The sequence below is a fragment of the Streptomyces sp. BBFR25 genome (assembly GCF_044590125.1).
Taxonomy (GTDB): domain Bacteria; phylum Actinomycetota; class Actinomycetes; order Streptomycetales; family Streptomycetaceae; genus Streptomyces; species Streptomyces canus_D.
The window spans coordinates 6,470,538-6,585,880 of sequence record NZ_CP172447.1 but is presented as its reverse complement, the minus strand read 5'-3'; the positions used below and the strand labels follow the sequence as shown (position 1 = coordinate 6,585,880).

The window sequence follows — 115,343 nt, the reverse complement described above, 5'->3', positions numbered from 1 at the left end:
GCCTCCGCCATCCGCAGCAGGCGGCGGCCGGAGAAGTTCTGCACCAGCAGGTTGAGGCCGATGCCGAGGGCGTCCACGCGGCGGGCACTGCCGAACAGGTCCTCGGCGGGGAACTGGCGCAGCAGCCGCACCCGGTCCGAGTGCACGGCGACCACGTCCGCGTAGCGGTCCCCGACCAGGTCCTCCACCGCGTCCACCGGGAGCCTGCGCGCGGACGGCACGTCGCTGCCCGCGCCGAGCACCTCGAGCAGCCGTGCGGAGGCCCGCTCGGCCTGGTTCAGGACCGCCTCGGACAGGGCCCGGTTGCGGGAGACGACGTTGCGGGTGACCTCCAGCTCGTCCAGGGCGAGTTCGACGTCGCGGCGCTCGTCCACGTAGGGCTCGAAGCAGGGCCAGTGCTGCACCATCAGCTCGCGCAGCTGGGGCAGGGTGAGGAAGCTGAGGACGTTGTCGTCGGCCGGGTCGAGCAGATAGCCCTTGCGGCGGCTGACCTCCCGGACCGCGACGGCGCGCTGCACCCACTCCTGGCCGGCCGGACCGGCGGCGGCGACCACCCAGTCGTCACCGTGGACCGGTTCGTAGACCGGCCGCAGGACGGCGGCCACGACGGCGCGCAGCCGCTGCTCGACGAGATTCAGCCAGATGTAGGCCCGGCCCGCCCGCTGCGCACGGGTGCGCACCTCGTTCCAGGCCCCGGCGTCCCAGTCCAGCTCCGGACCGATCGCGCCCGCGTTCATGGGTCGCGCCAGGGACACCGCACCGGGCGGGACGTCCGTGGAGTTCCCCTGGTGACCGTCGTCACCAGGAGGCAGCTCCAGCCCTCCCGAGCCCACCCGAGTACCGCCTTCCGCTCCCCCGGACACTGCCGGGGACACCCCGTCCCAACGATCAAGGAAGGGTACTCCGGGAGCGGTCCGCGGTGCAGCCCGATGGACGGGCCGGTTTTGCCAACCTCCTTGATCCCAAGGCGTGTTCCTTCGATGCTCACACCGGGGAGTGAGGGGATTCATAGCGGTGACGCGGGGTGGGTACCGGAAGGTGGCTTCGCGCCCGTTCCCGGGAATCATGCGGGGGGAACGTCCCGAGGGTGGGTAGGAGGACGTACGTGCTAGGTGGTCGCCTCACTTTCGGGGAGACTTCCGGGGGACTCGGAGCCAAGGCGTCCGCACCGGCGCCCCACACCTGAAAGAGTCGTGTTCATGCAGGTCTGGCCTGGAGAGGCGTATCCACTGGGTGCCACGTACGACGGCGCCGGCACCAACTTCGCGGTCTTCACGGAGGCCGCCGACCGAGTAGAGCTGTGTCTGCTGCACGACGACGGCTCGGAGACCGCGGTCGAACTGCGGGAGAGCGATGCCTTCGTGCGGCACGCCTACGTCCCGGGGGTGATGCCGGGGCAGCGGTACGGGTACCGCGTGCACGGCCCGTACGCCCCGGAGCGCGGGCTGCGCTGCAACAGCGCCAAGCTGCTCCTCGATCCGTACGCGCGTGCGATCAGCGGGACGGTCCAGTGGGGCGAGGAGGTGTACGGCTACCACTTCGGCGAACCCGAACGGCGCAACGACCTCGACTCGGCCCCGCACACGATGACGTCGGTCGTGGTCAACCCGTACTTCGACTGGGGCGACGACCGGCGCCCCCGGACGGAGTACCACCACACGGTGATCTACGAGGCCCATGTGAAGGGCCTGACCATGCGGCACCCGGGCCTCCCGGAGGAGCTGCGCGGCACCTACGCGGCCCTCGCGCACCCGGCGCTGATCGAGCACCTCACCGGGCTCGGGGTGACCGCGCTGGAGCTGATGCCGGTCCATCAGTTCGTGAACGACCACCGGCTGGTCGACATGGGCCTCAACAACTACTGGGGCTACAACACGGTCGGCTTCTTCGCCCCGCACAACGCGTACGCCTCCTGGGGCGACCGCGGCCAGCAGGTGCTGGAGTTCAAGTCTGCCGTCAAGGCGCTGCACGAGGCGGGGATCGAGGTGATCCTGGACGTGGTCTACAACCACACCGCCGAGGGCAACCATCTGGGCCCGACGCTGTCCTTCAAGGGGCTGGACAACCCCTCGTACTACCGGCTGGCCGACGACCCCCGCTACTACATGGACACCACGGGGACCGGGAACTCGCTGCTCATGCGGTCCCCGCACGTCCTCCAGATGATCATGGACTCGCTGCGGTACTGGGTCACCGAGATGCACGTCGACGGGTTCCGCTTCGACCTCGCGGCCACCCTGGCCCGGCAGTTCCACGAGGTGGACCGGCTGTCGTCGTTCTTCGACCTGGTGCAGCAGGACCCGGTGGTCTCGCAGGTGAAGCTGATCGCCGAGCCGTGGGACGTCGGCGAGGGCGGCTACCAGGTGGGCAACTTCCCGCCGCTGTGGACCGAGTGGAACGGCAAGTACCGGGACACGGTGCGGGACCTGTGGCGCGGCGAGCCGCGCACGCTGGCGGAGTTCGCCTCCCGGCTGACGGGTTCCTCCGACCTCTACCAGGACGACGGGCGCCGTCCGCTGGCCTCGATCAACTTCGTGACCTGCCACGACGGCTTCACCCTGCACGACATGGTGGCCTACAACGACAAGCACAACGAGGCCAACGGCGAGGACAACCGGGACGGCGAGAGCCACAACCGCTCCTGGAACTGCGGGGTCGAGGGCGACACCGACGACCCGGCGGTGCTGGAGCTGCGGGGGCGGCAGATGCGCAACTTCATCGCCACCCTGCTGCTCTCCCAGGGCGTCCCGATGATCAGCCACGGGGACGAGTTCGCCCGCACCCAGCGGGGCAACAACAACGCCTACTGCCAGGACAACGAGCTGGCGTGGGTGGAGTGGCCCGAGGACGACCCCGACCTGCTGCGGTTCACCCGCGCGATGGTGTGGCTGCGCAAGGACCACCCGGTCCTGCGCAGGCGCCGCTTCTTCCACGGGCGCCCGGTGCAGGGCACCTACGACGAGCTGTCGGACATCGCCTGGTTCACCCCGGAGGGCGCGGAGATGACCCAGCGGGACTGGAACTCGGCGCGGGCGTCCGCGCTCACGGTGTTCCTCAACGGCAACGCGATCTCCGAGCCCGGCACGCGCGGGGAACGCATCGCCGACGACTCCTTCCTGCTGATGTTCAACGCCGCGCCGAAGCCGCTGGACTTCGTGGTGCCGGTCGACCACGGCCGGCAGTGGGAGGTGGTCGTCGACACCTCGCTCACGACGGGGGTGCCCGAGGGCACGGGCCCGAAGGTGCAGGCCGGGGACCGGCTGACCCTGGTGGACCGGAGCCTGACGGTGTTGCAGCGGCCGGTGTAGACGGCTCTCCCCTTGCACCCGTGCAGGGGGACGGTGACAGGAAAGGCGGCGGGGCGGGTACGTAGGGTTCCATGACACCTGAGCGACCCGACCCGGTGCCGTCCCCGGCCTCTCCCGCCTCCGCCGTCCCTTCCTCCTCCCCCGCCTCCCCCTTCCCGCCGTCCTCCGTCCCGTCGGCCACCTACCGGCTCCAGTTGCAGCCGTCCTTCCCCTTCAAGGCCGCGGCGGCGGCCGTGCCGTACCTTGCCTCGCTCGGCGTGTCCCACCTGCACCTGTCTCCCGTCCTGGAGGCGGTCCCGGGCTCGCTCCACGGCTACGACGTCGTCGACCACGCGCGCGTGCGCGCCGAACTGGGCGGCGAGGAAGGGCTGCGGGCGCTCTCGCGCACCGCGCGGGAGCACGGTCTGGGCCTGGTGGTGGACATCGTGCCCAACCACATGGCGATGTCGCCGCGCCACAACCGAGCCCTGTGGGAGGTGCTGCGCGAGGGACCCGGGTCGCCCTACGCGCGGTGGTTCGACATCGACTGGCAGGCACAGGACGGCCGGCTGCTGCTGCCGGTGCTGGGCGCGCCGGTCGGCGAGGTGCCGGCCGACCTCCGGGTCGACGGCGACGTGCTGCGCTACCACGAGCACGCCTTCCCGCTGCGGGACGGCACCGCGGACCTGCCGCTGCCGCGGCTCCTGGACGCGCAGTGGTACCGCCCGGTGTGGTGGCGGCTGGCCCGCACCGAGCTGAACTACCGGCGCTTCTTCAGCATCTCGGAGCTGATCGGCGTGCGCGTGGAGGACCCGGAGGTGTTCGAGGCCACGCACGGCACGATCCTGCGGCTGCTGCACGAGGGCGTGGTCGACGGACTGCGCGTCGACCATCCCGACGGCCTCGCCGACCCCGGCGCGTACCTGGAGCGGCTGCACCGGGCGAGCGGCGGCAGGTGGACGGTGGTGGAGAAGATCCTCGCGGACGGGGAGCGGCTGCCCGCCGCCTGGCCCGTCGCCGGCACCACCGGCTACGACGCCCTGCGGCACGTCGACGGGCTGTTCACGGACCCCGCCGGGTACGGGCAACTGCTCGACCACTACCGCCGGTTCGCCGCCCCGCAGGCGGACCTGGGCGGGGACTGGGCGGCGACGGTGCGGCGCGCGGCGTACCAGGTGCTCACCCACGAGCTGGCCACCGAGCTGGACCGGCTGACCCGGGTGGCGCACCGCCTGTGCGGCACGGCGCCGGACCCGGCGCTGCGCGACCGGGCGCCCTGGGCGCTGCGCACGGCGTTGCGGGAGCTGCTGGTGCGGCTTCGGGTGTACCGGCCCTACACCTCGGTGGACGCGGCGGCGGTCGTCACCGAGGAGGCTGCGGCCGAGGCGCGGCTCGCCTTCGCGGTGCCCGAGGAGGCGGACGCGGTGGACGTCGTACGGGGTCTGCTGCTGGGGCGGTACGGGGACGGTCCCGAGCACGTGGAGTTCAGGACGCGGTTCGCGCAGACCGCGTCGGCGCTGCGCGCCAAGTCCGTCGAGGACACGGCCTTCTACCGCTACGTGCCGCTGCTGTCGGCGACCGAGGTGGGCGGCGACCCCGGCCGCCCGGCGGTGTCGCCGCAGGAGTTCCACGCCTACTGCGCGCGCGTGCAGCGCGACTGGCCCGCCACGGGCACCGTCGTCTCGACCCACGACACCAAGCGCAGCGCCGACGTGCGCGCCGCGCTGGCGGTGCTCACCCAGTGCCCCGCGCGGTGGGCGGACGCGCTGACGGAGGTCACGGGGCTCACCGGCACGGACGAGGGCCAGCCGGACGGGCAGCTGGCGTGGGCGGCCTGGCAGACGGTGTTCGGTCTGGGCCCGGCGGACGGGGAACGGGTGCGGGAGGCGCTGCTGAAGCATGTGCGCGAGGCGGGCACGCACACCAGCTGGACCGAGCAGCAACCCGCGTACGAGGAGGCGGTGGCCCGGTTCGTGGCGGCGGGGCCGTGCGGCGCGCCGGGCGAGCGGGTGGCCGCCCTCCGCGACGCGCTCGCGCCGCACGTGCGGGCCAACGTCCTCGGCACGGCCCTGGCCCATCTGACGATGCCGGGCGTGCCGGACCTCTACCAGGGCACCGAGCACGAGTACCTGGCGCTGGTGGACCCGGACAACCGCCGCGCGGTGGACTTCCCCGCCGCCGGGGACGAGGGCTGGGCCGGGGGCGCCGGGGAGAAGGCGGCGGTGACCCGCGCGGCGCTGGCGCTGCGGGCCCGGCGGCCCGGCACCTTCGGCGACGCGGGGACGTACGAGCCGCTCGCCGCCGAGGGCACGGCGGCGGCACACTGCGTGGCGTTCGTCCGCTCCGGTCGGGTCGTGACGGCCGTGACCCGGCTGTCGCTGCGGCTGGCGGAGGCGGGGGGCTGGCGCGGCACGACGCTGCCGCTGCCGCCCGGCAGGTGGGCCGACACGCTGGCGCCCGGTCGGGAATTCACGGGGCACGCGCGCGTGGAGGACCTGTTCGCGGACAAACCGGTGGCGCTGCTGGAACGCGTGGAAACGGCGGAGGCAACGCAGGGGACGCGAGGGGACGGAGGCTGAGCGGCGTCAGTCGCGGTGCATCGGCACCGCGGCCTCGGAATCCCGGCCGGGCCCACCCGGGCGGGAGCCGGCGCCGACCCGCCGCCCGGCCAGTTCGAACGCGGCGAGTACCACCCGGGTCTGGTACTCCACCTGCCGCCCGACCGGTATCCAGTGCGCCGCGCAGCCGTCGCGGTAGTCGGCGCAGCCCTCGTCGACGAGCCGGTTCACCTCGGCCAGGACGCCCGCCGGATCGCCCCCGGTACGGGTGACCAGCTGGTGCAGCAGCCCCGCGGTCCGCAGCGACAGGCGCCGTCCGGCCAGCCGCAGCGCGACCAGGTGGGAGGTGTTCATCGGCGGCAGGGAGCGGCCCGTCCCGTCGTCGGTGTCCGGGTCCCACGCGTCGGCGAGCCGCGGACAGACCAGCAGGTAGTCGTCGACCGGTGCGAGCAGGTGCGCCGCCTCCGGCACATCGGCGAGGTGGGGTCTGAGCCGGGCGAGGACGCGGTGCAGACGCCGGGTGTCGTGGCGCAGGGTGCGGCTCACGGTGCGCAGCGCCTCGTCGCGGTCGGCGGGGGGCGAGGAGTCCGCCACGGCCGCCACGGCCCACATGGGCGCCTCGACGACCGCGGTGACGGTGCCGTGGCGCCGCGGGTGGGACCACGTCGAGTCGACGGCCGCCTCGGTGATGGCGGCGGTGAGGTCGCCGCGGCGGGGCGGCGGGATGCGGTAGACGGCGGGTCCGAGGTCGGGCCAGTACAGGGTGTCGTAGGCGCCGAGTTCGCGGGGTATGCCGAGCCGGGCCGCGGTGTGGGCGATGCGCTGGGCGAGGCCGGGCAGGTCGTGGGTCAGCTCGACGAAGCCGCCGCCGACGTCCACGCCGTGCAGGGAGCACTGCAGGAAGGGCCGCAGTTCCTCCTGGAGCGCGAGCAGGGTGCGGGTCTCGGGCAGCGTGGCGCGGTCCGGGCCGTCGGGCAGCCACTCGGGCTGCTCCAGGAAGCCGGGCCGGAAGAAGTTCCGGGCGTAGCGGCCCAGGGAGTAGGGGCCGGTGAGCCAGCCCTCGTTGCGGCGCAGGCCGTCGGGGTCGACGCACAGCAGCAGGTTCCAGGTGGCGTCGGCGCCCTCGGTGAGCCGGGGGTCGGCGAGGGCCCGCTCGGCCAGCCGCAGGGCGGTGGCGCCGCCCACGGGCTCGTTCGCGTGCGGTCCGGCGACGACGAGGACCTGGCGGCTGCCGTGCCCGACGGAGAGCAGCAGCAGCGGGCTGCCCGCGCGGGAGGTGCCGACGCGGCGCAGCCGGGCGTTGCGGGGGTGCCGGGCGACGAGTGCGGCGGCCCCGGTCCCCAGCTCGTCCACGGTCGGGTAGCGCAGGAGGGGCGGCAGGGCACACCTCCACGAAGCGGGCCGTCGATTCACCTGGAGTGCGCGGTGTACGCACAGTCAGTCACGACTTGCGGGGTACGTCAACACCGCGAAAAGCAAAGGGGTTTGCGCCACCGACACGGCCACGACTGCGCGTGAGGCGCGGGCCATGGATCTACCCGGTCCGCGTCGGAACGCCCGGCCCGGGGCCCGGGAAGGAGGCCGGTCGCGTCAGTTCGACGCCAGACGGAAGGCCATCTGGCCGAAGCCGATCTGGTCGCCCTCGCGGACGACGGCCGCGCCGATCACCCGCCGCCCGTTGACCGTGGTGCCGTTGGTGGAGCCCAGGTCACGCAGCACCCACATGCCGCCCTGGAAGCTGAGTTCCGCGTGCACCCGGGAGACCGTCTCGTGGCTCAGCCGCAGTCCGCTGGCGGGGTCGCGCCCTATGCGCAGCGGATGTCCGGCGCCGGGATGGGGCAGCAGCAGCTTGGGCAGCCGCTCGGCCCGCCACGCCCGGCCGAGCCGTACGCCGAACCCGGACACCGCCTCGACGGTGCCGAAAACCAGCCGCGACAGCCGGCCCTCGGTGGACAGGTCGGCGGTGAGCGCGGCCAGCTCGTCCAGGCGGCGGGCGGCGAGCGCCAGCTCCATCCGGCGGATGAACGTGTCGTGCGACAGACGCCCCATGGCGACGCCGTCCCGGAGCACGTTCAGCGCCTTGTCGCGCTCCGCGTCGGACAACCGCGCGGGGTACACGGGGAACTCGAAGGACGACGTCACGCAGCCGATTGTGGGTCAGCGGCGCCGGGGTGTCCAGCAGACGGTCCGTCGGCCGGGGCCTGCGGCGGGGCCGCGGCGGCGCCGCGAGCGGGCCAATCCCCAGCGGAATGATCCGGGGTGGAGGACCATGGACGGGTCGCATCACGGTGAGCAGACGAAGGGGAACCGTCCGTGCAGTTCGAGGTGTGGGCACCGCAGGCCGGCCGAGTGACGTTGCAGTGCGACGGCGCCACGCGCGCGCTGGAGCGCGATCCCGAACGGCCGGGGTGGTGGCGCGGTGAGGCGGAGGCGCAGGACGGTTCGCGGTACGGCTTCGCGGTGGACGACGGGCCGGTGCTGCCGGACCCGCGCTCGCGCCGCCAGCCGGACGGTCCCGACGGGCCGAGCGCGGTCGTCGACCACGGGCGGTACGCGTGGCGTGCCCCGTGGGCGGGGCGTCCGCTGCCCGGCGGGGTCCTGTACGAGCTGCACGTGGGGACGTACACGCCCGAGGGCACCCTCGACGCCGCCGCCGCGCGCCTCGACCACCTGGTGCGACTGGGCGTCACCCACGTCGAGTTGATGCCGCTGTGCCCCTTCCCCGGGCGGCACGGCTGGGGGTACGAGGGGGTCTCGCTGTGGGCGGTGCACGAGCCGTACGGCGGGCCCGAGGCGCTCAAACGGTTCGTCGACCGGGCGCACGCGCTCGGCCTGGGCGTGGTCCTGGACGTGGTGCACAACCACCTGGGCCCGTCCGGCAACTACCTGCCCGCCTTCGGCCCGTACTTCACCGACACCCACCACACGCCCTGGGGCGTCGCCGTGAACCTGGACGCGCCCGGCTCCGACGAGGTGCGGGCGTACCTGGTGGACAGCGCGCTGGCGTGGCTGCGGGACTACCGGCTCGACGGGCTGCGCCTGGACGCGGTGCACGCGCTGGCCGACACGCGCGCGTGCCACTTCCTGGAGCAGCTGTCGGCCGCCGTGGACGACCTCGCGGCCGATCTGGACCGGCCGCTCTTCCTGATCGCCGAGTCCGACCTGAACGACCCGCGGGTCATCACCGCGCGCGCGGAGGGCGGACTGGGCGTGCACGCGCAGTGGAACGACGACTTCCATCACGCGCTGCACACCGCGCTGACCGGGGAGTCGCAGGGCTACTACGCCGACTTCGCCCGCGATCCGCTGGCGGCGCTCGCCAAGACGCTGACCCGGGGCTACTTCCACGACGGCACCTACTCCAGCTTCCGGGGCCGCTCGCACGGCCGTGCGCTGGACCGCGGCCGGGTCGCCGCGCACCGGCTGACCGGCTACAGCCAGACCCACGACCAGGTCGGCAACCGGGCCGAGGGAGACCGCCTGGCCTCCCTGGTCTCCCCCGGACTCGCGGCCTGCGCGGCCACGCTGACGCTGACCGCGCCGTTCACGCCGATGCTGTTCATGGGCGAGGAGTGGGCGGCCGGCACGCCGTGGCAGTTCTTCACCGACCACACCGACCCGCAGTTGGCGGAGGCGGTACGGCGCGGCCGGCGGCGGGAGTTCGCCGCGCACGGCTGGCGGGAGGAGGACGTGCCCGACCCGCAGGACCCGGCGACGCGCGAGCGCTCCTGCCTCGACTGGTCGGAGCCGGAACGCGAGCCGCACGCGCGCGTACTGGACTGGTACCGGCGGCTGATCGCCCTGCGCGCCGAGCAGCCGGACCTGACCGACCCCGACCTGGCCGACACCAGGGTGGCGTACGACGGCGCGGCGCGCTGGCTGGCCTTCCGGCGCGGTGACATCCGGGTGGCCGTCAACCTGGGCACCGAACCGGCGGAGATCCCCCTGGGCAACCGTCCCGCGCGGGTGCTCGCGGCGTGGGAACCGGTCGAGGGCCCGGGCGCGGACGGAATACTGCGGGTGCCGGGCGAGTCGAGCGTGGTGCTGGCGCAGGAGTGAGGAGTGCTCCGGGTGCGGAGCCCGTGCGCCCGCTCCGGGCAGCCGCCTGACGCGCTCTCAGGCGGTCTCGTCGGGGTCGTCGTCGCGCAGTTCGGTCACGCGTTCCAGGAGGATCGGTTCCCAGGCGTGTCGCAGTCGGGTCCGCAGCAGGGGCAGGGGCGGCGGCGTGCCGGACCGGTCGGTCAGGGCCCGCGCGAGGTCCACGACCGCGTCGCAGCGGGCCAGCCACAGGCCGCGCAGGCAGGGCCGGGCGCCGTATCCGGCGAGGGTGGCGGCGCGGACGGCGGCCGGTGAGCCCACGGAGAGGGCGAGCCCGGCGATGTCCTCGGCCGGGTCGCCGAGGACCGTGTCGCTCCAGCCGAGGACGCCGCGCACCCGTCCGTCGGCGCTGACCACCAGGTGCCCGCCGGTCAGCCCGTGGTGGACGAGAACCGCCGCGCCCGGCTGGACGCCGAGCTGGGCCGTCGCCTCCCGGGTGAGCCGCTCCGGCCGCGCGGCGTCGAACTCGTCGGCCGCGGCGAGGACGCGGGCGGCGTGCTCGGCGGACTGCCGCAGGGACTCCAGGGAGCGCGGGGCCACCCGCGGCACACCGAGCGTCTCGGCCTGACGGACCGGCACCTCGCGCAGGCCGGTGAGCACCGCCGCGAGGTCCGCCTCGCCCAGGGCGGACACGTCGTGGTCCGCACCCGAGCCCCCGGCCACCTTGGCGTCCAGCGTGTAGGTGAGGCCCGGTGCCCACTCGCCGTGCGCCACGCTCGTCGGCAGCGCGACCGGGACGTACGGCCGCACCAGTTCGCGCAGGCGCAGTTCGCGGCGTCCGCGCACCGCGGCCTCCCGATCCGTGGCCAGCCGCAGGACGTGCCGGGGGCCGACCCACCACGTGGCGGGTTCGGCGCCCTCGGCGACCGGCCGGACGTCGGGTGCCGTGCCCCCGCCCAGCAGGGAGGCGACCAGTCGGCGGACGGTGTCCGCGGTGGGTGTCGGTGCCTGGGTCATGTCGCGCCGTCGTCCTCCGGGTCTGCCGGGGCGTTCGGGGTCCGTGCGTCACCGGTCACTCGACGACGACCATCTCCCGGGTGGTGTCGTTGAGCCGCCGGCCGCCGTCCGCGGTGACGGTGACGATGTCCTCGATGCGTACCCCGAACCGGCCGGGCAGATAGACGCCGGGCTCGACGGAGAAGCACATGCCGGGCACCAGGGGCTGCTCCTCGCCCTCGATCATGTAGGGCGGTTCGTGCGTGGTGACGCCGATGCCGTGCCCGGTGCGGTGGATGAAGTACTCGCCGTACCCGGCGTCGGCGATGACCGCGCGGGCGGCCCGGTCTACGTCCTGGCAGGCGGCGCCGGGCCGCACCGCCCGGAAACCGGCCTCCTGCGCCTCGCGGACCAGGTCGTGCACCCGGCGCTCCTCGTCGGTGGGTTCGCCCACGTGGACGGTGCGGGAGGTGTCCGAGCCGTAGCCGTCCTTGAGTCCGCCGAAGTCGAGGACGATCATGTCGCCGTCCTCGATGACGCGGTCGCCGACCTCGTGGTGCGGGTTGGCGCCGTTGGGGCCCGAGGCAACGATGGTGAAGTCGACCTGGGAGTGCCCGGACCGGCGCAGCGACTCGGCCAGGTCGGCGGCGACCTCGGACTCCCGGCGCCCGCCGAAGCGGACCTGCCGGATCTCCTCGAAGGCGGCGTCCGCGGCCGCGCCCGCCGCCGCCAGCAGCTCCAGCTCCGCCGCGTCCTTCACGGCGCGGAGCATCGGCAGCGCCTCGGTGAGGGAGGCGTACGAGGTGTCGGGCAGGGTGCGCTGGAGCGCCAGCAGGTGCAGGGCCCAGGCGTTGTCGCTGATGCCGAGGCGTCCGGTTCCGTCGAGGAGGGCGGCGGTGGCCGCGTAGGGGTCCTTGCCGTCGGTCCAGCCGCGCAGCGTCAGGGCGGACGCGCCGGCCGCCTTCGCGGCGTCGGGGGCCTCCAGAGCCGGGACGACGAGCACGGGGTCGCGTCCCGGGGCGAGGACGAGCAGGGTGAGCCGTTCGGTGTCCGCCGTGGGCGCGTAGCCGGTGAGCCACACCAGGTCGGGGCCCGGGGCCACCAGCAGCCCGGCCAGCCCGGCGTCGGCGGCCGCACGCGCGGCGCGCTCCATGCGGGTCCGGTAGTCGTCGGCGGTGAAGGGAGCAGCGGGCCTGCTGCCGGTCATCCGGGCCTCCCGGGGCACGAGGGTGAAGGGACCACGGGCAGCATCCTGCCCCCAGGACGGGGGCGACGCGAGCCGATTGGCATGGTGCGACCCCGGCGACTAATGATTGGATGCCTTCCAAGCATTAGCGACGGGGGCGTCCGCGGCCGGACGTCCGGAGGAGGCCGACACCGTGCTCGTACTCGCGCACATCAGCGATCTGCACCTGGACGGCAGCCCGCGGGCGACGGAGCGCGCCGAGCGGGTGCGCGACCGGCTGTGGCGGCTGCCGGGGCGGGTGGACGCGCTCCTGGTCACCGGGGACATCGCGGACCACGGCACGGAGGCCGAGTACGAGGAGGCCGCCCGCGTCCTGGGGCTGCGCGACGGCTCCGCGCCGTTCCCCGTGCTCACCTGCCCGGGCAACCACGACGGCCGCGCGCCCTACCGCAAGGCCCTGCTCAACCGCCCGGCAGCCGACGGCCCGGTCAACGACCTGCACGTCTTCGACGGCGGCGCGGTCCTGATGTGCGACTCCAGCGTCCCGGGCAGCGACGAGGGCGAGCTGGACGAGGAGACGTACGACTGGATCGGGGCGTCGCTCGACGGGCTCGACGACGGTGTTCCGGCCCTGCTCGCCTTCCACCACCCGCCCACGGCCGTGCACCACCCCCTGCCCGACTCCTACCGGCTGCGCCGCCCCGAGCGCCTGGCCGCGCTGCTGGAGCGCAGGCCCCGGATCGCCGGGCTGATCACGGGTCACGCCCACTCGCCCGCCGCCACCGTGTTCGCCGGGCGGCCGCTGGTGGTCGGACCCGGGGTGACGTGGACGCTGCGGCTGCCCTGGGAGGGCGAGGAGATCGCGGACCGCGACGCGCCGGTCGGGCTCGCCTTCCACGTGCTGGACGACGCCGGACGGCTCACCAGCCACTTCCGTACGGTCACGTGACGACGCCCGGCACGGCCGTCAGCTGCTGGTAGCCGCCGCTGCGGTGGCGCACCGTGAGCTTGACCTTCTTGCCGGGGCGGGCGCGGGCCACGGCGTGTGCGAGGTCGGCGGCCGAGTCGACGCGGGTCCTGCCGAAGGCCAGCAGGACGTCGCCCCGCACCAGGCCCGCCGCGTACCCGGGCCCCGGCACGTGGACGCCCACGACCCGGGCGCCGGGCTTCTCGTCGTCCACGGCCTCCACGCCGAGGGTCGCGCCGACCGGCGCCGGGGAGCCCGGGGAGGGGGAGGAACCCGCCGAGGGAGCGGCCGACGGGTGCGCCGGGGCGGCCCGGGTTCCCGTCGCCTCCCCGGCGCTCCCTCCCGGCCCCGCCGCCCCGCTGCCCGGTCCCGCCGCCGCGGCCTGCTGCTGCATCTCGGCCAGCTTGCTCATGCCGATCACCGTGGCGCCCACCGTGCCGAGTCCCACGCCCGCGAGGAGCAGGACCGTCGCGGTGAGCACACCGAGCAGCAGGGTGGTGAGCCGCCGGCGGCGCCGGCGCCCGGTGTGCGGGCGCCGGGCGGTGTCGGGCTCGGTGCCGGGCCCCGGGTCCCGGCCGGGCATCGGCTTGGGACGCAACGCTGTCTGTTCCATGGATCGCCTCCGGCAGGTGCTCTACCCGGCGCACCGGCGCGTGACGAGCCACGAAAGAGTGAGACTGAACGTCGGTCAGGGAGTGAGGACGGGACTGCTCCTCGGCACGGGCACGGGTGAGGGCACGGGCGCGGCCGGGATCCGGTCCGGGAGGAAGCCGTGGGTGCGGCTCGCCAGGTACTCGGCCTTGTAGCGCGGGACGCTCCGGTGCCAGTTGAGGATCCCGGCCATCCAGTTCTGCAGGTCGGTGACGTAGCCGTGCATGATGCTCCGCGCCTCCTCGGACAGCTGGAAGTCGTCGTAGACCACGGGGAGTTCGTGCGCGACGACGTGCTCGAACTGGCGCATGCGCTGGTTCATCAGGTCCTGCACGACGCCCAGGGCGGCCGGGTAGTCGACGCCGAAGAAGTTCTGCACGACGAGGACGGCGTTGTGGATCTCGCCCTCGTACTCGATCTCCTTCTGGTACGAGAAGACGTCGTTGAGCAGGCACGCGTAGTCGATCGCCGCGTTCTCCAGGGAGCGGACGGGGCCGCTGCGGTAGACCTCGGGCGGCACCGCCGGGCCGTGTCCGGCGCGGCACAGGCCCAGGGTGAGGTCGGAGCCGAAGGTGGCCCGCCGCATCTCCAGGTAGTCCACCGGGTCGGGGACACGGTTCTGGATCTGGTTGGACAGCTCCCACACCCAGGCCTCGGTCATCGTGTCGACGGCCGCCCTGAGCGGTCGCCGCTCCTCGGGCGTCATGCCCGCCATCGTGCGCGCCCACAGGTCGATCAGGGAGCGTTCCATGGCGTTGACGGGCGGCGGGACCGGCTCGCCGTCGAGCGGCATGCAGGCGGACAGGCGGGCGGTGGTCAGCCGGGCGGCGGCGAGGTCCCGGCGGTGGCCGTAGACGAGCGGGTAGTAGTCGTCGCCGTACGTGCCGAAGGCCAGCCAGCCGGAGGCGAGGTCCAACTGGTCCTGGGTGGCGTCCGGATCGAGACCGGCGGCGCACAGGGGGAGGTCGCAGCTCTCCAGCTTGTCCTCGTCCCAGACGCCCTCGCTGAGCATGCCCATCCTCGCGCACCACTCGGCCAGGTGGCGCCGGGCGCCCTCCAGGGCGGGGCTCAGCTCCAGCGGGTACGGCATCCGGATCTCGGGGATGACGGACGGACCGACCTTCTGGAAGGGCACGTTGGTGTAAGGGCGGGCCCGCTGGGCGGCCGCCGCGGCGAGCAGCGCGCCGACGTCCGCGGCGGAGGTACCGGGCCCGGTCAGCGCCTGCCAGCCGGCCAGGGGGCGCTGGCCCTTGTTCATGTAGCGGCTGGAGCGCATGTGCCATTCGTGGCCGCCGGACTGCCAGTCCTGGAGGCCCTTCGTGTACGCCGCGACGGCGGCGGCCTGAGGCGGGGTCAGGCCGTTCTCCAGGGCGACGGCGGGCACCTCGGTGAACGCGGTGTGCTCGAACTGGTGCAGCCGCGAGGTGAGGACGTCGTTGACCAGCTCGGCGGCTTCCTGGGTGGTGCAGCCGAAGAAGGTCTCCAGGACGAGCACCCCGTTGCTCAGCTCGCCCTCGTCCTCGACCTCCCGCTGGTAGGAGAAGAGGTCGTTGCGCAGGTGCACCGCGTCGGAGAACGTCTCCATGAGCACCCGGAGCGGCCTGGTCCCGGCGACGCCGGCGGGCACCTCGGCGGTCGCGTACTCCACGAGCCCGGCGGACCAGGGGGCGCCGCCGACCTTGCGGCGCATCTCGATGTACTCGACGGGGTTGGCGACGCGCCCCTCGTTGATGTTGGACAGCTCCCACATGGACTCGTTGAGCAGGTGCTCGGTGGCGACGGCGAAGCGGCGGCGCCAGTCGGCCGACATCGAGGGCACCGTGCGGGTCCACAGGTCGGCGAGACCGGCCTCGACCGGGTTCTCCGGCTCGGGCGTCTCGGTGGCGTCGTCGAGCGGCATGAATAGGGGAAGCCGGTCCAGGTGGGCCTTGCCGGCGAGGCGGTCCTGGCTGCGTTTGAACTTCTCCAGGAAGTGGTCGTCGAAGAAGAAGACCCACACGTACCAGTCGGTGATGAGGGAGAGCGCCGGCCCGTCGCAGTCGGGGTGGGTGTAGGCGCAGAGCAGGCCGTAGTCGTGGGCGTCGAGGTCGGACTGCTCCCAGACCCCGGAGCCCTCCAGCATGCCCATCTCGCGCGCCCACGTCGTCGAGTGGGCGCGGGCCTCGTCGAGATGCGGGTTGAGCCGCGCCGGGTGCGGCAGGTAGAAGTGCGGGAGTTGGAAGGGCTGTTGCGTCATGGCCGGGCCCTACCCAGGCCCCTCCGGAGGCATCCGCCGGGCAGCACATGATCACACCATCGCGTGAATCAGCCCGAAATGCGGGAACTTCTCCCCTCGTCCTCCCTCAGTACCCCTTCAGGGCTTCCTCCCTGCCTCCTCCGTGCTTCCTCAGACCCTGACCTGGATCAGCGCGTGCGTGCCGCTCGTCCGCCAACTCCGCTCGCCGCTCGCCTCCAGCGCGGCCTCGGTCTTCGCGTCGAGACCGGTGACGACGTCGGACTTGAGGGTGCGCAGCGCGGCGACGGGGCCGGGGAAGTACGCGGTGACGTCCGCGAAGGAGGTGGTCGGCGGCCACCACCGGTCGCCCACCAGACGCCGGTAGTTGAGGTCGCCCTTGAAGACGGTGACGGTGGCCGCGGCGAAGTCCTCGCGCAGGTCGTCGGGCATGTCCGCGTACGGCAGCGGGGCGCAGGAGAAGGGGTGGGCGCGGACCGTGACGCGGCCGTCGGTCAGGGCGGTCCAGAGCCGCTCGCCGTGGGCCGCCGCGGCGCCGCCCGCCGTGCCGAGCCGCCGCAGGGCGTCGAGCACATCGGTGGGCGTGGCGTCGGAGACGTAGTACGGGTACGGCTTGACGTGCAGGACGGCCCGGTCGACGCGGCCCTCGGCCAGGAGGTGCGAGACCAGGAGCAGGTCGGGGACGAGCTCGCGGCCGGCGTTGTCGGCGACGAGGCACAGCGTGGCCGCTCCCCGGCCCGGGGCGCCCGTCCCGGGGGCCGGGAGCAGGGACCACAGGGTGTCGCTGTCGTCGGCGACGAGGGCCTCCACCGCGCGCCCGGTGTCCGCGCCCCGGTCGGAGAGGCGGAAGCCGAGGTCGGCGCGGTTGCCCCACAGCGAGCCGTGCAGCAGGGCCCGGGCCCGCTCGTCGGCGGGCAGGCCGCCGAGGCCGTCCAGCGCGGCGAGTTCCTCGTCCGTCTCCGGCGCGTCGAGTTCGGCGAGCTTGGCGGGCCGGAACGGGTCGACGCCCCGCCAGGCGCCGGGGCCGAAGTAGCCGACGGCGTCGAGGAGGCGGCGGTAGAAGTGGCTCTCGGCCCACAGCCAGGGCACGTCGTACCAGGAGCGGCCGGCGTACGCGTCCATGCCCCACCGCGCCCAGCGGTCCCGGTCGCGGCCGGTGGGGTCGGCGTCGGCGGGCAGCGGCTCGACCACGCCGTCGGCGCAGCTCGCGAGCAGCGCGTCGAGCGCCTGGCGCCGTCCGGGTTCGAGGGGGAAGGCGTCCCGCACCTGCCGCACGATGGCGGGGTGCCGCTCGGCCAGCACGCCGTGCGGGAAGGAGCCGGGCTCGTCGGCGACGATGACGGGGGCGGGCGCGAGCGGGGTGTCGGGCATGCCCGTCACCGTACCGGTCAGGCCGGGCCCGTCTCCCGTTCCAGACGGGCCGCGAGGGTGAGGTAGCGGGCGCGCCGGGTCACCGGGACCATGCCGCGGATCAGGATGTACCACATCTCGGCGAGGCGGCGGGGCTGGCGCCCGGCCGGTTCGAGGGTGCCGCTGACCACGCGGGTGCCGACGATGGAGCAGACGAGGGTGTGGGCGACGGAGTCGACGTCGATGTCCGGGTGCACGTCGGACTGCCGTACGGCGTTCAGCAGCCGGGACGTGGCGATCTCCCGCCACTCGGTGAAGGGGTGCGGCAACGGCGGCCGTACCGGCACTCCCGCGGTGGCGAGCCGCAGCCCGGCCCGCAGCACCGGCCCCTCCTCGCAGAGCCGGGCCATGCCGAACGTGAGGCGCATCAGCGCCTCCAGCGAGGAGAAGCCCCGCCCGTCCAGGTCGCTCGCCAGTCGGCGGGAGGTGCGGGACTGTATCTCCATGATGGCGTGGGCGAGGTCTTCCTTCGCCGCGAAGTGGAAGTACAGGGCGCCCTTGGTGACCCCGGCGTGGGCGACGATCTCGCTCAGGCTGGTCGACTCGTAGCCGTGCCGGTCGAACAGGTCGGCCGCCGCACCGACGATCGTCGCGCGGGTCTGCTCGGCGCGTAGCTGCCTCGCCATCGGCTGGACTCTCCCGGGCTGGAACTCAACAGACCATGCAGCCTGTTTTTACCCTTGCACACGATAACTCACGGACTAACTGTCCATCAGATCAGCCCTGGTGGAGACCTGGTGCACGCCGCTCACCCACCGCGCACCCCCGCGCACACCGCCGCGCACGCGACCGGGCATACCGCCCGGCATTCCGCTTCGGCCCGCTTTCGCCGTCCCGTTCATCACGATGCGGCACCGACAACTCGCAGCAGTTCGCTGGTCACTTGACTACCAGCGGTCACACACGGTTTGCTCCGGCCAGGCGAGTTTCACCCGGTTGGCGCACTGACCCGCGGCTCCGGGCCGGCTCGCTCCGTTCCTCCTGCTCGGCCGCACAGCGAGGTGCCCCCGCCCCCATGAGTACAGCTCCCCCGCCCACTCACTCCCCCCGACCCCTGCGCGCCGCGGCCCTCGCCGCGGCCGTCTGTCTGCTGGCGGCCGGCTGCTCCGCCCTCGGCGGGGACGAGGACGGCTCGGCGGCCGACGCCGCGGGCGGGTCCGGCGGCGACCGGATGAAGATCGTCATGGTCACCCACGGCGGTGAGGGCGACGCCTTCTGGGACCGGGTGCGCAAGGGCGCCGAGGCGGCGGCCGCCAAGGACGGCGTCGACCTGACCTACGCCGGGGACGCCGACACCGCCGACCAGGCCGACCTGGTGCGGGACGCCGTCCGCGACAAGGCCGACGGCATCGCGGTGACCCTGGCCAAACCGCAGGCGATGAAGGCGCCGGTCGCCGAGGCCAAGGCCGCCGGCATCCCCGTGGTCGGCCTCAACTCCGGCATCGACGCCTGGCGTTCCACCGGACTGATGGAGTACTTCGGGCAGGACGAGAGCGTCGCGGGCCGGGCCGTCGGCAACAAGCTGAACGACCTCAAGGCCCAGCACGCCCTGTGCGTCATCCACGAGCGCGGCAACGTCGCCCTGGAGGCCCGCTGCGCCGGGGTGAAGAAGACCTTCCGGGGCGAGACGGAGATGCTCTACGTCGAGGGCACCGACATGAAGGCGGTCGGCGCGGCCGTCGCGGCGCGGCTGCGGCAGGACCCCGACATCGACGAGGTCGTCATGAACGGCGCGGCGTTCGCCCTCACCGCCGTCGAGGCGGTCGACGAGGCGGGCAGCTCCGCGCACGTCGCCACCTTCGACCTCGACGAGGACCTGGTCGCCGCGGTCAAGCGCGGGGACGTCCAGTTCGCGGTGGACCAGCAGCCGTACCTGCAGGGCTACCTCGCGGTGGACGCGCTGTGGCTCTACCGCACCAACGGCAACGTCAGCGGCGGCGGGGTGGCCCCCGTGCTGACCGGCCCCGCGTTCGTGACCCGGACCAACGCCGACTCGGTCGCGAAGTTCGCCGCGGGCGGCACCCGGTGACCGGAAACCGCGGCCGACTGCGCCCGCCCGCCTCCGCTCCCCTCGCCCACTGATCGCCTAGGACGACGATGTCTGCACGGAAGTCACGGAAGACTCGGGAGACGCGGGCGGCTCGGGGGACCCGGAGGAAGCGCGCCCGGCGCCGCCTCGGCTCCATACGCCTGTCCCTGATCCTCCTGGCCCTGGTGCCCGGCGTCACCCTCGCGGCCGTGTGGGGTGTCACGACGATCCAGATGTTCTCGGAGGGGCTGCGGCTGCGCGCGCAGACGGAGCTGAGCCGCGACACCGGCGCCATGGGCACCGAGGCCGCCCTGGCCCTGCAGAAGGAGCGCAGCCTGTCGGCCGCCTGGCTGGCCGCGCCGGACCGCGACCGGGCGGAGCTGGACGCGCAGCGCGGCAAGACGGACGAGGCGGTCGCCCAGCTCGTGGGCCAGTCCGACGCGATCGAGAGCGCCCCCGACCGGATCTCGGACCGGCTGTACTCGGTGCTCGGTTCGCTGGGCAGCCTGGAGTACTACCGCAACCAGGTGGACGACCCCAGCGACATCACCCCCGAGCAGGCGCTCGACCAGTACACCTCGATCGTCGACGAGCAGATCCACGCCTTCCAGGAACTCTCCCAGGTCGACGACGGAGACCTCACGTCCCGGGCGGGTCCGCTGGTCGCCCTGGAGCACGCCGCCGAGCTGGCCTCCCAGGAGGACGCCCGGCTCACCCTGGCCTGGCCGTCCGACCGGATGGGCCAGGAGCAGTGGACCGACTTCGCCCAACTGGTGCACACCCGGCGCTGGCTGGTGCGGGACCAGGTCGTTCCCTCGCTGACCGGCAGCGCGAAGACGCAGACCGAGCGCATCCTCGCGAGCCCGGAGTGGAAGTCCCTGCAGGACGTCGAGGACCAGGTGCTGGAGGCCCGTTCGGCGGGCGGGGGCGAACGGATCGACCTGCCGGACGCGCGGCAGCGCTGGAACACCGCCTTCGACGCGATCTCCGCCCAGTACACCCAGCTCATCCGGCAGCAGACCGACGGTCTCCTCGACCGCAGCGCCGAGGAGGCCAGGGGCCTGCTGATCAAGGCCGGTGTCCTCAGCGCGGGCGGTCTGATCGCCCTGGTGCTCTGCATCGTGATGTCCTGGCGCATCACCCGCTCGCTGTCCCGGCGGCTGCGCGGGCTGCGGCTGGCCACCCTGAGCCTGGCCGAGGAACGGCTGCCCGACGTGGTGGCCCGGCTGGAGCGCGGCGAGACGGTCGACGTCGATTCGGCGACCCCGCCGCTGGACTACGGACAGGACGAACTCGGCCAGGTCGCCCAGGCGTTCAACACGGCGCAGCGCACCGCCGTGCACACCGCCGTCGAACTCGCCGACACCCGGCGCGGCTTCCAGAAGGTCATCCTGGGCATCGCGCGGCAGAGCCAGAACCTCGTCAACATGCAGCTCGGCAAGCTGGACGCCCTGGAGCGCGAGCACACGGACCCCGAGATCCTCAAGGGCCTGTACGAACTGGACTCCACGGCCAGCCAGTTGCGGCGCTACGAGGAGAACCTCGTCATCATCAGCGGTGAGCAGCCCCGGCGCACCTGGCGCGAACCCGTGTCACTGGTGGACATCCTGCGCAGTGCCGTCGGCGAGGTCGCCGAGTACCAGCGGGTGGAGCTGCACGCCGACGAGGACGTGGCCCTCGCCCCGCCCGCGGTGGCCGACGTGATCCACCTGCTGGCCGAGCTGATCGACAACGCGACCACGTACTCCCCGGCGCCCAATCCGGTGGGGGTGCGGGCGGCGCTGGTCGCCAAGGGCCTGGCGGTGGAGATCGAGGACCGCGGGCTCGGCCTGTCGGAGGAGGACTACGCGTCGTTCAACGCCCAGCTCGCGGTGGCCCCGCAGTTCGACGTGGTGGCGCTCGCCGACGACCTGCGGCTCGGCATGTTCGTCGTCGCCCGCCTCGCGCACCGGCACGGCATCACCGTCACGCTGCGCTCCTCACCGTACGGCGGGACCACGGCGATCGTGCTGATCCCGCACGAGATCGTGGTGCGCGAGCCGGTCGGCGGGGCGGACGGCACCGGCGCCCCGGTGACCGGCGTACGGGACCGCCGGGTCGCCGGGGTCTCCGCGGTCACCGCGCGCGACTCGGCGGACCCGGCCGGCCCCGCCGATCCGGCCGCCGCTGCCGCCCCCTCCACCACCGCCTCGGGGCCGGAGGGGGACCCGCCCGGTGACGGACGGTCCGTGCGGCCCGTACGGTCCTCCCGGCCCGCGCCCGCGAGCCGGTCCGCGGCCTCGGCGGGCTCCTCCGGCGGCTCCCCCAACGGCTCCTTCGACGAGCGCGGCGGCCTGGTGCCGCTGCCCCGCCGGGTGCCGCAGACCAGCCTCGCCGCCGAACTGCGCGAGGAGGACCCGGGCGGCCGCCGGAACGGTTCGGGAGGCGCGTCCGGGGACGACTACGCCGACTTCACGGCCGAGCGCGCCGCCTCGTCCCTCGCCGGTTTCCAGCGCGGCACGCTGCGGGCCCACACCGAAGACGACGCCGACACCCCGGACGACGCCGACGACGCCCGCACCGACAGCGACACCGACGGGCACGTGTTCTCCTCCGCCCCCACGACCCCGACCCCCGACCGCCGACCGCCGACGAAGGACACGCGATGACCCGACCCTCCCCCGCCACGCACACCGAGCTGGACCAGTTGCTCACCGGACTCGTGGAGCGGGTCGCCGACGTGAACCAGGCCGTGGTGCTCTCCGAGGACGGACTGGTCGTCAGCAAGTCCACCGGGTTCCTGCGGGACGACGCCGAGCGGCTGGCGGCGACCGCGTCGGGCCTGATGAGCCTCAGCAAGGGCGTCAGCATGGACTTCCGGGGCGGCCCGGTGCGCCAGGCGCTCATCGAGATGGCCAACAGCTACCTGATACTCACCTCCGCGGGCCCCGGCGCGCACCTGGTCGTGCTCACCGGGCCGAACGCCGACGTCGGCGTGGTGGCGTACCAGATGAACATGCTGGTGAAGAAGATCGGCGAGCACCTGAGCGCGGCACCGCGGGCCACCGCGGGACCCGGCGAGTGACGTGACCGGAGGCGACGCGGGGGGCCGGCTCGTACGGCCGTTCACCCTGACCGGCGGCCGGACCCGGCCCAGCCGCGCCGACTTCACCCTCATCACGACGGTGACCGCGCTCGACCCGCAGCCCGCCCGGGCGGCGCGTCCGCAGCCCGAGCACCTGCGGATCCTGCGGCTGTGCGCCCGGCCGGTCGCCGTGGCGGAGATCGCGGCCCGTCTCGACCTGCCGGTGAGCGTGGTCGTCATCCTGCTCTCGGACCTGCTGGAGGCCGGCCGTATCACCGCGAGGCCGCCGCACCCCGTCTCCCGCGCCACCGAGGACCTGGACCTGTTGCAGAAAGTGAGGGACGGCCTTGGCCGGCTCTGAGCGCGTCGCCGAGACGCCCACGGCATCCGCCCGCTCCACCGCGCCCGAGGCGGTGAAGATCCTCATCGCCGGTGGTTTCGGCGTCGGCAAGACCACCATGGTCGGGTCGGTCAGCGAGATAGCCCCGCTGCGCACCGAGGAGCCGCTGACCGCGGCGGGCCTCGACATCGACGACCTCGCCGGCATCGAGGAGAAGCGGGCCACGACCGTGGCCCTGGACTTCGGCCGGATCACCATCGGCCGGGACGTGGTGCTGTACCTCTTCGGCACGCCCGGTCAGCAGCGCTTCTGGTTCATGTGGAACGACCTGGCGATCGGGGCGCTCGGCGCGGTGGTCCTGGTCGACGTCCGCAGGCCCGAGTCGAGCTTCGCCGCGATCGACTTCTTCGAGCGGCGGGGCATCCCGTTCGTCGTCGCCGTCAACGGCTTCCACGGCCGGCACCCGTACCCGGCCGCGGAGATCCGCGAGGCCCTCGCGCTGCCGGAGCACGTGCAGGTGCTGCTGTGCGACGCGCGGGAGCGAACGTCCAGCCGGGACGTCCTCCTCGCCCTGATCGACCAGCTGATCGACGCCGCGACCGGGGCCGCGGCGTCGTAGCGCGTCGTCTTCGAGCGTCCGTCAGACGAGGCCCGCGGACTCCAGCCACGCCTTGGCGACGTCCAGCGGGTCCTTCTTGTCCAGCTGGACCTGCGCGTCCAGGTCGAGGAGCGTCTCGGTGTCCAGCTTGGCGGAGACCGCGTTGAGCGCGGCCACGCCCTCCTTGTCCAGCCCGTCCTTGGTGACCAGCGGGGTCACGTTCGCGTGGCCGAAGAGGTTCTCCGGGTCCTTCAGGACGACGAACTTCTCCTTGATGATGGTCGGGTCGGTGGTGAAGACGTCGGCCGCCTGCACGTCGTTCTTGGTCAGCGCCGCCTGGGTCAGCGGGCCGCCCGCGTCGAGCGCCTTGAAGGACTTGAACTTCAGTCCGTACACCGACTCCAGGCCCTTGAGCCCCTGCTGCCGGGTCTGGAACTCGGGCGAGCCGCCGATCACCAGCTCCGGCGCGACGTCCTTGAGGTCGGCGAGGGTCGACTCGGCGGTGAGGCCGTGCTTCTTCGCGGTCTCGGCGTTGACGCTCACCGAGTCCTTGTTCTCGGCCGGGGACGACTCGAGGAGCGTCAGCTTCTTGTCGAGCTTGGCCTTCGCCGCCTCGTTCACCGCCTCGACGGACCCCTGCTCGGCCTTCGGGTCGAGGTAGGCGAGCAGCGAGCCGTTGTACTCCGGCAGCACCGTGACGGAGCCGTTCTTCATCATGCCGTACGTCGTCTCGCGACTGCCGATGTTGTGCTTGTAGGTGACCTTGAGGCCCTTGGCCTTGAGCGCCTCTCCGTAGATGTCGGCGAGCAGCGTGCTTTCGGCGAAGTTGTTCGAGCCGACGACGACGGTGCCGGCCTCCGCCTTGTCACCCGCGAGGGGGTTGTCGGAGGTGTCGTCGGAGCCGGAGGAACAGCCCGCGAGCAGCGCCGCGGCGGCGGTGAGCGCGACGGCCGCCGCGCCGGTGTGCCTAGTCCTGGACCTGCTGCTTTTCGCGGTGGAAGTCATCCGTCGATCCAAACGATCCGGTCGCCGCTCAGTCAAGAACGGCCTGGTTACGGTTTCTTCACCCCGGTGCGCCGTCACCGTCTGCGCACCCCCGGCGACACGGCCAGCCGCCCGGCCGCCCAGAACACGGCGAGGGTGACGAGTGCCATGAGGGCGACCAGCGTGGCGCCGCCGACCACCTTCTCGTAGTCGCGCTGGTAGAGGCCGTCGATGATGTAGCGGCCGAGCCCGCCGAGGCTGACGTAGGCGGCGATGGTCGCCGTCGACACGACCTGGATGGCGGCCGAGCGCAGCCCGCTGAGGACCAGCGGGAGGGCGACGGGCAGTTCGACCCGGAAGAGGATGCCGGTCTCGTGCATGCCCATGCCCCGCGCGGCGTCCACCGGGGAGGGGTCGACGGAGCGGACGGCCTCGTAGGTGGTCACCAGGATCGGCGGGATCGCGAGCACGACCAGCGGGATCATCACGGGCAGCAGACCGATGCCGACGGCGACGGCGATCAGCACCAGCAGTCCGAAGCTGGGCAGGGCGCGGGCGGCGGTGGCGACGAAGGCGACCGCGTTGCCGCCGCGCCCGGTGTGCCCGGTCAGCAGTCCGACGGGCAGCCCGATGGCGGCGGCGAGACCGAGGGCCATCAGCGTGTACTGGACGTGTTCCAGCAGGCGTCCGGGGATGCCGTCGTAGCCGTGCCAGTGGGCGCTGTCGCTGAAGAAGGCGTTGACGAAGTGGATCACGTTCACCGGGCCGCCGCCTCCTCGGGCTCGGGCCGCGCGGCGGCTTCCTTCGGGCGTTGCCGCTTGCCCCGCGGCAGCCACGGGGTCAGCAGGTTCCGGGCCAGGACGAGGAGCGCGTCGCACAGGACAGCCAGTACGGCGGTGGTGAGGACGGAGTTCACCGCCAGCTCGGGCCGGCCGTACTTCTGGGCGTCCGCGAGCAGGTTGCCGAGGGCGCCCTGGTTGCCGATGAGGGCGCCGACGCTGACGAGGGAGATGCTCGCCGACACGGCCACCCGCAGTCCGGCGAGGATGGCGGGCACGGCGATCGGCAACTGCACCTGGAGGTAGCGCCGTACGGGACCGAAGCCCATGGCGGTGGACGCGGCCAGCGTCTCCTCGGGCACCGACCGCACGCCGTCGACGATCGCGGGGACGAGCACCACCAGGCTGTACACGGCCAGCGGGATCATCACGGTGAGTTCGCTCTGGCCGGTGTAGTCGATGAGGACCACGAAGACGGCCAGTGACGGGATGGCGTAGAAGACGGTCGTCACGCCGAGCACCGGCGGGTACAGCCAGCGGAAGCGCACGCACAGCTGGGCGAGGGGCAGCGCGGCGAGCAGTCCGGCCAGGACCGGCAGCAGCGCCTCGCGCAGATGCAGGCCGATCAGGCCGAAGTAGGTGTTGTCGAGGTCGCTCGGTATGTCGAAGAAGCCGTTCACGGGGCGACCTTCGTGACGTCGGCGGGCTCCTCGGTCCGCGCGACGCCGGGGTTCGCCGCACCGTGCGCGGCGCGGATCGCCTCACCGATGGTCTGCTGGGAGACGACGCCGGCCACCCGGCCGTCGGAGTCCACGGCGACGGCCCAGCCGGTGGGCGAGAGCACGGCGCAGTCGAGCGCGGCCCGCAGCGAGTCGGTGCCGGGCACGAACGGCCGCCCGTAGGACAGCAGCCGCCCGGCCGCGAGGTCCCCCGCGGCCAGGTCGCCCGGCTCGGCCCAGCCCAGCGGCCGGTCGTCCGCGTCGGTCACCAGCAGGTGGGCGGCGCCGTCGGCGGCGGTGGCGAGCTGTTCGGCTCCGGCGTCGGCGCGCACGACCGGGCCGGTGCTCAGTTCCAGGGCCGCGGAGGGGAAGAAGGAGAGCCGCCGGATGCCGCGGTCGGCGCCGAGGAAGTCCTCGACGAAGTCGTCCGCGGGGTCGGACAGCAGCTCGGCGGGCGGGGCGAACTGGGCCAGGCGGCCGCCGGTGCGCATCACCGCGACCATGGTGCCGAGTTTGATGGCCTCGTCGATGTCGTGGGTGACGAAGACGATGGTCTTGCCCAGTTCGTCCTGGATGCGCAGGAGTTCGTCCTGCAGTCCCTTGCGGACGACGGGGTCGACGGCGGAGAACGGCTCGTCCATGAGCAGCACCGGCGGATCGGCGGCGAGCGCCCGGGCCACGCCGACGCGCTGCTGCTGGCCGCCGGAGAGCTGGTACGGGTACCGCTTGGCCAGCGAGGTGTCGAGCCCCACCCGTTCCATCAGCTCGGCGGCCCGCTCGCGGGACTTCTGCCTGCCCCAGCCGATCATGCGGGGCACGGTGGCGATGTTGTCGAGGATCGTCCGGTGCTGGAAGAGCCCGGCGTTCTGGATGACGTACCCCATCGACCGGCGCAGCGTGGTGACGGGCTGCTGCTGGAGGTCCTCGCCGTCGAGCAGGATCGTTCCCTCGGTGGGTTCGACCATTCTGTTGATCATCCGCAGGGTGGTCGTCTTGCCGCAGCCCGAGGGGCCGACGAGGACCGTGATCGCGCGGTCGGGTATCTCCAGCGTCAGCCGGTCGACCGCCACGGTGCCGTCCGGGTACCGCTTGGTGACTGAGTCCATCCGTATCAAAACGCCGAATACCCTTCGGGTCTGGCAGAAGCTGCCCGCTCCGGCCGCGGTCGGTGGGGCCGTCGCCGGTCGAGTGTAGACGGCTGGTCAGCGGGGCCCCCGGTTGCTCCGGGGCGACTCCTTCCCGCTGCTCCGGTGTTCACACCGGAAACCTGCCCCCGCCGACGGCGGCCGGGAGCGACGGCGGCCGGGAGCCACGGTGTCCACCGTGCCGCTCCCGGCCGCCGCCCGCCGACCCGGTCGGTCAGCCCGCCTTCGGCTCCAGCCGCAGCGAGATGCTGTTGATGCAGTACCGCTGGTCGGTCGGGGTCGGGTAGCCCTCGCCCCGGAAGACGTGTCCGAGGTGCGAACCGCACCGGGCGCAGCGCACCTCGGTGCGGACCATCCCGTGGGAGCGGTCCTCGATCAGCTCGACCGCGTCGGTGTCCTTCGGGTCGTAGAAGGACGGCCAGCCGCAGTGCGACTCGAACTTGGTCGTGGAGGTGAACAGCTCCGCACCGCAGGCGCGGCAGGAGTAGACGCCCTCGGTCTTGGTGTCGGTGTACTCACCGGTGAAGGCCGGTTCCGTGGCGGCCTCGCGCAGCACGGCGTACTCGGCCGGGGCCAGCTCCGCCCGCCACTGCTCGTCCGGCTTCTCGACGTCGTACGACATGAGTCTCAGCCCCTTACTTCGTCAGCTCGTCCAGGATGCGCGGTCCGAGGTCGGTGACGTCGCCCGCGCCCATGGTGAGAACGAGATCACCGGCCTTCGCCATTCCCGCGACCAGCGCGGGCGCGGCGTCCTTGTCGTGGACCGGCGTGACGTCCGCGCCCGCCGCGCGGGCCGCCTCGATGATCAGCTCGCTGGTGATGCCCGGGATCGGGTCCTCGCGGGCCGGGTAGATGTCGAGGACGACCGAGGCGTCCGCGAGGGAGAGCGCCTGGCCCATCTCCTTGCCCAGCTCCTGGGTGCGGGAGAAGAGGTGCGGCTGGAAGAGGACCAGGATGCGGGCGTCGCCGACGGCGGCGCGCATGGCCTCCAGGTCGGCCGTCATCTCGGTGGGGTGGTGCGCGTAGGAGTCGACGACCTGGACGCCGGCCGCCTCGCCCTTGAGCTGGAGGCGCCGCTTGACGCCCGTGTACGCGGCCAGCGCGGGGGCCAGCTCGGCGGCGGGGACGCCGAGGGCCGCGCCCGCGGCGAGGGCGGCGACGGCGTTGTGGGCGTAGTGGCGGCCGGGGACGGAGACGGTGAAGGTCAGCTCGGCGCCGTCCAGGACCACGGTGACCTCGCTCTTGAGGCCCTGCGGGACGACGGACAGGATGCGCACGTCGGCGTCCTCGGACTCCCCGTACGTCACCGTCCGCACCGCACCGGCCACCCTGCGCGTCAGCTCCCGGGCGCCCTCGTGGTCGGCCGCGATCACCAGGGTGCCGCCGGGGACGATCTTCGCGGCGAAGGTCTCGAAGGACTCGTAGATCTCGTCCATCGACGCGTAGTTGGCGTGGTGGTCCAGCTCGACGTTGAGGACGATGGCGACCTCGGGGGCGTACTTGTGGAAGCTGCGGTCGCTTTCGTCCGCCTCGGCGACGAAGATCTCGCCGTCGCCGTGCAGGGCGTTGGAGCCGGGCGCGTCCAGGTCGCCGCCGATCGCGTACGACGGGTCCAGGCCCAGCTCGGACAGGGAGACCGCCAGCATCGAGGTGGTGGTGGTCTTGCCGTGGGTACCGGCCACGGCGATCGGGCGCAGGCCGTTCATCAGCGCGGCGAGGGCGTCGGAGCGGTGCACGACCGGGATGCCCAGCTCGGCGGCGCGGGCCAGCTCCGGATTGTCCTCGCGGATGGCGGAGGAGACGACCACGCAGCTCGCGTCGTCGGCGAGGTGCTCCGCCGCGTGCCCGAGGTGCACGGTGGCGCCCAGGGCGCGCAGTGCCCCGGCGGTCGCGGAGTCCTTGGCGTCGCTGCCCGCCACCGCGGCGCCGCGCTGGGCGAGGATCTTGGCGATGCCCGACATTCCGGCGCCGCCGATGCCGATGAAGTGCGGTCGGTCCATGGCGGTAGGAAGGCCGGGTGCCATGCGCTGTTCTCCCAGGGTGATCCGTCGGTGGGCGCGCCCCCTCGGCGGGGGCGCGGCACCAGCCTATGCCTTGCTGTGGGAGAAGAGTTTCAGGACCGGTACGCCGACCTTGTGCCGGGCCCGGGAGGCCCAGTCGCGGTGGAAGAACTCCTCCACGTAGTGGGGGTCGGTCAGGACGATCACCTCGTCGGCGCCGGTCTCCATGACCACGGACTTCAGCTCGTCCAGCGGGTGGTCCTCGATCAGCCGCCCCTCCGCCTGGGCGCCGGACGCGCGCAGGGCCGTGAGGGACACCTCCAGCGCCCGCTCCCCGACGCTCTGCGCCGCCTGGCCCTCCGGGGTCTCCCCTTCCCGTACGGCGTCGTCGAGCTCGCCGAGCGCGACGTCGTCGATGGCCCTCAGCAGCCGGTCCGCCTGATCGCCGCGCGGCTGGAGCAGCACGTGGAAGCCGACCTGCTCGTCCCCGTGCAAGGTGGTGACGAACTCCACGTCGGCGGACGTCAGGGCCTTCTCGATCATCAAAACGCTTGTGAACACCAGGCGCCCCTTCTCCTTCGAGGGCCCGTGGGCCCACCCTCCGTAGGCCGTACCAGACCCTGCGGAAACCATCCTGCCCCGTGATCGCACGGGTACTGCCGGAATCAGTGTGCCCGGCGCGGACTAAACGGAACGAGAGATTCCGCCGTTTCCCGGATGTGCGGTAACGGCCGAACACCTGTCCGGTCGCTGCCGTCCACGCCTGCCCGGGATCGCCTCAGTCACGCCGGTAACGACTGAAGAGGAAACCTTCCTCCTCCAGCAGGGACACCAGTGCGAACCGCTGCGGGACCGCGACCGCCGGTCCCCCCGCGATCCGCTGCGCGTCCCCCGCGGTCAGCATCGGGGAGACGGTCAGGCACAGCTCGTCGAGCACACCGGCCGTGACGAACTGACCCAGCAGCCGGGGACCGCCCTCGGTCAGCAGCCGGGTGTGCCCCAGCTCCGCGAGCGCCCCGAGGGCCCGGGCCGGGTCCACGCCGACGCCGTCGCCCGCGATCACCACGCGGGCCCCGGCCCGCTCGGCGGCCGCGATCCGGTCCGGGGCCGCGGCGGCTCCGGTCAGGACGAGGGTGGGCACCAGCGGGGAGGTGAACAGCGGGAGGGAGAAGTCCAGCTCCAGGCTCGCGCTGACGACCGCGATCACCGGTACGGGTGCCTGACCGGCAGCCCGCCGCGCCTCGGCGAAGTCGGCCCGCACACGGGCCGGGCGGTACCCCTCCTGCCGTACCGTCTCGGCACCGGCGATCACCACGTCCGCCAGGGCGCGCAGGGTGCCGAAGACACGCATGTCGGCCGCGCTGGAGATGGGCTGGGAGCGGCCGTCGTGCTGGGCGGCGCCGTCGAGGGTGGAGACCATGTTGGCCCGCAGCCACGTCGTCCGGTCCCCGTCCGGCTCGGGGTACGCGTAGGCGTCGGCCAGCTCGGCCAGGCTCCACTCCCGATCGGTCTCGGAGCCGCCCGGACCGACGGTCGGACCGGACACGGGGGGAACGGGGAACAGGCGTCGCATGGTGAGCAGTGTTCCACGCGCCCGACACCCCAACCCCGCAGGCCGACGCCCTGCCGACCCCCCAACGACCCACCACGGCACCCCGCCCCGCACCACGGCACTCCGGCCCGCACCGAGCGGCCGCCCCGCCCGCGACGGAAAGCGACGTCACGAGCCGCGGTCCCGGCCTTCCGGCCGCACGACGGGCACGACCGCCGGGCCCAGCACGGGCCCCGCAGAACCTGGCCGCACCACCCGCCCCGGCGGACTCCCGCCACAGCCCCACCCACGGCCCCCCGGCCCGCGCCACCACACCCCTGCCCGCACCGAGCGTGCCGCCCCCGCCCGCGACGGAAAGCGACGCCACGAGCCGCGATCCCCCGGCCCTCCGGCCGCACGGGAGCCCGCGGGACTGGCAGCGTCACCTGCCCCGGCGGCTCCCGGTGCCGGCGGCGCTCGTGGTGTGTGCGTCGGTGGGTGTGCTCGCGTCCGGGGGCCGGCGACGGCGAGGGCGCTCGGGCAGGCCCTACCATTGAGTACCGTGTCCTCCTCCCCCGCCTCCGTTCCCGCCCCGATAACCGGGACGGCTCCGGCCACGGTCTCCCTGTGTGCCCGCGAGCCGCGTGTCCCCGCGGACCGCCTGGTCGCCGAGATGGTGCCGCCGCCCCGTTTCGACTCGGTCCGCTTCGGCACGTACATCCCGGACCCGAACCAGCCCAGCCAGAGCGAGGCCGTACGGGTCCTGGAGGCTTTCGCGGGCGGGCTGGGCGAGGCGCCCGGACCGGCCACCGGCAGGCGCGGCTTCTTCGGGCTGGGACGCGGCAGGACGCCGAAGACCCCGGCCGGTCCCCGCGGCGTGTACCTCGACGGCGGCTACGGCGTCGGCAAGACCCACCTGCTCGCCTCCCTGTGGCACGCCACCCCCGCCGAGCCCTCCCGCAAGGCCTTCGGCACCTTCGTGGAGCTGACCAACCTCGTCGGCGCCCTGGGCTTCCAGCAGACCGTGCAGACCCTGTCCGGGCACCGCCTGCTGTGCATCGACGAGTTCGAGCTGGACGACCCCGGCGACACCGTCCTCGTCTCCAGCCTGCTCGCCCGGCTGGTGGAGGCCGGCGTGGCACTCGCCGCCACCTCCAACACGCTGCCGGGCAAGCTCGGCGAGGGCCGGTTCGCGGCGGCCGACTTCCTGCGCGAGATCCAGGGCCTGTCCGCCCACTTCCGCGCCCTGCGCATCGACGGCGAGGACTACCGCCACCGCGGTCTGCCCGAGGCCCCGGCGCCGTACTCCGACGAGCAGGTGACCCGTGCGGCGCGGGCCACCGAGGGCGCCTCCCTGGACGACTTCCCCGCCCTCCTCGACCACCTCGCCCGCGTCCACCCCAGCCGCTACGGCGCCCTGACCGACGGTCTGACGGCCGTGTGCCTCACCGGGGTGCGCCCGGTGCCGGACCAGTCGACGGCGCTGCGGCTCGTGGTGCTCGCGGACCGGCTCTACGACCGCGAGGTGCCCGTCCTGGCCTCCGGCCTGCCCTTCGACCGGCTGTTCAGCGAGGAGATGCTGAAGGGCGGCTACCGCAAGAAGTACTTCCGGGCGATCTCCCGGCTCACCGCGCTGGCCCGGGACGCCGGGCGCCTGGTCGACACGCCCTGAGGAACGGTCGGTTCCCGCCAACCCACCCGCCATTTTGAGGCTCTCTCCAGCACGTAACGCCACGTTAACCCTGCAAAGTCCTTTGCAGGGTTAACGTGTTTCTTGACCGCGCATTGACCATGCTTTTGCCGGGCATTGACCTGTTCCCCGGCATATACCAGCGGCAGGAACTACCTGGAGGGGGGCCGCATGTACCGACGTACGGCGGCTCGGACCGTGGTCGCGATCCTCGCCCCCGTCCTGTTCGCGCTCCAGTTCTTCGCTCCCACCGCATCCTTCGCATCCGCGCACACAAGCGGTGATGCCGTGGCCCACGCCCGTCCCGGAACCACCCCCTCCCGCGCGGTGCCGCACGACGAGACCGTCACCTGCCGCGAGGGCGGCCGCCCGGGCGAGCCGACCACCGCGCCGCGCGTCCGCGACCGCCACCGCACCACCGCCGCGCCGCAGTCCGGCGCCCCTCAGCACCCGCTGCGGCGGCAGGCCGCCCCGGAGGCACCCGAACCCGTCATGTCCGGCCGCGCCATGGAGCACCGGCCGAGACCCACGACGGACCACACCCCCGCGGCACTTCAGGTCTTCCGCTGCTGACGGGACCACCGGCACATCCCCCACCTCTGTCCCACCCGTCCGACGCGCCCCCACGGCGCGCCAGGAGGAAAACCTCATCATGCAACCCCTCATCGACAACGCCCGTACGTTCGGACAGCGCCCTGAGGAGTTCGCCGGGCACGCCGAAGGCCAGTCGCCCGAAGTCCTGTTCATCACCTGCTCCGACTCCCGGGTCGTACCGGCCCTGATCACCGGCGCCCGGCCCGGCCAGCTCTTCGAGCTGCGCACCGCCGGCAACATCGTCCCGCCCTACGCCTCCGAGCGCCCCTTCGGCGAGACAGCCACCATCGAGTACGCCGTCCAGGTCCTCGGCGTCCGCGACATCGTCGTCTGCGGCCACTCGCACTGCGGCGCCGTCGGCGCGCTGGTGCGCGGCGACGACCTGACCGCCGTACCCGCCGTGCGCGACTGGCTGGCGCACGCGGCCGACCGGCCGGAGCCCTGCGATCCCGCCGACCCCACGGTCGCCGGGGCCGTGCAGCACCACGTACTGGCGCAGCTGCTGCGCCTGCGCTCCTACCCGTGCGTGGAGCAGCGGCTGGCGGACGGCCGGCTGCGGCTGCACGGCTGGTACTACGAGGTCCACACCGGCCTCGTGCGCGCGCACCGCCCGGACACCGACGCGTTCGAGACCCTGTGAGCGCCGGCATGTCCCTCATAGCCGAACAGAACCGGAGGTTCCCGCACTGGCGGCAGGACCTCACCGCGTCCCTCGTCGTGTTCCTGGTCGCGCTCCCGCTGTGCGTGGGCGTGGCCGTCGCCTCCGGTGTCCCGGCCGAACTGGGCCTGGTCACCGGCATCGTGGGCGGCCTGGTCACCGGATTCCTGCCGGGCAGCAGCCTCCAGGTCTCCGGCCCGGCCGCCGGGCTGACCGTGCTGGTCTTCGGCGCGGTCGACCAGTACGGACTGCCCGCGCTCGGCGTGATCGTGCTCGCCACCGGGCTCATCCAGCTCGTGATGGGCGCCCTGAAGCTGGGCCGCTGGTTCCGGGCGATCTCCCTGTCGGTCGTCGAGGGCATGCTGGCCGGCATCGGCCTGGTGCTCATCGCCGGCCAGCTCTATTCGGCCGCCGGTCTCGAGGCCCCCGCCTCCGGCGTCGACAAGATCACCGGGCTGCCCGGGGCCGCCGCCGACGCGCTGGGCAGCACCCAGGCGCTGACCTCGCTCGCCCTGGGCGCGGGCACCGTCGCGGTGATGGTGCTGTGGAAGCGGCTGCCGAAGCGGGCGCAGACCGTGCCGGGGGCGCTGGCCGCGGTCGGTCTGGCCACGGCGGTCACGGCGGCGTTCGGCCTGTCGGTCGCGACCGTCGAGGTGAGCGGTCTGCTGGACGTGATCCAGCCGCCCGGCGCCGACGCGTTCGGCGAGCTGGCGAGCGTGGGCCTGCTCGGCACGATCGTCGCCTTCACGCTGATCGCCTCGGCGGAGAGCCTGTTCAGCGCCGCGGCGGTGGACCGGCTGCACAACGGGCCGCGCACCGAGTACGACAAGGAGCTGATGGCGCAGGGCGCGGGCAACACCGTGTGCGGTGTGCTCGGTGCGCTGCCGATGACCGCGGTCATCGTGCGCAGCTCCGCCAACGTCGCCGCGGGGGCGCGCACCAAGGCGTCCCGGGTGCTGCACGGGGTGTGGCTGCTGCTGTTCGCGGCGCTGCTGCCGTCCGTGCTGGGCCTGATCCCGCTGCCCGCGCTGGCGGGCATCCTGGTCCACGCGGGCTGGAAGCTGATCCCGTTCCGCAGCATCCTGCCGCTGTGGCGCGACCACCGGGGCGAGGCGCTGATCCTGGTGGTCACGGCCGTCTCGATCGTCGCGGTCAACATGTTCGAGGGCGTGCTGATCGGTCTGGCCCTGTCCGTGGTCAAGACCGCCTGGGAGGCCTCGCACCTCAAGCTGGAGATCGTCGACAAGGGCGCGGGCCCCGTCCAGGCGCATCTGACCGGCAACGCGACCTTCCTGCGGCTGCCGAGGATCCTGGAGGGCCTGGAGGCGCTGCCGCAGGACCGCCCGGTCGAGCTGGACCTGTCCGGGCTGCACCACCTGGACCACGCCTGCCGCACGGCCCTGGAGAACTGGGCGGAGCGGCACAGCGCCGCCGGCACGGACCCGGTGAAGGTCACGGAACCGGAGAAGGCCGGGGTGTAGAGGCGGGCTGCGGCGAGAGGCCCGTCGCCGGGTCCTGGGCATGGCCCCGGGACCGGCGGCGGGCCTATCGTGACAAGAAGGGTGAAAACCGTCCTCCGAGCAAGTCGAGTGAGGAGGTCGTCATGGTCCAGGAGCTCCTGACCGCGGCCGCCGCCGTCGGCAGCGCGGGTGTCCTCTACGTCGCCGCGGCGGCGCGGGTCGTCCGGCAGTACGAACGCGGGGTGGTCTTCCGGCTCGGGCGCCTCGCGGGCAAGGAGCGCGGTCCCGGGTTCACGATGATCGTGCCGTTCGTGGACCGGCTGCACAAGGTGAACCTGCAGATCGTCACGCTGCCCGTGCCCGCGCAGGAGGGCATCACCCGCGACAACGTCACGGTGCGGGTGGACGCGGTCGTGTACTTCAAGGTCGTCGACGCGGCCAACGCTCTGGTCCGGGTCGAGGACTACCGGTTCGCCGTCTCGCAGATGGCCCAGACCTCGCTGCGGTCCATCATCGGCAAGAGCGATCTGGACGACCTGCTGTCCGACCGGGAGAAGCTGAACCAGGGTCTTGAGCTGATGATCGACAGCCCCGCGGTCGGCTGGGGCGTGCAGATCGACCGGGTCGAGATCAAGGACGTCTCGCTGCCGGACACCATGAAGCGCTCGATGGCCCGCCAGGCCGAGGCCGACCGGGAGCGGCGCGCCAGGGTGATCAACGCGGACGCCGAACTGCAGGCGTCGAAGGTGCTCGCGGAGGCGGCCCGGGAGATGTCCGAGACGCCCGCGGCCCTGCAACTGCGGCTGCTCCAGACGGTCGTGGCGGTGGCCGCCGAGAAGAACTCCACCCTGGTGCTGCCCTTCCCGGTGGAGCTGCTGCGGTTCCTGGAGAAGGCGCAGGAGCACCCGGAGCACCCGGTCGAGCGGTGACACGAGCGACACGCGTGGTTCCCGGGACTCCTGGCAGGTGATAGACACGGCGGGTCACAGTCCTGTCCGCCAGCAGGAAGGTTTCCCCATGTCCACGTCCCACAGCGCGGCGACTCGCCGCCAGGTGCTCGCCCGTACCGGAGCCCTGGGCGCAGGCATCGCCTTCACCGGCGCCCTGTCCGAACTCTTCGCCGGCACCGCCGCCGCCCAGTCCCTGGGCCACACCGGCTACGGCCCCCTGGTCCCCGACCCCGACGGCCTGCTGGACCTGCCCCGGGGCTTCCGCTACCGGGTGCTCTCCCGCGAGGGCGACCGGCTGCGTTCCGGGGAGGGCCCGGTGCCGTCCAACCACGACGGCATGTCCGCCTTCCCGGGGCGTTCCTCCGGCAGACACGGCCGCACCACCCACCTCGTCCGCAACCACGAGAACCGCGCCAACGGCCGTGTCCCCGTCCCGACCGTCGAGGGCCTGACGTACGACCCGGAGGGCAAGGGCGGCTGTACGGCGCTGGAGCTGGACTCCCGCAACCACGTCCTGTCCGAGCGGGTCGCGATCGCCGGCACGGCCGTCAACTGCGCGGGCGGGCCCACTCCCTGGCACACGTGGCTGACCTGCGAGGAGACCGAGGACCGGGCCGGGACCAACGGCTACACCAAGGACCACGGTTTCATCTTCGAGGTCGACCCGGCCGACCCGCACCGCACCGGCGCGGTGCCGCTGACCGCGATGGGCCGCTTCCAGCACGAGGCGATCGCCGTGGACCCGCGGCGCGGGGTCGTCTACGAGACGGAGGACGCCTTCGAGCGGCCGTTCGGCCTCTTCTACCGGTTCCTGCCCGAGAAGCCGTTGGGCGGCCGGGGCTCGCTGCGGGCGGGCGGCAGGCTCCAGGCGATGCGCGTGCCCGGCGTGCCCGACCTGTCCTCGATCCAGGAGACGGGCGCCCACTTCGACGGCATCGAGTGGGTGGACGTGCCCGACCCGCTGGCCGACGGGACGCCGATCCGCTTCCAGGACTTCGGCCGGGGCGGCATCACCCACGCCCAGAAGCTGGAGGGCTGCTACTGGGGCGGGCGCAGCGTGTACTTCGTGTCGTCCTTCGCCCACAGCGACGAGGGCTCGGCCGCCGACCACTACGGCCAGATCTGGCGCTACGACCCCGAGCGGCGCCGGCTCACCCTGGTGATCGTCTTCGGTCCGGACACCGACGTGCGGCTGCCCGGCGAGTCCCCGGACAACATCTGCCTCGCCCCCAGCGGCGGCCTCATGGTCTGCGAGGACGGCAACGGCGCGCAGCACGTCTTCGGCGTGACCCGGCGCGGCGAGGTGTACGCCATGGCCCGCGGCGCGCAGAACATCGGCACGCCGGAGGAGCCCGAATGGGGTGAGTTCGCCGGGGTCACCTTCTCCCCGGACGGCGACACGATGTACGTCAACTGCTACACGCCCGGCACCACCTTCGCGGTGACGGGGCCCTGGCGCGGGTAGCGGCCGGGGTTCCAGGCGGGGCGCACCGTCCGGTCACTGAAGCCGCGGCCCTGGGGTACCCGGGCCGCATGACTCAGAACGTGCAGGTCAACGGCTCGTACTGGCTTCAGACGGCACCGGGCGGAGCGCCCCGTCCCGCGCTCGCGGAGGATCTCGACGTCGATGTCGCCGTGATCGGCGCGGGTGTCGCCGGGCTCAGCACGGCCTGGGAGCTGGTGCGGGCCGGGCGGAGTGTGGCGGTCCTGGAGGCCGGGCGGGTCGCCGCCGGGGTCACCGGGTACACCAGCGCCAAGCTGACCGCCCAGCACACCCTGGTCTACGACAAGCTGCGCCGCACCCGCGGCCCCGAGGGCGCCCGCCTGTACGCCCGCTCGCAGTCCGAGGCGATCGAGCACGCCGCCGGGATCGTGGCGGAGCTGGGCATCGACTGCGACTGGGAGACGCGTGACGCGTACACCTACGTCCGCGACCCCGGCCGCGTGGACGAGGTGCGGGCGGAGGCGGCCGCCGCGAAGGAGGCGGGACTGGCGGCGTCGTTCGTGACGGAGACCGGGCTGCCGTTCCCGGTGGCGGGCGCCGTGAAGGTGACCGGGCAGGCCCAGTTCCACCCCCTGAAGTACCTGCGGGCGCTCGCCGCGGACCTGGAGGCGCACGGCGGGCGGATCTTCGAGGACACCACCGTCCACGGTCTGGACGAGGGCGAGCCGTGCCGGGTGAAGACCGAGGCGGGAGCTACGGTCACCGCCCGGGACGTCGTGGTCGCCACGCACTACCCGATCTTCGACCGGGCGCTGCTCTTCGCCCGCCTCTCCCCGCGCCGCGAGCTGGTCGTCGCCGGGACGATCGAGGCGGACCGCGACGTCGACGGCATGTACATCACGCCGGAGGAGAACACCCGCTCGGTGCGTACCGCGCCCCTGGACGACGCGGGCCGCCGCCTGCTCGTCGTCACCGGGGAGCACTTCACCCCCGGCACGGGCGACACCCGCGAGCGCTTCGAGCGCCTGGCCTCCTGGGCGGACGAGCACTTCCCCGGCGTCGACCGCACCCACGCCTGGGCCACGCAGGACATCGACCCCACCGACACCGTGCCGATGGCCGGCCCGCTGCACCCGGGCGCGCACCACACCTACGTCGCCACCGGCTTCGGCGGCTGGGGACTGAGCGGCGGCATGATGGCGGGCCGGCTGCTCACCGCGCAGATCACCGGCGAGGAGTGCGCCTGGAGCGGGCTGTACGACCCGCGCCGGCTGCGCACGGCGGTGCGCGAGGCACCCGCGCTGCTCAAGACGCAGGCCGAGGTGGCCCGGCACTTCGTCGGCGACCGGCTGCGGCCCGCGCCGCCGGTGGACTCGCTGCCGCCGGGCGAGGGCGCGGTGGTCCGGGCGGGCGGCGACCGGCTCGCGGTCTACCGGGACGAGGCCGGCGCCCTGCACGCCGTCTCGCCGCGCTGCACCCACCTGGGCTGCCTGGTCGACTTCAACGCGGCCGAGCGTGCCTGGGAGTGCCCCTGCCACGGCTCCCGCTTCGCCACGGACGGCACGGTGCTGGAGGGCCCGGCGACCAAGCCGCTGGAGCAGCGGGACATCTGACACACGGGACCCGGGGGCCTGGGCCGGGCGGGTGAGCACGGCGGCACGTCGGCACACTTAGTCATACAAACCGAACATCTCACTCCTACGTTCGTACGGTGATCACTCTCGTACGACGCACAGCCATGCTCTGCGCCCTGGGCGCCGCCCTCGCCGCCTGCGGAACCACCGGGGCCGATCAATCCCCCCGTCCGGCGCCCTCGGCCCCCGCCCCGTCCCCCTCCGCCTCCCGGACGCCCACCCTCGCCCCGGGCCCCGCGGGCCTCACCCCGGTCTTCGAACACGGCCCGCGCACGGAGGGCACGCGGGACGGCAAGCTGGTCGCCCTCACCTTCGATGCCGACATGACCGCGGACCAGGGGCCGAGGGCGGCGTCGGGCGAGCGGTTCGACAACCCTCGGCTGATCGCCACGCTGCGGAAGCTGAAGGTCCCGGCCACCGTGTTCATGACCGGCCGCTGGGCCGAGGAGTACCCGGACGAGGCCCGCTCCATCGGCCGGGACCCGCGGTTCGAGATCGCCAACCACTCCTACAGCCACTACGCCTACACCGACGACTGCTACGGCCTGCCGACCGTGTCCGGGGACCGCATGCGCGCGGACCTGGAACGGGCGTATACCGCGTTCGAGAAGGCCGGGGTGCCGAACCCGATGCCGTACTTCCGCTTCCCCGGCGGCTGCTACGACAAGGCGGCCCTCAAGGAACTGTCGGCCACCGGGGTCACCGCCGTGCAGTGGGACGTGGTGAGCGGGGACGCCTTCGCCACGGACGCCGACGCGGTGACCCGGCAGGTGCTCGACGGGGTGCGGCCCGGGTCGGTCGTCGTCATGCACTGCACGCGCAGCGCCGCCCCGGTGACCGAGGAGGTGGTACGGGCGGTGGTGCCCGAGCTGCGCCGCCAGGGCTACCGCTTCGTGAAGGTCTCGGAGCTGATCGGCGCCGCGAACGGGCGCGCCTGACGTCCTACGCTGGACACATGAGCAGCGAACACGACCGGGACGCCGACGGCCCCGACGACCCCGACGGTCCCGGCTGCGAGCCCGGCGGCTACTGCCTGATCGACACAGCGCCCCGGCCGCCCAAGGCCGACGGCCCGCCGTACGCCGAGTGCGTGCAGTGCCGGGAACCCACGGAGTACCCGGAGTCCTACAAGGGCATCACCCTCTGCCCGGTCTGCGAGTGGCAGGAGGCGCAGCGCACCGCCTGCTCAGGCTGACGACCGGCGCGAACTCAGCGCACAGGCCGCGGCGGTCGCGGCCACCGCGATGACCGCCGCCCCGGCCGGCGGCAGCAGTACCGCCCCCGACTTCGACCCGGTGACCAGGTCGCCGACCGCCGCCCACGCCGGGGGCCCGGCGGGCTCGGACGGAAGGTGGGCGGGCCCCGACGGGAGACTGGGCAGGCTCCGGCCGGCGACTTGGCAGACTGTAAGGCGTGAGCAACGACCCGACGACGCCCGTCCCCGCCCCCGTTCCCGTCCCCGACAGCCCCTTCCGTGCCGAGCCCGGCGATCGCGACCTCGCGCCGCAGTTCGTGCTGCCGCTGGTCGTGCGCATCGAGCGGGCGGCGCCGCCGCCCCGTACCGACGCGCTGGAGACCGCGGCCCGTGCGGTGCTGGTGATGCTCGCCGACGAGCGGTCGACCGGTGACGGCGAGTGGGCGCGAGCGATGCGGGACTGGCAGGACGCCCGTATCCGCAAGGTGGTGCGGCGGGCCCGCGGCGCGGAGTGGCGGCGGGCCGAGGCGCTGCCCGGCATCACGGTCACCGGCAAGACGGCCGAGGTGCGGGTCTTCCCACCCGTTCCGCTGGACGGCTGGCCCAAGGACCTGGCCCGCCTCCAGGTCTCCGGCACCGACCTCGACGACCCCGAACCGCCGGTCGGCGCCGACCTCTCCGCGCCGGTGCTCTGGATGAACCCGGACCTGGAGATGTCGGCGGGCAAGGCGATGGCACAGGCGGGCCACGGTGCGCAGCTCGCCTGGTGGGAGCTGTCGGACGACGAGCGGGCGGCGTGGCGCGACGCGGGCTTCCCGCTGTCCGTGCGCGCCGCGGACCCGGCCCGCTGGCCCGGCCTCACCACCGGCGGCCTGCCGGTGGTGCGCGACGCCGGGTTCACCGAGATCGCGCCGGGCTCGTGCACGGTGGTGGCGGACCACCCGGCGCTGCGGCGGTAGGAACCTCAGATATTGCTCTGAACATGCCCCGCCCGGGGTTCGGCCCGGGCCGGGTGGGCGATACCCCCGACATGTGCGCTGGAGGGGAGGCAACCATGAAGCGCTTGGCGCGACTGGGCACCGGCATCGGATGGCGGCCGGAGATCGCGGACGTCGTCGAGGCGATGCCCGGCATCGACTGGGTCGAGGCCGTCTCCGAGAACCTGTGTCCCGGGCATCTGCCCGACTCGCTGCTGCGGCTGCGCGAGCGCGGGGTGACCGTCGTGCCGCACGGGGTCTCATTGGGGCTCGGCGGCGCGGACCGGCCGGACGCGGGGCGGCTGGCGGCGCTGGCCGAGCGCGCGGAGGTCCTGGGGTCGCCGCTGGTCACCGAGCACATCGCGTTCGTCCGGGCGAGCGGGGCGCTGACCGCGTCGCCGTCGCTCGAGGCGGGGCACCTGCTGCCCGTCCCCCGCACCCGGGACGCCCTCGACGTGCTGTGCGCGAACGTGCGCATCGCCCAGGACGCGCTGCCCGTGCCGCTCGCCGTGGAGAACATCGCCGCGCTCGTCTCCTGGCCGGACGAGGAGCTGACGGAGGGGCAATTCCTGTACGAGCTGGCCGACCGGACCGGCGTACGGCTGCTGATCGACGTGGCGAACCTGCACACCAACCACGTCAACCTGGGCGAGGACCCGGCCCGGGCGCTCGGCGAACTGCCCCTGGAGGCCATCGCCTACGTCCATGTCGCGGGCGGCTTCGAGCGGGACGGCGTCTGGCACGACAGCCACGCCCACCCCGTGCCGCGGCCGGTGCTGGACATCCTGACCGACCTCGCCTCGCGCGTCGCACCGCCGGGCGTCCTGCTGGAGCGGGACGAGAACTTCCCCGACGGCGACGAGTTGCGGGGTGAGGTGGAGGCGATCCGCGTCGCCGTGGAGAAGGGCCGGGCGGCGGCCACCGGGACCGGGGCGGCCGCCCGCACCGCACGTACCGGTGCCGATGCGGGCTCCGACTCCGGCTCCGTCTCCGACGACGCCGTACGGCAGCGGCTCGGGCTCGCGCAGGCCGCGCTGCTGTCGGCGCTGGTCGCGGGGTCGCCCGTGCCCGAGGGCTTCGACCGGGTGCGGCTGGGGGTGCAGGCGCGGGCGCTGGCCGGGAAGCGGGCCGACGTGGTCGGGAAGGTCGCCCCCGAGCTGCCGGTGATCCTGGGCGCGCGGTACCGGCCCGCCTTCCTGGCCTATGCGCAGGGCTGCCCGATGACCGGCGGCTACCGGCGGGACGCCCTCGACTTCGTCGCGCACGTGCTGCGGACGGCGCCCGGGGACGAGGACCCGGGGGTGCGGCGGGAGTTGCGTCAGTGGTGGCTGGAGCGGTCGGGACCGGTGCCGCGCTCGGCGCGTCCCGGGGTCCGGCTGGCCCGTGCGACCAGGCGTGTTCTGCTGCGCCGCTGAACCGGGGGGCGGCCGCGGGGGACATCGCCAAACGGAACGTCACATACCCACAACACTGCGTCCCGACATGTGAACAGGGCATGGCGCCGGCGAAAGCCCTTGGCATAGAAGTACGGCATGTTCTGGGTCCTTTTCCTCCTGTCGGCCTGGGCCGTCGCCGGTCTCGCGTGCCTGCGGTTGTGCCTGGCGGCCGTACGCGCGGCGGCCGTCGAACCGCGCGCCGTCGTCGGTGAGCACACGCTGACGCTGTACGAGGCGGCGTTCCTGGCCGGCGGTCCGCGGCGGGTGGCCGACCTCACGCTGGTCTCGATGGCGCGTCAGCGCCGGCTGCTGCTCGCGCACACCGGCTGGGCGACCGTCGTCGACCCGTGCGGCCGGGACGACATGGAGCGGTCGGTCATAGGGGCGATAGGACCCGGGGGACAGTCGCGGATAGCGCCGGTACGGGCCGCCGCGGCCGCCGCCGACGCGGTGCGGAGCCTGGCCGACCGGCTGGTCGGAGCGGGCCTCGCGGTCCCCGACGACGGCGCCGGTGGCGTCGCGGCCGGGGTGCGGCGGGTGCGGGTCGCCGCGGTGACCGTGTGCGCGCTCGGCCTGGTCGCCCTGGCGCTGCCGCTGCCCGCCACCGAGCCGCGCCTGCTCATCGCCCTCTGGTTCGCGCTGCCGCTCGCCCTGACGCTCGGGTGCCTCGCCATCACCCGCATGGAGATCCACCCGTACGCGCGCTGGGCCTCCCCCGCCGGGCAGCGGCTGGTCGGCGCCCTCGTCCGGCAGGCCGACGACACGGCCGACGACCGGACCTTCCTCACCTCGGTCGCCGTGCGCGGCGTCCACGCGATCGGCGAACCGGACCTGCGTGCGGCCTTCGCCCACCGCGAGAAGTACGCAGGGGACCGCTGGGAGCGCCGGGCCTGACCGCGCCGGGGGGCGCACGGAGGCACTCGGCGGCGACACCCGGGGGCGGTGCTTGCCCCGCCCGGCCGGTGACCGAAACATCCCTGGTGTCACTCCCCGTGCCACCGAAGGGATACGCGATGCGAGCTGCCGCCCTCTACTCGGCCGCCGGGTCCTTGTTGCTCACCTCCCTCGCCGCCGCCCCGGCCCAGTCGGTGCCCTGGGCCGCCGGGCCCGGGTCCGCCGAGGCGCGCGGTACGGCCGTGGCCGCCGGGCGCGCGGCGGCGGCCGGGATCGAGTTCGGCAGGTGCCCGAAGGCGGAGGAGCTGCCGGGCGGCATGCGCTGCGGCACCGTGTCCGTGCCGCTGGACTACGCCCACCCCGACGGGAAGCGGATCGAGCTGACCGTCAGCCGGATGCGGGCCACCCACAAGGACCCGGACGGCGGCGAGCGCGAGGTCCCCGGCCAGGGCGCCCTCCTCTACAACCCGGGCGGCCCCGGCGCCTCCGGGCTGTACTTCCCCCTGGTGGGCATGGTGCCCGAGTGGAAGCGCATCGCCGCCGCCTACGACCTCGTCGGCTACGCCCCGCGCGGGGTCGCGCCCTCCGCGCCGCTGTCCTGCCAGGACCCCGGGGACTTCTTCAAGGGGCCACGGCCCGCCCCGACGCAGCCCTCGGACGCGTACAAGGAGCGGCGCGCCGCCGAGGCCGAGGCGTACGCGCGCGACTGCGCCGAACGGCACGGGGAGGCGCTGCGGCACTACCACTCGCTCAACAACGCCCGGGACCTGGAGGTCGTCCGCGCCGCGCTGGGCGAGCGGCGGCTCACCTTCATGGGCGCGTCGTACGGCACCTACCTCGGGGCGCTGTACGCCGAGCTGTTCCCCTCGCACGTACGGCGGATGGTGTTCGACGCGGTGGTGAACCCGGACCCGGAGCAGGTCTGGTACCGCAACAACCTCGACCAGTCCGAGGCGTTCGAGGACCGCTGGGACGACTTCAAGGAGTGGGTCGCCGAGCACGACGCCGTGTACGGGCTCGGGGACACGGCGCGGCAGGTGCAGGACAGCTACGAGGAGGCGAGCGCGCGGCTGGCGGCGGAGCCCGCGGGCGGGACGGTGGGCCCCGCCCAGTTGCAGGGGGCGTTCCTGAAGGCCGGGTACTACGACGACTACTGGCCGCACCGCGCGGAGGCGCTGTCGGCGTACCTGAAGGGTGATCCGCAGGCGCTGGTCGACCAGGCGGGGACGCGGACCGAGGAGGGCGCGGTCGGGGCGGAGAACTCCAACGCCGTGTACACGGCCGTGGAGTGCAACGACGCGCCCTGGCCGACCGACTTCGAGGTCTGGGACCGGGACAACACGCGGCTGGCCCGCCGGGCGCCGTTCGAGACCTGGGACAACGTCTGGACCAACCTGCCGTGCGCCTACTGGCGGGCGCCCCGGCAGCAGCCCCTGGACGTGCGCACCGCGCCGGGTGAGCTGCCGCCGACGCTGGTCCTGGCCGCGGAACGGGACGCGGCGACGCCCTACGAGGGGGCGCTGGAGCTGCGGCGGCGGCTGGCGGGCTCGGTGCTGGTGACCGAGCGGGACGCGGGGTCGCACGGCATCGCGGGCGGGCCGAACAACTGCGTCAACGGCCACCTGGAGGCGTACCTGCTGGAGGGCCGCCTCCCGGCGCGGGACACGTCGTGCGCCCCACGCCCGGAACCGAAGCCGAGGGCCTGACGGATCAGGCGGCTTCGACTAGGCGAGCCCGGCGACCAGCTCGCCGATGTCCTTGCGGCGTCCGGTGCTGCATGCCCCGGGGGACAACCCCCGGACCCCCGGCCGACCCGCAACCACGCCCACTGATCAGGCGAGCCCGGCGACCAGCTCGCCGATGTCCTTGCGGCGTCCGGTGAAGAAGGGGATCTCCTCACGGACGTGGCGGCGGGCCTCGGAGGCGCGCAGGTGGCGCATGAGGTCGACGATGCGGTGCAGTTCGTCGGCCTCGAAGGCGAGGATCCACTCGTAGTCGCCCAGCGAGAAGGAGGCGACCGTGTTGGCGCGCACGTCGGGGTAGCCGCGGGCCATCTTGCCGTGGTCGGCGAGCATGCGGCGGCGGTCCTCGTCGGGCAGCAGGTACCAGTCGTAGGAGCGCACGAACGGGTAGACGCTGATGTAGTTCCGCGGCGTCTCGTCGGCCAGGAAGGCCGGGATGTGCGAGCGGTTGAACTCGGCGGGGCGGTGCAGCGCCATGTTCGACCAGACCGGCTCCAGCGCACGGCCGAGCCTGGTGCGGCGGAAGAGGTTGTACGCCTCCTGGAGCTGGTCGGCGGTCTCGGCGTGCCACCAGATCATCAGGTCGGCGTCGGCGCGCAGACCGGACAGGTCGTAGGTGCCGCGGATCGTCACGTCCTTGGCGGCGAGCTGGTCGAACAGCTCCTGGACCTCGTCGGCGTACCCGGCGCGGTCCTCCGGGAGGGTGTCCTTGAGCTTGAAGACGGACCAGAGGGTGTAGCGGATGACCTCGTTGAGGTCCTTGGCCAGCTTGCCCTTGTTGGGGATGCGCTCGGCCGCGGGGGTGGAGGCGTCGTCACTCATGGCCCTATTCTCCCGCTCCGCCGTGCAGGCTCTGCACCGGGTGGGCCGTGAGCTGCTCCACACCGCGCAGGTCGCCCCGGATCTGGTCGACGGCCGCGTAGGCGCTGGCGATGCTGGCCGGGATGCCGACGCCGTCGTAGGCCGCGCCGCACACCGCGAGGCCCGGGAGTTTCGCGACGTGCTCGCGGACGCGGGCCACGCGCGCGTGGTGGCCGACGGGGTACTGCGGCAGGCCGTCCTGCCAGCGGGTGACGCGGGTGGCGACCGGCGCGGCGGTCAGGCCGGTGGCCTCGGCCAGGTCGTGCCGGGAGACGGCGACGAGGCCCGCGTCGTCGCGGCCGAGGATCGCCGTGTCGCCGTACCGGCCGACCGAGGTGCGCAGGACGACCAGGTCCGGGTCCTCGTCGGCGATCCAGCCCCACTTGCAGGAGGCGAAGGTGGACGCCTTGATGGTGTGTCCGTCGACCGGCGGCACGAGGAAGCCGCTGCCTTCGGGGAGCGCGGCGGCGTCCGAGCGCCGGTAGGCGAGCGTGATCAGGGCCATCGAGGCGTACTCGACGGCGGACAGCTCGGCCGCGGCGGCCGGCGCCTCGGCGCGCAGCAGCTCGGCGGCGGGACGGGCCGGGACGGCGACGACGACCGCGTCGGCGTGCAGCACCCGGTCGCCGGCGACGATCCGCCAGCCCTCGGACGCGGTGCGGCGCAGCTCCGTGACGGGCGCCTCGGTGACGATCTCGCCGCCGCGCGCGCGGACCGACGCGGCGACGGCGAGCGGGAGGGTGCCGATGCCGCCCTCGATGCCCATGAACACCGGCCCGCTCGGCGGGGAGGTGGCCGTCCGGCCCTGGAGGGCGCGCACCGCCTCGGTGAGGGAGGTGTGGGTGCGGGCGGCCTCGAAGAGCTGGGGCACGGCCGAGCGCAGGGAGATGCGGTAGGCGTCGCCCGCGTAGACGCCGCCCAGCAGGGGTTCGACGAGGCGGTCGACGACCTCGCGGCCCAGGCGCGCCGCGACGTACTCCCCCACCGCCACGTCGTCGCCGACCTCGGTGCGGGGCAGTTCGGCGTCGCGCCCGATGCGGGCGAGGCCCTCCTCGGAGAGCACGCCGGACAGGGCGGCTGCGGTGCCGGGGACGCCCATGACGTGGCCCTTGGGCATGGGGCGCAGGGCGCCGCGGGTCCACAGCGAGGCCGACGCGGTGGACGGCGGCTGGAGGCGGTCGGCGAGTCCGGCCGCGCGGGCCAGGCCGACGGCCTCCGGGCGGCGGGCCAGCATCGACTCGGCGCCGAGGTCGACGCGCACTCCGGCAATCTCGCCGGGCAGCAGCTTGCCGCCGACCCGGTCCGACGCCTCCAGGACGGTCACCCGGGCGCCGCCCTCCAGGAGGCGGTGGGCGGCGGCCAGTCCGGCGATACCGGCTCCTACGACGACTACGTGTCCGGGTTCCTCTGCCGGGGGCATCCCGCCCGCCGCGGTCTCGCTCGCACTCATGTCCCCAGCGTCTCAGACCCCGGGTCCCGCGTTCGCGCGCACCCGCCCGTCCCCCGAGTCCGGACCGTGATCTCATCGGGACCGTTCCGCGCCGTCGCGCGGGCCCCCGCGTGCGTCGTAGAGACATCAGTCGCCACGACCCGGGGGTGCCCACGATGCAGATACGACGACCGACGACGAGAAGGGCCGTGCCGCCCGCCCGTGCCCTGGCCGGTCTGCTCCTGGTCACGGCGCTCGCCCTGACCGGCTGCACCGGGACGGACGCCGGCTCCGACTCGGGCGGCGGGGACAAGGCGGCCGCACCGCAGGAGGGCGCGCGGGCGGAGGGATCGCAGGCCGACGAGGGGACCGGCGCGGCCGGTGCGGGACGGGCCGACGGCGCCAAGGATGCCGACGCGAGCGCCCCGCCGCAGCTCGCCCCCGCCCACATCATCCGCACCGTCTCCCTGAGCGTTCAGGTGAAGGACACGCCCAAGGCGCTCGACGCGGCCCGCACCGCGACCGAGAACGCGGGCGGTTACGTCGGTGACGAGTCCACCACCCGGGACGCGAAGGGCCGTGAGCGGACCGAGGTGACGCTGCGCGTGCCCGTGGAGCGTTACGAGGACGTGCTCGACGAGCTGGAGGGCGCCGGGAAGCTGCTCCGTCGGGACGCGAAGGCCGAGGACGTCACCGACCAGGTGGTGGACGTGGACAGCCGCGTGAAGTCGCAGCGCGCCAGTGTGGCCCGGGTCCGCGAGCTGATGGACCGGGCGACCAAGCTGAGCGACGTGGTGACCCTGGAGGGTGAGCTGAGCACCCGCCAGGCGGAGCTGGAGGCGCTGCTCGCCCGGCAGGCGGCCCTGAAGGACCGCACCAGCCTGGCCACGATCACCCTCTCCCTGTCGGAGACCCCGGTGCGGCACGGGGAGAAGAAGGAGGACGACGACCCCGGATTCCTGGACGCGCTGGCGGGCGGCTGGGACGCCTTCGTGGCGATGCTGCGCTGGGTGGCGGTGGTCCTCGGCGCCGTGCTGCCGTTCGCCGCGGTGGCGGCGCTGCTCGCGCTGCTGTGGCTGCGGGTCGTACGCCCCCGGCTGCCGCGCCGTCCGGCACCGGCACCGGCACCGGCTCACCCGGCCCCCGGCGAGGAGGGCGGCGAGCGGGACTGAAATGCCCCGCCCGCGTAGCGTGTTCGCATGAGCATGAGCAGGGGCAGCGGCGCCGCGGGCGGTACGAGGGAACGGCTGGTCGTCGTCGGCGGCGACGCCGCGGGGATGTCCGCGGCGTCGCAGGCGCGTCGGCTGAGGGGTCCGGACGAGCTGGAGATCGTGGCGTTCGAGCGCGGCCACTTCAGCTCGTACTCGGCGTGCGGCATCCCGTACTGGGTCGGCGGCGACGTCTCCGGACGGGACCAGCTCGTCGCGCGCACGCCCGAGGAGCACCGCGCCCGGGACATCGACCTCAGGATGCGCACCGAGGTCACGGAGATCGACGTGGCCGGGGGGCGGGTCCGCGCGCGCGACGTCGATTCCGGGGCCGAGTCCTGGACGTCGTACGACAAGCTCGTGATCGGGACCGGGGCGCGGCCGATCCGGCCGGAGCTGCCGGGGATGGACGCGCCCGGTGTGCACGGGGTGCAGACGCTGGACGACGGGCAGGCGCTGCTCGACACGCTGGCCCGCACGCGTGGCCGTCGGGCGGTGGTCGTGGGCGCCGGGTACATCGGCGTGGAGATGGCCGAGGCGCTGATCAACCGCGGCTACGAGGTGACGGTCGTCAACCGCGGCCGGGAGCCGATGTCGACGCTCGATGCGGACATGGGCCGCATGGCGCGCGAGGCGATGGAGGGGCTCGGCATCACCATGGTCGGCGGCGCCGAGGTCACCAAGGTGCTGACCGGGGACGACGGCCGGGTCCGTGCGGTGGCGACGGAGGACGCCGAGTTCCCGGCGGACGTGGTGGTGCTCGGCATCGGCGTACGGCCCGAGACGGGGCTCGCCGGGGCCGCGGGGCTGCCGCTCGGCGCGCACGGCGGGCTGCTGACCGACCTGGCGATGCGGGTGCGCGGCCACGAGAACATCTGGGCGGGCGGCGACTGCGTGGAGGTGCTCGATCTGGTCTCCGGTCAGGAGCGGCACATTCCGCTGGGGACCCACGCCAACAAGCACGGGCAGGTCATCGGCACCAACGTGGGCGGCGGCTACGCCACCTTCCCGGGCGTGGTCGGCACGGCGGTCAGCAAGGTCTGCGACCTGGAGATCGCACGGACCGGTCTCAGGGAGAAGGACGCGCTGCGGGCGGGGCTGCGGTTCGTGACGGCGACCATCGAGTCCACCAGCCGCGCGGGCTACTACCCGGACGCCTCCCCGATGACCGTGAAGATGCTGGCCGAGCGGCGCACCGGGCGGCTGCTGGGGGTGCAGATCGTCGGCCGTGAGGGCGCGGGCAAGCGGGTCGACATCGCCGCGGTGGCCCTCACGGCCGGGATGACGGTCGAGCAGATGACCGCCCTGGACCTGGGCTACGCGCCGCCGTTCTCCCCGGTGTGGGACCCGGTGCTGGTGGCCGCGCGCAAGGCGGCGAGGGAGGTCGAGCGGCAGCGCTGAGGGCCGCGCCGGTCAGCCCGTCCCGTTGATGCGGTCGATGGCCTGCCGGGCCTGCTCGGCCGGGGGCCGGGACGGCAGCGAGGACACCGAGCCCGGGGTGGTCACCGGCGCCGGGGCGCTCGCCACGGCGGGGGGCTGCTCACCGGCCGGCCTGGCGTGCGTCGCGGCCCGGGTGGTGCGCAGCCGGTGGCTCACCGCCTCGTCCAGGGTCACCGGCCGCCGCATCTGCGCGGCCAGCCGTCCCGCTTCCTGACCGAGCCGGGCGACGTCCTCCCAGGGCAGCCGCAGCACGAGGGCGACCTCGGCCTCGCCGTCGGGCAGGGCGTGCATCGCCGGAGCCGGTGTGACCCGTTCGTTCATCGCCACTTCCTCACGTCGTCCCCGCGGCCCGCCTTCCCCGGACCGCGGGCGGTTGAGAGGGCATACGTACACACGGACGGGGGCGTTCAACGGGGCGGACCGGTTCACCGTCGGCCGGGCGGGCAGTAGTGTCTCGTGGTCATCCCCGTCCATGACGTGAACCCGGCGCGCCGCACCCCGTGGGTGACGTACGCCCTGATCCTCGCGAACGTCCTGGTGTTCCTGTTCACCCCCGGCATGACCGGGTCCGCGACGGGCGACGGCAGCCTCGCGCAGATGTGCGACCTCCAGGCCTTCCTGGACCACTGGGCGGCGGTGCCGCAGGAGCTGCTCCAGCACCGGATGCCCCGCCTGGTGCCCACGGGCGCCGTCGGGGTAGGACCGCAGGGGCCCGGCTGCGTGGTCGCGCCGCCCGGCTACGACAAGTCGCCGGAGCTGAGTGTCCTGACGGCGATGTTCCTGCACGGCGGCTGGCTGCACCTGCTGGGCAACATGCTCTTCCTGTGGATCTTCGGCAACAACGTCGAGGACCGGATGGGCCACGTCACCTTCCTGCTGTTCTACGGCGTCTGCGGCTACGCGGCGACCTACGGCTTCGCGCTCCTCAACGCCGACTCGGGCGCCCCGCTGATCGGCGCGTCCGGTGCGATCGCCGGGGTGCTGGGCGCCTATCTGGTGCTGTATCCGAGGGCCCGTGTCTGGGTCCTCGTCCCCTTCCTGATCTTCCTGCCGCTGCGACTGCCCGCCTGGATCGTCCTGGGCCTGTGGTTCGTCCTCCAGGCGTTCTACTCCGGCGGACAGGGCGTGTCCGACGCCGGCACCGTCGCCTACGTGGCCCACGTGGCCGGTTTCGTGGTCGGCATGCTCCTCGCCTGGCCGCTCAAACGCGGCACTCCCCCGCCGCCGGAGCCACGTGGCATCCCCTTCGGGCGGCGGGCCCGGCCGGCCCCGTAGGAGCGTGCCGCACGAGCGGAAGCGGATCAGGCGGACCGGGCTTCGGAGGCGGCCTCGTGGTGAATCCGGTGTGCCGCGGTGTCGCAGAAGGCCTCCAGGCCTTCGAGCAGCGCGGCCCTCTTGGCCGCGGGCATCCGCTCCAGCACCGCCCGCAGTTCGCGCTGCCTGCGTGCGCGCAGGTCGTCGAGGAAGTCCCGGCCCCGGTCGCTGAGGCGCAGGCGCACCTCGCGGCGGTCGGACGGGCTCACCACGCGGTCGACGAACCCGATGGCCTGCAGCCGGTCGCACAGCCGGCTGGTGGAGGGCGGCGTGGAGGCGAGGGAGTCGGCGAGGGTGCGCAGGTTGATGCCCTCGTGGTGTTCGAGGATGAGCAGGACGCGCAGTTGGGAGGCCGAGGCGGGAGCCGTCGAGGCGCGGCCCCAGAGCACTCCCAGGAGTTCCGCGGCCGTCGAGGTCACGCGGGCGACCTCGTCGGGTCGCGGGCCGGGGCGGATCATACTCACGAACATACTCTCGCAGACGCTGGGGCGGGTGTCAGCGTACTGGGAGCGCACTCCCGCCGCGGAGGCTCGGGGACGCGCTCCTTCCCCCATGGGGACAACTTCGACTGGTCCTCCGGTGCCGACGACCTCACGGTCACCGTCACCGACGGCACGGGACAGGGCATCGACGCCTCCCTCCTCACTACGCCCAGTACGGAGGCAAGGCGTACGCCTCCACGCTGCTGCTCCGCTTCGACCTGAGCACCGGAGTGGTCCGCGCCGTCGACGCGGGGTCCCCACGCCTGTACCGGCTGCGCGGGAACTCCCTGGAGCACATGGCCCTTCAGGCGCAGTTCCCGCTCGGCATGTTCGAGGAGACCGCCTACGACGAGCAGACCTTCCGGATGGAGCCCGGTGACCGGCTCGTCGTCGTCAGCACCGGTGTCCACGGCGCCCGCTCCGCGACCGGTGACCTCTTCGGCGAACACGCCCTGAGCCAGGTGCTGGTCGCGACCCGTCCCACGCCCGCGCACGAGGCCGCCCGTGCCGTCGTCGCCGGGCTGATCGAGCATTTCGGCAGCAAGGACCTCGCCGCCGATGCCGTGGTCGTCTGCCTCGACTGGACCGGCCGCCCACCCGCTTGAGGCGGACCGCCCGGTGAGGCGCCGTGCCCTCAGGGCCCGCCGGGCAGCGGTGCGCCGTCGTTCCGCGCCGCCAGGAAGGCCCGCATGCCACGGCTCAGCGCCGCGCGGTCGGCGGGTTCCACTCCGGCCAGCACGGCGGTGAGCGCCTGCGCTCTGCGCCCCGCGACATCGTCCAGCACCCGGTACCCCTGCCGGGTGAGCGTGAGCTGCACCTCGCGGCGTTTGAGCGGGTGCAGCGCGCGTTCCAGCAGACCGGCGGCTTCGAGCCGGTCGCACAGCCGACTGGCGGTGGGAAGCCCTACGGCCAGTCTCTCGGCCAGACCGGTGAGATTGAGGTCGGGTGTCGTCTCCAGCGTCCGCAGCGCCCGCAGCTGGTGCACGGACAGCTGCAGCACCGCCTCCTGGGCGGCCAGCGACCACAGGCTCGTCAGGGATTCGACCGCGTCGGCGATCTCCCAGGCGACGTCCTCGGGGGCATCTCCCGAACTTCTCACATGGCCGCAGCCCGAACTGCCGAGGCCAGTCACGAGTACATCACTTTCAGCAACCTCTGGTGCGGGCGGATACGGGTTCCCGTGCAGACGCTGTTACCCGAGGAGCACGGGTGCAAGCGGCGTAGAGGTCGGCCTGTTCGAGGAACTTCGCTGCGGCTGTGCTCGCAGGCCCGGTGTGATGCTGACCCCGCGGGAGCGATGCGGGGCCGGGAGGACCCCTCCCGTCAGTGCCGGTGCGGGAGGCGGACCACCTGGACGAAGAAGTCGTCGATCTGGCGGACGGCGGCGATGAACTGGTCCAGGTCGACGGGCTTGGTGACGTAGGCGTTGGCGTGCAGTTTGTAGCTGCGCAGGATGTCCTCCTCCGCGGCCGAGGTGGTCAGCACCACGACGGGGATGTGCGCGAGCTCCTCCTCGTTCTTGATCTTCTCCAGGACCTGGCGCCCGTCGTACTTGGGCAGGTTCAGGTCCAGCAGGATCAGATCCGGCCGGGGCGCGTCGGCGTGGGGGCCGCGGCGGTAGAGGAAGTCGAGGGCTTCCTCGCCGTCGCGGACGACGTGGAGCGTGTTGCCGATCTTGTTGTCCTCGAACGCCTCGCGGGTCATCAACTCGTCGCCGGGGTCGTCCTCGACGAGCAGGACGTCGATGGGCTGCGCGGGGTTCCTCACAGGGAGGTTCCTTCCAGGAGGGGGGCGGGTTCGGGCTGGTCCGTGTCGGGCGCGGGCAGGGAGAAGCAGAATCGGGTGCCCTGGGTGTAGCCGGGGTCGATCCAGATCCTGCCGCCGTGGTGCTCGGTGATCTTCTTGCACAGGGCCAGGCCGATACCGGTCCCGCTGTAGGCGTCGCGGCCGTGCAGGCGCTGGAAGATGACGAAGACCTTCTCGGTGAACTCTTCCGGGATGCCGATGCCGTTGTCACTGACGCACAGCCGCCAGCCCGGCCCTTCCGTACGGTCGGGGTTCTCCTCGCAGGTGATGCGGATCTCGGCGGGGTGGTCGGGCCGGCGGAACTTGACGGCGTTGCCGATGAGGTTCTGCCACAGCATCACGATCAGGGTGGGGTCGCCGGTGATCTCGGGCAGCTTCGCCGGGCGCTCGATGCGGGCCCCGGCGTCCTCGATGGCGGTGGAGAGGTTGGCCAGTGCCTTGTCCAGGGCGGCGTCGAGGGGCACGGACACGTGGGCGTCGTTGAGGCGTCCGACCCGGGAGAAGGTGAGCAGGTCGTTGATGAGGACCTGCATGCGCTTGGCGCCGTCGACCGCGAAGCCGATGTACTGGGTACCGCGCTCGTCGAGCTTGTCGCCGTAGCGCTTCTCCAGCAGCTGGCAGAAGGACGCCACCTTGCGCAGCGGCTCCTGGAGGTCGTGGGAGGCGACGTAGGCGAACTGCTCCAGTTCGGCGTTGGACCGGCGCAGTTCCTCGGCCTGGGCGTCCAGGTCGGCGGCCTGTTCGACCAGCCGCTGACGCGCGTCCTGCGAGGCGCCGAGTTCGGTGACCACGCGTCGGCGCATGTCTTCCACGGCCTGGGCGACCGACCGCACGTCGGACGGGCCGTGCGCCGCGATGTGCTCGTCGAAGTCGCCGTCCGCGACCTGGCGGGAGGCCGAGCGCAGCCGGGACAGGGGACGCGCCACCAGCACGCGTATCAGGGCGGCCATCAGCACGCCGCCGAGCAGGAAGGCGGCCACCAGCGCGGATAGCACCCAGTTGCGCTGGGTGCGCACCCTGACCAGTTCGGCGTGACCGGTCTCCCGGGCCTGGGCGAGGTGCTCGTTCTGCGTCTCGAACAGGGTCCGGATGTGGTCGAAGGCTTCCTTGCCGCGTCCGGCGGCCCGGCTGTCGGCACGGCGCGCGTCGCCCGGCCTCACACTGGCCACCAGCGGATCGGCGTAGTCGCGGCGCCACGAGGCCGCGGCCCGCTGTATGGCCCGCGTGTCGTCGAGCAGCTCCTCGCGGCCCGCGAGCAGGCGGCCGAGGCGCGCGGCCGAGTCCGCCTCGTCCTCCTTGCCCGCGGTGTAGGGGGCGAGGAACTGGCGGTCGGCGGTGATGGCGTAGCCGCGCGCGCCGGTCTCCTGGTTCACCAGCGCCGTCTGCAACCGGTACGCCTCGGCGCGGGCCGGCTGTATCTGGTCGATCATCTGGTCGGTGACCTGCGCGGTGCGGTTGAGCAGATGTGCGCCCACCGCGGTGCCGGCCACCACCATGACGGCCATGAAGGCAAGGACCAGGAGGAACCAGCCCTGCACGGTGAGGGAGTGCCCGCGGCCGCGCGGGGTCGTCGGTCGGGCGGGTGCTGTGGTCATCGGTTCTCGTTCGCTTCCCGTTCTCGGGTCAGGTGCACCACGGCGACGTCGTCGAGCAGGCCCCCGTCCCCTTCCGCCAGTGCTTCGGCCCCGCCGATGAGCGCGTCGACGAACGCGTCCGGGCGCAGCGTCGCCGCGTCCCGGGCCAGCCGCAGCAGGCCCTCCTCACCCAGCCGTTCATTGCCCTCGCCGATCCGGCCCTCGAACAGGCCGTCGGTGAACAGCACCAGCCCCGCCCCGGCCGGAAGCCGCAGTTCGTGGGCCGGCCAGGCGAACTCGCCGGGCGGCAGGATCCCGAGGGCCGGTCCGCCGGGCACCTCCACCCGTTCCACCCGGGAACCGGATCGCAGCAGCAGCCCGGGGTGTCCCGCCCGGGTCACGCCTGCCGTCTGCCCGTCCGGGGACAAGGACACCACGGTCAAGGTGGCGAAGACCTCCGTACCGGAGCGCTCGGCGCTCAGGATCTCCTCCAGCATGTGCAACTGCCGCGCGGTGCCGGCACCGCTGAGTACCAGGGTGCGCCAGGCGATGCGCAGCGCCACCCCCAGGGCCGCCTCGTCCGGGCCATGGCCCGAGACATCACCGATCAGCGCCTGCACCGTGCCGTCCGCCGACTGCACCACGTCGTAGAAGTCGCCGCCCAGCAGCGCGTGCGCGCGCCCCGGGCGGTAACGCGCCACCACCTCCACCCGGCAGTCGGGCCGCAGCAGCGGAGTCGGCAGCAGGCCCCGTTCCAGCCGGGAGTTCTCCTGCGCCCGCATCTGGCTCGCCTGCAGGGCCACCGCGGCCTGCTCGGCCTGCTTGCGCTGAATCGCGTAGCGCACCGCCCGGCCGAACAGCTCGGGCTCGACGCGGCCCTTGACCAGGTAGTCCTGGGCGCCGGCCGCCACCGCCGCCAGCCCCGTCTGCTCCTCCGCCAGGCCCGTCAGCACCACGACCGCGACGCCGTCGGCCGCCCGCAGGATCCGCTCCAGCGCCACGAGCCCCTGGGCGTCGGGCAGATGGAGATCGAGCAGGACGCAGTCCGGCCGTCCGTGCGCCAGCTCCGCCTGGGCCTCACCGAGCGAACGCGCCCAGGTCAGCCGCATGCCCGGCGTACTGTCCGCGACCAGTTCCTCGACCAGCATCGCGTCGGCGGCGTCGTCCTCTATGAGGAGCACCACCGGTTCCTGCCACGCCCACAGCGCGCCGTCCCCCGCCGGCTCACTCGTCGGCGGTGCCCACTGTGGCGGAACGACGGCAGCCCCAGGCCCATCCGATAGCATCGGCCCCATCCCTCCCCGGTCCCATCCCTCTGCCACGCAGTACTGATTGTCATACGACAACCAATGAAGGATAGACCAAGGACGGGGGTGCCTCCTGCCTCACACCTGGTCGAGCATGCCGCTCCGCAGCCGGGTCAGCAGGCGGGAGATGAGCCGGGAGACGTGCATCTGGGAGACGCCGAGCCGCTCGCCGATCTGCTTCTGGGTGAGTTCCTCGACGAACCGCCAGTGGATGATCTGCCGGTCGCGCTCGTCCAGCTCGGCGATCATCGGGGCCAGGGCGTGGAAGTCGTCCACCAGCGCCAGGGCGGCGTCGTCCTCGCCGATGAAGTCCGCGAGCGCCGACTCGCCGTCCTCACTGCCGCCGACGGCCGCCTCCAGGGAGGAGGAGTTGTAGCCGTTGGCCGCCAGCCGGGCCTCGACGACCTCGTCCTCGGGCAGGCTCATCAGCTCCGACAGCTCCCGGGTGGTGGGGTTGCGGCCCAGCCGGCTGCGCAGCTCCTCGGTGGCCCGGGCCAGCTGCACGCGGGCCTCCTGGAGGCGGCGGGGCACGTGCACCGCCCACGAGGTGTCCCGGAAGAACCGCTTGATCTCGCCCGCGATGTAGGGCACGGCGAAGGAGGTGAACTCGACCTCGCGGGTCAGCTCGAACCGGTCGATGGCCTTGATCAGACCGATCATGCCGACCTGGACGATGTCCTCCATCTCCTCCGGCCCGCGGCTGCGGAACCGGCCGGCCGCGAAGCGGACCAGGGACATGTTCATCTCGATCAGCGTGTTGCGCGCGTACTGGTACTCGGGCGTGCCCTCCTCCAGGACCGCCAGCTGCTCGAAGAACAGCTTCGACAACTCCCGCGCGTCCCTGGGCGCCACCTTGGACGGGTCCGCGATCTCCGGCATCTCCGTCGCGGTGTGCGCCGTCGTCCGCACGGTCGTCGTCGTCATGATGTGCCCTCCCAGTCGTCAACGCCCGCACGGCGCCGATGGCTACGCAACCCGCTTACCCCGCATGTCCGCGTCCACGCCTGCGGACTCAGGCCGGGGTCGCCTCGCTCTGCGCGGCGGGGACCGGGGTCCAGCGGATGCGGGTGCTGCACAGCGCGACGGCGCCCGCCGAGGCGGCCACGGCGCCCATGCCCCACGCCAGGTTGCTCGCACCGGCGATGAAGCCGATGAGCGGCGGCCCGGCCAGCAGCCCCGTGGTGCCCATGGCGGCGACCAGCGTCAGCGCGTCCGAGCCCTGCCGGGCGGCGGCGGCGTAGACGCAGGGGGTCACGGCCGCGATGCCCAGCCCCATGCAGGCGAACCCGGCCAGCGCCGGTGCGACGCCGCCGCTGACCAGGGCGACGGCGAGACCGGTACCGGCCACGGCGCTGCCCAGCAGGACGACCCGCCCGTCGCCCCAGCGGCTGCGCCAGCCGTCGGCGAAGAGGCGGGCGACGACCATCATCCCGGACACCACGGCGATGCCGAGCGGGGCGAGTTCGGCCGACGCCTCGGCGATGTCCTTCAGGTAGAGGGCGGACCAGTCGTTCATGGCGCCCTCGGCGACCGTGCCGAAGACCATGGCGCAGCACATCCACAGGGTCGGGCGCGCGGGGACGGTCCAGCGGCGGCGGGCCGGTTCCGGGTCGGCGGGGTCCGGTGCGTCGGCGGTGGCCTTGGCGTCGGCGGTGGCTTTGGCGTCGGCCGGGGCGTCCTCGTCGAGCAGTCCGGTACGTGCCGTCACGCCCAGCGCGGCGAGGAGGACGACGGCGACGCCGAAGTGTGCCGCGACCGATCCGGTGGCGGCGGTCATGCCGGAGGCGAGCAGGGCCGCGAGGAGTGATCCGGCGCTGAAGACGGCGTGCAGCCTCGCCATCGTGTTGCGTGCGTGCCGCGCCTCCAGGGCCGCGCCCTGCGCGTTCATGGCCACGTTCAGGCAGCCCACGAGGACGCCGTCGGCGCACATCACCAGCAGGGCCACCGGGTAGTTCGGCGCCGCCGCCAGGGCGAGCAGCAGCAGCGCCAGGCCCAGCTGGGACAGCAGGGCGAGCCGCCGCGAGCCCATCCGGCGCATCAGCCACGCCACCGCCGGGAAGGACACCGCGGCACCGACCCCCGCGGCCATCAGGAGCACCCCCACCTCGGCCGCGCTCAGGTCGAGGTCGGTCTTGAGGGCCGGGATCCGCGCGGCCCAGGTGGCGTACTGGAAGCCGAGGGACAGGAACAGCGCGGCGATCGCCAACTGGCCGCGCCGGAAGGGGTCGTGGAGACGGGACACGCGCCATCAGCTCACTTCGCGCAGGGTGGGGGCGGGCGGGGAGAGGGAGGGGCGGGCCCGGGGCTGCCGGACGGCCGCCACCGGCCGTGACATGTAGACGGCGCCGTCGCCGTACGCGCCGGCGGGCACCACTCCCGGCTCGGCCAGGAAGCCGCGCGCCGACCAGAACCGCTCGGTGCCGCCCACGGCGACCAGGGAGATCCGTTCGTCGCCGCGCGCCCGTGCGGTGGCGGTGAGGTGGTGCAGGAGGTGCCGCGCGAGCCCCCTGCGGCGCAGGCCGGGTGCGACGACGATGTCGTGGAGGTGGAGGTTCCCGGGCTCGAACGCGCTCCCCGTTCTTTCGGTCCGCGTCAGGTCCGGGTAGCGGTGCGGCGGGTAGGGCAGCGCGAGCAGGTAGCCGGCCGTACGGGCGCCGACGTCCACGACGAAGCAGGTGTCCGGCGACGCCGCCGCCCTGGACTCGAGCGCGGCCCGGCCCTCCGACAGGCCGAGGCCGGTGTAGGCGTCCCGCTCCAGCGCCACGACGGCGTCCCAGTCCCCGTCGGCGAGGGTGCGTACCCGCACGGTCTCAGTCATCGGCGCCGCTCCCTTCCGGGCGGCCCGCGAAGGCGTACGGGAGCGGGGCGAAGCCGTTGAAGCCCTGGGTGGTGTAACTCGTCGCGTAGGCGCCGCAGGACAGCACCCAGACCGGGTCGCCCGAGGCCAGCGCCGCCGGCACCGGGACCAGCCCCTCCTCGTGGGAGTAGGCGTCGTCGCTGTCGCAGGTGGGACCGGCGACGACGGCCGGGACGTACGGCCCCTCGGGGTGGCCCGGGAAGACCAGCCGGTACTGCAGGGCGTCCATCTCGTAGAGGCCGTTGAACTTGCCGCAGCTCAGGTAGAGCCAGTGCCGCCGTTCGCCGTCGGCCGCCCGGCGTTCGGTGAGGCGGGCGACGTGGGCCCGGATCGCGCCGTGGTCGGCGACGAGGTGCCGCCCGGGTTCGACGACGAACTCCAGGGGGCCGCCGTGGATCCGGCGCAGTTCGTCCATGCCCTCCCGGATCACCGCGAAGATCTTGTCCAGCGGTGGGTCGAGGGGGGTGCCGCGCCGGTCGCGGTAGCCGAGCGCGGGCAGGCCGCCGCCGAGGTTGACGTGGTCGACGCGGATGCCGCGTCGGCTGAGTGCGCGCAGCACCTCGCCCAGGTCCTCCACGGCGCCGTGCCACGCCTCGCCCGTCATCTGCTGGGAGCCGACGTGCACGGACAGACCCGCCGGCACCAGCCCGGCGTCCCGGGCCGCCGCCAGCACCCGGGCGGCGTCGCCGGGCGGGCAGCCGAACTTGTTGCTCAGCCCCCACACGGCGCCCGCCCCGCCGGTCGCCACCCGGCAGAACACCCGGGCGCCGGGCGCGTGGACGGCGAGCGCGGCCACGTCCTGGAGGCTGTCGGTGGCGAAGGTGCGCACGCCGAGCCGGTACGCCTCGGCGATGTGCCGGTCGGACTTGACGGTGTTGCCGTAGTGCACGCGGCCGACCGGCACCCCGGCCCGCAGCGCCTGCTCGACCTCGCCGGGGCTCGCCGCGTCGGCACCGGCGCCCCGGCGGGCCAGGGCGGCGACGACCTCGTCGACCGGACAGGCCTTCATGGCGAATCGCACCTGTACGCCGGGCAGTTCGCGGCGCAGCGTGTCGTGGCGGCCCTCGATGCCGGCCAGGTCGTACACGAGCCGGTCCTCGGTGGCGGCGGCGAGGGCGGCGGCCAGGGGTGCGTCGAGGCCCGCGGCCGTCCCCGCGCTCACCGCGGCTGTCCCGCGGCCGGGGGGACGGGGGTGGCCCGGGCCGCGGCCACCATCGGCTCCCAGGCCTCCGTCAGGAGCGCGAAGTCCGCCATGTCGCCGCGTGCCTCATCGAGGAGGCGGGCGCGGCGGTCGGCCAGCAGGTCGGCGAAGTCGGCGTACCGGCCGCCGAGCTTGCGGTAGGCGGCGTCGAGGGCGTCGAGCCTGCGGACGTTCTCCGCGGGGTCGAGGCCGGTGCTCTCGCGGGCCAGGGCGGCGACGGCGGCGGGGCGGACCCGGCCCCGCTCGTCCAGCAGCGCGTCGCCCGCCTCGGCCATGCGGTCGTAGACGTGGTGGAAGTAGAGCATCGACAGCAGGAACTTGGCGAAGCGCGTCTGGTAGGCGAGGAAGCCGGGGCCGGTGCGGCGTTCGCCGGTGTAGTAGTTGACGATGTTGCGGTTGTGCAGCACGCCCGGCAGCCGGGCGTCGTGCACGAGGTGGATGAGGAAGTAGTCGCTGCCGATGGTGTCCCGGGCGGGCGGCAGCGGCACCCGTTCGCTGACGGTCGGGCCGTGGAAGGCGATGTTGCACATGTCCACGCGCATGGGGTCGACCACGGTCAGCAGCGAGTGGTCCGCGGTGAAGGGTTCCGTGCCCGCGCCGGTGAAGGACTCCTCGGCCAGTGCGCGTTTCTGCTCGGGGGGCCAGCCCTCCGGTGCCCACAGGGAGACGACGTCGCGGTAGACAGCGGGGTCGGCGTCCCGTATCTGCGCGATGTCGACGGAGAGTTCGCCCACGAAGGAGCTGCCCACCATGGCGACCCGGCGCTCCAGCAGGTGGTCCGGCAGCGTCGAGGCGGTGACGCCCGCCACGGCGTCGGCGGCGCGTTCGCCCAGCGACAGCAGTTCGTGGTGGACGGGGAAGACCGTACGGCCGTCCACGCTCTGGTAGCGGCTGTCGGAGTCCCGGCGGTGGACGGACTCGCAGCCGAGCGCGGCCGCGATCAGGAAGGCGCGGTTGGTGCAGGCCCCGTAGGACAGTCCGTCGGGCAGCATCAGGTCGAGGAGCAGGTCGGGCTTGGCGCTGCCGGAGCGTGCCGTGACCCGGGTCAGGAAGTCGCGCTGGGCGGCCTCGTCGAGGTGGTGGGTGGTGATCCGGGGGTGGACCGGCAGGCGCCGTAGCGCGGCGGCGTGGGCGGCGCGGTCCGCGGGCGGGCAGGAGTCGAGGACCAGCAGGTGGACATCGATGTCGAAGTGGTCGGCGGCGTAGGCGGCTTCCGCGCCGAGGGCCGCTACGGTGTCCGGGCAGTGCCGGTTGGTGGGGAGGGTCAGGCAGATGCTGCGCATGCGCCGTCCCCGGTGGCCTGGTGCTCGTCGCTGCCGTCGGTGCCGGGGTGCCAGGGCTTCAGGCCCAGCAGCTTGGCGCCGAGTTCGGTCAGTTCGGCGGGGCCGTAGCGCTCGGACTCGTGCCGGTGGGCGTCGCCGAGCAGCGTGGCGTTCCAGTCGGGGGTGGCGAGGGTGCGCCAGGAGTCGATCCGGGAGTCGCGCAGGGTGCGGTGGGTCTCCAGCGCGGGCATCATCGACAGGTACTGCACCGCGCGCACGCCCTCGCCGGAGGTGTTGGGGGCGACGCCGTGGGCCAGCAGACCGTTCCAGATGAGGAGGTCGCCGGCCTCCAGGTCGGGCCGTACGACGGGCATGTCCTCGCGGTCGATCGCGGGCCGGATGGGGTCGCGGTCGTCCGGCTGGAGGGCCTTCCAGCGGTCGAAGCGGCGGAACAGCTCGGGGCAGCACTGGAAGCCGCCGTGGTCGGGCTTGGTGTCGTTGAGGGCGATGATGCCCTGGACGCGCTGCGGCAGGACGCCGAGGGAGGTGTCCACGTCCCAGTGCAGCTCGATGTCGAAACCGCGGTCCGGCTTGTCGATCAGCGCGCGGTCGCGGTTGCCCGTGTTGGGCGGGTTGAGGTTGAGCCGGTCCAGGGTGACCCACAGCTCCTCGCAGTCCCACACGTCGACGAAGGCGTCGTAGACGCGCTGCGTCTGGCGGCTGTCCCAGATGAGCTGGTGGTGGTACGCCTCGACGAAGCCGTAGATGTGCAGCTCCCGGTCCAGGTCGGAGCGGTACTCGCGGTCCTGGTACCAGGTGTCGGGGCGTTCGGGGTCGAGCCCCTGGAACTCCCAGGCGAAGTCGAGCAGTCGGCGCGCGGAGTCGGCGGGTATCGCCTCCTTCACGACGACGTAGCCGTACGTCTGCCAGTGGGCGAAGTCCTCCTCGGACAGCACCCGCAGCGGACGTGTCTTGTCGAGGTCGCGCAGCTGGGTGCGGGCCAGGTAGGTGTCGGCGTCCGCGCTGAAGTAGGGCAGGTCCGACGGGGCTCGGTGGAGGTAGGAATCGGGCGTCGCCATGTGGTGCTCCAGATCCTCGCCGTCGCCCCGTGCGGGCAACGGCGGTGTGTACGACGGTGGTCGGCCGTCGCACATGAGGTCGGGTGGTGGCAGCGGGGCCCGCTCGCGGCACGGGGCGGGAGCGGGGCGAGGTCCGGGGTGGTCGTCACGGAAGTCGTCGTACGGAAGTCGGTGCCACGGCGGTGGTCTTCGCAGTCCGGCCGCGGCAGGTGCCCGGCGCGGAAACTGGTGTCACATCCGTCCCTCGCCGAACTTGCGCCTCACAATGGACTAGACCAAGCCGGGGTGTCAACACCCGTTCCGACCAGTCGAGTTGTTACTTCCGAGTTCAGCGCGGGGCGCTCTTGACACGTCTGGTTAACCTGAACGCGCACCCCCTTGGTCTATACCAAGACACCACCCGAAAGGCGCGGCCGATGTCCTCAAGCAAGCACAGCAGCGAGTTGCGTCGGCTCGCGCTCTCCGTTCTGCAGCCGGGTTTCGTGGGCACCGAGGCCCCCGACTGGATCCTGCGCGACATCGGCGACGGACTGGCCTCGGTCGTGCTCTTCTCCCGCAACATCGTCTCCACCGAGCAGGTCGCCCGGCTGACCGCCAGGCTGCGCGCCGAGAACCCCGACCTGATCGTCGCGATCGACGAGGAGGCGGGCGACGTCACCCGCATCGAGTCCGCCACCGGGTCGTCCCGGCCGGGCAACTTCGCCCTCGGCACCGTCGACGACCCGGAGCTGACCGAGGCCGTCGCCGCCGACCTCGGCCGCCAGCTGCGCACGGCCGGGGTGAGCCTCGACTACGCGCCGAGCGCGGACGTCAACTCCAACCCGGACAACCCGATCATCGGCGTGCGCTCCTTCGGCTCGGACCCCGAGGTGGTCTCCCGGCACACCACCGCGTGGATCCGCGGCCTCCAGTCGTCCGGCGTCGCCGCCTGCGCCAAGCACTTCCCCGGCCACGGCGACGTCGCCGTCGACTCCCACCACGACCTGCCCGCGTACCCGGCCGGGCCCGACGAGATCGCCGCCCAGGCGCTGCCCCCGTTCCGGGCCGCCGTCGCGGCCGGTGTGCGCGCGGTCATGAGCGGCCACCTGCTGGTGCCCGCCTACGACCCCGACCTGCCGGCCACACTGAGCCGGCGCATCCTGCACGGCCTGCTCCGCGAGGAGCTGGGCTTCGACGGCCTGGTCGTCAGCGACGCCATCGAGATGGGCGCCGTCACCCGCCGGTACGGCATCGACGGCGCCACCGTGAAGGCGGTCGCCGCCGGGGTGGACGCCGTCTGCGTGGGCGGCGAGAGCGCCGAGGAGGCCACCGTCGCGCTCCTGGTCAAGGCGCTCACCGCCGCGGTGACCGGCGGGGAGCTGCCCGAGGAGCGGCTGGCCGAGGCGGCGGGCCGGGTACGGGAGTTCGCCCGCTGGTCGGCCGGGCTGCGAGCGGCCGGGGCCGCGGGCGACGCGGCCGGGGACGGCATCGGCCACGTCGCCGCGCGCCGCGCCGTACGGCTCACCGGCGCCGCGCGGGCCGCCCTGCCGCTGACCGCCGCACCGCACGTGGTCGAGCTGGCCCCGGTGACCAACATGGCCATCGGCAAGGAGACCCCGTGGGGCGTGGCGGAACCGCTGCGCGAGCGGCTGCCCGGCACGACCTCCGTGCGGGTGCGCGGTCAGGAACTGGAGGAGGGGACGGTGGCGCTGGAGAGCTGCGCCCTCGAACCGGCCGTGGGGCGCCCGCTGGTGATCGTCGCCCGCGACGCCGCCCGGCACACCTGGATGAGCCGCGCCGTGACCGGCCTGACCGCCGCGCGCCCGGACGCGATCGTGGTGGAGATGGGCCTGCCGGGCACCGCCACCGTCGCGGCCGCCCAGATCTTCACCCACGGCGCGAGCGCGGCCTCCGGGGTGGCCGCGGCGGAGGTCCTGACGGCCGCGTCGGCACTCTGATCCGGAACCTCCGTGCGGAGGGGGTGCGTCAGCCCGCGGTCAGGGTGTGGACGTACTCCACGAGCCGGGTCAGCGCGTCCGGGTCGGTGGTCGGCAGGACGCCGTGGCCCAGGTTGAAGACGTGGCCCTCCAGGCCCGCCGCCGCGTCCAGGACCTCGCGGGTCTTGGTCTCGACCGCCTCCCGCCCGGCGAAGAGGACCGCCGGGTCCAGGTTGCCCTGGAGCGCCTTGCCGGGGCCGACGCGGCGGGCCGCCTCGTCCAGCGGGACGCGCCAGTCGACGCCGACGACGTCCGCGCCGGCCTCGCCGAGCAGGCCGAGCAGCTCACCGGTGCCGACGCCGAAGTGGATGCGCGGCACGCCGTACCCGGAGACGGCCTCGAAGACCTTGCGGGAGGCGGGCAGCACCGAGCGGCGGTAGTCCGCGGGGGACAGCGCGCCGACCCAGGAGTCGAAGAGCTGGACGGCGCTCGCGCCCGCCTCGATCTGCACCTTGAGGAAGGCGGCCGTGATGCCGGCGAGGCGGTCCAGGAGGTCGGCCCACAGCTGCGGGTCGCCGTACATGAGGGCCTTGGTGTGCTCGTGGTTGCGGGACGGGCCGCCCTCCACGAGGTAGCTCGCGAGGGTGAAGGGCGCGCCCGCGAAACCGATCAGCGGGGTGGCGCCCAGCTCGCGGGTGAGCAGGCCGAAGGCCTCGGTGACGTAGCTGACGTCCTCGGGGGTGAGGTCGCGCAGCCGGGCCAGGTCCGCGCGGGTGCGGATCGGGTTCGCGATGACCGGGCCGACACCTGGCTTGATGTCGAGGTCGATACCGATGGCCTTGAGCGGGACGACGATGTCGCTGAAATAGATCGCCGCGTCCACACCGTGCCGGCGCACCGGCTGGAGGGTGATCTCGGCGACGAGTTCCGGCCGCATGCAGGACTCGAGCATCCCGATGCCCTCGCGCACCTTCAGGTACTCCGGCAGTGAGCGCCCGGCCTGCCGCATGAACCACACCGGGGTGTGCGGCACCGGCTCACGCCTGCACGCCCTGAGGAACGCGGAGTCGTACGTGGCGGTCGGCTGCTGGCCCGCGGGGCTCTGGTTGGCACTCACAGGGGCAAGTTTCGCATGGCTCCCGGACCGCGCCGGACCACGGGTGGGACGGCTCCCTCCCGCCCCCGCGGAGCCGCGTGATCCGGACATCGCGTCCGCACGCGGGTGTCCCTCCCTGCGCCGGGCCGCCGTTCCGCTTAATGTTCCCCGCATGGCTGCGGCTCAGGGACGACTGTCGGACGGCGCTGGCGGAATGGACGACGCGAAGGGGACCGAGGAAGAGGCCCGGCACAAGGGGAGTCACCACGGAGGTGACGGGAACGGCGGGAGCACGGCACCGCCGGCCTTCACGGCCGCGGTGGAGGCGCTGCGCGCCGCGCGCCTGCGGCCGCAGATCGAGGTGGAGGCGACCCGCGCACCGCAGCGGCTCGCCCCGCACGCCTACGCGCTGGAGGCCGCGGTCGTCGACGGCGACGAGGACCTGGCGGACGGGCGGCTGGTGCTGCTGCACGACCCGGCCGGGCACGACGCCTGGCACGGGACCTTCCGCCTGGTGACGCTGGTCCGCGCCGAGCTGGAACCGGAGATGGCCGCGGATCCGCTGCTGCCGGACGTGTGCTGGTCCTGGCTGACCGGCGCGCTCCAGGCGCGCGGGCTGGCGTACGGCGAGCCCAGCGGCACGGTCACGCGGGCGAGTTCGCACTACTTCGGAGGGCTCTCGGCGCGCCCGTCCGCCTCGCAGATCGAGATCCGGGCGTCCTGGACGCCGCGCGAGGGTCTCGGCGGCGTCCCGGACACCGCGGCGCACCTGTCCTCGTGGTGCGATCTGCTGGCGCAGGTCGCGGGCCTGCCGCCGGCGGCACCGGGCGACGCCTCGGTCGTGACGCTGCCGCAGCGGCGCGGCCCGCAGTCGCGCTGACGCCGCCGACCGTCGTTCATCATTCCGGGCGAAGGGACCCCCATGCCTTCAGGAGGTTCCGTCACTTTGTCGACACGGCCACTTTCGGGCTCGTATCGACAAAGTGTGAAACCGTTCGATCTTCGAATGATCGACAGCGTGTCCGAATTGCTCGGATTGTTACTCACCAGATCGTGATCATTCTCTAAAGGCGGACGCGTTCGGTGCCGAATACGACTGTGACCTTGAAAGCACGGTTCGTCCCGGCTTCACCCCCATGAGCCGGCCCCGTCCCCGCACCCCAGGAGGCCTGGTGTCCGTTCTCCTCGAGCAGCCTGCAAGCCTGGTCGCCTACCGCCCGAACAAGCCGACCGCCATGGTGGTCGTGGCCGATCAGCGCGTCCGTTCCACCGTCACCCGCCACCTGTGGGCGCTCGGTGTGCGCGACGTCATCGAGGCCTCGTCCGTCGCGGAGGCTCGTCCCCGCATCGGCAACCCCCGCGACATCTGCGTCGCGGAAGTCCACCTCCCCGACGGCTCCGGCCTGACCCTGCTGTCGGAGACCCGCGCCGCGGGCTGGCCCAACGGGCTCGCCCTGTCCGCCGCCGACGACATCGGCGCCGTCCGCAACGCCCTCGCCGGCGGCGTCAAGGGCTACGTCGTCACCGGCACCCGTACCAACGTCGGGCTCCCCACCCGGCCGGGCGCCGCCCCCATCGGCGCCGCCGCCGCCCGCCTGCACCGCCGCCCCCCGGGCGCCCCGAGCCACCCGGGCGGCTACCGCGAGCTCTCCGGCCGCGAGGTGGAGGTGCTGCGGCTGGTCGCCGAGGGCCAGTCGAACAAGGCGATCGGCGTCTCGATGGGCCTGTCCGCCCTGACCGTCAAGAGCCACCTGGCCCGCATCGCCCGCAAGCTCGGCACGGGCGACCGCGCCGGGATGGTCGCGGTCGCCCTGCGCACGGGCATCATCCACTGACACCCACCGCCCCGCTCCCGACGCCCCGCCCACTCCCCCACGCTCCCTCTTCCCCCTCCCCACCGACGCCCCGCACAGCAGGTCCTTCACCGGCCTGACTGGTTTACGACCCCCCGGAGCCCGCCGACGGAACGTTCCGTCGGCGGGCTCGGTCGATCCACCGATACCCTTGACAGGTGACCGACGCCCACGAAACCGCAGCAGACCGTCCACTGCGAACCACCGGAGGCGCCCCTCCGGACGACGCCGGATCTTCTGCGAGCCAGGCGCCGACCCCCTTGCTCGAACCTCGCGAGGGCATTCCGCCGGTGATCGCCGACGCGGACGCCCTCGCCGAGGTGACCGCCGCCTTCGCCGCCGGCAGCGGCCCCGTCGCCGTCGACGCCGAGCGCGCCTCCGGGTACCGCTACGGCCAGCGCGCGTACCTGGTGCAGCTGCGCCGCGCGGGCGCGGGCACGGCGCTGATCGACCCGGTGGCCTGTCCCGACCTCTCCGGTCTCGGCGCGGCGATCGCCGACGCGGAGTGGGTGCTGCACGCGGCCACCCAGGACCTGCCGTGCCTGCGGGAAATAGGGATGCTGCCCACCCGCATCTTCGACACCGAGCTGGCCGGGCGGCTCGCCGGGTTCCCCCGGGTCGGCCTCGGCGCGATGGTGGAGAACGTCCTCGGCTTCGTCCTGGAGAAGGGCCACTCGGCCGTCGACTGGTCCACGCGCCCGCTGCCCGAGCCCTGGCTGCGCTACGCCGCGCTCGACGTGGAGCTGCTGGTCGACCTGCGGGACGCCCTGGAGAAGGAGCTGGACCGCCAGGGCAAGCTGGAGTGGGCCCGGCAGGAGTTCCACGCGATCGCGTCGGCCCCGCCGCCCGAGCCGCGCAAGGACCCGTGGCGTCGCACGTCCGGCATGCACAAGGTGCGCAGGCGCCGCCAGCTCGCCGTGGTGCGGGAGCTGTGGCAGGCCCGGGACCGGATCGCGCAGCGCCGGGACGTCTCCCCCGGCAAGGTGCTCGGTGACGCGGCCATCGTCGAGGCCGCGCTCGCGCTGCCGCCCAACGCCCACGCGCTGGCCGCGCTGAACGGGTTCGGGCGGGTGAACCGCCGGCAGCTGGAGCAGTGGCAGGTGTCGGTCGACCGGGCCAGGGCGCTGTCCGAGTCGCAGCTGCCGCAGCCCGGCCAGCCGGTGACCGGCCCTCCGCCGCCGCGCGCCTGGGCCGACAAGGACCCGGCCGCCGCGGCCCGGCTGACCGCGGCGCGCGCTGCGGTGACGGCTCTGGCCGAGCGGCTGGGCATGCCCCAGGAGAACCTGATCACGCCGGACACGGTGCGCCGGGTCTGCTGGGAGCCGCCCGCGGTGGTCGACGCCGAGTCCGTGGGCGCGGCCCTCGCCGGACACGGGGCGCGGCCCTGGCAGGTGGAGCAGGTGACACCGGTGCTGGTGGCGGCGCTGAGCCAGGACGCGGCGTAGCGGGAAGGGCGGATTCCGGCCAAGGTCCGGAGTGCGCCCCGGGCGCGGTCCCGGAGCGGGCGGCCGGGTGAACGGGTCCTCCGGTGGTGTGACGGGTGGTGTGACCTTCGCCGCTCCCGCCGGGGGGACTGGGCAGCTACGTTACTCATAAGTAGCATGGGGACTGAGCGCGCGCTCAGTGCATGCGTGCCGCAGCAGTGCCATCCCGCACCCTGGAGGAGAGCCATCGTGCCTCGTACCGTCAGGGACGTCGTCTTCGTCGACGGCGTCCGCACCCCGTTCGGCAAGGCGGGCCCGAAGGGCATCTACCACGAGACCCGCGCCGACGACCTGGTCGTGAAGGCGATCCGGGAGCTGCTGCGCCGCAACCCCGGTCTCGACCCCAAGAAGATCGACGAGGTCGCCGTCGCCGCGACCACGCAGATCGGTGACCAGGGCCTGACCATCGGCCGCACCGCCGGCATCCTGGCGGGTCTGCCCACCTCGGTCCCCGGCTACTCCATCGACCGCATGTGCGCGGGCGCCCTGACCGCCGTGACCACGGTGGCCGGCTCGGTCGCCTTCGGCGCGTACGACGTCGCCATCGCGGGCGGTGTCGAGCACATGGGCCGCCACCCGATGGGCGAGGGCGTGGACCCGAACCCGCGGTTCGTCAGCGAGAAGCTGGTCGACGAGTCCGCCCTGTTCATGGGCATGACCGCGGAGAACCTGCACGACCGCTACCCGTCGATCACCAAGCAGCGCGCCGACGAGTACGCCGTGCGCTCCCAGGAGAAGGCCGCCAAGGCGTACGCCAACGGCCAGATCCAGGCCGACCTGGTGCCGATCTCGGTGCGCCGCACCAACGAAGAGGCCGGTGAGACGGGCTGGGGCCTGGTCACCGCCGACGAGCCGATGCGTCCGGGCACCACGCTGGAGAACCTGGCGGGCCTCAAGACGCCGTTCCGCGTGCACGGCCGGGTCACCGCGGGCAACGCGGCCGGTCTGAACGACGGCGCCACCGCCTCCCTCATCGCGAGCGAGGACTTCGCCCGCGAGAACGACCTGCCGGTCAAGATGCGCCTGGTCGCCTACTCCTTCGCGGGCGTCGAGCCGGAGGTCATGGGCTACGGCCCGATCCCGGCCACGGAGAAGGCACTCGCGCAGGCGGGCCTGTCCATCGACGACATCGGCCTGTTCGAGATCAACGAGGCCTTCGCCGTCCAGGTCCTCGCGTTCCTGGAGCACTACGGCATCGCCGACGACGACGCGCGCGTCAACCAGTACGGCGGCGCCATCGCCTTCGGCCACCCGCTGGCCTCGTCGGGCGTCCGCCTGATGACGCAGCTGGCCCGTCAGTTCGAGGAACAGCCGAACGTCCGCTACGGCCTGACCACCATGTGCGTCGGCTTCGGCATGGGCGCCACGGTCATCTGGGAGAACCCGCACTTCGAGGGGGACAAGTGAGCACCACCGCAGAGCTGCTGAAGGGTGCGGCCGAGCTGTTCCCCGGCGAGGTCGTCACCAGCGCCCACGTGCGCCACTTCGACCTTCCCCAGGGCGTCGGGCGTTTCGCGCTCATCACCCTGGACAACGGCCACGACCACACCAAGCCGACGACGCTCGGCCCGCAGTCGCTGGCGAACATCGACGCCGCCCTCGACCAGGTCGAGAAGGAGGCCGCGGACGGCGACATCGTCGGCGTCGGCGTCACCGGCAAGCCGTTCATCTTCGCGGTCGGCGCCGACCTCAAGGGCGTCGAGCTGCTGAAGCGGCACGAGGACGCGCTGGCCATCGGCAAGGGCGGCCACGACGTCCTCAAGCGCCTGGCGAACCTCGCGGTGCCGTCCTTCGCGTACTACAACGGCGCGGCCATGGGCGGCGGCGTGGAGATCGGCCTGCACTGCACCTACCGCACGGTGTCGGCGGCCCTCCCCGCGTTCTCCCTGCCCGAGGTCTTCCTCGGCCTGGTCCCCGGCTGGGGCGGCTGCACGCTGCTGCCGAACCTGATCGGCGCCGACAAGGCCGTCTCGGTGATCATCGAGAACAGCCTCAACCAGAACAAGCAGCTCAAGGGCGGGCAGGTCTTCGAACTCGGCATCGCGGACGCGATCTTCGAGGGCGCGGACTTCCTGGAGCAGTCGCTGATCTGGACGGCGTCCGTGCTCAAGGGCGAGATCGCCGTCGAGCGTCCGGCGATCGACCGCGGCGAGGCCTGGGACCAGGCGGTCGCGCGCGGCCGGTTCATCGCCGACTCCAAGGTGCACGGCGCGGCCCCGGCCGCCTACCGCGCCCTGGACATCATCGCCGCCGCCAAGAACGGCGACCTCCAGCAGGGCTACGACGCCGAGGACCGGGCCCTCGCCGACCTCATCATGGGCGGCGAACTGCGCTCCGGCATCTACGCCTTCAACCTGGTCCAGAAGCGCGGCAAGCGCCCCGCGGGCGCCCCGGACAAGTCGCTGGCCCGCCCGGTCACCAAGGTGGGTGTGGTCGGCGCCGGCCTGATGGCCTCCCAGCTCGCGCTGCTCTTCCTGCGCCGCCTGGAGGTGCCGGTCGTCCTGACCGACATCGACCAGGAGCGGGTCGACAAGGGTGTGGGCTACGTCCACGCCGAGATCGACAAGCTGCTCGGCAAGGGCCGTATCAACCAGGACAAGGCCAACCGCCTGAAGGCCCTGGTGACCGGTGTCCTGGACAAGGCCGAGGGCTTCGCGGACGCGGACTTCATCATCGAGGCCGTCTTCGAGGAGATGGGCGTCAAGCAGAAGGTCTTCGCGGAGGTCGAGGCGGTCGCGCCCGCGCACGCCGTCCTCGCGACGAACACCTCCTCGCTCTCCGTCTCGGAGATGGCGTCGAAGCTCAAGCACCCCGAGCGGGTCGTCGGCTTCCACTTCTTCAACCCGGTCGCGATCCTCCCCCTGCTGGAGATCGTCCGCGGCGAGCAGACCGACGAGGCCTCGCTGGCCACGGCGTTCGGCGTCGCCAAGAAGCTGAAGAAGACCGCGGTCCTGGTCAAGGACGCCCCGGCGTTCGTGGTCAACCGCATCCTGACCCGCTTCATGGGCGAGATCCAGAACGTCATCGACGAGGGCACCCCGGTGCCGGTGGCGGAGAAGGCCGTGGAGCCCCTCGGCCTGCCGATGTCCCCGCTGGTCCTCCTGGAGCTGGTCGGCCCGGCCATCGGCCTGCACGTCTCGGAGACCCTCAACCGGGCCTTCCCCGAGCGCTTCACGGTCTCCCCGAACCTGAAGGCGGTCGTCGAGGCGGGCAAGCGCGGCTTCTACGTCTACGACAGCGGCAAGCCCGAGCTGGACCCGGAGGTCGCCGCGCTCCTCAAGCAGGGCGACACCGTCCTCACGGAGGAGCAGGTGCGGGCGCGGGTGCTCGACGCGGTGGCCCAGGAGATCGGCCTGATGCTCGACGAGGGCGTCGTCGCCGAGGCCCAGGACATCGACCTGTGCCTGATCACCGGCGCCGGCTGGCCCTTCCACCTGGGCGGCATCACGCCGTACCTGGACCGCGAGGGCGTCTCGGAGCGGGTGAACGGGAAGCGGTTCCTGGCGCAGGGCGTGGCGAGCGTTCCGGCGTAGGCACGCCGCTCGCAGCCTGAAAGGGGCCCCCGCCCGCGGCGGGGGCCCCTTCGCGTTCGCGCTCCGGTGCGCCGGACCTACCCGTTGGACGCGGCGAGTTCGGCGATGGCGGCCGTCGCGCGGGCGCAGTTGTTGCGGTCCTCGAAGGCGAAGAAGGAACGTGCCCGGTAGTCGTACTCCGGCTCGCGGACACACCCGTTGCCGAGGTATCGGATCACTTCGGTCACCACGTCCTCGACATTGCCGCACACCGGCCCGAACCCGTCGTACGCGGCTTCGAAGTACCCCTTCCTGGCGTGCTTCGCCCAGTACTCGTCCGGGTCGAACCGGGCGTAGACGAGCGGCGTGCCGAGGTAGGCCATGTCGAAGTGGACCGAGGACCAGTCGGTGATGAACAGGTCGCACTGGCGCAGCGCCGTCTGCACGCTGACCTTGGTCTGGTCCAGGCGCTGAACCCGGGGGTGGTCCGGCACCACTCCGTCGATCATGTTCCGCATCTCGTAGTGCGGAAGGAAGTCGAGCACGTAGTCGTAGTGCTCCAGCGCCTCCATCAGCTTCGGGTGGCGCAGCAGCTGCACCATGAACGCGCGGTAGGCCGACTCGCGGAAGATCTCGTCGACCGCGTCCTGGTCGGCACCGTCCTGCTGGAGGTAGGAGGGGATCGTCAGGTACTTGCGCCAGGTGGGCATGAGCAGGACCCGCCTGCGGCCGCGGTCCGGCTGGAGGGCGTCGAAGCGCGGGAAGCCCAGCGCCTTGGCCTGGTCGCCGTAGTGCATGTGCTCGGAGAAGTACTGGGCCTCCCGGTCACTGGTCGCGAACACCAGGTCCACGCCGGTCCGGTTGCGGTGCAGGGCCTTGCTGCCGTCCTCGTCCGTGACCCCGTGCTGGAGGAAGACCCGCCGGGCCCCGATGCGCCAGTTGAGGTGCTTGAGGTACTTCGTGCGGTCCCAGCCGTCCGGGAGCATGTACGAGTCGATGTCGTAGGCGTTGATGAGCAGCGACGCGTGCAGCATGAGGAGCTTGTGCTTCCAGGAACTGTGCGCCACCACGTTCCCCAGGCGCTTCAGCTTGGCCCGGTCCGCGCTGCCCTTGTCGATGATGTAGTAGGCCTTGCGGCGGCGCTCGTGCTGACGCAAGTACGTGAACAGGTGCAGGCTGTTGTCCTGCGCGGTGTCCCTGCGCTCGCCGATCAGCCAGATCTCCTTGCGGCGGTAGAACCGGAGCGTGGCCCGCCGGATGGCCCGGGCGCGCCAGAAGGGTCCCTTGCGCTTCTTCTGCTCCTGGTCCAGTTCCTCGAGGAAATCCTCCCAGTCCTTGTCCCCGTCCCGGCCCCGCGCTTCCCGTACCACCAGTACGGCGTTGTCCTTGCCCTTCGACAGCGGAAGCACCCAGCGGTCCGCGACCTTCATGGGGCGCGCGCTCCGCAGCATCGCCGTGGTGGTCATGCACGGGCGCGAGACATCGCGGCCGGAGGTGCAGAAGACCAGCTTCAGCGGGAATTCGCCGTCCTTGAGCGCGCCCGCCGGGACGACCGCCTCGAAGCCGCCCCAGGCGAGGTCGTCACGTGTGGCCACGAGGTCACTGCGCCAGACCTGCTGGGCGGGCACCATCTGACCGCTCTTCTCCACCCACAGCTGCAGTCGGTTGCGCATGGGGCGGCCCATCGGGAGGCCGTTGAGGACGAACCGTCCGGCGACCAGGACGCCGCCGGAATCCGGGTCCGCCTGGATCCGTTCCACGTGCACGCTGGTGGAGGAGACCTTCGTGAGCGGAAGCAGTGCGCTGGGCACCGCCACGTCGAGGTAGAGGTCCCCGCCACGCCCGTACACGCCGCCGATCGCCTGGTCCGGGCGGGCGAACAGCTCGTACCAGTTCATGTACATCGCGAGGAACGGCACCCGGTGGCGGGCGTCGTGGGTGGAGGCCAGGACCGCGTCGGGTGTCACCAGCGTGTAGACGGCACGGGCGCGCTGGAAGAGCTGGTACAGCTCGTCCTCGGGCAGCACCTGGGGCGCGCGCAGGGCGAAGCCCTGGTAGCTGCGCACCAGGAACCGGTTGAGGACCTCCTGCCGGTGGCCGGAGAGGCGGGAGCGGAGGGTCATCAGGTACTCCTCCAGAAGGAGGTGGTCCCAGTAGTTCGCCGTGCGCTCCCACAGCTTGTCCATCGTGGAGTCCTCGGCCGCCCGCTTGCGGTACTTGTAGACCGTGCTGGGCACCATGGCGATGCGGTCCGCGAGCAGCATGGCGGGCACCGAGAAGAACGCGTCCTCGAAGTGCACGCCCTCGCGGAACCGGATGTTGTTGGCGCGGACGAACTCGACGTCGAAGAGCTTGTGGCAGGCGCTTCCGCCGTGGATCATCTCCGGGATGTTCTCGATCCCGGGGTGCACCTGCACCTGCTTGCCGAAGTAGCGCAGCCAGGGCCAGTTGGTCTCCTCCGGGAACGTCTCCATCCGTCCGATGGTGAGCGGCACCCGCTCCTTGACCGCGGTACGCCACATGGTTTCCAGGGCGTCCTCGGGCAGTACGTCGTCGGAGTCGCAGAAGGTGATGTAGCGGGCGCTGACCAGGTCCATGCCGGCGTTCCTGGCCCCGCCCGCCTTGCCCTCCGCGTGCACGAACGCCCATACGTTGGGGTGCCGCGCCGCGAATTCCGCCGCGATCGCGGGCGAGCTGTCGCTGCTGCCGTTGTCGACCAGGACCACCTGGCAGCGGTCGAAGATCGTCTGGCGGGCCAGCGAGTCCAGGCACTCCGGGAGATATCTCTCCACGTTGAAGATGGGGACGACGACGGCGACGGCGTAGAGGGGTTCGAACACGAATGACTCCTGATTTCTGACGAATACCCCATTTCTGGAGCGGGCGTTGGTCAGTGCTGGCTGGACTCGACGACCAGGTGGGCGGTCCCGCCCTCGGCGGTGATCCGCGCGAGGCCGTGGAATCCGCCCACGGGCGGGTTCTGGACCAGGGCCGGGGAGACGGTGCAGGGGCGCGAGACGTCCCTGCCCCGGGTGCACACCACGAGGCGCACGGGGAAGGAGCCGGCCGGGAACTGCCGGGGGTCGACGGTGACGCTGAAGACCGCTCCCGTCTGGTCCGGCCGGTCGTGGGCGTGTCCGTGGTTCACCGCCGGAAGCGTCGTGCCGCTGCGTTCGAACCAGACCTGCAGTTCCAGCTTGGCCAGCAGTTCGTCGGGGATCCCGTTGACCGAGAAGCGGCCGTGGATCACCGCCGTCCCGCCGTCACCCGCGGAGAGGCCCTCGATCCGGGCCGGGACGGAGGTGACCTTGGTGAGCGGCAGCCCCCACGACGTCCCCGGGTAGTCGACGTAGAGGTCGCCCTCGCGGCCGAAGACGGGGCCGAGGACGGAGGCCGGACGGTAGAAGAGGTCGAAGTCCCCGAAGTGCAGCGCGAGATACGGGAGCCGGTGCCTGGTGTCGTGGGTGCTGCGCGCGAACTGCTCGGACGTGATCCCCCAGTAGAGGGTGCGGCAGCGCTCGAAGAGCTGTCGGCAGTCGGCTTCACCGAAGATGTGCGGTGCCCGCAGCAGGAAGCCCTGCATGCTGCGGACCAGGAACCGCTCCAGCGTCTCCTGCTGGTAGGGCGTGAGCGTCTGGCGCATCGCCGCGAGGTACTCCAGCATCACCAACTGGTCGGCGTAGTTCTGCGGGAGGTCCCAGATGGTGTCCATGACGGAGGTGCCGTCACCGCGCCTGCGGTACTCGTAGACCGGCGCGTCGACCAGGGCGATGCGCTCCGACAGCAGCAGTGCGGGCAGCGAGACGTAGGCGTCCTCGAAGGCCGTGCCGGTACCGAACCGTATGCCCTGGGACCGCAGCAGATCGAGATCGAAGATCTTGTTCCAGCAGGACGCCGAGTGGATCAGGTCGGGAATGTCGACGACGCTGCTCACCGTCTTGACGTTCTTGCCGAAGTACTTGTGCCACGGGGCCTTGACCGGCTTCGGGACGTGCTTCTCCCGTCCCACGACGACCGTGGCGCGCGTCTTGAGGATGGTGTTCCGGAGCACTTCCAGGGACCGCTCGGGCACCATGTCGTCGGCGTCCCAGAAGACGATGTACGGCGTCGTCGCCATGTCCATGCCCATGTTGCGCGCGTCCCCGGCCCGGCCCTCGGGCTGGGCGACCAGGTCGACGTTGGCGTGCCGGGCGGCGAACTCGCTCGCGATCGCCACCGACTGGTCGGTGCTGCCGTTGTCGACGAGGATCACATGGGCACGCGCCAGCGCGGTCTGCGCGGCCACCGACTCCAGAAACGCGCCGAAGTAGCTCTGGACGTCGCGGAACGGCACGACGACCGTCACGTCACGGTTGCCTTGGGACATATCTCCTCCTGGAACACCACATCAATGCTTCGCACCCCGAATGAGGCTGTCGATCGCTTCCGAGGCCCTCACATTGTTCTGCTGGTCCCGGTATTCGAAGAACTTCTCCGCCCGTCGCAGGTATTCGGGCTCCCGCGCACATCCTCCCCCCATGTAGCGCACCACTTCGGCGACGGTTTCCTCGACGGTTTCACAGACCGGCCCGAAGCCGTCCCGGCGGGCGTCGAAGTACCCCTTCTGGTAATGCCCGTCCCAGTATTCGTCGGCGTCGAACTGCGCGTACACCAAAGGCGTTCCGAGGTATGCGACGTCGAACGCGGTCGACGACCAGTCGGTTATGAAGAGATCGCAACGGCGCATGGCCTCCTGCACACTGATCTCGTTCTGGTCGACGATCCGGACCCGCTTCCGGTCCGGCACCATGTCCCCGACCATCGCACGCATTTCGTAGTGCGGCAGGAATTCCAGGGTGTAGTCGTACCGGTCCAGGGCGGCCAGCAGAGCCGGGTCGTTCAGGAAGCCGACCATGAACTCCCGGTAGCTGGAGGCGAGGAACCGGTCGCGCGCGGCCTGTCGCGCCTCGCGGCCACCGCCGTCGCGGCTGTAGGAGGCGACGGTCAGATAGGCGCGCCACGTCGGCATGAACAGGATCGTGCGGCTGCCGCGAGCGGGGGTCAGCGCGTCGAAGCGGGGGAAACCGCTGACCGACACCTGGCCCTTGTAGCCGAGTTCCCGCGACAGGAACCGCCCCTCGTCCCGGCTCACCGCGAGGATGAGGTCGACACCCGTGCGGTTGCGGTGCAGGCCCTTGCTGACGTCCTTGTCCGTCACCCCGTGCTGCAGGAAGACCCGGCGGGCACCCACGCGCCAGTTCAGGTGCTTGAGGTAGCGGGTCCGGTCCCAGCCGTCGGGCAGCATGTACGTGTCGATGTCATAGGCGTTGACCAGGGCCGCCGCGTGCAGCATCAGCAGCTTGTGCTTCCAGGAGCTGTGCGCGACGACGTGTCCGAGCCCGGCCAGGTGGGCCCGGTCCGGGCTGCCGGCCCGGATCACGTAGTACGCCCCGCGCCGCTTTCCGGCGGTGCGCACGTGGCGGAACAGATGCCAGCCGTTGTCCTGCGCGGTGTCGCCGCGCTCGCCGAAGAGCCAGATGTCCCGCCCCAGGAGCAGCGGTTTCAGCGGCTTCGTGAGCAGCCGGAGCAGGCGCTGCTTCCAGAAGGGCCGTCGCCGCAGCACGTGTTTGGCGTCCTTGGCGACCAGGCCGCCGAGGAGGGTGCGCCGGCCGGGTCGGCGGGACGTCCCGAGGACCATCAGGACCGCCCGGTTCCTCCCCTTCCAGTGCGGCACCACCCGTGTCCCGCCGTGTTCGACGACGCGGGCCCCGCGCAGGTAGCCCGCGGCGACCAGACACGGGGTGACCGCCTGACCGCCCTCGGCGTCGACGGCGAACTCCAGGTCGTGGACGCCCTGCCGCAGGGCGTCCAGGGGCAGGTCCGCGGTGAAGCCGCCCCATTCGGTGTCCGGCCGCGTGTTCCTCATGTCCCGCCGCCGGACCTGGGTGGCGGGGACGCTGAGACGGCTTCCGCGCACGCGCAGGCTCAGGTGACCGTCCAGCGGCCGGACCATGGGCATGCCGCCCACGTCGAACCGCCCGGAGAGCCTCAGCGTTCCGGTTCCCGGCACCGCGCGGACGTGTTCCAGGTGGGCGGTGAAGGGGGTGGCCCGCGCCAACGGGGCCAGCCGGTCGGGAAGGCCGCCGAGGAGGTGGGCGCCGCCGTCGGCCACGGACAGCTTGTGCAGCCGGGACGCCCGGTCCGCGAAGAGGCCGAAGTCCCCGGTGACGAACGCGAGGTAGGCCACGCGGTGGCGGGCGTCGGCGGTGGCCCGGAGGATCAGGTCGGGCTCGACGTCCCGGTAGACCGCACGGCACCGCGCGTAGATGTCCTCCAGCTCGGCCCCCTGGAAGAGCTCGGGCGCCCGGAGCGCGAAGCCCTGGTAGCTCCGGACCAGGAAGAGGTCGAGCACGGCCCGCGAGAGGGGAGGGAGGCCCGCGCCCATCCGGTGCAGGTGCTCCACCAACTGGAGGTGGTCCCAGTAGTTCTGCCGCCGCGTCCAGATCGCGTCCATGGTCGAGTTGCCCGCCGCGCGCTTGCGGTACTGGTAGACGCACTGGTCGACCAGGGCGAGGCGGGTGGCGAGCACGAGCGCGGCCACGCCGACGTAGGCGTCCTCGAAGTGGACGCCCTCCGCGAAGCGGATGCCGTGGGAGCGCAGGTAGGCGAGGTCGAAGAGCTTGTTGCAGGCGCTGGCGCTGTGCACCAGCTCGGGCAGCTCCGCCACGCTGCCGAACGTCCGGTCGCCCTGGCCGAAGTACCCCTTCCACGCCCAGTTGGTCGGCTTGGGGAACGTCTCCATCATCCCCACCACGACCTGGGCGCCGGTCGTCGTGGCGGCCTCCAGCATGCTTTCCAGTGCGGTGGGCGGCAGGACGTCGTCGGAGTCGCAGAAGGTGATGCGGGTGCCGCTCGCCCGGTCCATCCCGAGGTTGCGGGCCGCTCCGGCGCCCCCGCCGCGGCGCACCAGGACGGTGGCGTTGGTGTGCCGGCGGGCGAACTCGGCGCAGAGCCGGTAGGAGCCGTCCGTGCTGCCGTTGTCGACGAGCAGGATCTCGCAGCGCTCGAACACCGTCTGCGCCGCGATGGAGTCCAGGCACTCCTGGAGGTACTGCTCCACGTTGTACACCGGCACGACCAGCGTCACGTCATAGGCGTTCATGTGCGCTGGGGCTCGCTCGCGGGCTCGATGGCGTTCCTGTGGTCCGCCACTTCATACGGGCTGGGCACCGGGAAATAGGCCTTGAGGAAACGTTCCAGCATGGTGCGTTGCGCTTCCGGGTCAGCCGCTTCCACCGTGTCGTTGAGGCAGAAGGTGTCCATGTTCCGATGGGCCAGGAGAGTGTTGAGGCGCCGATCGGCGAGATCCGCCGAGAGGTCGATGTACCGGTACTGGATCTCCCCCACCGTGGCCCGCGCCGAGTGGTACGCGAAGTAGTGGTGCAGCGAGGAAGCGATCGGCACGTCGTCCGGGGAGCGGAAACGTGAATGCTGGGTGGCGGCGTGCTCCTGCGTGAAAGTCTCCTCGATCTCCTGCAGCACACTCCTGCGCAGCGCGTGCGGGGTGTGCTTCATCTTCTGGGATATGGCGGTGCCGAATTTCTGCGCGATGAGCCAACGGCTGTTCTTTCCGGCGGCATTGACCGGGAGGTCGTCCGGGGAGGCCGGCCCGCCCGGTATCAACGCGGGCGAGGTGAAGAACTTGGTGATGCCGTTCGGGTGGAAGAAATGCGCGGGCGTCACCGGGCGGCCGAAGAACACGTCGTCGTTCAGGTAGAGGAAGTACTCCGAGAGTCCGGGAATGTGGTGCAGCTGGCTCTCGATGGCATGGGAGTTGAACGTCGGCAGGGCGGCGGCCTCGGAGAAGATCTCCCGGTGGTCCACCACCCGGAGGTTCGCGTGCTGCGTCTGGAGCCAGGACGGCACCTGCCCCGCCGTCACGAGATAGATGTTGCGCACCCAGGGCGCGTTCTGGTGCAGCGACCGCAGCGAGTAACGCAGTTCGTCACGGCTGGTGAACCGCGAGTCGTTCGCCGCCTGCTCGTGCAGCCCGTCCGCGGAGAACCCCCGGCGCGCACGGTCGCGCGAGGCCCGCCAGACCGGGTCCGAGTCGTCGACCCAGGTGTAGACGACGTCGATGGGGAACTGGTGGTCCTCCGGGAGCGGCACGGCGAACTCGGCCAGCGTCCGGGCCTTCCCGGTGCGGTACGCCGGAGGGATGGGGCTGAACAGGCTCTGCGGCGCCGACTTGCGCGCGGCGTCCACCGGAACCGCGTCGATGACCCGGTTGGGCCGCGGAGCGCGCAGCTCCCCGTCCCGCTCGGTCCACATCTCGATGTCGCATCCGGTGGCCGCGCCGAAGACCAGTTGCTGGGTCGGGTCGCACACGTACCAGGCGACCCTCAGCACCTTGTGGTGGCGCAGCTGCCGCCAGGACCGCTCCTCGTCGCCGGGCTCCATGCGGGCCTCACCGCCGGTGGCCGGTCCCACGTAGCCCGGGGCCTGGTCGAAGGCGAGCCGGAGCATCTCCTCCACGAGCGGGCGGGCCGCGGTGGGGACGGCGACGGCGGGCAGTCCGCTGTTCGTGCCGCGCACGCAGAAGTAGTCGATGCCCGCCGACTCCAGGACGGAGACCACGATGTTGAGATTGCGGGCCCGGGCCGCCCAGTCCGTCGCCCCGTCGACCAGCAGCGCACGCATGTGGCGGCGGCCGACCCGGACGACTCGCCGGGTGTGGGCGGGGCTGTGCCGGGGAGCGTTGCGCTTGCCTCCCATCGCCCAGACCACCGCGGCGGAGCGTACGGAGTCGGCGGCGGTCAGCGAGGTCTTCACCGCCCTGCGGACGGGAGTCGGCACCCCGCGGACGATGCGCCGTCTCGCGCCGGTCGGGACCGCGGACCGGTACGCCGAGACCAGCGCTCCGGCTTCAGGGTTGTCCGAGCCACCCACGAGGCATCCACCATCCGTACCCAGCAGCTCTGCCCTTCCAAGGACTTCCGCACCTCGCTGTGCGGTGCCTTGGACTAGAAGAAGCACGCATTCCCAGACACGGGGGCCCATCACCCCCGTTTCGACCGCGACCGCCACACACCGGCAATCCATCAAACTTTCACATAATGGTTTCCTAAAAGTCCAGATCAAGACAGCCAGTAGACAGCCGACGACGCGTGACGATCACCACATGCGACGGGTACAACTATTTGCCGCTCTGGACTTTCAGCGCGATGTGCTGTAGAGGCGCGCTCTCAACTGCCCGACAGGCGCTCCCAGTCGGACAGGGTCAGCCCCGGCTCCGGCCGCTGCCTGTTCACCAGGACGGCGCCGTCGGCGGCGACCATCGCCATCACGATCCGGCCATGCCCGTCCAGCGCCAGCGCCGGAGTGCCGACGCAGGCCAGCCCGGTGTCGGTCCACCACAGCCCGCCGGACTCCGCCCCGGTGCCGCACACGCCCAGCACGGCGGTTCCGGTACGTCCCTGGTGGGCCAGGACCGTGCAGTCGTAGCCGTCGACGGCGGCACGGAGCGCGGCGTGGGACCCCTCCCCCGGCGCCCCGCCGGCCGGGAAGGCCCACTCACCGGGCCGCTGCGCGTAGACGCCCGTCCCGCTCTGTTCGGACCAGTACGCGGTGAACACCCCGGGCGCGGTCTCCAGAAGCGCGGCCGAGCCGGGCACCGGGGCCGGGGTGAGGTCCTGCGCCCGGCGCAGGTCCGCCCCCGGTTCCGTCTGCACCCAGTGCATGACCGAGCGGTGTCCCGGCGCGAGCAGTTCGACCAGTCCGGCCGAGTTCGCCGCGGCGCTCAGACCGCCCGCGACCGCGCCGCCGCGCAGGTCCTTCCAGGCCTCCCAGGCCCCGCTCTTGGCCTCGCGCCGCAGCATGACTCCACCGGGGCCGCCGGAGACGAAGACGTGGACCGTGCCCTGTCCGTCGACGGCGGCGGTCGGCGCACCGAGGCTCGCCGCCTCCCTGGGATCACGGAAGGGGTTGCCGAGGGAACGCCAGTCGCCGAGCGTCCGCCCCGTCTGGTACTGCACGGCGTAGACCAGATCGGTCTTGGGTCCGTCACCGCCGGACCGCTCCCTGCGCCCGAGGAAGTGCGCGTAGCGGTTGGCCCCCTGGGCCACGGCCAGGCACGTCAGCCCTTGGACGGGGAAGAGGTCCGGCCCGCCGAAGCGGCCGCTGCCCACCGCGGTCTCCGTCCAGCGGTGCACCCCGCCGTCGACCGGCGCGTAGACACTGAGACGGTCGTCGTTCCCGCGCAGCAGCCACGACCCCGTGGCCGCGGAGGCCACGGACGCGCGCTGGGGCGGCACCTCGGCCGCGGCACCGGACCGGGTCCCCCGGTCCACCGTCTGCGCACCTCTGCCGCGCATGTGTGCCGTCCCCTCCTACGCCGGGCCTGGTGTCCACAGATGACTCCAGAATTCGCCACATCATACGCACGACCGAACAGGTGTCCCAGGGTCCTGTTGCTACCGCACGGGCCTGGTACGACGGCCTCCCCGGCGGGCGCCGACGCGCGCGGAGCCGCGGGTGGACCGGACGGCCCGCCCTCCCGGCCGGGCACACACCGGGCACATCGGTCGTACGCGTGCTCGACCGCGTGTCTATAGTTCAATGCCAACCAAGCGTCAGCCGAGCAGCACCGACCCGGCCCCTCACGGGAGCGGCCTGCTGCTCCTGCCCTCCGGGCACGAGTTGCGAGGACCCCGCCGTGAGCCACGACCTGAGTACCCCCGTGCCGCCTGCCCCCGAATCGCCGCGCGAGGGGCGCGGGAGCCGAAGAGCCGGGAAGAACGGGAAGAAGAAGCGCCGTACCGGCCGGAAGATCCTGCTCGGTCTGGCCGTACTGGTCGTCGCCGCGGCCGGCACCGGCTACTGGCTCTACAGCGACCTCAACGGCAACATCAACGGCGTCGACATCAACGACGCGATCGGCAAGGACCGGCCGGAGAAGCTCCCCACCTCCGGGCAGAACATCCTGATCCTCGGTTCCGACTCGCGCGCGGGCGACAACGCCGAGCTGAACACCGGCAAGGTCGCGGGGGCCCGTTCGGACACGGCGCTGGTGATGCACATACCCGAGGGCCGCAAGGAGGCCGTCGCGGTCAGCATCCCGCGGGACACCCTGGTGACCCGGCCCGAGTGCACCAAGTCGGACGGCTCCGAGATGGCCTCGGCCGAGCGTGTGATGTTCAACTCCGTCTACTCGCAGGTCGGTCCGGCCTGCGTGGTCAAGACGGTGGAGAAGATGTCCGGGGTCCGCATGGACCACTACGTGGAGATCGACTTCGCGGGCTTCAAGGATCTGGTCGACGCGATAGGCGGCGTCACCGTCACCGTCGACCAGGACATCCACGACAAGTCCAGCGGGCTCGACCTGACGGCCGGCACGCACAAGCTGAACGGCACGGACTCGCTGGCCTTCGTACGCACCCGGCACGGCGTCGGCGACGGCAGCGACCTCGGGCGGATCGGGCTCCAGCAGGAGTTCATGATCGCCCTGCTGAGCGAGATCAAGAAGCAGGACCTGCTGGGCAGTCCGACCAAGACGTACAAGATCGCCGACACCCTCACCGCGGCCCTGACCACCGACTCCGAACTCGCCTCGCTCACCGCGCTCACGGACTTCGGACGCAGCCTGAACGGCGTCGACCCGTCCACGATGGAGACCATCATGCTGCCGGTGGCGTACGACAAGATCGACCCGAACCGGGTGGTGGCCGCGGAGCCGCAGGCGTCCACGCTGTGGAAGGCGATCCGCGGCGACAAGGAGATCCCGGAGTCGGCGAAGAAGTCCCCCGCGGGCGGCAAGACTTCCTGACGCCTCCTCGCCGTTCCCTCAGACCGTCTCCCAGGCCCCCAGCGCCAGCCCCGCCTCGTCCTTGCGCCGGGTCAGCAGCAGCTGCCCGGTCGACGGGGTCAGGGTCGCCGCCACCAGGCGGCCGTCGGCGTCCAGGGCCAGGGAGACCGTCGCGTCGGACGGCAGTGCGGGGCCCGACTCGGTCCAGGCCGCGCCCATCTCCTCCAGTTCCGTGGGGTACGCGGCGAAGGCGACGCGGCCGCTGCCCGCGGAACGCTGGGCGAGCAGCGTGCAGTCGTGGCCGTCTATCACGGTGCGGACGGCGGACACGGGGCCGGGGCCGACGGCGGCCACCAAGGGGGTCGGCTTGCCACCGGGGCGCCAGGCGCACAGCTCACCCGTGCCGGCGTCGGTGAAGAAGACCGTGGTGTGCTCCGCGGAGGTCGCCAGGGCGCGCAGGGTGCCGGGGCGGACGGCCGCGTCGAGGCGCTCGCCCAGCACCGGTCGCGCGCCCGGTTTGTCCTGGCTCCAGTGCAGGATGCCGCCCTCGACGGGCGCGTACAGCTGGACCAGGCCGGAGTCTGTCGTGACGGCGGCGGGCGACTCCTGGACGCCGCGGCCCTTCAGGTCCCGCCAGGGCTCCCAGCCGCCCTTCTCCTGCTGGGCCACCATGCTCATGCCGCCGCCCCCGTTGCGGACGAAGACATGGGCGCGTCCCTGCGCGTCGACCGCGACGGCGGGGGTTCCGGTGCGGTCGCCCTGCTTGTTGGGGTGGCCGGCGGGCTGCCAGTCGAGGGGCGCGAGCAGCGGGCGGAAGTGCGTGGTGTGCACGAGGCCGCAGCGGTCGGCACCGGTGGGGCGCCAGGCGACCAGGTGGGCGTAACCGTCGGGGCCCCGGCCGACCGCCAGGGGGCCCGGGCGCAGTTCCTGTTCGCCGCCGAGGCGGCGCGGTGCCTCCCAGGGGCCCGCGGGCGCGCGTTCGGCGCGCCACAGGGCGGCGTCGTTCGACGGGAGGTACACACTGAGGCGGCCGTCGCGGCCGAGGAGAAGCCAGTCGCCATTCACCGCATCACTCTAAGCGGGGCCGTCGGCTCCGTGTCGGTCGGGTACGGCCGTGGCCGCCCGGCCCCGGGCGGCGGTCGGCGCGTGCGACCCTGGCGGGATGAACGAGAACGCGTCCCTGCTCGTGGTCGTCGACGCCGCGAACGTGGTCGGTTCGGTGCCCGACGGCTGGTGGCGGGACCGGCGCGGAGCCGCGGAGCGGCTGCGGGACCGGCTGGCGGCGGACGGGGTGCCGGGGCGGGCCGGGCCGGTCGAGATCGTGCTCGTCGTCGAGGGCGCGGCCCGCGGGGTGGAGTCCGTGGCCGGGGTACGGGTGGAGTCCGCGCCCGGCAGCGGGGACGACCACATCGTCGAGCTGGTCGCGCGGGCGGCGGGCGGCCGTCCCGTCCTGGTCGTGACGGCCGACCGCGGGCTGCGCGACCGGGTGACGGAGCTGGGCGCGGAGGTCGCGGGGCCGAGGACCGTACGGCCCGTGTGACGGTCGCAGCGCGCACACCCGGGCCGACGGTGCGCGCGCCGCGCCGCTCACGCGGTCCCGCGACGGGCTACGGGCCGTTCGGGGCGGAGGGCTCGGCCGGTGTCTCCTCGCCGCGGGCCAGACGGCTGTGGGTGCGGCCGTAGAGGAAGTACACGACGAAGCCGATCGCCATCCAGACGCCGAAGCGGACCCAGGTCTCGGCGGGCAGGTTCAGCATCAGCCACAGCGAGGCGGCGACGGACACGATGGGCAGCAGCGGGACCAGCGGGGTGCGGAAGGCGCGCGGCAGGTCGGGCCGGGTCCGGCGCAGGATGATCACGCTGATCGCGACGATGACGAAGGCGAAGAGCGTGCCGATGTTCACCAGTTCGGCCAGCTCGCTGAGGCTGGTGAATCCGGCGACGATCGCGATGACCACGCCGAGCAGGATGGTCGGCCGGTAGGGAGTGCGGAACTTCGGGTGGACGTGGGAGAAGAAGCGCGGCAGCAGTCCGTCGCGGCTCATCGCGAAGAACACCCGGCTCTGGCCCAGGAGCAGGATCATGCAGACCGTGGTCAGGCCGACGGCCGCCCCGAAGCTGATCACGCCCGCGAAGAAGGGATGCCCCGTGGCCTTGAACGCGTCCGCGAGCGGGGCGTCCACGGAGAGCTTGGTGTAGTGCTGCATGCCGGTGACGACGATCGAGACCGCGACGTAGAGGATGGTGCAGATGATCAGGGAGCCGAGGATGCCGCGGGGCATGTCGCGCTGCGGGTTCCTGGTCTCCTCGGCGGCGGTGGCGACGATGTCGAAGCCGATGAAGGCGAAGAAGACGACCGAGGCGGCCGTGAAGATGCCCATCACGCCGAAGTTGGCCGGAGCCCAGCCGAACATCAGCTGGATCAGTGGTGAGTGCAGTCCCCCGCCCGCCTCGACGGGCTGCGACTTCGGGATGAAGGGGTCGTAGTTGGAACTCTTGACGAAGAAGGCGCCCGCGATGATCACGATGAGGACGACCGCCACCTTGATGGCGACGACGAGCGAGGTGATCCGCGCCGACAGCTTCATGCCGAGCACGAGGATGGCGGTGAGCACCAGCACCAGGGCCGCGGCGAGGATGTCGAAGCCGAACCCGTCCGCGCCGTCCCGCCCGCCCAGCTCCGCCGGCATGTGCCAGCCCGCGTTGTCCATCAGCGAGCGGATGTAGCCCGACCAGCCGACGGCCACCACCGCCGTGCCGAGCGCGAACTCCAGGACCAGGTCCCAGCCGATGATCCAGGCGGGCAGTTCGCCCAGCGAGGCGTAGGAGAAGGTGTACGCGGAGCCGGCCACCGGGACGGTGGAGGCGAACTCGGCGTAGCACAGCGCGGCGAGCGCGCAGACGACTCCGGCGACGACGAACGCCAGGGCCACGGAGGGCCCGGCGTTGTTCTTGGCGACGGTGCCGGTCAGTACGAAGATGCCGGTGCCGATGACGACGCCGATACCGAAGACGGTCAGGTCCAGCGCCGACAGGGATTTCTTGAGCGCGTGCTCGGGTTCCTCCGTGTCACGGATGGACTGCTCGATCTTCTTGGTCCTGAAGAGGGTGTTGCTCACGGGGACCTCCCACGCTTGTCGTCCTCGACATGATCGAGAGGGGGCGTACTGCGTATGCCCCGGCGTAGGCGATTTCACGCGGATGGGCCGGTTCCGCCACTGCAACGAGTGGCGGAACCGGCCCATCCGGCCCAGTGCGGCGTGCGCGGAGTGCGCGACGTCAGTCGCGCGCGGCCTCCACCTGGTCCACCTCGGCGCCCGCGCGGTCGTACCGGCCGTCGAGCTTGGCGACCAGTCCGGTCACCTGGCGCGCGATGTCGGGCGCGGTGAGCCCGATCTCGGCCAGCACCTCGGCGCGGGAGGCGTGGTCGAGGAAGCGCGGCGGGATGCCGAAGTCGCGCAGCGGTACGTCGACGCCGGCGTCGCGCAGGGCCTGGGCGACGGCGGAGCCGACACCGCCGACGCGGGAGTTGTCCTCGACGGTGACGACGACGCGGTGGCGCTCGGCGAGCGGGGCCATGGCCTCGTCGACGGGCTTGACCCAGCGCGGGTCGACCACGGTGGTGGAGATGCCCTGCTTGTTCAGCAGGTCGGCGACCTCCAGGCACATCGGCGCGAGGGCGCCGACGGAGACCAGGAGCACGTCGGGCGTGTCGGTGCCGGGGGCGCGCAGCACGTCCATGCCGCCGACGCGGCCGACGGCGGGGACGGCGGGGCCGACGGCGCCCTTGGAGAAGCGGACCACGGTCGGCGCGTCGTCCACCGCGACGGCCTCGCGCAGCTGGGCGCGGACCTGGTCGGCGTCGCGCGGGGCGGCGAGCCTGAGGCCGGGGACGACCTGGAGGATCGACATGTCCCACATGCCGTTGTGGGAGGCGCCGTCGGTGCCGGTGACACCGGCCCGGTCCAGTACGAAGGTCACGCCGCACTTGTGCAGGGCGACGTCCATCAGGACCTGGTCGAAGGCGCGGTTGAGGAAGGTGGCGTACACGGCGAAGACCGGGTGGACGCCGCCGTGGGCGAGGCCGGCCGCGGAGACCGCGCCGTGCTGCTCGGCGATGCCGACGTCGTAGACGCGGTCCGGGAAGGCCTTGGCGAACTTGTCGAGGCCGACCGGCTGGAGCATGGCCGCGGTGATGGCGACGACGTCCTCGCGCTCCTTGCCGAGCTTGAGCATCTCGTCGCCGAAGACGCTGGTCCAGTCGGCGCCGGAGGTGGAGATGGGCAGGCCGGTGTCGGGGTGGATCTTGCCGACGGCGTGGAAGCGGTCGGCCTCGTCCTGGAGGGCGGGCTGGTAGCCGCGGCCCTTCTCGGTGAGGCAGTGCACGATCACCGGGCCGCCGAAGCGCTTGGCGCGGGTGAGGGCGGACTCCAGGGCCTCCAGGTCGTGGCCGTCGATCGGGCCGACGTACTTGAGGCCGAGGTCCTCGAACATGCCCTGCGGGGCGATGAAGTCCTTGAGGCCCTTCTTGGCGCCGTGCAGGGTGTCGTACAGGGGGCGCCCGACGACCGGGGTGCGCTCCAGGACCTCCTTGGTGCGGGCCAGGAAGCGCTCGTAGCCGTCGGTGGTGCGCAGGGTCGCCAGGTGGTTGGCGAGGCCGCCGATGGTGGGGGCGTAGGAGCGCTCGTTGTCGTTGACGACGATGACCAGGGGGCGGTCCTTGGCGGCGGCGATGTTGTTCAGCGCCTCCCAGGCCATGCCGCCGGTGAGGGCGCCGTCGCCGATGACGGCGACCACGTGGTCGTCGCGCTCCAGCACCTGGTTGGCCTTGGCGATGCCGTCGGCCCAGCCGAGGACCGTGGAGGCGTGGCTGTTCTCGATGACGTCGTGCTCGGACTCGGCCTGCGAGGGGTAGCCGGACAGGCCGCCCTTCATCTTGAGCTTCGAGAAGTCCTGGCGGCCGGTGAGCAGCTTGTGCACGTAGGACTGGTGGCCCGTGTCCCAGAGCACCTTGTCCTTCGGCGAGTCGAAGACCCGGTGCAGGGCGAGGGTGAGTTCCACCACGCCGAGGTTGGGGCCGAGGTGGCCGCCGGTCTTCGAGACGGCGTCGACGAGGAAGGTACGGATCTCCTCGGCCAGCTGAGTCAGCTCTTCCAGGCTGAGCCGGTCCAGATCGCGCGGTCCCGTGATGCGGGTCAGCAGCGGCACCCGTGCCTCCTTGCAGTAGAGCTGTTGCCGGGCTCGTCGAGTCTAATGTTCCGCTCCGGCGGAACGTGTCCGGGCGGTGCGTCGTACGTCACGCGTTCGGCCTTACCCAACGACGGGCCGTTCTACGACTTCCCCGCCCGCGGCCGGCGACGCGCCCCCCGTACGGGTCGCAACGACGCGCCGCCCGCCCTCCCGGGGCTCAGCCGGGAGGGCGGGCGGTCGTCGGCCGGTGGGGCCGCGCGAGGGCCGGCGACGGCTAGGCGCGGCCGGCCGTCTTCTGCGTCTTGCGGGTGATCGCGTCGATGACGACGGTCGCCAGCAGCACGCCACCGGTGATCATGTACTGGACCGGCGAGGCGATGCCCTCCAGGGCGAGGCCGTACTGGATCGAGACGATGACCATCACACCGAGCAGCGCGTCCCAGGTGCGGCCGCGGCCGCCGAACAGGGACGTACCGCCGATCACGGCCGCGGCGATGACGTTCATCAGGAACTCACCGGTGCCCGCGCCCTGGTTGGCGGAGGCGATCTTCGACGCCACGAAGAGGCCGCCGATCGCCGCGAAGCCGCCCGCGATCGCGAAGACCGAGATCCGGACCAGCTCCACGTTGATACCGGCACGGCGGGAGGCCTCGACACTGCCACCGAGCGCGAAGATCTTGCGACCGTAGGCGGTGCGGCGCAGCACGAAGTCCGTGAGCAGCAGGAACGCCAGGAAGATCACCACAGCCAGCGGCAGGCCCTTGTACTGGTTGAAGACGATCGCCACGGCGAAGGCCAGGACCGCGAGCAGCACCGTGCGCACGATGATCTCGTTCAGCGGCCGGGACGGCACCCCGGCGGCCTCGCGGCGGCGGTTGTCGAAGAACGCGGCGAGGAAGTAGCCCGCGGTCACCACGACCGCCAGGCCGTAGGCGGCGGCCACGTCGCTGAAGTAGTAGCTCGTCAGCTTGACGACGACGCCCTCGGAGTCGAGGTTGATCGTGCCGTTGTCGCCCAGGATCTGGAGCATGAAGCCCTGCCAGAACAGCAGTCCGGCGAGCGTCACGGCGAAGGCCGGGACGCCGATGCGGGCGAAGACGAAGCCGTGGATGGCACCGGCGACGGTACCGGTGAGGATCGCCAGCAGCAGGGCGAGCCACTCGTTCATCCCGTGCGTGACGCTGAGCACCGCGAAGGTGGCGCCCGCGACACCGCTGACCGAGCCGACCGACAGGTCGATCTCGCCGAGCAGCAGGACGAAGACGATGCCGACGGCGATCATGCCGGTGCCGACCATGGCGACCGACATGTCGGAGAAGTTGCCGGCGGTGAGGAAGTTGGAGTTCAGGCTGGTGAAGATGGCCCAGATGATCAGCAGACCGACGACGACCGGTATGGACCCGAGGTCACCGGCCTTCATCTTCCGCTTGAACTCGCCGAGGTAGCCGGCGAAGCCCTGCTCACGCACCAGCAGCCGGGGGTCGACGGCCGTGACGGCGGCGGCCGCGGCGTCGGTGTTCTCCACCGTGCTGTCCGCGGCGGAGGTGGAGGTCTTGTCGATGCTCACTTCTTGATCTCCCCATTTGCGCGTGCCGCACGACGGGTCACGGCGTTCTCCGTGGCGCCCGTGATGGCGGAGATGATCTCTTCCTGGGAGGTCGACTTGACCTCGAAGACGCCGTTGTTGCGCCCGAGGCGCAGGACGGCGACCTTGTCGGCGACCGCCTTGACGTCGGCCATGTTGTGGCTGATGAGGATGACGGCGTGGCCGCGCTCGCGCAGCCGCTCCACGAGGTCGAGGACCTGCGCGGTCTGCTCGACGCCGAGGGCGGCGGTGGGCTCGTCCAGGATGACCAGCTTGGGCTCGCCGAGCATGGACCGGGCGATCGCCACGACCTGGCGCTGACCGCCGGAGAGGGAGGCGATCGGGATGCGGACGCTGGGGATGCGGATGGACAGCGTGTCCAGCAGCTCGCGGGAGCGGCGCTCCATCTCCACCTCGTCCAGGACGCCGCGACGGCGGATCTCCCGGCCCAGGTAGAGGTTGCCGACGACGTCGATGTTGTCGCACAGCGCGAGGTCCTGGTAGACCGTCGCGATGCCGAGGTTCTGGGCGTCGTGCGGCCTGTTGATCGAGACGGCCTTGCCGTCCCACTCGATGGCGCCCTCATCGATGGGGTGCACGCCGGCGATCGTCTTGACCAGCGTGGACTTTCCGGCGCCGTTGTCGCCCACCAGGGCGACCACCTCACCGGCGTGGACCTCAAGCTCTACCTCGGTGAGCGCCTGGACGGCACCGAATCGCTTGGAGACCCCGCGCAACGCCAGCACGGGCGTAGCGGACACGTGAACCATCTCCTTCGCCGCCTGACCCGGCGGGAGGTTGTGCAGAAGTATGGGGGGGTGTTCCGTCCGGCGCCCCGCGTAGCTTGCGGGGCTGATGGGTGCGGGACGCCGGAGGAGCTGGGGCGGACGGTCCCGGGCGGCTCAGCCGGCCCAGGACGCGGGTCCGCTTACTTGAGGCCGATCTTGTCGCAGGCGGCCTTGTACTTGTCCGTGCAGATCTCGTCGATCGTGTAGAAGCCGTCCTTGATGACGGTGTCCTTGATGTTGTCCTTGGTCAGCGAGACGACCGGGACGATGACCGCGGGGATGTCCTTGGCGGAGGCGGAGTCGACCTTGTCGTTGGCGATGGAGTCGAGCGACTCGCCCTTGGCGAGCGCGACGGCCATCTCGGCCGCGGTCTCGGCCTCCTTCGGGTACGACTTGAAGACGCTCATGTACTGCTCACCGGTGACGATGCGCTGCACACCCGCGAGTTCGGCGTCCTGGCCGGTGACCGGGACGTTGGAGATGCCGGCGGCCTTCAGGGCGGTGATGATGCCGCCCGCCATGCCGTCGTTGGCGGAGTAGACGCCCTGGATCTTGTCCTTGCCGAGGGCGGAGATGGCGCCCTCCATGTTGGCGTTGGCGTTCTCCGGCTTCCACTCCTTGGTGTCGTACTCGCGGCCGACCTTCACCTTGCCGTCGAGGGCGGCGTGGGCGCCCTCCTTGAACTGGGCGGCGTTCGGGTCGGTGGAGGAGCCGTTCATCATGACGATCTGGGCGTCCTTGGCCTTGTCGCCCAGCGCCTCGAGGAGCGCCTCGCCCTGCGTCTTGCCGACGGTGACGTTGTCGAACGAGGTGTAGGCGTCGATGGGGCCCTCCGCCAGGCGGTCGAAGGCGACGACCTTGATGCCGGCGTCCTTGGCCTTCTTGACCGAGCCCGCGATCGCCTTGTAGTCCACCGCGTCCACGATCAGCACGTCGACCTTGTTGGTCACCATCGTGTCGACCTGCTGGTTCTGCAGGCTGGCGTCCTGCTTGGCGTTGGCGTAGACGACCTCGCCCTTGTTGTTCGTGAGCTCCTTGACCTTCTTCTCGATCATGGGCTTGTCGAACTTCTCGTACCGCGCGGTCTGGTTCTCCGGAAGGAGCAGGCCGACCTTGATGTCGTCGCCCTTCTTCGCGGCGGAGTCGGACGAGTCGTTGCTGTCGCCGGATTCCTTGGCACTGCCACAGGCGGCGAGCGAGACGGCCATGGCACCGGCGGCGAGGGCAACGGCGGCACGACGCATACGCGTGTTCACTACACAAACCTCCCTGACGAGGCCGCGTCGTTGCGGCCGAGGTGGCTGGAAGTCAACTCGGCCACACGTGCGACGTCAAGAAGTAAATCCTTAACGAGATGACAACGGTGCCATCCGTGCTCTAAGTGAAGGCAGGCGTGGCCGCCGGCAGAGCGCCGGTCGCAGACCCGTCCAAGAGCGTCGAATCGCCCATCTCGCTGAGCGCGAGGGCGAGCGCCCCCAGCACCTCCGCGCGACCCCCAAGTGCCCCGGGGAGCACGGAGAGTTGGCGCGCCGCGCTGGGGATGGCGTAACGCCCGACGGACTCTCTTATCGGCCCGAGCACCAGCTCACCGGCCTCGGCGAGATCGCCGCCGAGGACGACTCGGCTCGGGTTGAGCAGGTTGCAGAGGTTGGCGACTCCACTGCCGATGTGGCGGCCGACGTCGGCGATCACGCGACGGCAGCCAGGGTCACCGTCCCGGGCCAGCCGCACGACGCCCTCCATCGTCAGGTCGGTGCCGTGGCCGGGCTGGAGGAGCGGAAGCACATAGCGTGCTGCCGCGAAGGTCTCCAGGCAACCCCGGTTGCCGCACCGGCAGACGGGACCTGCCTCATCGAGGGTGATATGCCCGATTTCACCCGCTGTGCCGCCGGGTCCGCGGTAGATCTTCCCGTTGATCACCAGACCGGCGCCGACGCCGCTGGCGACCTTGATGTACGCCAGGTCCCGCACCCCCCGGCCGCTGCCCCAGACCAGCTCGCCCAGGGCGCCCAGGTTGGCGTCGTTGTCCACGTGCACCGGCACGCCGAGCCGCCCCCGCAGCTCCTCGGCGGGCCGGGTGCCGCCCCAGCCGGGCAGGATGGCGGTCGAGCCCAGCGTCCCGGACTCCACGTCGATCGGACCGGGCACGCCCAGGCCCACCCCGGCGATCTTGGCGCGGTCCACGCCGGTGGCCGCGATCAGTCGGCTGACCAGCTGTTCCGCCCGGTCGAAGCCCTGGTCGGAGGAGGCGTCGACGTCCAGCGGCTCGGACTCCTCGGCCAGCACCTGGTGGGCGAGGTTGCCGAGGGCGACGCGCAGGTGGGTGTGGCCGAAGTCCACGCCGATGACGATGCCGGCGTCCCCGCTCAGCGAGACGCTGCGGGCCCGGCGGCCGCCCGCGGAGGTGGGCGTGACCTCGACGGTCCCGCCGTCCTTCAGTTCCCGGACGATGTTCGAGACCGTGGCCGCGGACAGGCCCGTCGTCCTCGCGATCTCCGCCTGCGTGAGCGAACCGGCGAGCCGTACCGCCCGTACGACGCGTTCCAGGTTGGCTCGGTGCAGCGACGACTGCGACCCCGGAGTCTCCACGACGACCTCCTGCGCGCGGGGCCGCTTCGATGAGGCCCCTTCCATGTCCAACTAGTGAACTCTAAGCTGAGCCGTTCGGGTCACCTCCCGTCAAGAGGTTGAACCGCATCCGGCTCTCCTCCGTGGTCGTCCGCGCACACACGAGCATGCCGCCCCCGGGCTGCGGGAGCGGCACGCGTGAGGTGTCCGGGGCGCTACTTCAGGGCGCCCGCCGTGAGTCCCTGGACCACCTGGCGCTGGAAGATGATGTACGCGGCCAGCACCGGCAGCATCGCCATGACCAGTCCGGCGAACAGCCCCGACCAGTCGCCCTTGTACCCCTGGCTGACCGCCAGCTGCACCAGGCCCTGGGTGAGGACGTGTTTGTCCGGGTCCGTGTTCAGCACGGTCGGCAGCATGTACTGGTTCCACTGGCCCAGGAAGTTGAAGATTCCCACGCTGATCAGACCGGGCTTGGCCATCGGCAGCATGACCTGGAAGAAGGTCCTCGAGTGGGAGGCGCCGTCCACGAAAGCGGCCTCCGCCACCGACGTGGGCAAGGTGCGGAAGAACCCGGTCAGGAAGAACACCGTGAAGGGCAGTGAATAGGCGATGTAGACCAGGATCAGCCCGTGGATCGTGTTCAGCATCCCCATGTTGTCCACGACGTAGAACAACGGGACCAGTGCGAGCATGATCGGGAAACTCATGCCGGCGATGAACAAGTAATAGATGAACCGGTTGCCCGGAAAGTCGAACCGGGCCAGCACATAGGCCGCCATCGAGCCCAGCACCAGGGTGCCGACGAGCGAACCGCCGACCACCAGGACGGTGTTGAGGAAATAGTCGCTCATGTGCGCCTGGGACCAGGCCCGCGACCAGTTGTCGAAGTTCAGCTTGTCGGGCAGCGACCAGGGCGAGCCGAAAATGGAGGCGTCGTCCTTGAAGGAGGTCATCACCGCCCACACCAGCGGCATGCCGACCATGATCGCCCAGATGACGAGGACGCCGTGGGAGAAGACGTTGAGGGTGGTGCCCTCCTTCTTCTTCCCCTCCTTCAGTCCGCCGGGGGCGGCCTGGGCCTTGATGACGGGCGTACCGGGCTCGGCCGGTACGGGGGCGGGGGTCTCGGTCGTCTTCATTGATCAGTACTCCAGCCGCTCGCGCCGGCCCAGCCGCATCACGACGGCGGCGAAGGCCAGCGTGACGACGAGCAGGGCGACGCCGATGGTGGTGGCGTAGGCGGCCTGACCGTCACGGAACGCCTTCTGGTACACGTACAGGACCATGACGGTGGTCGAGTAGTCGGGTCCGCCGGGGCCGGTCGTCATGATCTGCACGACCGCGAAGGACTCGGCGCCCAGCGCGAGGATGCCCATGTAGACCCAGCCGGACTGCACGGTGTCCCACAGCAGCGGCAGGGTCACCTTGAAGAAGGTGGCGGCGCGGCCCGCGCCGTCCAGCAGCGCGGCCTCGTACAGCTCCGCCGGGATGGAGGCCATGCCCGCGGAGAAGAGAACCACGAAGAAGCCGACCGTCGACCAGACGAGCACCGCCATCACGCACCACAGGGCGATGTTGGGATCGCCGAGCCACAGCGGCTGGACGGAGTCCAGGCCGATCCCGCGCAGCAGCGAGTTGATCGCGCCGCTGTCCGGGTTGTACGCGAACTGGAACAGCAGGGCGACGATCGCGATGGACAGGACCTGCGGGAAGAAGTACACGATCTTGTAGAAGCCGGAGCCGCGCACTCCGGTGATCGCCGGGCCGCCGCGTCGGCGCCGTCCGCCCACGTTGATCATGAAGGAGAAGAAGAGCGCCAGGCTGAGTGTCACCAGCGGCACCAACAGCGCGAACATCACGCTGTGTTGCAACGACTTCCAGAAGATGTCGTCGTCGAGCATCCGCGAGTAGTTGTCGAAGCCGACCATCTTGAACTCGGGACTGAGCCCCGTCCAGTCCGTGAACGAGTAGTAGATGGACTGGATGAACGGCCAGATGACGAAGAGCGCGTACAGTCCCAGGGGAACCGCCAGGAACCCCACGATGAACCGGTACTTGCCGTGCTGCATTGCTACCGACCCCGATCTGCGCGCGGGTGGCGCCGCCAGGGCCCGCCCGGCGCGGTGGCGCCGGACAGGCCCTGGTGACGCGTCCTCACTGGTGCTTGTAGTGCTTGATCGACGAGTCCTTGGCGGCTTCGTCGGCGTAGCCCTGGATCTTCTTGATGGTCTCGGCCGGGGTCATCCGGCCCGCCATCATCTCGCCCAGGCAGGAGACGCCGATCTTCTCCTTCTGGAGCTGCACGTACCAGTCCTGCATGCGCGGGTTCACCACGTTGTCGCCGGCCAGTTCCAGCGCCGCGACGCCCGACTTGAGGCCCGGGGTCAGCTCGATGCCGTCGGTGCCGCCGTTGTAGGCGCTCAGGGACTTCACCTTGCTGGTGAAGTTCTTGGAGGACGCCTCGCTGAGCATGATGCGCAGCTGCTCCATGCCGCCGGCGCCGTTGGCCGCCTTGGCCGGGACGATGAAGGGCTCGCCGCCGGACGCCCACATGGTGCCGAAGGGCATCTTGTCGGAGTCGTCGATGCCGGGCGGGGCGGAGACGGCGAGGTCGAAGTCGGCGGGGATGACCTTGGCCGACTCGTTCTCCACCCAGGAGCCGTTGGGGATGAACAGGGCCTTGCCCTTGGCCCACGCGGTCTGCGACTGGATGTGGTCGAGACCCGGGGTGCCCTTGAGGATGTAGCCGCCCTTGTACAGCTCGTACCAGGCCTCGAAGACCGTCTTGACCGCCGGGTGCTTCCAGGCGTTCGGCTCCAGGTTGTCGATCGCGTCGAGCACCTCGCGGCCGCCGACCTTGGCGATCATCGGGGACATCGAGAAGGGGATGTAGTACGGGTACTTGCCGGCGTAGGTCCAGCCGGCCATGCCCTTCTTCTTGGCCTTCTTGCAGACCGCGATCATCTCGTCCCAGGTCTTGGGGTACTCCGCGTCCAGGGAGTCCAGGGCCTTCTGCGAGTACCAGTTGCCGTACACCGTGTAGGCGTAGTACATGATCCAGACCGGGTCGCCGTCGAACTGGCCCATCTCCACGATGCCGGGGCGCAGCGTGTCGCGGACCTTCTTGTTCGGGTCGTCGTAGGACGGGGCGTCCAGCAGCGGGGTGAGGTCGGCGAGCTGCTTCTTGCCGACCAGGACGCCCATGTCCATCTGCTCGGCGCCGGAGTTGTCGACGAGGTCGGGCGGGTTGCCGCCGTTGAAGCGCGGCTGGAGGGTGGACTGGATCTTCTGGGTGGCGGAGAACTTCACCTTGGCCTTGGGGAAGGCCTTCTCGTACAGCTTCACGGCGTCCTCGGCGTACTCCTTGCCGAAGCCGCCGTCGAAGAGGACGAATTCCATCTGGGCGCTGTCGTTGACCGCGAGCGGGTTCTTGGCGGACTTCTCGCCCGCCTCGGCCTTCTCCTGGTCGTCCCCGCCGCCGCTCGCGCAGGCGGACAGGAAGCTCATCGTGGGTACGGAGATCAGGCCGAGCGCGGCGGACCGCTTGATCAGATCGCGGCGGCCGACGCCCGTACCGTTGTTCTCGGCGGAAGTGGATCCCATGCTCAAGTCCTCGCCTTCTCCAGGACTCAGGCGGTGAACCGGATCCTCCCCGGCACCGCGATCGGGTCACGCTGGGTCGTGCAGGAAATGCGGGTGCTGCTGTGCGGTCACAGATACTGTCACCGCTGTTCGGGCGCCTTGGGCGGTTCCTCGTCGCGGTTCCCCCCGTATCCCCCGGTGGCCGACAGGTATAGTCCACTTTCCGTCGGCGGAGCAAGATCGAATGCAAGGTTGGCGGTACGTCTTTTCCGAGTTGAGACCTCCCGGAAATATGAGCGGCCTGTGCGACGCATGCCGTAGGAATCCCTGGCATAAGCCCCGAACGCCACATCCAACACCCTTGACATCACTTGGCACTTGACCCCTACTGGTCCTTGCGCAGCTGATTTGACAACGTTGTCCCACGCGCAGGGAGGGTGGCCAGGACATGCAGTACAGAGTTCGGCACAGATGGGGTCCGGCGGTCGTCATGACGACCGCCTTCGCCTTGGCGGTGGGTTCCCAGGGGGCGGCGGTCGCACTGCCGGACGCGCCCGCCAAGGCCGACCGGGGCTTCGCGTCGTCCTTCGAGGCCGACGACCCGGCTCCGGACTGGACCGACACCGTGGACACCGGCCCGGACGGCGGCAAGCGGGCCTCCGGCGTGGACGGCGGGTACAGCACCGGCATACCCGGCAACGTCACCGAGAACGTCACCGGCGTGCGCGCGAGCGCCGAGAACACGGGCGGCCGGGAGGTGAAGGAGAACCTCGTCGACAACGAGCCGGCCACCAAGTGGCTCACCTTCGCGCCGACCGGCTGGGTCGAGTTCGACCTCGACGCGCCGACGAAGATCGCCAAGTACGCCCTCACCTCGGCCAACGACCACGACGAACGCGACCCGCTGGACTGGACGCTGAAGGGCTCGGCGGACGGCGAGACCTGGCAGACGCTGGACACCCGCTCCGGGGAGCACTTCGGCGAGCGCTTCCAGACGAAGACCTACCAACTCGCCGAGACGGCCGAGTTCCAGCACTTCCGGCTGGAGATCACCAAGAACAACGGCGCCGGCGACGCGCTCCAGCTCGCCGACGTGCAGCTGGCCACCGGCGACACCGAGGTCCCCACGCCCGAGGACATGCTCTCCTTCGTCGACGAGGGCCCGGTGGGCTCGCCGACCGCGAAGGCGAACGCCGGGTTCACCGGCACCCACGCGCTGCGCTACGCGGGCCGGCACACCGCGGACGGCCGGGGTTACTCGTACAACAAGGTCTTCGACGTGAACGTCAAGGTCGACCGGCGCACCGAGCTGTCGTACAAGGTCTTCCCGTCGATGGCCGACGGCGACCTCGACTACGACGCCACGAACGTCTCCGTCGACCTCGCCTTCACCGACGGCACCTACTTGAGCGACCTCAAGGCCACCGACCAGCACGGGTTCCCGCTGACGCCGCGCGGTCAGGGCGACGCCAAGATCCTCTACGTGAACCAGTGGAACAGTGTGAAGTCCGGGATCGGTACGGTCGCCGCCGGCAAGACCGTCGACCGGATCCTGCTGGCGTACGACTCCCCCAAGGGCCCGGCGAAGTTCCGCGGCTGGCTGGACGACGTGGAGATCGAGCGGGCCGCGCCCGAGCGTCCCAAGGCCCACCTGTCGGACTACGCGCTCACCACCCGCGGCACCAACTCCAGCGGCAGCTTCTCGCGCGGCAACAACTTCCCCGCGACCGCCGTGCCGCACGGCTTCAACTTCTGGACGCCGGTGACCAACGCCGGTTCGCTCAGCTGGATCTACGAGTACGCGAGCGGCAACAACGACGCCAACCTGCCCACCGTGCAGGCGTTCTCCGCGAGCCACGAGCCGAGCCCGTGGATGGGCGACCGGCAGACCTTCCAGGTGATGCCCTCGGCCGCCTCCGGCACCCCGGACACCGGCCGGGACGCCCGCGAGCTGGCCTTCCGGCACGAGAACGAGACCGCCAGGCCGTACTACTACGGGGTGCGGTTCGAGAACGGCGTCAAGGCCGAGATGACGCCGACCGACCACGCGGCGATGATGCGCTTCACCTACCCCGGTGACGACGCGAGCGTCATCTTCGACAACGTCAACGACCAGGCCGGGCTGACCCTGGACGAGGAGAACGGCACCTTCACCGGCTACTCGGACGTCAAGTCCGGCGGCTCCGCCGGTGCCACCCGCCTCTTCGTCTACGGCGAGTTCGACAGCAAGGTCACCGGCGGCGACTCCAGCGGCGTCAAGGGCCACCTGCGCTTCGACGCCGGCCGGGACCGTTCCGTGACGATGCGCATCGCCACCTCGCTGATCAGCGTGGACCAGGCCAAGGACAACCTGCGCCAGGAGATCCCGAAGCGCGCCTCCTTCGACAAGGTCAAGCGCGACGCCCAGAAGCAGTGGGACAAAATTCTCGGCAAGGTCGAGGTCGAGGGCGCCACGCAGGACCAGCTGACCACGCTGTACTCCGGCCTCTACCGGCTGTACCTGTACCCGAACGCGGGCCACGAGAAGGTGGCCGGAAAGTACAAGTACGCCTCCCCGTTCTCCAAGGCGGTCAAGGAGAACACCCCGACCGAGACCGGCGCCAAGATCGTGGACGGCAAGGTCTACGTCAACAACGGCTTCTGGGACACCTACCGGACCGCCTGGCCCGCGTACTCCTTCCTCACCCCGTCCCAGGCCGGTGAGCTGGTCGACGGCTTCGTGCAGCAGTACAAGGACGGCGGCTGGACCTCGCGCTGGTCCTCCCCCGGCTACGCGGACCTGATGACCGGCACCTCCTCCGACGTGGCCTTCGCCGACGCCTACGTCAAGGGCGTCGACTTCGACGCGAAGGCGGCGTACGACGCGGCGGTCAAGAACGCCACCGTCGTGCCGCCGTCCTCGGGCGTGGGCCGCAAGGGCATGGAGACCTCGCCGTTCCTCGGCTACGCCGGTACCGAGACGCACGAGGGCCTGTCGTGGTCGCTGGAGGGCTACCTCAACGACTACGGCATCGCGAAGATGGGCGAGAAGCTCTACAAGGAGACCGGCCAGAAGCGGTACAAGGACGAGTCCGCGTACTTCCTCAACCGCGCCCGGGACTACGTCAACCTCTTCGACGCGAAGGCGGGCTTCTTCCAGGGCAAGGACAACAAGGGCGACTGGCGCGTGGACTCCGAGAAGTACGACCCGCGCGTGTGGGGCTACGACTACACGGAGACCAACGGCTGGGGCTACGCCTTCACCGCCCCGCAGGACAGCCGGGGCCTGGCCAATCTCTACGGCGGCCGCAAGGGTCTCGGCGACAAGCTCGACGAGTACCTCTCCACCCCGGAGACCGCCTCCCCGGACCTGAAGGGCTCCTACGGCGGGGTCATCCACGAGATGGTCGAGGCGCGGGACGTCCGCATGGGCATGTACGGGCACTCCAACCAGGTCGCCCACCACGCCCTGTACATGTACGACGCGGCCGGGCAGCCGTACAAGACGCAGAAGAACATCCGCGAGGTGCTCCAACGGCTGTACACCGGCAGCGACATCGGCCAGGGCTACCACGGTGACGAGGACAACGGCGAGCAGTCGGCCTGGTTCCTCTTCTCCTCGCTCGGCTTCTACCCCCTGGTGATGGGCAGCGGCGAGTACGCCATCGGGTCCCCGCTGTTCACCAAGGCGACGGTGCACCTGGAGAACGGCCGCGAGCTGGTCGTCAAGGCGCCGAAGAACAGCACGGAGAACGTCTACGTGCAGGGCCTGAAGGTCAACGGCAAGAACTGGAACTCCACGTCGCTCCCCCACTTGCTGATCGCGAAGGGCGGCGTCCTGGAGTTCGACATGGGCGCCAAGCCCTCCAAGTGGGGCACGGGCGAGAAGGCGGCGCCGCCGTCGATCACCGAGGACGACGAGGTACCGACCCCGCGCACCGACGCGATCACGGGCCAGGGCGCGCTGTTCGACAACACCTCGGCGACCGACGCGAGCGTGACGTCGGTGGACCTGCCCGTGTCCGACCAGGGCGCCAAGGCGGTCCAGTACACGCTCACCTCGTCCGCGGACCGCACCAAGGCGCCGACCGGCTGGAAGCTCCAGGGCTCGGCCGACGGCACCACCTGGCGGACGCTGGACGAGCGCTCCGGCGAGTCCTTCGCCTGGGACCGGCAGACGCGGGCGTTCTCGGTGAAGTCGCCGGGTTCGTACGCCGAGTACCGGCTGGTCCTGGACGGCGCGCACACGCTGGCGGAGGTGGAACTGCTGGCCTGAATCCGAAGGTGAGCACGGGATGACGTCGCGGGGTACGCCGGGTGACCGGCGTACCCCGCGAAAGGTTGTACGCCCCACGTTGCGCTTGCGTACCTGTTCTGTACCGCTCTCGTCCCCGCCCGTAAATCTGATTGACCTGTGAACGTCATGTGTAAGGATCACGAAGTACCCCGGGATCTTGCGGACTTACCCGTCCGCGGTCCCTTCCGCATGAACCAAACGGAGGACCCACGTGGCCAAAAGCTCTGGCCTGAACACGCGTCGCGCCCTGGCGCGTGCCACGGCTGCGGCGCTCACTGCCGCACTGGTGGCGACGGGTGCGAGCAGCGCCGTCGCCGCCGACGAACCGGGAGCCAGCGCTTCCCGGACGCACCTCGACGTGAAGCCGTCGGGTGGCGAGAAGTACGGCACCTCCGCCATGCCCGGAGACGCCCCGATCAACCCGGTGTTCGGTGTTGACGGCGCGGGTGACCTGTGGAGCTACGACCCCGACTTCGAGGGCGGGCTGGACGCTCGCTGGGACGCCGGCTACGGCTGGCAGACGGCCCGCGCCATGACGCAGGTCGACCAGGACTCCGACGGATTCTCGGACGGCATCTGGCACGTCACGTCCGAGGGCCAGCTCTACTGGGCCCCCTGGAACACCGAGGAGCACACCCTCGTCGGCAACGGCTGGAAGATCTACAACCAGCTGTTCTCCGGCGCCAACCTGGGTGGTGCCGGCGCCGACGACCTGCTCGCCCGCGACGGCTCCGGAAACCTGTACCTGTACCTGGGCTACGGCAACGGCAAGCTGACCCAGCGCTACAAGGTCGGCGGCGGGTGGAACGCCTACACCCACATCGCCGGCAAGGGCGACCTCTCCGGTGACGGCAAGGCCGACATCGTCGCCAAGGACAAGTCGGGCGTCCTGTGGCTGTACAAGGGCACCGGCAACTACAAGGCGCCCTTCTCCTCCCGCACCCGCGTCGGTGGCGGCTGGAACACGTACAACAACATCGTGTCCGTCGGCGACATCGACATCGACGGTGTCACGGACGTCGTCGCCCGCAACAAGAGCGGCGCCCTGTACCTGTACAAGGGCACCGGCAACGCCGCTTCCCCGTTCAAGTCCCCCGTGAAGATCGGCAGCGGTGGCTGGAACACGTACCGCCTGATGTTCTAAGGCGGACAGACGCGAGGGCCGCACTCCCGGCGACAGGAGTGCGGCCCTCGGCTTGTGTGCGCCGCCGCCTACTTGCGGATCAGGCTGCGCAGCACGTACTGCAGGATGCCGCCGTTGCGGTAGTAGTCCGCCTCACCGGGGGTGTCGATGCGGACGACCGCGTCGAACTCGACGCCGGTGTCGGTGGTGACCTTCACCGTGCGCGGGGTGGTGCCGTCGTTCAGCTCGGTCACGCCGGAGACGGAGAAGGACTCCTCGCCGGTCAGACCGAGGGAGGCCGCGGTCTGGCCCTCCGGGAACTGGAGCGGCAGGACGCCCATGCCGATGAGGTTCGAGCGGTGGATGCGCTCGTAGGACTCGGCGATGACGGCCTTGACGCCGAGGAGCGCGGTGCCCTTGGCGGCCCAGTCGCGGGACGAGCCGGAACCGTACTCCTTGCCCGCCAGGACGACGAGCGGGATGTTCTGCTCGATGTAGTTGCGGGAGGCGTCGTAGATGAACGACACCGGACCGCCGTCCTGGGTGAAGTCGCGGGTGTAGCCGCCCTCGGTGCCCGGCGCGATCTGGTTGCGCAGGCGGATGTTGGCGAAGGTGCCGCGGATCATGATCTCGTGGTTGCCGCGGCGCGAGCCGTAGCTGTTGAAGTCGCGGCGCTCGACGCCGTGCTCCGTCAGGTACTTGCCGGCCGGGGTGTCGGCCTTGATGGCGCCGGCGGGCGAGATGTGGTCCGTCGTCACCGAGTCGCCCAGCTTGGCGAGCACCCGGGCGCCGGAGATGTCCTCGACCGGGGCCGGGTCCATCTGCATGCCCTCGAAGTACGGGGGCTTGCGGACGTAGGTGGACTCGCTGTCCCACTCGAAGGTGTCGCCGGTCGGGATCGACAGCGCCTGCCATTGGGCGTCGCCCGCGAAGACGTCGCTGTAGGACTTGGAGAACATGTCCTCGCCGATGGTGTTGGCGACGACGTCGTTGACCTCGGCCTCGGTCGGCCAGATGTCCTTCAGGTAGACCGGGTTGCCGTCCTGGTCGGCGCCCAGGGCGTCCTTGGTGATGTCCACCTTCATGGAGCCCGCGAGCGCGTAGGCGACCACCAGCGGCGGGGACGCCAGGTAGTTCATCTTGACGTCGGGGTTGATCCGGCCCTCGAAGTTGCGGTTGCCGGAGAGGACCGAGGTGACCGCGAGGTCGTGGTCGTTGACGGCCTTGGAGACCTCGTCCGGCAGCGGGCCGGAGTTGCCGATGCAAGTGGTGCAGCCGTAGCCGACGAGGTTGAAGCCGACCTTGTCGAGGTAGGGGGTCAGGCCCGCCTTCTCGAAGTAGTCGGTGACGACCTTGGAGCCCGGGGCGAGGGTGGTCTTGACCCACGGCTTGCGGGTCAGGCCCTTCTCGACCGCCTTCTTGGCCACCAGGGCGGCGGCGACCATGACGTACGGGTTGGAGGTGTTGGTGCAGGAGGTGATGGCCGCGACCGTCACCGCACCGTGGTCCAGCTCGTAGGTGGTGCCGTCGGGGGCGGTGACCGGGACCGGGTTGGACGGCACGCCGTTGGTGACGGCGGGGGCGTCGGAGGCCGGGAAGGACTCCTGGCCCGCCTCGTCCACGCTGTCGACGTAGTTGCGCACGTCCTGCTTGAACTGCTCGGCGGCGTTGGCGAGGACGATGCGGTCCTGCGGGCGCTTCGGGCCGGCGATGGAGGGGACGACCGTGGAGAGGTCCAGCTCCAGCTTCTCGGAGAAGTCCGGCTCGGCCTTCGGGTCCAGCCAGAGGCCCTGCTGCTTGGCGTACGCCTCGACGAGGGCGACCTGCTGGTCGCTGCGGCCGGTCAGGCGCATGTAGTTCAGCGTCTCGTCGTCGATCGGGAAGATCGCGGCGGTGGAGCCGAACTCCGGGGACATGTTGCCGATGGTGGCGCGGTTGGCCAGCGACGTGGCGGCCACGCCCTCGCCGTAGAACTCGACGAACTTGCCGACGACGCCGTGCTTGCGCAGCATCTCGGTGATCGTGAGGACGAGGTCGGTGGCGGTGGTGCCGGGGGTCAGCTCACCGGTGAGCTTGAAGCCGACGACGCGCGGGATCAGCATGGAGACCGGCTGGCCGAGCATCGCGGCCTCGGCCTCGATGCCGCCGACGCCCCAGCCGAGGACGCCGAGGCCGTTGACCATGGTGGTGTGCGAGTCGGTGCCGACCAGGGTGTCGGGGTACGCCTTGCCGTCGCGGGTCATGACGACGCGGGCCAGGTGCTCGATGTTCACCTGGTGGACGATGCCGGTGCCGGGCGGGACGACCTTGAACTCGTCGAAGGCGGTCTGGCCCCAGCGCAGGAACTGGTAGCGCTCCTTGTTGCGGCCGTACTCCAGGTCGACGTTCTGCTTGAAGGCGTCGTTGGTGCCGAACTTGTCGGCGATGACGGAGTGGTCGATGACCAGCTCGGCCGGGGCTAGCGGGTTGATCTTCGCCGCGTCGCCGCCCAGCTCCTTGACGGCCTCACGCATGGTGGCGAGGTCGACGACGCAGGGCACACCGGTGAAGTCCTGCATGATCACGCGGGCCGGCGTGAACTGGATCTCCTGCGACGGCTGGGCCTGCGAGTCCCAGCCGCCGAGGGCGCGGATGTGGTCGGCGGTGATGTTCGCGCCGTCCTCGGTGCGGAGGAGGTTCTCCAGCAGCACCTTCAGGCTGTAGGGAAGGCGCGCGGAGCCCTCGACCTTGTCCAGCCGGAAGATCTCGTAAGACTCGTCGCCCACCTGCAGTGTGCTGCGGGCGTCGAAGCTGTTCGCCGACACGACAGTCTCCTTCATTCATGTGCGCGTACCACCGCATCCTGCCGCCACGCCCCCTGGCCGATCCGCTAAGGTAAGGCTAAGTTAGGTAACCCTTACCGCCAGACCGGACAGCGGCGTGTGGCTGCGGCACGCCTCGGCAGATATCTCGATGTCGAGATAACTCTAGTACATGGGGGCGACCCGGTCATGTCCGGGCGCCGTGTGGCGTGCGCCCCATCCCGGGTGACCCGCGCGGCCATCAGTACGCCGAACGGGGGTATCCGATGCGTGCCGGACCGACCCGGCACGACTTGGAAGGGGGCACGATGCCGCTCACGTTCCGCAAGAGCTTCCGGATCCTCCCCGGAGTGCGGCTGAACATCAACAAACGTTCCTGGTCCATCACCACCGGAGGCAGGAACGGCCCGCGCCACACCCGCAGCAGCACCGGACGTCGTACGACATCGATGGATTTGCCGGGACCTTTCGGATGGCGTCGTACGACGACGAGCAGGCGCCGCTGAGCCGCCACCTGGGGTTTCTTGACGTCGCGTCACCCGAACAGACCCCCCGAGAGGCGCGATCTCATATCTGAGATAGCCTCAACCTCATGGCAGACGACTACCTCGTACGCATCGGCAGGCTCATCCGTGACGCCCGGCAGCACCGCGGCTGGACGCAGTCACAGCTTGCGGAGGCGCTCAACACCAGTCAGAGCGCCGTCAACCGGATCGAGCGCGGCAACCAGAACATCAGCCTTGAGATGATCGCCCGGATCGGCGAAGCGCTGGACAGCGAGATCGTCTCCCTGGGCTACGCGGGTCCGATGCACCTGCGCGTGGTCGGCGGCCGTCGCCTGTCCGGCGCCATCGACGTGAAGACCAGCAAGAACGCCTGCGTGGCCCTGCTGTGCGCCTCGCTGCTCAACAAGGGGCGCACGGTGCTGCGCCGGGTCGCCCGCATCGAGGAGGTCTACCGCCTCCTGGAGGTGCTCAACTCCATCGGCGTGCGCACCCGCTGGATCAACGACGGCACCGACCTGGAGATCGTGCCGCCGGCCGAGCTGGACATGGAGGCCATCGACGCCGAGGCCGCCGTCCGCACCCGCTCCATCATCATGTTCCTCGGCCCGCTGCTGCACCGCATGGAGCGCTTCCGGCTGCCCTACGCCGGTGGCTGCGACCTCGGCACCCGGACCATCGAGCCGCACATGATCGCGCTGCGCCGCTTCGGCCTGGACGTCGCCGCGACCGAGGGCCACTACCACGCGGTGGTCGACCGCCAGGTGCGCCCGGACCGCCCCATCGTCCTGACCGAGCGCGGCGACACGGTGACGGAGAACGCCCTCCTGGCCGCCGCCCGCCACGACGGCGTCACCGTCATCCGCAACGCCTCGTCCAACTACATGGTCCAGGACCTCTGCTTCTTCCTCGAAGCCCTGGGCGTCCGCGTCGAGGGCATCGGCACCACCACCCTCACCGTCCACGGCATGCCGGTCATCGACGCCGACGTGGACTACTCCCCCTCCGAGGACCCGGTAGAGGCGATGAGCCTTCTCGCCGCCGCCGTGGTCACCGAGTCGGAGCTGACGGTCCGCCGGGTCCCGATCGAGTTCCTGGAGATCGAGCTGGCGGTCCTGGAGGAGATGGGCCTCGACCACGACCGCACCCCGGAGTACTTCGCCGACAACGGCCGCACCCGCCTGGTGGACCTCACCGTCCGGCCGTCGAAGCTGGAGGCGCCCATCGACAAGATCCACCCCATGCCCTTCCCGGGCCTGAACATCGACAACGTCCCCTTCTTCGCGGCCATCGCGGCCTCGGCCCAGGGCCAGACCCTCATCCACGACTGGGTCTACGACAACCGCGCCATCTACCTCACCGACCTGAACCGCCTCGGCGGCCGCCTCCAGCTCCTGGACCCGCACCGCGTCCTGGTCGAGGGCCCCACCCGCTGGCGCGCCGCCGAGATGATGTGCCCGCCCGCCCTGCGCCCCGCCGTGGTCGTCCTGCTGGCGATGATGGCCGCCGAGGGCACGTCGGTGCTGCGCAACGTGTACGTCATCAACCGCGGCTACGAGGACCTCGCCGAGCGGCTGAACTCGATCGGGGCGCAGATCGAGATCTTCCGGGACATCTGAAAGGTTCCGGAGACCGGGACGCCCGGGGCGCGACGCAGGCGGGGCCGGAAGGACGTGTCGTCCTTCCGGCCCCGCCGTGCTGCCTGGGCCCCGCCGGCCTCCGCGTGGGACCGGTCGTCCCGGGGGCTCAGGCGGTCGGTGGGTCCGCCGGTCAGTAGGCGGAGTCGACGTTGTCCATGGAGCCGTACTTGTCGGCCGCGTAGTTGCAGGCGGCGACGATGTTGGCGACCGGGTCGGTGATGGAGTCCTTCGTGCCCTTGACGTGGTAGGCGTCGAAGGTGGGCTGGATCGTCTGGAGCAGGCCCTTCGAAGGGATGCCGTTCTGGGCGTTGACGTCCCAGTTGTTCTGCGCGTGCGGGTTGCCGGACGACTCGCGCATGATGTTGCGGTGCAGGCCCTCGTAGGTGCCCGGGATGTTCTTCGCGTCCATGACGTCCAGGGCGGTACGGATCCAGCCGTCGAGGTCGTCGCCGTGCTTCTTCTCGCCGGCCTTGACGATGGCCTTGATCTTGTCGGTCTGGGCCTGGGTCTGCGCGGTGGAGGCCTTGGCCGGCTCGGCGGCGTGTGCCGGGCTCGGGGCGAGGGTGAGAGTGACGGCGGCGGCGCCCGCGGCGGCGAGGGAGGCCACGGCGGACTTGCGGATGCTGGTGCGGCGCAGGATGGCGTGCATGGGTGTACCTCTCCATTCGGGAACGTGATGGGGAGGCCGACGGGGGGTCGGCGACGCGGTGTCCGCGTTGGACGCGGCTTCGCGTCATCAGGGCCGGTGTCTGGATCACGGACGGGCTCTTCCCGTCCGGTCCCGGCGCTCGGCTCCCCGGTACGCCGAACACACTGCGGAACGCCCGGGCGCCGCGACAAGTGTGTGACCTACTACGCCGCTTCGCAGACCGGCCGCCTGACTCGCCCGGACGGCCGACGATTGCACGGGCGAGCGCCGTCGGGCGTCTACTAACCGCGACCCCGTGTGACGTGGGCCCTGTGCGCGCCCTCACAGACCCGGTCACCCGGCGGCCGCCTCTCGTCACCCTGCGGAGACGGGTACCTCACTCGACGAAACGGCGCAGTCACCTTTCGGGGTCGTCCGGAAGGCCGGCGTCCCGGTACCGGGCGAGGTGCCGCACGAGGACGCGCGTGACGGGGGTGTGTCAGCCGGTACGCGCGGAACTCCGCGCCCGGCGCGACCGGGGACGCGCTTCAGCGGGACCGCGCGCCGAGGTCCGTGAGCAGGTCGTTCAACACCGTTTCCTCCTCGCCCCGGACACCGCACTCGGCGTGGTCTCTTCCCTCGCTGTCAGACCAATGGCCCCGCCGAGCCCTGAATGATCGGTCAGTAGGCGAGTTGCCCGATGCCTCCGTCGACCCGCAGTACGGTGCCCGCGGTGTAGGCGGATTCGTCCGAGGCGAGGTAGACCGCTGCCTTGGCCAGTTCGGTGGCGGTGCCCAGGCGGTGGAGGGGCACGGTCTGGCGGAGTTCCTCGTAGAGGGCGGCCTGGCGCTCGGGGCCGAGGGGCACGAACGCGTTGGTGATCGTGGGACCGGGGCTCAGTCCGTTGACGCGGATGCCGCGGTCCTTCAGCTCATGGGTCAGCCCGCGCGTGTAGGAGAGCAGGCCCGCCTTGGCCGCGCCGTAGACCGTCGCGTTCTCGTGTCCGATGTACGCGGAGACCGAGCCGACGAGGATGACCGAGGACTGCTGCGAGAAGAGCGGCAGCAGGTCCCTGATCAGGAAGAAGGGCGCCTTGAGATTGGTCGCGAGGAGCCTGTCGAACGCCTCCTCGGTCCATGCCTCGATCGGGAGGTGGGTGACGTCGGCTGCGTTGCTCATCAGGATGTCGAGCTTTGGCCATTCCTCCCGGAGCCGTGCCGCGAGCGTCGCCTGGCCGGGTACGTCGCCGGCGTCACTGACCATGGTCAGCAGCGGGCCGTCCAGCTGCCGTGCCGCGGCGTCCAGCTTTTCCTGAGAGCGGCCGGTGATGGCGACCGTGGCTCCCTCGGCGAGGAACTCGCGGGCCGTTTCCAGGCCGATGCCGCTCGTACCCCCGGTGATCAGCGCGTGCTTTCCCGTAAGACGATCCATTGTTCTCTTCCTCCTCAGATCGCGGTGCGGCCGCCGTCGGCGGCCACGATCGCCCCGGTCATGTAACTGGCCCTGTCACTGGCGAGGAAGGCGATCACGCGGGCCACCTCGGTCGGGTCGGAGGTGCGCTTGAGTGCGGTGGTCAGGCCCATGCCGCCCATGTCCGGTCCCATCGCCGCGACCACCTTCGAGGTGCGCATCGGGCCCGGCGCGACGGCGTTGACCCGCACGTTCGACTCGGCGAACTCCGCCGCCCAGGTACGGGTCAGCGATTCCAGCGCCGCTTTGGTGGCTCCGTACACGGCCATGCCCGGCATGCCGAGGCCGGCCGCGGTGGAGCTGACGTTGACGATGCTGCCGCCGCTTCCCGCCGCCATCTTCTCCGCCAGCAGGGCGGTGAGGAGGAACGGGGCGCGCACGTTGACCGCGAAGGCGGCGTCATAACTCGCCGCATCCTGCCCGACGGTCGGCGCGAGAGTCATGACGCTCGCGTTGTTGACCAGGATGTCGACGGCACCGGCCTCCGCCGCCAGCCGGCGCACGTCCGCCACGTCGGACAGATCGGCGGCGACGAAACGCACCCTCCCGGCGGACTCGCCGCCGGCTGCGCCGAGGTCTTCCACGACCTTCGCGCCGCGCTGTGGATCGGTGCCGGTCAGGATCAGGTCGGCGCCGCCTGCGGCCAGCACCCTGGCTGTCGCGTGCCCGAGACCGCCGATCGCGCCGGACCCGGTGACCAGCGCCGTCTTGCCTGCGAATTCCATTGCCCCGCCCTTCGTGCCGGCCGGTGACCGACCGACTTCTGTGCATGCGTTCAAGAAGTGCCGCAACGGAAGCTACGACTTCTTGAACGTCCAGTCAAGAAGTCGTAGGATCGGGCACGTGGCACGAACCGGACGCCCCCGCGAGTTCAACAAGGCACAGACGCTGGAGCGCGCACTCGAACTGTTCTGGTCCCGGGGATACGGGGCGACGTCGATCCAGGACCTGGTCGACGCGCTGGCCGTCGAACGCGGCAGCCTCTACGGCGCGTTCGGCGACAAGCGCCGCTTCTACCTCGAAGCCGTCAGGCTCTACTGGGAGGTGTACGAGCGGCACCTGACCGCCGCGCTCGACACCAGCCCGCTCCTGCCCGCCCTGCGCGAGATCCTGACCCATCCCGTGCGGCTGGACGAACTGATCTCCGACATGGGGACGCCGCAGGGCTGCCTGGTCGGCAACACGACCGCCGAACTCGTCCCCCAGGACGGCGAGGCCACGGAGATCGTCAGCCGCTCCTACCGCCGGTTCACCGACATCGTCACCGACGCGCTGCGCCGCGCGCAGGCTGCCGGAGAGGTCACGCCCACCCGCCCTCCCGAAGACCAGGCGCAACTCCTGCTCTATCTCGTGCAGGGGCTCTCGCTCGTATCGAGGGCGGGGCTCGACAGGACGGCGGCCCTGGCGGCGGTCGACACGGCACTGGACGGTCTGCGGGCGTGACCGGGCGGCCGTCTCGCCGATGTCGCGGAGCACCGGGGCGCTGCCCGGTTACGGCCACCCCGCGCGGGGGACTCGCCGCCCATGACACTCGCACAGCGCGCGCACCGCTCACGCGGCCCCGGCCGGGGCCCGGCCGCGAGCATCGGCATCGGTGTCGCGGCGGGACTGACGACCGCGGTCGGCCTTCTGTTCGGCCGCAAGGTGGCCACGATCAGCAAGGTCGGCAAGGGGCACCCGGTCAAGCACCGCGCCCTCGACCTGGCGGCCGGTGCCCTGCAGCCGAAGTATCCGCTCGACGCGATGAGCACGTACCTCAACGGCTTCCACATGTACGCCGACGACATGGGGCGGCAGGTGGAGGCCACGCACTTCTGCATCCATCTCCGGCACGACCTGCACCAGTGCGTGATCTTCGACCGCAACGCACCCGATGCCCGTCTGATCGGCATCGAGTACATCATCAGCGAGGAACGCTTCCGCGGCCTGCCCGAGGACGAGAAGCGGCTGTGGCACAGCCACCACTACGAGGTCAAGTCCGGCAGCCTCACCGCCCCCGGCATCCCTGACCTGGCCGAACACGCCTACTTCGAGGACCTCGTGACCACGTACGGGAAGACCTTCCACACGTGGCAGTACGACCGCGACGACTTCCCGTACGGCATCCCTCAACTGATGATGGGCTTCACCGAGGACGGCCAGGCGTCGGACGAGATGATCCGGGCCCGGGACGACAGGCTCGGCCTCTCGACCTCCCGCAAACGGGAGAACCGGTCGGACATCCCCGTGCCGGACGTGGCACCCGGCGCCAACGCCTGGGAAAGCGGCCGGACCGTGCAGACCCGCGTCGAGGAGGTCGACTTCAAGCGCTGACCGCTCGGCGGAGTCACTCGCGCACGGCCGGTTCCCCGTCCGAGGGTGGTGATGGTACGTGCCGTCGGCCGGACGGGCGGAGCAGCACCAGCAGGGCGGCCGACGCGGCCACCCCGGCCAGTGCGGCCCAGGTCGAACCGGTCCCGGAGCAGCGCCAGTACGAACATCGTGACCGCCATCCCCAGCGCGTGGACGGTGAGCAGCACCCCGCCGTGCAGGGGGTCGCCGTCCACGGCCGCCACGGTCACTCGCTCGCGTGCTTGGTCACCCAGGGGGCGGCCTTCCGATCGGACACCCGATCGGACACATTTCGCAGGATCACCCGGACGCGCCACCGAACGTCGTTTCTTCGCCCGTTCGCACCACACCCCGGCGCTTTTCGTACCGGGCAACGACCGAACCGGTGTGAATTCGGGATTGGGTAAGTATCGCAGAAATCGTTCACTCGACTGCCGCGCATCCGACGGAGTAGGCAGACGTTACTTCGGATATGACCGAGGAACACGGGGAATTGACGGCGCTTGGCCCGTACACCTATAGGCCCGGCAGAGATCACTGTCCGTCACCGAGTGACGGGACTCTGACCAGAGGCGGCCACCCCGTCCCGCTCCGGGTGACCGAACCCGTCCTGCAGCGCTTCCTGGACGTCATGACCGAGTTGGAGACCGGCCTCGCCGAGCGGTGGGGCCGTGCGCAGGGCTCCTTGACGTACACCCGGGCGGAGTGACCGGCACCTCGTGTACGACGAACACACGCACCCGAACATGCCGTACGGCGAAGGGCCGTTCCGCACCACGGGCACCGGCCGGCACCGGGCGTCCGAGGCGGCCTTCCCGGAGACCCTGGTACCGCCCGAACCCGGCTGGGACCCCGCCGAGGAACTCGCGTTCCTGCTCCAGGACGCGATGGAGACCCGGACCGGCCCCCCTTCCGCGACGGACGCCTCGGCACTCGCACCCGCCGCGGGCACACCGCTGAGCAATCTGCAGGAGATCACGGCCGAGCTGCCCCCGTTGAGGGAGTCCCCGACGAGTCATCGCAGGGTCCGCAGAGGGAGAAAGGTGAGCCGGCTGCGCGCCGCGAGCCTGTTCGTCGCCGCGCTCGCCGCGGTCATCGCGGCCTCGGTGAGCCTGTTCGGCGGCATGGTGGCCTACGAACCGTTGCGCCTGGCCGCCGTGACCCGCACCCGCGGCAGCGTCGTGTCCTGGTGGCCGCTGCTGGTCTACGGGCCCTGGCTGGTGGCGTCGCTGGCGGTGCTGCGGTCGGCGCTGCACCAGCGCCGCGCCGTGCACTCCTGGGCCGTCGTCCTGCTGTTCTCGGCCATCGCGATGCTGCTGTGCGTCGCGCAGGCGCCCAGAACCGTCAGCGACGCCGCGGCGGCCGCCCTGCCCGGCCTGGCCTCGCTGGTCTGCTTCCAGCAGGTCGTCAGGCAGATCACACTCACCCGTCCGCCCCGGCGCGCGGTGCCGCGCCACCGGCAACGCGCCGCGGTCACTCCGGGTGACGACCCGTCGGGCAATACGACTACTGATCCGGTGTCGCTTCCGCAGCAGCGGCAGAATCCCGTGCGTCCACCGAGGCCCGGCACGGGCCCCGGGAAACGCACCTGACCCGGAGCGGAACAGGGCGGCCGAATCAGGCGAATCAGGTTTCCATTCCCTTCGGAGGATGCGCGCGGAAAAGGGAATGCGGAATTCATCGCCCGAGGTCAGCCCGCCGCCAGTGTCACGTCCTGTCCCTGCCGGGCGTGGAAGCTCGGGAGCGGCACGATGCCCATGGGGCGCAGCTCCATCAGGGTGGCCTCGACGTGGGCCGCGCCGGGCTTGAGGACGACCGTGTCGGGGGTGCCGGTGTTGACCCAGCGGTGCTCCAGGCCGTCGCAGACCGCGCGGGTGCCGCCGACGCCGTACCGGACGGACGGGTCGCTCTGGCTCACGGTGGAGCTGACGAAGACCGGGCCGGTGCCACCCGTGCAGCGGTAGGTGCCGGAGAGGGTGATGCTGCCGTCGGCGGCGATGCGGCCGGTCGGGTCGACGGTCACCGACTCCGCGACGAGGCGGGCGTCGTGGGGCGCGGCCGTGGCGACGGGCGCGGCGAGCAGGAGCAGGGCGGCGCCGGCGGCCGTGGCGAGTGCGGCGGACCGTACGGGCATGGGAACCTCCCGGTAGTTCGGAATGAGGGGTTCCACTGGTACCGGGCGGAGGGGCCGACGGCAGTGACC

At 71.8% G+C, this 115,343-nt stretch carries 93 protein-coding genes and 1 pseudogene (1 of these 94 only partly in view); 41 read left to right on the top strand and 53 right to left on the bottom strand.

Annotated features, from left to right (window positions below; genetic code table 11):
- Window positions 1–833: the 5' portion of an SAV2148 family HEPN domain-containing protein gene (locus tag ACGH52_RS29995; RefSeq protein WP_059298327.1), read on the bottom strand. Its footprint begins 415 nt before the window's first position; the window shows 833 of its 1,248 coding nt (coding positions 1–833); the start codon lies at window positions 831–833; its stop codon lies beyond the left edge, outside the window.
- A gap of 366 nt (window positions 834–1,199) precedes the next feature.
- On the opposite strand from ACGH52_RS29995, the gene glgX reads away from it, so the two are divergent.
- Entirely contained in the window at window positions 1,200–3,308 is a 2,109-nt protein-coding gene (glgX, locus tag ACGH52_RS29990; protein ID WP_399943797.1) for a glycogen debranching protein GlgX, read from the top strand.
- Window positions 3,309–3,379: 71 nt separating this feature from the next.
- Window positions 3,380–5,866, top strand: a complete 2,487-nt coding sequence (treY, locus tag ACGH52_RS29985) for a malto-oligosyltrehalose synthase (protein WP_399943794.1) — start codon at window positions 3,380–3,382, stop codon at window positions 5,864–5,866.
- Window positions 5,867–5,872: 6 nt separating this feature from the next.
- Here treY and ACGH52_RS29980 read toward each other — a convergent pair whose 3' ends face one another.
- The gene (locus ACGH52_RS29980) at window positions 5,873–7,198 is read right to left on the bottom strand and encodes a M14 family zinc carboxypeptidase (RefSeq protein WP_121701103.1); all 1,326 of its coding nucleotides are present in this window, start codon (window positions 7,196–7,198) and stop codon (window positions 5,873–5,875) included.
- Window positions 7,199–7,435: 237 nt separating this feature from the next.
- A complete protein-coding gene (locus ACGH52_RS29975) occupies window positions 7,436–7,987 on the bottom strand; it encodes a DUF1707 and FHA domain-containing protein (RefSeq protein WP_059298320.1) in 552 nt (183 codons plus the stop codon).
- A 171-nt stretch (window positions 7,988–8,158) separates the two neighbouring features.
- Between ACGH52_RS29975 and treZ the strand changes: the two genes are divergently transcribed.
- Window positions 8,159–9,904 (top strand): malto-oligosyltrehalose trehalohydrolase, encoded by a 1,746-nt coding sequence (gene treZ / locus ACGH52_RS29970; protein WP_399943789.1) that lies wholly within the window; start codon window positions 8,159–8,161, stop codon window positions 9,902–9,904.
- Between the two features lie 57 nt (window positions 9,905–9,961).
- Here the strand turns inward: treZ and ACGH52_RS29965 are convergent, their stop codons facing one another.
- The gene (locus ACGH52_RS29965; protein WP_210974589.1) at window positions 9,962–10,900 is read right to left on the bottom strand and encodes an aminoglycoside phosphotransferase family protein; all 939 of its coding nucleotides are present in this window, start codon (window positions 10,898–10,900) and stop codon (window positions 9,962–9,964) included.
- 55 nt (window positions 10,901–10,955) lie between these two features.
- Complete coding sequence (locus ACGH52_RS29960; protein ID WP_210974588.1) at window positions 10,956–12,086, bottom strand: aminopeptidase P family protein; 1,131 nt, start codon at window positions 12,084–12,086, stop codon at window positions 10,956–10,958.
- Between the two features lie 172 nt (window positions 12,087–12,258).
- Here ACGH52_RS29960 and ACGH52_RS29955 point away from each other — a divergent pair, with 172 nt between their 5' ends.
- Window positions 12,259–13,014, top strand: a complete 756-nt coding sequence (locus tag ACGH52_RS29955) for a phosphodiesterase (protein WP_399943784.1) — start codon at window positions 12,259–12,261, stop codon at window positions 13,012–13,014.
- On the opposite strand, the gene ACGH52_RS29950 is transcribed toward ACGH52_RS29955, so the two are convergent.
- From ACGH52_RS29950 to ACGH52_RS29935, 4 genes are all read right to left on the bottom strand, one after another.
- Window positions 13,007–13,645 carry a PDZ domain-containing protein gene (locus ACGH52_RS29950; RefSeq protein WP_399943781.1) on the bottom strand — a complete coding sequence of 213 codons (639 nt, stop codon included), beginning with the start codon at window positions 13,643–13,645 and terminating at the stop codon, window positions 13,007–13,009. The genes ACGH52_RS29955 and ACGH52_RS29950 overlap by 8 nt on opposite strands.
- A 75-nt stretch (window positions 13,646–13,720) precedes the next feature.
- On the bottom strand, window positions 13,721–15,919 hold the full coding sequence (cyc2, locus tag ACGH52_RS29945; protein WP_399943779.1) for a germacradienol/geosmin synthase Cyc2: 2,199 nt from the start codon (window positions 15,917–15,919) through the stop codon (window positions 13,721–13,723).
- 150 nt (window positions 15,920–16,069) lie between these two features.
- Window positions 16,070–17,287, bottom strand: a complete 1,218-nt coding sequence (locus ACGH52_RS29940) for a damage-control phosphatase ARMT1 family protein (RefSeq protein ID WP_399943776.1) — start codon at window positions 17,285–17,287, stop codon at window positions 16,070–16,072.
- A gap of 17 nt (window positions 17,288–17,304) precedes the next feature.
- Window positions 17,305–17,952, bottom strand: a complete 648-nt coding sequence (locus ACGH52_RS29935) for a ScbR family autoregulator-binding transcription factor (protein WP_121700669.1) — start codon at window positions 17,950–17,952, stop codon at window positions 17,305–17,307.
- Between the two features lie 389 nt (window positions 17,953–18,341).
- On the opposite strand from ACGH52_RS29935, the gene ACGH52_RS29930 reads away from it, so the two are divergent.
- The 5 genes from ACGH52_RS29930 to ACGH52_RS29910 all read left to right on the top strand — a co-directional run bounded on the left by ACGH52_RS29930 (window position 18,342) and on the right by ACGH52_RS29910 (window position 23,378).
- Window positions 18,342–19,355 carry a substrate-binding domain-containing protein gene (locus ACGH52_RS29930; RefSeq protein ID WP_399943773.1) on the top strand — a complete coding sequence of 338 codons (1,014 nt, stop codon included), beginning with the start codon at window positions 18,342–18,344 and terminating at the stop codon, window positions 19,353–19,355.
- Window positions 19,356–19,423: 68 nt separating this feature from the next.
- Window positions 19,424–22,003 carry a nitrate- and nitrite sensing domain-containing protein gene (locus tag ACGH52_RS29925; RefSeq protein ID WP_399943770.1) on the top strand — a complete coding sequence of 860 codons (2,580 nt, stop codon included), beginning with the start codon at window positions 19,424–19,426 and terminating at the stop codon, window positions 22,001–22,003.
- Window positions 22,000–22,419, top strand: coding sequence for a roadblock/LC7 domain-containing protein (locus ACGH52_RS29920; protein ID WP_003972853.1), 420 nt, complete (start codon window positions 22,000–22,002; stop codon window positions 22,417–22,419). Before ACGH52_RS29925 ends, ACGH52_RS29920 begins: the two co-directional genes overlap by 4 nt.
- A 1-nt stretch (window position 22,420) precedes the next feature.
- Window positions 22,421–22,780 (top strand): DUF742 domain-containing protein, encoded by a 360-nt coding sequence (locus ACGH52_RS29915; RefSeq protein WP_059298299.1) that lies wholly within the window; start codon window positions 22,421–22,423, stop codon window positions 22,778–22,780.
- Window positions 22,767–23,378: a GTP-binding protein gene (locus tag ACGH52_RS29910; protein WP_399943767.1), complete on the top strand. Its 612-nt coding sequence runs from the start codon at window positions 22,767–22,769 to the stop codon at window positions 23,376–23,378. Before ACGH52_RS29915 ends, ACGH52_RS29910 begins: the two co-directional genes overlap by 14 nt.
- Before the next feature lie 21 nt (window positions 23,379–23,399).
- Here ACGH52_RS29910 and ACGH52_RS29905 read toward each other — a convergent pair whose 3' ends face one another.
- The 8 genes from ACGH52_RS29905 to ACGH52_RS29870 form a co-directional block, all read right to left on the bottom strand.
- Window positions 23,400–24,362 (bottom strand): ABC transporter substrate-binding protein, encoded by a 963-nt coding sequence (locus ACGH52_RS29905; protein ID WP_059298296.1) that lies wholly within the window; start codon window positions 24,360–24,362, stop codon window positions 23,400–23,402.
- Between the two features lie 74 nt (window positions 24,363–24,436).
- Window positions 24,437–25,102, bottom strand: a complete 666-nt coding sequence (locus ACGH52_RS29900; RefSeq protein WP_076976841.1) for an ABC transporter permease — start codon at window positions 25,100–25,102, stop codon at window positions 24,437–24,439.
- Window positions 25,099–25,800, bottom strand: coding sequence for an ABC transporter permease (locus ACGH52_RS29895; RefSeq protein WP_059298292.1), 702 nt, complete (start codon window positions 25,798–25,800; stop codon window positions 25,099–25,101). Before ACGH52_RS29895 ends, ACGH52_RS29900 begins: the two co-directional genes overlap by 4 nt.
- Window positions 25,797–26,954 carry an ABC transporter ATP-binding protein gene (locus ACGH52_RS29890; RefSeq protein WP_399943761.1) on the bottom strand — a complete coding sequence of 386 codons (1,158 nt, stop codon included), beginning with the start codon at window positions 26,952–26,954 and terminating at the stop codon, window positions 25,797–25,799. The genes ACGH52_RS29895 and ACGH52_RS29890 overlap by 4 nt, the downstream gene beginning before the upstream one ends.
- 244 nt (window positions 26,955–27,198) lie before the next feature.
- A complete protein-coding gene (gene msrB / locus ACGH52_RS29885) occupies window positions 27,199–27,606 on the bottom strand; it encodes a peptide-methionine (R)-S-oxide reductase MsrB (protein ID WP_059298288.1) in 408 nt (135 codons plus the stop codon).
- A 13-nt stretch (window positions 27,607–27,619) separates the two neighbouring features.
- Window positions 27,620–29,008 (bottom strand): UDP-N-acetylmuramate--L-alanine ligase, encoded by a 1,389-nt coding sequence (gene murC / locus ACGH52_RS29880; protein WP_399943757.1) that lies wholly within the window; start codon window positions 29,006–29,008, stop codon window positions 27,620–27,622.
- A 63-nt stretch (window positions 29,009–29,071) separates the two neighbouring features.
- Window positions 29,072–29,545 carry an indole-3-glycerol phosphate synthase gene (locus ACGH52_RS29875; RefSeq protein WP_198538611.1) on the bottom strand — a complete coding sequence of 158 codons (474 nt, stop codon included), beginning with the start codon at window positions 29,543–29,545 and terminating at the stop codon, window positions 29,072–29,074.
- 217 nt (window positions 29,546–29,762) lie between these two features.
- Complete coding sequence (locus ACGH52_RS29870) at window positions 29,763–30,557, bottom strand: pyrimidine reductase family protein (RefSeq protein ID WP_399943753.1); 795 nt, start codon at window positions 30,555–30,557, stop codon at window positions 29,763–29,765.
- A 520-nt stretch (window positions 30,558–31,077) separates the two neighbouring features.
- Here ACGH52_RS29870 and zapE point away from each other — a divergent pair.
- The 13 genes from zapE to ACGH52_RS29805 all read left to right on the top strand — a co-directional run bounded on the left by zapE (window position 31,078) and on the right by ACGH52_RS29805 (window position 45,153).
- Window positions 31,078–32,187, top strand: coding sequence for a cell division protein ZapE (zapE, locus tag ACGH52_RS29865; RefSeq protein WP_399943750.1), 1,110 nt, complete (start codon window positions 31,078–31,080; stop codon window positions 32,185–32,187).
- Window positions 32,188–32,376: 189 nt separating this feature from the next.
- A complete protein-coding gene (locus tag ACGH52_RS29860; protein WP_399943747.1) occupies window positions 32,377–32,778 on the top strand; it encodes a hypothetical protein in 402 nt (133 codons plus the stop codon).
- A 79-nt stretch (window positions 32,779–32,857) separates the two neighbouring features.
- Complete coding sequence (locus ACGH52_RS29855) at window positions 32,858–33,439, top strand: carbonic anhydrase (RefSeq protein ID WP_059298277.1); 582 nt, start codon at window positions 32,858–32,860, stop codon at window positions 33,437–33,439.
- Window positions 33,440–33,447: 8 nt separating this feature from the next.
- A complete protein-coding gene (locus tag ACGH52_RS29850; RefSeq protein WP_399943743.1) occupies window positions 33,448–34,938 on the top strand; it encodes a SulP family inorganic anion transporter in 1,491 nt (496 codons plus the stop codon).
- A 122-nt stretch (window positions 34,939–35,060) separates the two neighbouring features.
- The gene (locus ACGH52_RS29845) at window positions 35,061–35,846 is read left to right on the top strand and encodes a slipin family protein (RefSeq protein WP_210974576.1); all 786 of its coding nucleotides are present in this window, start codon (window positions 35,061–35,063) and stop codon (window positions 35,844–35,846) included.
- Window positions 35,847–35,934: 88 nt separating this feature from the next.
- Window positions 35,935–37,332: a PhoX family protein gene (locus tag ACGH52_RS29840; RefSeq protein WP_399943740.1), complete on the top strand. Its 1,398-nt coding sequence runs from the start codon at window positions 35,935–35,937 to the stop codon at window positions 37,330–37,332.
- Between the two features lie 68 nt (window positions 37,333–37,400).
- On the top strand, window positions 37,401–38,924 hold the full coding sequence (locus ACGH52_RS29835) for an FAD-dependent oxidoreductase (RefSeq protein ID WP_059298270.1): 1,524 nt from the start codon (window positions 37,401–37,403) through the stop codon (window positions 38,922–38,924).
- Between the two features lie 98 nt (window positions 38,925–39,022).
- Window positions 39,023–39,883 carry a polysaccharide deacetylase family protein gene (locus tag ACGH52_RS29830; RefSeq protein WP_210974573.1) on the top strand — a complete coding sequence of 287 codons (861 nt, stop codon included), beginning with the start codon at window positions 39,023–39,025 and terminating at the stop codon, window positions 39,881–39,883.
- A 17-nt stretch (window positions 39,884–39,900) separates the two neighbouring features.
- Complete coding sequence (locus ACGH52_RS29825; protein WP_076976832.1) at window positions 39,901–40,140, top strand: hypothetical protein; 240 nt, start codon at window positions 39,901–39,903, stop codon at window positions 40,138–40,140.
- Between the two features lie 218 nt (window positions 40,141–40,358).
- On the top strand, window positions 40,359–41,099 hold the full coding sequence (locus tag ACGH52_RS29820; protein ID WP_399943736.1) for a peptidyl-tRNA hydrolase: 741 nt from the start codon (window positions 40,359–40,361) through the stop codon (window positions 41,097–41,099).
- Between the two features lie 104 nt (window positions 41,100–41,203).
- Window positions 41,204–42,532, top strand: coding sequence for a DUF692 domain-containing protein (locus tag ACGH52_RS29815; RefSeq protein ID WP_399946915.1), 1,329 nt, complete (start codon window positions 41,204–41,206; stop codon window positions 42,530–42,532).
- 117 nt (window positions 42,533–42,649) lie between these two features.
- A complete protein-coding gene (locus ACGH52_RS29810) occupies window positions 42,650–43,447 on the top strand; it encodes a TIGR04222 domain-containing membrane protein (RefSeq protein WP_121702202.1) in 798 nt (265 codons plus the stop codon).
- A 119-nt stretch (window positions 43,448–43,566) separates the two neighbouring features.
- Window positions 43,567–45,153 (top strand): alpha/beta hydrolase, encoded by a 1,587-nt coding sequence (locus ACGH52_RS29805; RefSeq protein WP_399943733.1) that lies wholly within the window; start codon window positions 43,567–43,569, stop codon window positions 45,151–45,153.
- A gap of 126 nt (window positions 45,154–45,279) precedes the next feature.
- Here the strand turns inward: ACGH52_RS29805 and hemQ are convergent, their stop codons facing one another.
- A complete protein-coding gene (gene hemQ, locus ACGH52_RS29800) occupies window positions 45,280–46,011 on the bottom strand; it encodes a hydrogen peroxide-dependent heme synthase (RefSeq protein ID WP_059298257.1) in 732 nt (243 codons plus the stop codon).
- Window positions 46,012–46,015: 4 nt separating this feature from the next.
- The gene (gene hemG, locus ACGH52_RS29795; protein WP_121702200.1) at window positions 46,016–47,500 is read right to left on the bottom strand and encodes a protoporphyrinogen oxidase; all 1,485 of its coding nucleotides are present in this window, start codon (window positions 47,498–47,500) and stop codon (window positions 46,016–46,018) included.
- A gap of 155 nt (window positions 47,501–47,655) precedes the next feature.
- Here hemG and ACGH52_RS29790 point away from each other — a divergent pair, with 155 nt between their 5' ends.
- Together ACGH52_RS29790 and ACGH52_RS29785 are read left to right on the top strand one after the other, a co-directional pair.
- Window positions 47,656–48,651 (top strand): DUF4349 domain-containing protein, encoded by a 996-nt coding sequence (locus tag ACGH52_RS29790; protein ID WP_121702199.1) that lies wholly within the window; start codon window positions 47,656–47,658, stop codon window positions 48,649–48,651.
- Between the two features lie 27 nt (window positions 48,652–48,678).
- Entirely contained in the window at window positions 48,679–50,088 is a 1,410-nt protein-coding gene (locus tag ACGH52_RS29785; protein WP_121702198.1) for an FAD-dependent oxidoreductase, read from the top strand.
- Between the two features lie 12 nt (window positions 50,089–50,100).
- Here ACGH52_RS29785 and ACGH52_RS29780 read toward each other — a convergent pair whose 3' ends face one another.
- Complete coding sequence (locus ACGH52_RS29780; protein WP_076976824.1) at window positions 50,101–50,448, bottom strand: hypothetical protein; 348 nt, start codon at window positions 50,446–50,448, stop codon at window positions 50,101–50,103.
- Between the two features lie 135 nt (window positions 50,449–50,583).
- Here ACGH52_RS29780 and ACGH52_RS29775 point away from each other — a divergent pair, with 135 nt between their 5' ends.
- Window positions 50,584–51,402: a rhomboid family intramembrane serine protease gene (locus ACGH52_RS29775; protein WP_399943727.1), complete on the top strand. Its 819-nt coding sequence runs from the start codon at window positions 50,584–50,586 to the stop codon at window positions 51,400–51,402.
- A gap of 26 nt (window positions 51,403–51,428) precedes the next feature.
- Here the strand turns inward: ACGH52_RS29775 and ACGH52_RS29770 are convergent, their stop codons facing one another.
- Window positions 51,429–51,911, bottom strand: coding sequence for a MarR family transcriptional regulator (locus ACGH52_RS29770; protein WP_076976924.1), 483 nt, complete (start codon window positions 51,909–51,911; stop codon window positions 51,429–51,431).
- Between the two features lie 98 nt (window positions 51,912–52,009).
- Between ACGH52_RS29770 and ACGH52_RS29765 the strand changes: the two genes are divergently transcribed.
- The gene (locus tag ACGH52_RS29765; protein WP_399946914.1) at window positions 52,010–52,528 is read left to right on the top strand and encodes a PP2C family protein-serine/threonine phosphatase; all 519 of its coding nucleotides are present in this window, start codon (window positions 52,010–52,012) and stop codon (window positions 52,526–52,528) included.
- Window positions 52,529–52,557: 29 nt separating this feature from the next.
- Here ACGH52_RS29765 and ACGH52_RS29760 read toward each other — a convergent pair whose 3' ends face one another.
- The 10 genes from ACGH52_RS29760 to ACGH52_RS29715 form a co-directional block, all read right to left on the bottom strand.
- Entirely contained in the window at window positions 52,558–53,055 is a 498-nt protein-coding gene (locus ACGH52_RS29760; protein WP_121702195.1) for a MarR family transcriptional regulator, read from the bottom strand.
- 191 nt (window positions 53,056–53,246) lie between these two features.
- A complete protein-coding gene (locus ACGH52_RS29755; RefSeq protein WP_059298243.1) occupies window positions 53,247–53,690 on the bottom strand; it encodes a response regulator in 444 nt (147 codons plus the stop codon).
- The gene (locus ACGH52_RS29750; protein WP_399943723.1) at window positions 53,687–55,324 is read right to left on the bottom strand and encodes a CHASE3 domain-containing protein; all 1,638 of its coding nucleotides are present in this window, start codon (window positions 55,322–55,324) and stop codon (window positions 53,687–53,689) included. Before ACGH52_RS29750 ends, ACGH52_RS29755 begins: the two co-directional genes overlap by 4 nt.
- Complete coding sequence (locus ACGH52_RS29745) at window positions 55,321–56,589, bottom strand: PP2C family protein-serine/threonine phosphatase (protein ID WP_076976819.1); 1,269 nt, start codon at window positions 56,587–56,589, stop codon at window positions 55,321–55,323. Before ACGH52_RS29745 ends, ACGH52_RS29750 begins: the two co-directional genes overlap by 4 nt.
- Before the next feature lie 99 nt (window positions 56,590–56,688).
- The gene (locus ACGH52_RS29740) at window positions 56,689–57,534 is read right to left on the bottom strand and encodes an RNA polymerase sigma factor SigF (RefSeq protein WP_076976818.1); all 846 of its coding nucleotides are present in this window, start codon (window positions 57,532–57,534) and stop codon (window positions 56,689–56,691) included.
- Between the two features lie 88 nt (window positions 57,535–57,622).
- Entirely contained in the window at window positions 57,623–58,852 is a 1,230-nt protein-coding gene (locus ACGH52_RS29735) for an MFS transporter (RefSeq protein WP_210974563.1), read from the bottom strand.
- A 6-nt stretch (window positions 58,853–58,858) separates the two neighbouring features.
- Window positions 58,859–59,428 carry a GNAT family N-acetyltransferase gene (locus tag ACGH52_RS29730; protein WP_210974562.1) on the bottom strand — a complete coding sequence of 190 codons (570 nt, stop codon included), beginning with the start codon at window positions 59,426–59,428 and terminating at the stop codon, window positions 58,859–58,861.
- Window positions 59,421–60,629, bottom strand: coding sequence for a type III PLP-dependent enzyme (locus ACGH52_RS29725; protein ID WP_399943718.1), 1,209 nt, complete (start codon window positions 60,627–60,629; stop codon window positions 59,421–59,423). The genes ACGH52_RS29730 and ACGH52_RS29725 overlap by 8 nt, the downstream gene beginning before the upstream one ends.
- Window positions 60,626–61,951 carry a DUF6271 family protein gene (locus ACGH52_RS29720; protein WP_399943715.1) on the bottom strand — a complete coding sequence of 442 codons (1,326 nt, stop codon included), beginning with the start codon at window positions 61,949–61,951 and terminating at the stop codon, window positions 60,626–60,628. The genes ACGH52_RS29725 and ACGH52_RS29720 overlap by 4 nt, the downstream gene beginning before the upstream one ends.
- Entirely contained in the window at window positions 61,933–63,009 is a 1,077-nt protein-coding gene (locus ACGH52_RS29715) for a YbiU family protein (RefSeq protein ID WP_059298233.1), read from the bottom strand. The genes ACGH52_RS29720 and ACGH52_RS29715 overlap by 19 nt, the downstream gene beginning before the upstream one ends.
- Before the next feature lie 416 nt (window positions 63,010–63,425).
- Between ACGH52_RS29715 and ACGH52_RS29710 the strand changes: the two genes are divergently transcribed.
- Window positions 63,426–64,946, top strand: coding sequence for a glycoside hydrolase family 3 protein (locus ACGH52_RS29710; protein WP_399943713.1), 1,521 nt, complete (start codon window positions 63,426–63,428; stop codon window positions 64,944–64,946).
- 28 nt (window positions 64,947–64,974) lie between these two features.
- Here the strand turns inward: ACGH52_RS29710 and hemE are convergent, their stop codons facing one another.
- Window positions 64,975–66,042: a uroporphyrinogen decarboxylase gene (gene hemE, locus ACGH52_RS29705; protein WP_399943710.1), complete on the bottom strand. Its 1,068-nt coding sequence runs from the start codon at window positions 66,040–66,042 to the stop codon at window positions 64,975–64,977.
- 151 nt (window positions 66,043–66,193) lie between these two features.
- On the opposite strand from hemE, the gene ACGH52_RS29700 reads away from it, so the two are divergent.
- The 5 genes from ACGH52_RS29700 (at window position 66,194) to ACGH52_RS29680 (ending at window position 72,891) form a co-directional block, all read left to right on the top strand.
- Window positions 66,194–66,901 carry a DUF3000 domain-containing protein gene (locus ACGH52_RS29700; RefSeq protein WP_121701098.1) on the top strand — a complete coding sequence of 236 codons (708 nt, stop codon included), beginning with the start codon at window positions 66,194–66,196 and terminating at the stop codon, window positions 66,899–66,901.
- 292 nt (window positions 66,902–67,193) lie between these two features.
- Window positions 67,194–67,856 (top strand): response regulator transcription factor, encoded by a 663-nt coding sequence (locus tag ACGH52_RS29695; RefSeq protein ID WP_059298226.1) that lies wholly within the window; start codon window positions 67,194–67,196, stop codon window positions 67,854–67,856.
- A 176-nt stretch (window positions 67,857–68,032) separates the two neighbouring features.
- Window positions 68,033–69,319, top strand: coding sequence for a ribonuclease D (locus ACGH52_RS29690; protein WP_063124341.1), 1,287 nt, complete (start codon window positions 68,033–68,035; stop codon window positions 69,317–69,319).
- Window positions 69,320–69,547: 228 nt separating this feature from the next.
- Entirely contained in the window at window positions 69,548–70,765 is a 1,218-nt protein-coding gene (locus ACGH52_RS29685) for an acetyl-CoA C-acyltransferase (RefSeq protein WP_076976808.1), read from the top strand.
- The gene (locus tag ACGH52_RS29680; RefSeq protein ID WP_076976807.1) at window positions 70,762–72,891 is read left to right on the top strand and encodes a 3-hydroxyacyl-CoA dehydrogenase NAD-binding domain-containing protein; all 2,130 of its coding nucleotides are present in this window, start codon (window positions 70,762–70,764) and stop codon (window positions 72,889–72,891) included. Before ACGH52_RS29685 ends, ACGH52_RS29680 begins: the two co-directional genes overlap by 4 nt.
- A 77-nt stretch (window positions 72,892–72,968) precedes the next feature.
- On the opposite strand, the gene ACGH52_RS29675 is transcribed toward ACGH52_RS29680, so the two are convergent.
- The 5 genes from ACGH52_RS29675 to ACGH52_RS29655 all read right to left on the bottom strand — a co-directional run bounded on the left by ACGH52_RS29675 (window position 72,969) and on the right by ACGH52_RS29655 (window position 83,222).
- The gene (locus ACGH52_RS29675) at window positions 72,969–75,710 is read right to left on the bottom strand and encodes a CDP-glycerol glycerophosphotransferase family protein (protein WP_210974557.1); all 2,742 of its coding nucleotides are present in this window, start codon (window positions 75,708–75,710) and stop codon (window positions 72,969–72,971) included.
- Between the two features lie 50 nt (window positions 75,711–75,760).
- A complete protein-coding gene (locus ACGH52_RS29670; protein WP_059298218.1) occupies window positions 75,761–77,236 on the bottom strand; it encodes a glycosyltransferase family 2 protein in 1,476 nt (491 codons plus the stop codon).
- A gap of 21 nt (window positions 77,237–77,257) precedes the next feature.
- On the bottom strand, window positions 77,258–80,011 hold the full coding sequence (locus tag ACGH52_RS29665) for a glycosyltransferase (protein ID WP_399943703.1): 2,754 nt from the start codon (window positions 80,009–80,011) through the stop codon (window positions 77,258–77,260).
- Window positions 80,008–81,798, bottom strand: coding sequence for a stealth family protein (locus tag ACGH52_RS29660; protein ID WP_308293458.1), 1,791 nt, complete (start codon window positions 81,796–81,798; stop codon window positions 80,008–80,010). Before ACGH52_RS29660 ends, ACGH52_RS29665 begins: the two co-directional genes overlap by 4 nt.
- 296 nt (window positions 81,799–82,094) lie before the next feature.
- Window positions 82,095–83,222, bottom strand: a complete 1,128-nt coding sequence (locus ACGH52_RS29655; protein ID WP_121704268.1) for a hypothetical protein — start codon at window positions 83,220–83,222, stop codon at window positions 82,095–82,097.
- A gap of 341 nt (window positions 83,223–83,563) precedes the next feature.
- Here ACGH52_RS29655 and ACGH52_RS29650 point away from each other — a divergent pair, with 341 nt between their 5' ends.
- Window positions 83,564–84,673, top strand: a complete 1,110-nt coding sequence (locus ACGH52_RS29650; RefSeq protein WP_076976802.1) for an LCP family protein — start codon at window positions 83,564–83,566, stop codon at window positions 84,671–84,673.
- Between the two features lie 18 nt (window positions 84,674–84,691).
- On the opposite strand, the gene ACGH52_RS29645 is transcribed toward ACGH52_RS29650, so the two are convergent.
- Entirely contained in the window at window positions 84,692–85,717 is a 1,026-nt protein-coding gene (locus ACGH52_RS29645; protein ID WP_210974555.1) for a hypothetical protein, read from the bottom strand.
- Between the two features lie 97 nt (window positions 85,718–85,814).
- Between ACGH52_RS29645 and ACGH52_RS29640 the strand changes: the two genes are divergently transcribed.
- Window positions 85,815–86,192: an NTP pyrophosphohydrolase gene (locus ACGH52_RS29640; RefSeq protein ID WP_076976800.1), complete on the top strand. Its 378-nt coding sequence runs from the start codon at window positions 85,815–85,817 to the stop codon at window positions 86,190–86,192.
- A 67-nt stretch (window positions 86,193–86,259) separates the two neighbouring features.
- On the opposite strand, the gene ACGH52_RS29635 is transcribed toward ACGH52_RS29640, so the two are convergent.
- The 9 genes from ACGH52_RS29635 to ngcE all read right to left on the bottom strand — a co-directional run bounded on the left by ACGH52_RS29635 (window position 86,260) and on the right by ngcE (window position 98,389).
- Window positions 86,260–87,771: an amino acid permease gene (locus tag ACGH52_RS29635; RefSeq protein WP_121704270.1), complete on the bottom strand. Its 1,512-nt coding sequence runs from the start codon at window positions 87,769–87,771 to the stop codon at window positions 86,260–86,262.
- 160 nt (window positions 87,772–87,931) lie between these two features.
- The gene (dxs, locus tag ACGH52_RS29630; protein WP_121704271.1) at window positions 87,932–89,860 is read right to left on the bottom strand and encodes a 1-deoxy-D-xylulose-5-phosphate synthase; all 1,929 of its coding nucleotides are present in this window, start codon (window positions 89,858–89,860) and stop codon (window positions 87,932–87,934) included.
- A gap of 256 nt (window positions 89,861–90,116) precedes the next feature.
- Window positions 90,117–91,409: a sugar ABC transporter permease gene (locus ACGH52_RS29625; protein WP_121704273.1), complete on the bottom strand. Its 1,293-nt coding sequence runs from the start codon at window positions 91,407–91,409 to the stop codon at window positions 90,117–90,119.
- Entirely contained in the window at window positions 91,406–92,197 is a 792-nt protein-coding gene (locus tag ACGH52_RS29620; protein WP_059298203.1) for an ATP-binding cassette domain-containing protein, read from the bottom strand. The genes ACGH52_RS29625 and ACGH52_RS29620 overlap by 4 nt, the downstream gene beginning before the upstream one ends.
- A gap of 158 nt (window positions 92,198–92,355) precedes the next feature.
- Window positions 92,356–93,459, bottom strand: coding sequence for a sugar ABC transporter substrate-binding protein (locus tag ACGH52_RS29615; RefSeq protein WP_171987461.1), 1,104 nt, complete (start codon window positions 93,457–93,459; stop codon window positions 92,356–92,358).
- Between the two features lie 133 nt (window positions 93,460–93,592).
- A complete protein-coding gene (locus tag ACGH52_RS29610; RefSeq protein WP_059298200.1) occupies window positions 93,593–94,804 on the bottom strand; it encodes an ROK family transcriptional regulator in 1,212 nt (403 codons plus the stop codon).
- Between the two features lie 194 nt (window positions 94,805–94,998).
- Window positions 94,999–95,925, bottom strand: a complete 927-nt coding sequence (locus ACGH52_RS29605) for a carbohydrate ABC transporter permease (RefSeq protein WP_059298199.1) — start codon at window positions 95,923–95,925, stop codon at window positions 94,999–95,001.
- Between the two features lie 3 nt (window positions 95,926–95,928).
- The gene (locus ACGH52_RS29600; RefSeq protein WP_059298197.1) at window positions 95,929–96,855 is read right to left on the bottom strand and encodes a carbohydrate ABC transporter permease; all 927 of its coding nucleotides are present in this window, start codon (window positions 96,853–96,855) and stop codon (window positions 95,929–95,931) included.
- A gap of 85 nt (window positions 96,856–96,940) precedes the next feature.
- Complete coding sequence (gene ngcE, locus ACGH52_RS29595) at window positions 96,941–98,389, bottom strand: N-acetylglucosamine/diacetylchitobiose ABC transporter substrate-binding protein (RefSeq protein WP_059298195.1); 1,449 nt, start codon at window positions 98,387–98,389, stop codon at window positions 96,941–96,943.
- Window positions 98,390–98,816: 427 nt separating this feature from the next.
- Between ngcE and ACGH52_RS29590 the strand changes: the two genes are divergently transcribed.
- Both ACGH52_RS29590 and ACGH52_RS29585 read left to right on the top strand, forming a co-directional pair.
- A complete protein-coding gene (locus tag ACGH52_RS29590; RefSeq protein WP_399943694.1) occupies window positions 98,817–102,623 on the top strand; it encodes a GH92 family glycosyl hydrolase in 3,807 nt (1,268 codons plus the stop codon).
- A gap of 232 nt (window positions 102,624–102,855) precedes the next feature.
- Window positions 102,856–103,788 carry an FG-GAP repeat domain-containing protein gene (locus ACGH52_RS29585; protein WP_399943691.1) on the top strand — a complete coding sequence of 311 codons (933 nt, stop codon included), beginning with the start codon at window positions 102,856–102,858 and terminating at the stop codon, window positions 103,786–103,788.
- Between the two features lie 68 nt (window positions 103,789–103,856).
- Here ACGH52_RS29585 and acnA read toward each other — a convergent pair whose 3' ends face one another.
- Window positions 103,857–106,571 (bottom strand): aconitate hydratase AcnA, encoded by a 2,715-nt coding sequence (acnA, locus tag ACGH52_RS29580; protein WP_076976793.1) that lies wholly within the window; start codon window positions 106,569–106,571, stop codon window positions 103,857–103,859.
- Window positions 106,572–106,876: 305 nt separating this feature from the next.
- Here acnA and ACGH52_RS29575 point away from each other — a divergent pair, with 305 nt between their 5' ends.
- Window positions 106,877–107,074, top strand: a complete 198-nt coding sequence (locus ACGH52_RS29575) for a DUF4236 domain-containing protein (protein ID WP_076976921.1) — start codon at window positions 106,877–106,879, stop codon at window positions 107,072–107,074.
- An 86-nt stretch (window positions 107,075–107,160) separates the two neighbouring features.
- Window positions 107,161–108,690, top strand: a complete 1,530-nt coding sequence (locus ACGH52_RS29570; protein ID WP_003972925.1) for a UDP-N-acetylglucosamine 1-carboxyvinyltransferase — start codon at window positions 107,161–107,163, stop codon at window positions 108,688–108,690.
- Between the two features lie 151 nt (window positions 108,691–108,841).
- Here the strand turns inward: ACGH52_RS29570 and ACGH52_RS29565 are convergent, their stop codons facing one another.
- The 3 genes from ACGH52_RS29565 to ACGH52_RS29555 all read right to left on the bottom strand — a co-directional run bounded on the left by ACGH52_RS29565 (window position 108,842) and on the right by ACGH52_RS29555 (window position 111,534).
- Complete coding sequence (locus tag ACGH52_RS29565; protein ID WP_399943686.1) at window positions 108,842–109,360, bottom strand: transglycosylase SLT domain-containing protein; 519 nt, start codon at window positions 109,358–109,360, stop codon at window positions 108,842–108,844.
- A 660-nt stretch (window positions 109,361–110,020) separates the two neighbouring features.
- Window positions 110,021–110,770, bottom strand: coding sequence for an SDR family oxidoreductase (locus tag ACGH52_RS29560; RefSeq protein WP_121704281.1), 750 nt, complete (start codon window positions 110,768–110,770; stop codon window positions 110,021–110,023).
- A 14-nt stretch (window positions 110,771–110,784) separates the two neighbouring features.
- The gene (locus ACGH52_RS29555) at window positions 110,785–111,534 is read right to left on the bottom strand and encodes an SDR family NAD(P)-dependent oxidoreductase (protein ID WP_210974552.1); all 750 of its coding nucleotides are present in this window, start codon (window positions 111,532–111,534) and stop codon (window positions 110,785–110,787) included.
- A 118-nt stretch (window positions 111,535–111,652) separates the two neighbouring features.
- Here ACGH52_RS29555 and ACGH52_RS29550 point away from each other — a divergent pair, with 118 nt between their 5' ends.
- Window positions 111,653–112,252 (top strand): TetR/AcrR family transcriptional regulator, encoded by a 600-nt coding sequence (locus ACGH52_RS29550; RefSeq protein ID WP_210974551.1) that lies wholly within the window; start codon window positions 111,653–111,655, stop codon window positions 112,250–112,252.
- An 81-nt stretch (window positions 112,253–112,333) separates the two neighbouring features.
- Window positions 112,334–113,122 (top strand): OBAP family protein, encoded by a 789-nt coding sequence (locus tag ACGH52_RS29545; RefSeq protein ID WP_399943682.1) that lies wholly within the window; start codon window positions 112,334–112,336, stop codon window positions 113,120–113,122.
- Window positions 113,123–113,217: 95 nt separating this feature from the next.
- On the opposite strand, the pseudogene ACGH52_RS29540 reads toward ACGH52_RS29545, so the two are convergent.
- Window positions 113,218–113,370 (bottom strand): annotated as a pseudogene (locus ACGH52_RS29540) (cytochrome c biogenesis protein CcdA); the annotation flags it as partial.
- Between the two features lie 516 nt (window positions 113,371–113,886).
- Between ACGH52_RS29540 and ACGH52_RS29535 the strand changes: the two are divergent.
- Entirely contained in the window at window positions 113,887–114,732 is an 846-nt protein-coding gene (locus ACGH52_RS29535) for a hypothetical protein (protein ID WP_121702451.1), read from the top strand.
- Between the two features lie 98 nt (window positions 114,733–114,830).
- On the opposite strand, the gene ACGH52_RS29530 is transcribed toward ACGH52_RS29535, so the two are convergent.
- On the bottom strand, window positions 114,831–115,274 hold the full coding sequence (locus ACGH52_RS29530) for a DUF6299 family protein (RefSeq protein WP_076976785.1): 444 nt from the start codon (window positions 115,272–115,274) through the stop codon (window positions 114,831–114,833).
- Between the last annotated feature and the right edge of the window lie 69 nt (window positions 115,275–115,343).

What these genes read in the sequence shown, in the direction of transcription:
- glgX (WP_399943797.1), top strand. Translation starts at nt 1,200, where the DNA reads ATGCAGGTCTGGCCTGGAGAGGCGTATCCACTGGGTGCCACGTACGAC.
- treY (WP_399943794.1), top strand. Translation starts at nt 3,380, where the DNA reads ATGACACCTGAGCGACCCGACCCGGTGCCGTCCCCGGCCTCTCCCGCC.
- ACGH52_RS29965 (WP_210974589.1), bottom strand. Translation starts at nt 10,900, where the DNA reads ATGACCCAGGCACCGACACCCACCGCGGACACCGTCCGCCGACTGGTC.
- ACGH52_RS29960 (WP_210974588.1), bottom strand. Translation starts at nt 12,086, where the DNA reads ATGACCGGCAGCAGGCCCGCTGCTCCCTTCACCGCCGACGACTACCGG.
- ACGH52_RS29950 (WP_399943781.1), bottom strand. Translation starts at nt 13,645, where the DNA reads ATGGAACAGACAGCGTTGCGTCCCAAGCCGATGCCCGGCCGGGACCCG.
- cyc2 (WP_399943779.1), bottom strand. Translation starts at nt 15,919, where the DNA reads ATGACGCAACAGCCCTTCCAACTCCCGCACTTCTACCTGCCGCACCCG.
- ACGH52_RS29940 (WP_399943776.1), bottom strand. Translation starts at nt 17,287, where the DNA reads ATGCCCGACACCCCGCTCGCGCCCGCCCCCGTCATCGTCGCCGACGAG.
- ACGH52_RS29935 (WP_121700669.1), bottom strand. Translation starts at nt 17,952, where the DNA reads ATGGCGAGGCAGCTACGCGCCGAGCAGACCCGCGCGACGATCGTCGGT.
- ACGH52_RS29930 (WP_399943773.1), top strand. Translation starts at nt 18,342, where the DNA reads ATGAGTACAGCTCCCCCGCCCACTCACTCCCCCCGACCCCTGCGCGCC.
- ACGH52_RS29925 (WP_399943770.1), top strand. Translation starts at nt 19,424, where the DNA reads ATGTCTGCACGGAAGTCACGGAAGACTCGGGAGACGCGGGCGGCTCGG.
- ACGH52_RS29920 (WP_003972853.1), top strand. Translation starts at nt 22,000, where the DNA reads ATGACCCGACCCTCCCCCGCCACGCACACCGAGCTGGACCAGTTGCTC.
- ACGH52_RS29905 (WP_059298296.1), bottom strand. Translation starts at nt 24,362, where the DNA reads ATGACTTCCACCGCGAAAAGCAGCAGGTCCAGGACTAGGCACACCGGC.
- msrB (WP_059298288.1), bottom strand. Translation starts at nt 27,606, where the DNA reads ATGTCGTACGACGTCGAGAAGCCGGACGAGCAGTGGCGGGCGGAGCTG.
- murC (WP_399943757.1), bottom strand. Translation starts at nt 29,008, where the DNA reads ATGGCACCCGGCCTTCCTACCGCCATGGACCGACCGCACTTCATCGGC.
- ACGH52_RS29870 (WP_399943753.1), bottom strand. Translation starts at nt 30,557, where the DNA reads ATGCGACGCCTGTTCCCCGTTCCCCCCGTGTCCGGTCCGACCGTCGGT.
- ACGH52_RS29860 (WP_399943747.1), top strand. Translation starts at nt 32,377, where the DNA reads ATGTACCGACGTACGGCGGCTCGGACCGTGGTCGCGATCCTCGCCCCC.
- ACGH52_RS29855 (WP_059298277.1), top strand. Translation starts at nt 32,858, where the DNA reads ATGCAACCCCTCATCGACAACGCCCGTACGTTCGGACAGCGCCCTGAG.
- ACGH52_RS29850 (WP_399943743.1), top strand. Translation starts at nt 33,448, where the DNA reads ATGTCCCTCATAGCCGAACAGAACCGGAGGTTCCCGCACTGGCGGCAG.
- ACGH52_RS29845 (WP_210974576.1), top strand. Translation starts at nt 35,061, where the DNA reads ATGGTCCAGGAGCTCCTGACCGCGGCCGCCGCCGTCGGCAGCGCGGGT.
- ACGH52_RS29840 (WP_399943740.1), top strand. Translation starts at nt 35,935, where the DNA reads ATGTCCACGTCCCACAGCGCGGCGACTCGCCGCCAGGTGCTCGCCCGT.
- ACGH52_RS29835 (WP_059298270.1), top strand. Translation starts at nt 37,401, where the DNA reads ATGACTCAGAACGTGCAGGTCAACGGCTCGTACTGGCTTCAGACGGCA.
- ACGH52_RS29825 (WP_076976832.1), top strand. Translation starts at nt 39,901, where the DNA reads ATGAGCAGCGAACACGACCGGGACGCCGACGGCCCCGACGACCCCGAC.
- ACGH52_RS29810 (WP_121702202.1), top strand. Translation starts at nt 42,650, where the DNA reads ATGTTCTGGGTCCTTTTCCTCCTGTCGGCCTGGGCCGTCGCCGGTCTC.
- ACGH52_RS29805 (WP_399943733.1), top strand. Translation starts at nt 43,567, where the DNA reads ATGCGAGCTGCCGCCCTCTACTCGGCCGCCGGGTCCTTGTTGCTCACC.
- hemQ (WP_059298257.1), bottom strand. Translation starts at nt 46,011, where the DNA reads ATGAGTGACGACGCCTCCACCCCCGCGGCCGAGCGCATCCCCAACAAG.
- hemG (WP_121702200.1), bottom strand. Translation starts at nt 47,500, where the DNA reads ATGAGTGCGAGCGAGACCGCGGCGGGCGGGATGCCCCCGGCAGAGGAA.
- ACGH52_RS29790 (WP_121702199.1), top strand. Translation starts at nt 47,656, where the DNA reads ATGCAGATACGACGACCGACGACGAGAAGGGCCGTGCCGCCCGCCCGT.
- ACGH52_RS29785 (WP_121702198.1), top strand. Translation starts at nt 48,679, where the DNA reads ATGAGCATGAGCAGGGGCAGCGGCGCCGCGGGCGGTACGAGGGAACGG.
- ACGH52_RS29780 (WP_076976824.1), bottom strand. Translation starts at nt 50,448, where the DNA reads ATGAACGAACGGGTCACACCGGCTCCGGCGATGCACGCCCTGCCCGAC.
- ACGH52_RS29770 (WP_076976924.1), bottom strand. Translation starts at nt 51,911, where the DNA reads ATGTTCGTGAGTATGATCCGCCCCGGCCCGCGACCCGACGAGGTCGCC.
- ACGH52_RS29750 (WP_399943723.1), bottom strand. Translation starts at nt 55,324, where the DNA reads ATGACCACAGCACCCGCCCGACCGACGACCCCGCGCGGCCGCGGGCAC.
- ACGH52_RS29745 (WP_076976819.1), bottom strand. Translation starts at nt 56,589, where the DNA reads ATGCTATCGGATGGGCCTGGGGCTGCCGTCGTTCCGCCACAGTGGGCA.
- ACGH52_RS29740 (WP_076976818.1), bottom strand. Translation starts at nt 57,534, where the DNA reads ATGACGACGACGACCGTGCGGACGACGGCGCACACCGCGACGGAGATG.
- ACGH52_RS29730 (WP_210974562.1), bottom strand. Translation starts at nt 59,428, where the DNA reads ATGACTGAGACCGTGCGGGTACGCACCCTCGCCGACGGGGACTGGGAC.
- ACGH52_RS29720 (WP_399943715.1), bottom strand. Translation starts at nt 61,951, where the DNA reads ATGCGCAGCATCTGCCTGACCCTCCCCACCAACCGGCACTGCCCGGAC.
- ACGH52_RS29715 (WP_059298233.1), bottom strand. Translation starts at nt 63,009, where the DNA reads ATGGCGACGCCCGATTCCTACCTCCACCGAGCCCCGTCGGACCTGCCC.
- ACGH52_RS29710 (WP_399943713.1), top strand. Translation starts at nt 63,426, where the DNA reads ATGTCCTCAAGCAAGCACAGCAGCGAGTTGCGTCGGCTCGCGCTCTCC.
- ACGH52_RS29700 (WP_121701098.1), top strand. Translation starts at nt 66,194, where the DNA reads ATGGCTGCGGCTCAGGGACGACTGTCGGACGGCGCTGGCGGAATGGAC.
- ACGH52_RS29670 (WP_059298218.1), bottom strand. Translation starts at nt 77,236, where the DNA reads ATGTCCCAAGGCAACCGTGACGTGACGGTCGTCGTGCCGTTCCGCGAC.
- ACGH52_RS29665 (WP_399943703.1), bottom strand. Translation starts at nt 80,011, where the DNA reads ATGAACGCCTATGACGTGACGCTGGTCGTGCCGGTGTACAACGTGGAG.
- ACGH52_RS29655 (WP_121704268.1), bottom strand. Translation starts at nt 83,222, where the DNA reads ATGCGCGGCAGAGGTGCGCAGACGGTGGACCGGGGGACCCGGTCCGGT.
- ACGH52_RS29640 (WP_076976800.1), top strand. Translation starts at nt 85,815, where the DNA reads ATGAACGAGAACGCGTCCCTGCTCGTGGTCGTCGACGCCGCGAACGTG.
- ACGH52_RS29620 (WP_059298203.1), bottom strand. Translation starts at nt 92,197, where the DNA reads ATGGTTCACGTGTCCGCTACGCCCGTGCTGGCGTTGCGCGGGGTCTCC.
- ACGH52_RS29615 (WP_171987461.1), bottom strand. Translation starts at nt 93,459, where the DNA reads ATGCGTCGTGCCGCCGTTGCCCTCGCCGCCGGTGCCATGGCCGTCTCG.
- ACGH52_RS29605 (WP_059298199.1), bottom strand. Translation starts at nt 95,925, where the DNA reads ATGAAGACGACCGAGACCCCCGCCCCCGTACCGGCCGAGCCCGGTACG.
- ACGH52_RS29600 (WP_059298197.1), bottom strand. Translation starts at nt 96,855, where the DNA reads ATGCAGCACGGCAAGTACCGGTTCATCGTGGGGTTCCTGGCGGTTCCC.
- ngcE (WP_059298195.1), bottom strand. Translation starts at nt 98,389, where the DNA reads ATGGGATCCACTTCCGCCGAGAACAACGGTACGGGCGTCGGCCGCCGC.
- ACGH52_RS29590 (WP_399943694.1), top strand. Translation starts at nt 98,817, where the DNA reads ATGCAGTACAGAGTTCGGCACAGATGGGGTCCGGCGGTCGTCATGACG.
- ACGH52_RS29575 (WP_076976921.1), top strand. Translation starts at nt 106,877, where the DNA reads ATGCCGCTCACGTTCCGCAAGAGCTTCCGGATCCTCCCCGGAGTGCGG.
- ACGH52_RS29570 (WP_003972925.1), top strand. Translation starts at nt 107,161, where the DNA reads ATGGCAGACGACTACCTCGTACGCATCGGCAGGCTCATCCGTGACGCC.
- ACGH52_RS29565 (WP_399943686.1), bottom strand. Translation starts at nt 109,360, where the DNA reads ATGCACGCCATCCTGCGCCGCACCAGCATCCGCAAGTCCGCCGTGGCC.
- ACGH52_RS29560 (WP_121704281.1), bottom strand. Translation starts at nt 110,770, where the DNA reads ATGGATCGTCTTACGGGAAAGCACGCGCTGATCACCGGGGGTACGAGC.
- ACGH52_RS29555 (WP_210974552.1), bottom strand. Translation starts at nt 111,534, where the DNA reads ATGGAATTCGCAGGCAAGACGGCGCTGGTCACCGGGTCCGGCGCGATC.
- ACGH52_RS29545 (WP_399943682.1), top strand. Translation starts at nt 112,334, where the DNA reads ATGACACTCGCACAGCGCGCGCACCGCTCACGCGGCCCCGGCCGGGGC.
- ACGH52_RS29535 (WP_121702451.1), top strand. Translation starts at nt 113,887, where the DNA reads ATGCCGTACGGCGAAGGGCCGTTCCGCACCACGGGCACCGGCCGGCAC.
- ACGH52_RS29530 (WP_076976785.1), bottom strand. Translation starts at nt 115,274, where the DNA reads ATGCCCGTACGGTCCGCCGCACTCGCCACGGCCGCCGGCGCCGCCCTG.